Here is a 115,343-nt window from a genome sequence, read left to right as displayed (position 1 = left end):
AGTCCGCCGAACCGCCGCGAGAGGAATGAGCGATGTCACACCCGGCCGAGCCCGTGGCCGTCCCCGTCGACCGGCTGCGGCGCCTTGCCGGACGCTTCGCCGCGGGCGTCCGGCACGCCGGCGTGGCCGAGGGCGACCGCGTGGTCGTCAGCCTGCCGAACAGCGTCGAGCTGCTGGCCGCCGTGTGGGGCTGTGTCGCCTCGGGACGCATCCCGGTGCCCCTGGACCCGCGCCTGACGCCCCACGAGCGCGAGCCGATCCTGGCCGACGTCTCCCCCGCTCTCGTGCTGGACTCGCTCGTGCGGTTCACCGAGCTGCTCGCGGACGAAACGGACGAGCTCGACACGTTCCCCCGCTGCCGGCCGATGCACTTCACCTCCGGCACGACCGGGCGCCCCAAGGGCGTGTGGTCGGGGTTCTGGGACGCGGCGGACGCCGAGGCCGCCGTCCTGGAGGAGCGGGACCTCTGGGGCTTCGCCGCCTCGGACGTCAACCTCGTGGTCTCGCCGCTCTACCACTCCGCTCCCCTGCGCTTCGCGCTCGGCACCGCACTGGCCGGTGGCTCGGTCGTGGTCCTGCCGGTGTTCACGCCGGAGGCGTTCTGCGAGGCGGTCGAGGCGGTGCGCCCCACGACGATGTTCTGCGTGCCGGCCCACCTGCAGCGGCTGCTCGCTCTCCTGGCGTCCGGGGCCAGCACCGACGTCTCCTCGTTCCGCCTCGTCGCGCACGCCGGGGCACCGTGTCCCGACCCGATCCGCCGCGGGGCCCACGCCCTGTTCGGCACCGACGTGGTCTGGGAGTTCTACGGCTCCACCGAGGGGCAGTTCACCGCCTGTCCCGCCACCCAGTGGCAGCAGCACCCCGGCACCGTGGGCCGCGCGCGACCCGGCCGCGTCGTCACCGTGGACGACGAGGGCGAGCTGTGGTGCGCCGTCCCTGCGTGGGGGCGCTTCGCGTACTGGAACGACCCCGACCGCACGGAGCAGGCGTGGCGATTCACCGAGCACGGACCGGCGTTCACCGTGGGTGACCTCGGCCGCGTCGACGAGGACGGCTTCGTCCACCTCGACTCGCGCCGCACCGACCTCATCATCAGCGGCGGCGTCAACGTCTATCCCGCCGAGGTCGAGGCCGCCCTCGTGGAGGTGCCCGGCGTGGTGGAGATCGCGGTGTTCGGCCGCCCGGACGAGCGCTGGGGGCAGCGGGTCGTGGCGGCCTACGTGGGCGACGCCGCCGAGGGCGACCTCCGGACCACGGCGCAGGAGCGATTGGCGCCGCCGAAGCGCCCGAAGTCCTACGAGCGGGTCGACGCCCTCCCCCGCACGGCCACGGGCAAGGTCAGGCGCACCGAGCTGTGAGCCGCCTCAGGCCGACTCGACGCACGTGAACGACCGGCGGTAGGCCTGCGGGCTGGTGCCCCGCACGGCGCCGAAGTGGTGGCGCAGGGTGGCGGCGTTGCCGAAGCCCACGCGGTGGGCGATCTGCTCGATCGAGAGCTCGGAGGTCTCCAGCAGCTCCTCCGCCATCGCCACGCGGCGACCGAGCAGCCACTGCCAGGGCGTGGTTCCCGTCTCGTCGCGGAACCGGCGGGCGAAGGTGCGCTCGGAGAGGTGGGCGCGCTGGGCCAGGGACGCGACGGTGAGCGGCTCGGCGAGGTGCTGCTGCGCCCAGTCCAGGACGGGGGCGAGCGTCTCGGCCTCGATGGCGGGCATCGGCGCGCGCACGAACTGCGCCTGGCCACCGTCGCGGTGCGGCGGCACCACGATGCGGCGCGCGGCCGTGGCGGCGACGCGGGCGCCGTACCACTGGCGCATCAGGTGCAGGTTGGCGTCGATCCCGCCCGCCGAGCCCGCTCCGGTGACGATGCCGCGGTCCTCCACGTAGAGCACGTCGATGTCGAGGTCGGCCTCGGGGAAGCGCTCGGCCAGCTCAGGTCCGTAGCGCCAGTGCGTCGTGCAGCGACGCCCCTCGAGCAGCCCCGCGAAGCCGAGGCTGAAGGCGGCCGTGCAGGACGCCATGATCGTGGCTCCGCGGGCGTGGGCGGCGCGCAGGGCCTCGCTGATCCGGGGATCCTCCACGAGGTAGTCGCGCTTGGCGGCCACGGCCACGAGGTCGGCGTTGGCCGCGGCGGACAGGTCGTGGCGCACGACGAAGTCGAACCCGGAGGCGCCCGAGACGATGCCCGGCACCGGGGTGCACGCGACGAACTCGAAGACGGGGTTGTCGTCGTCGGGGTGGTGCGGCTCGGCCCAGACCTCGGCCAGCACGCCCATGCCGAACGGCTCGGCCTGCTCGGGCACGATCACCGCGACCTTGGTCATGGCGCCTCCTGGCGGGATATCGACGGGAACTGGCATTCCTGCCACTGGTGACAGGATACCATTGATCGCAGGATTGGAGACATGATCATTCTGCTCCTCCTGCTGGCCACGCCCGCCGTGCTGATGACGGCGGGGCTGTGGACGACCATCACCCACGACGGACTCGGCGTCCGCCCCGCCCCTCGCAGCCACGTCCGCGACACGTTCGGCGCCTCGTATGACTCCTGACTGTCCGCGTCACCCCGGGAACGGCGAAGGCCCCCGACCATCAGGTCGGGGGCCTTCGTCGTGCTCAGCGGGAGATCACTCGCCGCCGGTCAGCTTCTCACGCAGGGCCTGCAGGGCCTCGTCGGAAGCCAGCGAGCCGCCGGTCTGCTCCTCCTCGGCGGGAGCGGACGTGTACTCGCCCACCTCGCCGGCCTCGAGGTTGGCCTTCTCGGCCTCGGCGACCTGCTTCTTGTGGGCTTCCCAGCGGTCGTGCGCCTCGGCGTACTGACGCTCCCACGTGGCGCGGGCCTCTTCGAAGCCCTCCTGCCATTCGCCCGTCTCGGGATCGAACCCGTCGGGGTAGATGTAGTTGCCCTGCTCGTCGTAGGACGACGCCATGCCGTACAGGGTGGGATCGAAGCTGTCGGCCTCGGCCGCGACCTCGGTCTCGTTGGCCTGCTTCAGCGACAGCGAGATCCGGCGACGCTCGAGGTCGATGTCGATGATCTTGACCATGACCTGGTCGCCGATCTGGACGACCTGCTCGGGGATCTCGACGTGGCGCTCGGCGAGCTCGGAGATGTGCACCAGGCCCTCGATGCCCTCCTCGACGCGCACGAACGCGCCGAACGGGACGAGCTTGGTGACCTTGCCCGGGACGATCTGGCCGATCTGGTGGGTCCGGGCGAAGTGCTGCCACGGATCCTCCTGGGTCGCCTTGAGCGACAGCGACACGCGCTCGCGCTCCAGGTCGACCTCGAGCACCTCGACGGTGACCTCGTCGCCGACCTGAACGACCTCGTTCGGGTGGTCGATGTGCTTCCAGGACAGCTCCGAGACGTGCACCAGGCCGTCGACGCCGCCAAGATCGACGAAGGCGCCGAAGTTGACGATCGAGCTGATGACGCCCTTGCGGACCTGGCCCTTCTTGAGCTCGTTGAGGAAGTTCTGGCGCACGGCCGACTGGGTCTGCTCGAGCCACGCACGGCGCGACAGGACCACGTTGTTGCGGTTCTTGTCGAGCTCGATGATCTTCGCCTCGAGCTTCTGGCCGATGTAGGGGTCCAGGTCGCGGACGCGACGCATCTCGACGAGCGACGCGGGCAGGAAGCCACGCAGGCCGATGTCCATGATCAGGCCGCCCTTGACGACCTCGATGACGGTGCCCTCGACGACGCCGTCCTCGTCCTTGATCTTCTCGATGTCGCCCCAGGCGCGCTCGTACTGAGCACGCTTCTTGCTCAGGATCAGACGGCCTTCCTTGTCCTCCTTCTGGAGGACGAGGGCCTCGACCGAGTCGCCCACCTGGACGACCTCGTTCGGGTCGACGTCGTGCTTGATCGACAGCTCACGCGAGGGGATGACGCCCTCGGTCTTGTAGCCGATGTCGAGCAGGACCTCGTCGCGGTCCACCTTGACGATGGTGCCGTCGACGATGTCGCCGTCATTGAAGTACTTGATGGTCTTGTCGATCGCGGCGAGGAAGTCCTCTTCGCTGCCGATGTCGTTGACCGCAACCTGCGGGGCCGCAGAAGGAGTTGCGAGGCCGGAAGTCATGTAGTTGGGCTCCGAATGGATGGAATTGAGTGTGGACAGGATGTTCGCACCGATTCCGGGCATGCCGGAACCAGCGCAACTGTCAGTCTACGACACGGCGGGGGCCCACGTAAAACCGGCGGCTCAGCCGTCGGACGATGCGAACTGCTCGTCGATCCAGGCGGTCCGGCCGGCGATCCAGTCGCGCAGCCGTGCCGTCTCCCTGAGCCAGCCCTCACCGGGCGCGACGCCGGAGTCGGGCTCGCTCGCGAACTGCAGCATCGGGGTCCACGAGCCGATCTCCTCGGGCGCCGCCCACACCAGCTGGCCCGCTCCGCCGTCCTCGCGCGGCGTGAAGTTCGCGGCGGCGCTGTCCAGCAGGCGCACCGACTCGGCGTCGACGTGCCCCGCCAGCGTCGCCAGTGCCGGCGAGGCCTCGCGCCAGCGGTCGCGGACCTGCTCGACGAACCACGGATCGGTGAGCAGGCGGTTGTAGTAGTGGCCGCCCGGCTCCTTCCACAGCTGCGACGGCAGCAGTGCCTGGCGCCAGGCGTCATCGGGGAAGAGCGGGTGGAACAGGCGCCCGATCCACCACCCCGTGGGCCGGTGCAGGTCGCCGGCGTACCCGAGGTCGACCAGGCCCTGCGAGACGTCGTAGTCCCACGGCGGGCCCATGGCGAGGGTGCCGTCGGCGCGCATCACCAGGTAGACACTGTTGCGGAAGCCCGCGTCCAGGTTCTTCGTGAGCTCGTTGACGAGGTACATGGTCACGAAGGAGTCGACGTCGATCCGGTCGCGGTAGCCGTTGTCCGGGAAGCTCTCGTCGTACAGCAGGTCCTCGACCTCCTGGAACGCGTCCTCGACGCGGTTCACGTGCTTCGTCTCACCGGCCTTGAGGAAGACGCGCAGGCCCCGTTCGGTGCGGAACTGCGGATCCGTGTCGTCGTTCGTGTCGGCCTCGAGCAGCGTGTCACCGTCCTGGAGCTCGACGCGGCCGTCCTGGGCCTCGATGCCCTCGCCGAACTGGTAGACCCCGCAGAGCCGGCCGTTGATCCGCAGGTCGACGGACTCGAGCCGCGGCGCCCACGGGACCCCGAGCATCCGGGCCGCCCTCATCGCGAGGTCGTTGCGCAGCATCGACCGGTCGAAGTGGTTGGCCAGCAGGACCCAGTCCTTGCTCGCGGGCATGCCGAGCAGCGACGCCGAGGCGTCGAGCTTGACCTTGTAGGGGCGCTTCCGGGCGATGGACGCCGTGGAGTTGCCCCGCACCCGCAGGCGGGCCGCGACCGACCGGGGCGCGCCTCCGTCGCGGTCGCGGAACGTCATCGTGCCGTTGACGTAGTCGGTCTTGGTCGTGATGACCTCGGTGCAGGGATCGAGGTCGCCCACGCCGCGGATCGTCACCGACAGCTGCGTCACCGCGGGCGCCGGCTCGGGCGTGGGCTCGACGGTCGGCTCGGCGGTGGGCTCCGGATCGGGCTCGTCGAGCGGCTCCTCCGGCTGGGGGTCGCGCGGCGGGGCCGGCAGCGAGGGGACGACCTTCGCGGCGCCGGTCACCCGCGGCGCACCCTTCCACCCGCCGGCGACGACGCGGAACGACCGTCCGCCGAGGTCCCGCTGGGTCCCCACGGCTCCGAAGTCCACACGACCGGCTGCGTTGCCCGCTCGGCCCGCGATGATCGTGCGCCAGGTCCCGCCGTCGAGACGCTGGAGGCTGAGCTTGCGACCCTTCCGGGCCGGTGTCGCCCGGCCGGTCACGGCGACCCGCTCCGACGAGGTCACCACGGACACCGTCGCGGCCGGAGCCGCCGTGCGCACGACGACGCGCTTCGTCGAGAGTGCCTTGTACTTCTTCCCGCGCACCGTGACCTTCGGGACGGTGGCGCGGAGCTCGATGCGACGCGCCGTCGCCACGGTGATGCGGGCGGTTCCGCGGGCGTCGGTGGTGGTACGGACCGACCGCCACGTTCTCCCCTGGCGGTGCTTGAGCACGACCGGACGCTTGACGCGCGTGCCCGTCCTCACCACCACGGAGAAGTTCTCGTCGGGCATCACCGTGGAGCGCGACGCCGTGAGCGACGCAACGGGAGCCGCCTGAGCCGGGGCCGCCACAGCGAGCCCCGCCAGCACCAGAAGACCACTCAGGCCACACAGCAGGGGGCGAAGGGCCCGGGTCATGCGATCGCTCCGATTCAGTCCGAGGTCAGGAACGCGCGAAGGGCCCGTCCGTACGACTCGACGTCGGCCGCCGCCATCACCTCGCGCGCAGAGTGCATCGCGAGCTGGGGGGCTCCGACGTCGATCGTCAGGATACCGGTCCGGGCGGCGCTGATGGGCCCGATCGTGGAGCCGCACGGCAGGTCGGCCCGGTGCACGTAGCGCTGCAGCGGCACGCCGGCGGCCTCGCACGCGGCGGCGAAGATGCCCGCGCCGACCCCGTCGGTGGCGTACCGGAGGTTCTGGTTGACCTTCAGCACCGGGCCGCCGCCGAGCTCGATCCGGTGCAGCGGCTCGTGCTTGTCCGCCTGGTTCGGGTGCGTGGCGTGCGCCATGTCGCCGGAGACGCAGACCGACGCCGCGAACGAGCGGAAGACGTCGTCACGGGTGCCGCCAGCGGCGAGCACGATGCGCTCGAGCACCGAGGACAGCAGCGGCGAGTCGGCGCCGCGCTCGGACGTGCTGCCGACCTCCTCGTGGTCGAAGAGCACCATGACGAGGCGGGCGGAGGGATCGGCCGCCTCCGTGGCACCGAGAAGGGCGTCGAGGGCCGCGGCGCACGTGGCCTGGTTGTCCAGGCGCGGCGCGGCGACCAGCTCGCGGTCGGGACCCGTGCGGCCCGCCGGACGGAGGTCGAAGGTCATGAGGTCGAACCCGGTGACGTCACTCGCGGCGAAGCCGGCCCGCTCCCCCACGACCTCGAGGAACGGCCGGCGGGTCAGCCCCGCGAGCGCGTCGAGGTGGCGCTGACGGTCCACCTTGGAGCCGTCGCGGTCGAGGTGGATCGCCAGCCGCGGCACCCGCAGCAGCGGCTCGTCGACCCGGATCGTGCGCGTGCTGCCGTCGCGCAGCGCGACGCGGCCGGCGATGCCGAGGTCGAGGTCGAGCCACGACTCCAGCAGCGGGCCGCCGTAGGGCTCGAGCGCGACGGTGGCCTGACCCTCGCGCCAGCCGTCGTGGTGCTGCTTCAGGCGCAGGTTGGGACTGTCGGTGTGGGCCCCGACGATGCGGAAGCCGGCATGGGCCGGGGCCTCGGCGCCGGTCGACCACGCCACGAGCGTTCCGCCGGTGACGATGAAGTGGCTCCCGGCGCCGGTGGGCCACGCGTCGCGAGGGTCCACCTGGGTGAAGCCGGCCTCGCGCAGCCGCACGGCCGTTGTCTCGCAGGCGTGGAAGGGCGTCGGCGAGGCGTCGACGAAGGAGATCAGGCGGTCCGCAGCGTGCATGGCGCCACCCTAACGACGGTTGCGGAAGTCCTCGATCGTGGCCTTCAGGCCGATCTCGGCCGTGGTGGACGGCGCCCAGCCCAGGAGCTCGCCCGCCAGCGTGATGTCGGGACGACGGATCTGGGGGTCGTCGACCGGCCGGGGCACATGCACGATCTGCGAGCCGGACTCGGCCAGGTCGCAGATCCACGTGGCGAGGTCGATCATCGAGATCTCCTCGGGGTTGCCGAGGTTGACCGGCCCGGTCGCGGTGGACTCCATCATCGCGACGAGCCCGCCGACCAGGTCGTCGACGTAGCAGATCGAGCGGGTCTGGTGACCGTCGCCGGCCACCGTGATCTCGCGTCCGGTGAGGGCCTGGTGGACGAAGTTCGGGATGGCGCGACCGTCCTCGACGCGCATGCGCGGACCGAAGGTGTTGAAAATGCGGACGATCTTGGTGTCGACGCCGAACTCGCGCCGGTAGGCCGCGGTCATGGCCTCGCCGAAGCGCTTGGCCTCGTCGTAGACCGAGCGCGGGCCGACCGGGTTGACGTGGCCCAGGTACGTCTCGGGCTGGGGGTGCACCTGCGGGTCGCCGTACACCTCGGACGTGGAGGCCAGCAGGTAGCGCGCACCGTGCGCGTGAGCGAGGTCGAGCGTGTTCTTCACGCCCATCGACCCCGTCATCAGCGTGTGGATCGGCAGCCGGTGGTAGTCGACCGGGGAGGCCGGGGAGGCGAGGTTGTAGACCTGGTCGAACGGGCCCTCGATCGCGTCGACGGCGGCGGCGTCGGAGATGTCGGCGTCGACGATCGTGACCTGGTGCGACACGGCGGCGAGGTTCTCGCGCCGACCCGTGCTGAAGTCGTCGACCACGACGACCTCGTGCCCTGCGTCGACGAGGCGCTCCACGAGGTGCGACCCGACGAAACCGGCGCCGCCAGCAACCAACGCGCGCATCCGTGCATCCCTTCGTCGGAGCCCGCCAGGTTTCTACTGGCGAGTAGGACTCAGTTCACAGGGTACCCCGGGATTCAGTCCTGACGAGGGCTCTCGCGATCTTCTCGTCTGACCAGGAGCAACAGGTTCCACGACAGGACCTCGCGCACGACCGGGACGCGCACGATGAACGCGGCCCAGCGCGGCAGGTAGCGCGGACGCGCCGAGACCACGCGGACGCCGGGGGTCCGGTGGGCCCACCGCATCCCCCACGCCACCGACACCTTGAACAGCGTCTCGCCGACACGGTTCTTCGGCGGATGGCCGTGCTTGCGGGTGTACCGGGCGATCGCGCGGCGGCCGCCGAGCCAGTGCCACGGCGACGTCTCGTGACCGCCCCACGGCGACCACCAGTTCGTGTAGGAGAGGAAGACCAGTCCGTCGGGCCGGGCGATCCGCAGCAGCTCGTCGGCCACGACCTGCGGGGAGCGCACGTGCTCCAGCAGGTTCGAGCTGAACACCAGGTCGGCCGAGCCGGAGGCGAACGGAAGGGCAGCGGCGCCCGCCGCCACCCCCCCGTCGGCCAGCGCCGGGACGTCGGGGTCGAGGTCGACCGCCATGTAGCGGGCCCCGCGACGGCGGAACTCCTGGGCGAACTCCATCGGCCCCGCCCCGACGTCGACGACGAGCTTGCCGCGCAGGGACATCTGCTGCTCGACGAGGTCGGCCGAGTCGCGCGCGAGCGTGCCGTAGAAGTGGTCGGGCTCGGTCTGCTCCACGAGGAAGGCGCGGAACAGCCGGACCGAGCGACGCAGGCCGTCGGGACTCATCGGGCCGCCCGGGTGGCCGTGACGACCAGCGTCGGCCGCCAGCGCGGGTGCACCAGCCGCAGCAGCAGCGCCGCGGGAGCCAGGGCCATCGCGACCCAGCGCGTGGCCCGCGAGGCCAGCACCCCGGCCGGGCGGTCGCTCGGACGGAGCCGGCGCACGAGGCTGGCGCCCTCCATCGTGAGGTTGTCGGTGAGCGAGCGGGTGACGCGGACGTCGCGGAAGCCCGCGTCCGCGAGCAGCCGCGTGATGGAGGCCGCCGAGAAGAACCGCACGTGCGTGGGATCCTCCAGCAGCCACCAGGCATCGGAGAACGCGCGCAGGGAGGCGCTGTCGGCCGCGGGGGTCAGGAACAGCACCCGTCCGCCGGGGCGCAGCAGCCGCAGCGCGGCCGCGGCCAGGGCACCGACGTCCTGCACGTGCTCCACGACGTGGACGCCGTAGACGAGGTCGGCCGCCTCGGCCGACGCCGGGACCTCCTCGATCCCGCACGGGTACAGCTCCGCTTGCGCCCGCACCTGCGGATCGACGTCGACACGGAGCTGGTCGGGGTCGCAGCCGGCGACCGGATGGCCCTCGTCGAGGTATCTCCGCAGCATCGCGCCTCCGCCGAAGCCGATCTCGAACACGCGCGCGCCGGGATCCAAAGGGGCGGCGCGGCGCAGCGTGCGCGACGTCAGTGCGAGGCGCACCCGGTCGAGACCGGGGTCCCCGCCGTACGCGACGTCTCGCGGATGCGCCGGAGCGGCCTTCGGATCGCGTTCGATGTGAGAGCATTTCGGACAGGTCTGCAGCACTGAGCGACCGTCCCGCAGGGTCACGGACGTCGTCGGTGTCGAACACACCTCACAGGACATCGGCCACCTCACCCCTCGCACGGACAGGAGAGCACGCTATCAGCGGATTGCGCATCGCCATCCTCAGTTGGCGTGACCTGGAGCATCCCGAGGCCGGAGGCGCCGAGGTGTTCGCCGAGCGGACGGCGGCCACCATGGCCGAGCGCGGCCACGACGTGGTGCTGTTCGCGTCCTCCTTCCCCGGTGGCACGCCGCGGACCGAGCGCCACGGCTTCCGCATCGTGCGGGCCGGCGGGCGGTTCACGGTGTACCCGCGGGGCCTGTGGCACGTGTGGCGCCTCCGCCGCGACTACGACATCGTCATCGACGTCCAGAACGGCGTCCCCTTCTGGACTCCCCTGGTCTTCAGCAAGCCGCTGCTGGCCGTGGTCCACCACGTCCACCGCGAGCAGTGGTTCACCTTCTTCCCCCGCCCCATCTCCTCGGTCGGCTGGTTCCTGGAGTCCCACGTGGCGCCGTTCGTCTACCGCCGCCAGCAGTACGTCACGGTGTCGGAGGCGTCCCGCCGCGAGCTCGCCGCCGTCGGCGTGGATCCTGCCCGTGTCTCGGTGGTCTACAGCGGCAACGAGGCACCCGACCACGTGCTGCAGGAGGAGCCCGAGCCCGAGCGGGGCACGCGCCTCGCGTGCCTGGGCCGCCTCGTCCCGCACAAGCGCGTGGAGCTGGCGATCGACTCCGTGGCCGCCCTGGCCGCCGAGTACCCCGACATCGCGCTGGACGTCATCGGCGGCGGCGACTGGATGGACTCCCTCGTCGAGCACGCGCGACAGGCTGGCGTCAGTGACCGCGTCGTCTTCCACGGCCACGTGAGCGACGACGAGAAGCACGCCCTGCTGGCGGGAGCGGCCGCGCTCGCGATGCCCTCCATCAAGGAGGGCTGGGGCCTGACGATCCTCGAGGCGGGCTACCACGCCGTGCCCACCGTGGCCTTCCGCTACGCGGGTGGCACGCAGGAGTCGGTCCAGGACGGGCACACGGGACTGCTCGTGGACACCGACGAGGAGTTCATCGCCGGGCTACGTCGCCTGCTGGCCGATCCGGACGAGCGCGCGAAGCTGGGCGCCGCGGCCCGCGAGTTCGCGCTGCGCTTCGACTGGGACCGCACGGGGCACGAGCTGACCGACCTGGTCGAGCGCGTCGCGCGTCCCTGAGCCCCTCCCACGCCCCCACACGACGAGACGGGCCGCCGCCCCCCGAAGGGGACGGCGGCCCGTCTGTCTGCGCTGCGATGCGTCAGGCGGTGGCGTACGCGTCGTCGTCGCTGTCGACGTCCGAGTTGCGCTGGTTGCGGAACCGGACCGCGAACGCGATGCCCACGACGATGAACAGCACGCCGAGGCCACCGATGGCCAGCGGGAGCCAGGTGCGGACGGCCTTCAGGACGCCGACCTTCGAGCCGTAGTCGTCGATCGTGGCCTGGACCGTCTCGGGCGTGGACGCGCTCACCGTGTCCATGGCGACGACGTCCTCGGCACCGGGCTCGTCGAGCTTGAGCCACTGCTTCTGGGCCTCCTGGACCTTGACCATGACGCCGGTCTCGGGCTCGACCCAGATGGTGCGGTCGTTCTGGTAGGTGCGCGTCGCCTCGACCGAGTTGGTGTCCTCGAGACCGAAGATGCCGCGCGGGACCTCACGGATGCCGAACTCGGTCTCGGGAACCGAGCCGGTGAAGCGGTAGGTGTCGATCGAGCCGTCGGTGCCCTCGACCTTCTCGGTGCCCTCGTACTCCATCGTCATGGGCGCCTTGATGGTCGCGTCCCAATACTCGTAGCTCTTCTTCTGCGTGTTGAACGGGAACTTGATGATCTGGCCCTCGTAGTCGATGGGCTCACCGTTCTGGGAGTTGCCGGACCACGGCACGGCCTCGCCGGTGAAGCGATCGATCGCGAACGTCTGCTCGAGGAAGTCGATCGGCGGGGCCTGGTCGTTGTTGTCGGTGCTCTGACCCTTGGTGAACACGCCGACGTTGGCGCCGTCGTTCTCGTCGGCGGCCTCCTCGGCCAGGTCAGGGTCGCCGATGACGGTCGCGATGGTGGTGATCGCGCCCGAGCCGGGGGCCACGTTGTCGGCGTCGAAGAAGTTCGCGTTGTCGTCGCCGAGGACCTGCTGCGTGTTCTGGTCCAGGGGGACCACCGCGAGCCGGTCGTACGCGTACACCTTCATCGCGACGCCCAGCGTCAGAAGGAACGCTCCGAGCGTCAGGAACGCCACCGCGCCACGAGAAAACTTCCGCACAAGTGCCTCCGAATAGGTCATGCAAAACAAGTATTTGTGAGTTACCTCTCGCGAGAGCGTAGCACCACGGAACCGCTCCGGTGCGGATCCCTACTGATGAGTACGTCGGCGATGCGGGCGCTCCCCACGCCGGAGGGTCCGGCGTCGAGCCACGCGACTCCGGCGGCGTGCGCGGCGGCCTCGTCACTGGGCTGGTCCCCCACCATCACGACCCGCTCGGGTCGCGCCCACGGCGCTCGCGCGAGGGCACGCAGCAGCATGCCCGGGAGCGGCTTGCGGCACGAGCAGGTGCCGGTCTGGTGGGGGCACACCTCGATCGCGTCGAGCCGCCCCCCGGCCCGGGCGAGCCGCGACACCAGGGCGGCGTGGACCTCGACCAGCTGCGACTCGGTCAGCAGTCCGGTGGCGATCCCGCGCTGGTTCGTGACCAGGACGGTGCGCAGGCCGGCGCGGGTGAGCTGGCCGACGGCGTGGGCGGCGCCGGGCCGCAGCCTCAGCTCGGCCGGGGACGCGATGTAGCCCGGGCGGTGCACGTTGAGCGTGCCGTCGCGGTCGAGCAGCACGAGGTCCCACGGGACGTCGCGCTCGGGCGGCGGGATCTCGCTGGTGTCACGCCCGAGCAGCGCCTCGGCCGACCACATGGTCAGGACGTCGGCTGCGACAGCACGTCGACCGCCTCGCACCAGGCGTGGGCCCACAGCATGTGGACCTCCTGGATGCGGGGCGTGAAGTCCGACGGCACGTGCAGCACGTGGTCGGCGCGGCCCGGCAGGTCGCCGCCCGACTCGCCGGTGAGCGCGACGGTGGCCAGGCCCCGCTCGCGGGCGGCGTCGAGCGCGCGCAGGATGCTGGCGCTACGCCCGCTGGTGGACATCGCGATGAGCAGGTCGCCGGGACGACCGAGCGACTGCACGCCGCGGACGAACACGTCGTCGAAGCCGTAGTCGTTGCCGACCGCGGTGATCGAGGTGAGCGAGTCCGCGAGGCAGACCGCCGGGAGCGGCGCGCGGTCGAGGATGCACTTGCCCACGAACTCCGCGGCGACGTGGCTGGCGATCGCGGCGCTGCCGCCGTTGCCCGCCACCAGGACCGTGCCGCCGGATCGCAGCGTCTCGACGACGGCGCGGCCCGCGGCGTCGACCTGCTCGACCAGGGCCGGCTCCTCGAGGGCGCGAGCCAGGCTGGCCCACGCCTCGATGCCCAGCGTCTGGCGCTGCGCCACGACCTGGGTGATCGCGTCCTCGGACGCGCTGTGCAACTGGTGCCGGACCGTCAACTCTGTCCCCTCCACGTGACCAGACCTTCCCTCGAGAACGTGAACTCCGAGACGCCCAGGCCCATCCGCGTGAGCTCCTCGGCCACCACGTGGCGACGCTCGAACTCGCAGATGAAGACCAGGTGGCCTCCGCCGCCGGCGCCGGTGACCTTGCCGCCCAGGGCGCCCAGCTCGAGGGCCTTGGTGATGGCCTGGTCGATGAGGGGAGTCGCGATGCGGTCGGACATCTTGCGCTTCTCGTCCCAGGCGCGGCCGAGCAGGCGTCCCAGCGTGTCGACCTCGCCGCGGACGAGGGCCAGCTTCATCTCGGCGGCGAGCTCCTTCTGGGCCCGCAGGCCCTCCAGTGCGGTCTCCTCGCCACGCTCGTAGCGCGACACCTGGTCGTCGATGATGTGGTCGCTGACGCGCGTGTTGCCGGTGTAGGCCAGCAGCATGTTGTGCTCGAGCTCGTGGATCGTCGAGTCGCGGATGCGCAGCGGGTTGACGACGACCTGGTCGGTGAACTCGATGTAGTTGAACCCGCCGAACGCGGCCGCGTACTGGTCCTGGGCGCCACCGGGGATCTGCAGGTCCTCGCGCTCGAGCCGGTACGCCAGCTCGGCGACCTCGTACTCGGTCAGGTCGAGGCCGAGGTGCTGGGCGACGACGCCGATCACGGCGACCATCACGGCACTCGAGGAGCCCAGGCCCGAGCCGGGCGGGGCGTTGGTGTGGATGAAGAGGTCGAAGCCGGTGGCCGAGACGGCGCCGGGGTACTGGCGCAGGCGCGCGATGGTGGCCTTCGGCAGGTCGAGCTGGCCGTCGAGCTCGAGGTCGTCGTCGACGTTGAACCCGACGGAGTAGCCGTAGTCGAGCGACTTGATCGTGACCTGGCCGTCGGCCCGCGGTCGCAGGGTGCAGTAGGAGTACGCCGAGATCGTGGCCGACAGCACGGCGCCACCCTCACGCTCGGGGAACGGCGCCACGTCGGTGCCACCACCGGCGAACGAGATCCGCAGCGGGGCCCGCGCCCGGAGCACCGGACGGCGCACGTCGGCGGCGCCGGGATCGGTCGACACGGGGTGGGACTGCTGTGTCATCCGTACTAGCCTCCAGAGGTGACGCATCGCCCTGCCGGGCGCAGTGCCACGTCAACCTACCTGATCCGACTCGCTCCCGGAGGGCACATGGGCCACCTGCGTCTCGTCGACGGCCTGCGTGCCGTCGCCGCGGGCCTGGTGCTCGTCTCGCACGTCGGGTTCTGGACCGGGGCGTCCTCGATCGACCTCGTCGGGGGGTTCGTGGCCCGGGGTGACGCCGGTGTGGCGGTGTTCTTCGCGATCTCCGCGTTCCTGCTCCTGCGGCCCGCGATCGCCCGCGGCCTGGACGGGACGGGGCGCGAGGCCCGCGCGACAGCGCGCTACGCCGTCCGCCGCGCCGCCCGCATCCTGCCGGCGTACTGGCTCGCGCTCGCGGGCGTCCTGGCCGCGGCCGTCTGGCTCACCGGAGGGGCGGGTGGTCCGGCGAAGGTCGCCGCGCACGTCCTCGTCCTGCAGGGCTACACCGGCGACTACTACCAGTCGTTCACGCAGAGCTGGAGCCTCACGACCGAGGTCACCTTCTACGTCCTCGTCCCCGTCCTCGGGGGCCTGCTGACGCGGGGACTGTGGCGGCGCGGGGGCTCCCGCGGCGTCGGGGCGCTCGTCGCCGTCACGGCCGTGGTCGCCACCGGCGGACTCCTCGCCCAGGCCGTGGCCGCCGCGTGGAGCCGAGCGGGTTCCGACGGCGGCGCCGGGGTGCTGGCCACGAGCGTCGTGGGTCACCTCGCCTGGTTCGGCGCGGGAGCCGCGGTGGCGCTGCTCGCGGAAGGCCATCACCGGGGCGTCGGGCCCCTCGCCACCCGGCCGGCCCTGCTGGCCGTCTGGCGCTCGCGCCCCACGCTCGTGCTGCTCGCCGTGGTGGTCTTCGTCGTGGCCTCGTCACCGCTGGCCGGACCGCGCGACCTCACCCTCCCGACCGCCGGCCAGGCCGTGGCGAAGGAGGCCCTCTACGCGGTGTTCGCCCTGCTCCTGCTGGCGGCGTGCGTGCAGGATCCCCCGCCCGGGACACCGGCGGACACGGTGGCGCGCTGGGGCGTCACGCGCTGGCTCGGCGACATCTCCTACGGCGTCTTCCTCTGGCACGTCGTCGTGCTTCAGGTGCTGTTCGAGGTCACGGGCGCCGAGCTCTTCGCCACCGGCTTCTGGTGGACGCTGTACGCGGTGGCCGGGTTCAGCGTGGCGCTCGCGTCGCTGTCGTGGTGGCTGGTGGAGCGCCCGATCCTGGCCGCGGCGCGCCGTCGAACAGCGCCCGCGCCAGCAGCGAGAGCGTGAACAGACCCGCCAGCTGACCCATCACCGTGCCGGCCGAGGTGCGGTCGACGACGCCGAGCGCCGCCATGGCCACCGCGCCGCCGGCCATCGCCGCGATGGAGACGGGCACGACGAGCCGGCGCGGCAGCACCCATGCCAGCCCCGCGAGCACGAGACCGGCGAGGCCTCCGCACAGGAAGCCCACCGCACCGGTCACGCCCCAGCCGATCCTGCGGTCGATCGCGGTCGCGGGTGCCGGCCACCGGTCCCACGGGAGACGGGTGCGCCGCGTGGCGACGAGCGCGCCGAGGAGCAGCAGCAGGGCGACCGGACCGGACGCGAGGCCCCAGCGGTGCGCGGCCGACGGGGCGAAGTCGATCACGACCTCGCCGGAGAGGGACTCGGGCAGCCGGAAACCCTGCCGCCAGCCGTCGATCGTGACGGGCTCGAGCTCGCGACCGGAGGAGGTCGTGGCGCGCCAGCCCTCGTTGGCACCCTGCACGAGCGCCAGGACCGCGTCGCCTCCCCCGCTGACCGAGGCGACGATGCGACCGGGCGACTCCTCGCGCGCCAGCACCGAGCGTCCGGCGCCGGAGCCGAACTCGGTGGAACCGAGGACGACCCGCTCGACCTGGAGCGCGGCCGGGAGACCGGTGCGGACGTCGACCGTGCCCGGCGCGACGACCGCCGCCGAGCCCTCGCACGGCTCGAGGGTCACGGGGTCGCCGTTCACCAGGAGCTGCCGATCCACCGTTCCACCCACTGCCACGGTGGACGTGCCGACGAACACGGGCGAGCAGGGGACGCGGACGGGCCCGGGCGCTCCGATGGCGCCGAGGTCGACCTCGGGAACGGTCCACTCCCCCTCGCCTGCCGTGCGCACGAACGTCAGGGTGACCCGGTCGCCCTCCCCCTCGACGACGCCGCCGGTGCGGGGCAGCATCGTGACCCGCCCGCCGACCGACGCCCGGATCCCAGCGAGGCCGGTGCCCCCGCTGGAGACCCGGCCGATCGCCGTGGTGTCCGGGAGGACGACCTCGACGGTGGCCGCGTCCCGGCCGGCCGGCACCCGCCACGCGGTGGACGGGTCGCCGTCGAAGGCCGCCCCGGGGCGACTCGTCGCGTCGTCGCCGATCCGGTCCTCCGAGGTGAAGCGCGCGGGCGCGTCGAGCAGCGCCTCCAGGTCGGGGCCCGGCCGCGATCGCGCCGTGACCTCGACCGGGACGCGAGACGAGGACGTGGACTCGAAGGCCCACCGCGGGGTCGCGGCATCCTCGGCGAGCGGGCTCAGCACGATGCTGGTGCGCCGGGGGTCGACCTCGCCGGGCAGCCTGATCCGCGAGCCCCAGTCCTGGATGTCGCTGCTGATCTCGGCGATCCCCCGTACGACCGCCCGCGGTGCCGTCGGCAGCACGAGCTCGAGTCGCTCGAACTCCTCGGCGCCGAAGTCGGCCGTGCCGCGGCCGGCAGCGAGGTCGACGGTCATGACGCGCGTGGTCCCGTCGGCGCGCCGGGCGCGCAGCGTGACGCTGTCGACCGACGGTGTCGTCGGGGCCGGGACCACGGTGACGCGACCCAGTCGAGACGGCTCGGCCGGCACGAGGGAGAGCCGGCCGTCGGTCTCCTCGTCGGTGAGCCAGGCCGTGGAGAGGTCGCCGTCGAGCGCGGCGGCGGGACCCGCGTCGGTCCCCGCCCACGCCGCGGCGAACGGGTCGGCCCCCGAGCTGGACGCCTCGACCGACGTGAGGCCGATCCACTCGCGCACGGGCTGGTCCGAGCGATCCCCCGCGGGCGGCAGGTCGCGCGCACCGATCGGCTCGGGTGCGTCGTCCGCGGCGTCGAGCGTGGGGCCGAACGCCAGCTGGGCCGGACGACCGCTGTTGAACTGACGCCATCGCAACGAGTCGGTGACGACGTCAGCGTCCGGCGCGGCAGGAGAGATCGTCGTCCACGCCCGCGACGGCAGTCCCAGCGACGTGAGGTCATCGAGCGACTCGGGCCCGCCGGACACCACGACCTGGGCGTCGGCCGCCATCGACTCGACGATCGGCGCCGCCTCCGACCCGACGGTCCACACCGCGAGGTCGCCGAACCGCTCGTGCTCGGCGAAGCCCGGCGACCGCTCGAGCGTCTGCTCCACGAGGTCGGCGGGCTGCGCCTGGACGAGGGGCAGCACCCCGTCGCGGACGACGACCCGTGCCACTCCCATCCGGGCGAGGAGGTCGGCCAGGCCCGGTTGGGCCACGCCGGTGGCGGCCACGGCGTCGATCCGGTCGAGCAGGCGCGTCGCTCCCGGGTGGCCCAGGGGCGCCGCGGGGCGGACCACCACGGGCGACTCGGCGAGCGCGACGAGCGGCTCGTCGGACGTCTTGCCCCACGTGAACTCGGCGGTGCGGGCGGCCGGCAGCACCAGGGTGGAACCACCGTCCTGCTCGTGCAGGGCGTCGATCTCCTCGGCGGCCTGACGCCACGTGGCAGGGATGTCCTCGTAGCTGTTGGCGTCGCCACCGCGCCCGGCCCACAGCGCGGTCGGGGACAGCAGCGCCGCCGCCAGCACGACCACGACCGCTGCCCTCGGGACTCGACGAGGCCGGCCCAGGCCGTGCGACACCAGCACGGCGACCCCGAGCGTGAGCGGGAGCCGCACGAGCGGGTCGGCCTTGTGGACGTTGCGCAGAGCCGCCCCGGGCCCGTCGAGGAAGGCCCGGACGCCCTCGGCCACCGGGGAGCCCACGACGCCGGCGTGGCCGATCGTCATGAGCAGCGTGCCGAGGAGGGCCGACCCGATGAGGAAGCGGGTGACGTCGCGCCGCTCGCCGTCGCGCGAGAGGACCACGAGGCCCGCCACGCCGGCGCCGGCGACCAGCATCCCGCTCACGATGGCGACGAGGTCCTGGGCCTGCACCCAACCCGACTGCCACACCGGATGGGACTCGGCGTCGAGGATGTAGGCGATCCAGTGGTCGGCGCCCCGCAGGACGTTGGGCACCGACGTGACCGCCGTGGTGATCCGGGCGGTCTCGATGAAGTCCAGGAACGGGTAGCCGTAGCGGCCCAGCACGAGCAGCGGCACGACCCACCACGCGGCACCGACCAGGACGGCGACCGACCACGCCACGAGCGCGCGCCCGCGGCGCGCCGCGCGGGGGGCGGTGACGATCACCAACAGCGGCAGGAGGAGCACGACCGCCGAGGCCGTGGCGTTGACGCCGCCGAGCGCGAAGGTCAGCAGCCCAGTCCCGGCGGCCGCGCGGACGAGCACCCTGCGGTCGGTGGACGGGCGCACCATGGTCCAGGCCGACAGGACGAGCCACGGCGCGACGGCGCCGGGCCAGGCCTCGACCGAGATCTCGGACAGGACGGTCACGACGCGCGGCGCCAGGGCGTAGAGCGCTGCGGCGACGAGGGCGACGTCGGGGCGCAGGCCGACGAGGCGACGCGCGAGGAGGTAGGTGCCGGTGAAGGCCACGACGAGCAGCAGGCTCCACCAGAGTCGCTGGGCGGCCCAGCCGGGGAGGCCGATCGCGTCGGCGAGGCCCATGACCGGACCGAGCGGGAAGAGGTAGCCGTAGGCCTGGTTCTGCAGCTCACCGAGGCCGGCGTGGGAGTTCCAGGCGGACAGGGACCGCGCGAGGTAGTCCCACGGGGCGACCGTGAGGTCGAGCTTGGTGTCGGGCTGGGTGCGGCCGGGCGCGACGACCCACGGAAGAATCGCCACCAGCAAAGTGCTGGCGGCGATTCTGACCCGTTGGGCGACGTCGGGCGTCGCGCGGGGTTCGTCGGTGGTGGGGTGGATCACCCCGGATCGATCAGGACTCGTCGTACGCGATGACGGACGAGTGCGTCTGATCCTGCTTGACAGCGGTCTGGCTCGCGACGATGCCCAAGACCGCAAGGATTCCGAGAATGATCCCGGCAGCGCTGCCGCCGATGGTCCAGACTGCGTTCTCGCTCATGTGCCCCTGTTTTCCGTAGTCGAGGAAATACTTATCGGTAGCCTAGCAGCCCTCCGGCGGCTTGTCCCGTGGATGACACACCGGTGGGACAAGGTCCTCAGGCCGCCGGATCGCGGCGTTTCACGGCTCGTGCGACCACCCCGGCCGCGGCCAGCGCGAGGCCCAGGGCGCCCAGCACGAGACCGAGGTGGTCGATCGGCTCCGCACCCGGCACGGTGGCCAGTCCCTCGTCCCCGAGGTCCCACCACTGCAGCGCGTCGGTGCGGATCCGCAGCTCGGCGCCACCGAGCTGAAGGGCATTCAGCGTGGGGCCGGGCTGGTCGGTCTGCAGCAGCACGTGACGCACGCCGGCCGCCCGCAGCGCGGCGAGAACGTCGCCCTCGGGCGCCGCGAGGGCTCGTGTCACCTCCGCGGCCCGCGGGTCCTCCCCCGCCACCACGCCGTCGCGCAGCGGCAGCGCATCGTTCACCCGGACGTCCCGCTCGAGCAGGCGGGGCCACGGGTCTAGCACGACCCGGTCGTCGTTCCAGTCGTACCGTCGGTACTGGGTCCACGGCAGCACGGCGACGGCTCCGGGCTCGGCCTGCTCCAGGCGCTCGGCCACGAACGTGAAGTCGACGGGCAGGTCGACCGAGCTCCAGCGTCCGCCCCCGGCCCACGCCAGGCCCGGCAGCGTGACCACGGCGACCAGGCCCGTGGCGGCGGCCAGTCCGCCGGCGACCCAGCGGCTCACCCCGCGTCGCGTGGCGGCCGCGCCGAGGCGAGCGGCGCTGAGTCCGACCGCGAGGGAGACCGCCACCATCCACAGCGCGGCGAACTTCTGGCCGTCGCGCACCAGTCCGCCGCCCGGCAGCTGCAGGACGACGAACGACACGAGCTCACGTCCGCCCGGGAGGCCCGCGACGATCGCTGCGACGAGGCCGACCAGCCCGGCCACGGCGGCGCCGAGGTACTCGGGCCGCGACCGGACCCTGGCGTTAGACCAGGCGACGGCGACCGCGACCAGCACACCCAGCAGGGCGACGCCGGACAGCAGGAGGCTCTGGCGCTCGGCGAACCAGGAGGCCTGGTTCCAGATGCCGCCGCCCGTGAGGACCGAGCCGACCATGCCCCACGGGGTGTCGCCGCGGGCGGCGAAGGCCTCGACGCCCGCCGAGTCGGCCGAGGACGACGCCTGCGACCGCAGGAACGGGAACCACCACGAGGCGGCGACCAGCACCGAGACCGCCATCGCCCAGCCCCACGCGCGCCACGCCCGGGGCCAGCGCGATCCCGCCAGCAGCACGGCGGTGGCGGTGACGACGGCCAGCACCGCACCGGTCGACCCGGAGAGGCCGGCCAGGGCCATCACGACCCCGAGGGCGCCGGTGGGCGACTCGCCGCGCCGCAGCCGCCCGGCCGTGCGCACGACCCAGAACAGGGACGCGTACCCGAGCAGGTAGCCCCAGTGCCCGATCGCGAGCCGCTCGGCGACCCACGGGTTCCAGCACGCCACGAGGGCTCCCGCGACGGCGGCGCTGCGCCCGGGCAGCAGCGACCCGGCGCCGGCGCCGGCCGCCACGAACACGGTCACGAGGAGCAGCTTCTGGACCAGCCAGCCGGGCAGGAAGGTGGACAGGGCCGCGACGACGAGGTCGTTCGGCACGGCGCGCGGAACGGATCCGTCGACGCCCAGGGTCCGCTCTCCGAAGCCCAGCTCCGGCACGAACACCATGTCGTAGTTGAGCTGCAGCCCCGGCAGCAACGCCGGGCCGAGGATCAGGGCGGCGGCCACGAGGCCGGTGGCGGCCCCCACGAACGCGGGGGTCGTGAAGCGCCTCATCAACGCGCCCCGTGCAGGTGTTCCATCTCGGCGAAGGCCTCGCCCATCCGCCGGCACTGCGTGCGCAGGTCGTGGTGCTCGGCGACCCACGCGCGGTTCGCCTCAGCCTGTAACTGACGGCGCACGGGGTCGGAGAGCCAGCCCACCAGCGCGGCGGCCAGCGCCTCGACCTGGTCGGGACCCTCGACGTCGAGCAAGTCGTTGCCCGGCGCGATCGCCTCGTGGTTGCTGCCGCACCGCGTGGTGACGACGGGCAGGCCGCAGGCCTGCGCCTCCACGTAGGCCAGGCCGAACTGCTCCTCCCACTTCCACGTCGGGCGTGGGGCGGTGGTGAACACCGCCGCGCTGCGCAGCAGGTCGCCGACGCCCTTCGCGTCCAGGCCGCCGACCAGGGTGACCCCGCTGCGCGGGTCGTCGGCCGCCGCGCGGACGAGCGGCTCGAGCGGCCCTCGGCCCGCCACGACGAGCTCGGCCTCGGGGATCTGCCGGCGCACCAGCTCCATCGCCGCGAGGATCCGGTCGATGCCCTTGTTCTCGGCGAGCGGGCTGACGAAGACGACCCGCGGGTGCTCGACGATCTCGGCGGCCGGCGTGAAGATCGACGTGTCGACGCCCGGCTTCACGACGCGGATCACGGCGTCGTCGAAGCGGTTCTCCAGCAGGTGGTCGCGCGCCGCGTCGACCATGCACAGCAGCAGCTCGGCCCGACGGCACGACTCCAGCGCCTGGCGGTAGGGCGGGACGCGGTAGAGCGGCTGGCGCGCGAGGTTCTCCCACGTGACGACGGCCTGCAACGGACGCCGGCCCGTGCCCTTCGTGCGCCACTTCGCTGCCTGGCCGGTCACCAGCGAGCACAGCTCCAGCGAGGCGACCCAGTCGAAGTCGGCCGGGTCCTGGTCGCGGAGCTCGTTCACCCACGCGAGCGCACCGGCCTCGATGAACCGCTTGATCGGGCGGCGGTAGGTGCTGGGCACCCACGTGAGGTCGCCGACGGGCTCGTCGCGGGCGAGCGCGGTGACGTGCGTGTCGCCCATGAGCGACATGTAGTAGAGCTCGCGACGCGGCCGCTGGTCGGGCAGGGAGACCCAGAGCAGTTCGCGCGTCACCCCACGATCCTCACACCCCGGCCCGGCGGCGACCCGCACGGGCGCCCCACAGGTACCCGGCCGCCTCCATGACGCGCATGCCCGCCATGCCGAGGGCGTGGACGGGCCGTCGCACGAGAAGGCGCCAGTTCTGCGCGTAGGCCCGCAGCACCCCGCTGCCCTGGTCGGCCATCGCGCTGTCGTGCCGGTCGACGAGCGTCGGCAGGCTCAGCCCGTAGTAGTAGCGCTTCTGCCAGATGTCGCGCAGGGTGAGGCGACCCTCGTCGTGGTCGACGACGACCGGCGCCAGCGCCACGGTGCCGCCCGCGTCGCGGATCCGGAAGCGCAGGTCGGCGTCCTCGGGTCCGGACATCGACTCGTGGAAGCCGTCGGCGAGCATGTCGGCGCGCCGCAGCAGCCGCGGGTTGTGCAGCCACGGGGCGTCGAGGTAGCACTCGCGCTCGAGGGCCCGGCACTCCGTCCAGAAGCCGTCGCCGATCGTGCGCTCGGGCAGCGCCACACCGGTGGCGTCGGTGCGTGCCGCCGTGCGCACCGCGGCGCTCACGGCGTCGGGAGGCAGGTACATGTCGCTGTCGAGCCACAGGATCCAGACGCCCTCGGCCGCGCGGATCCCGCGGTTGCGCTGGGCGCTGCGCTCGGGACCGGCCGTGATGACGACGTCGGCCAGACCCTGCGCGATCTCGTCGGTGCCGTCGGAGCTGTGGTTGTCCACCACGATCAGCTCGACGTACGGGTGGTCCTGGGCGCGGACCGACGCCAGGCATCGCTCGATGGTGCGGCGGTTGTTGCGCGTCGGGACGATCACCGACACCAGCGGCTCAGTCATCGTCCGACCTCCGCGCGAGCAGGACGAGGCTGCCGGCGATCGCGAGCACGAGCCCGGCGGCGGCCACGTGGTGCGGGACGAGGCTCGCCGAGATCACGTCGGCCGACAGCTCGCCGATGCCGTCGTGTCGCGCCTGGACGACCAGCAGGGCCACGACCGACAGGAACGTCAGCGCCGATCCGGCGTACACGAGGCGGCGCGGGTCGACCGGACGCAGCCAGAGGAGCGCGGCCGCGACGAGGGCGCCGGCGAGTCCGCCCCAGCCGAGCAGCAGGCCGGCGCCGACCACGCCCACCCCGGTGAGGGCCGGCGCGGTGGCCCAGCGCGGCCTCAGTCCGGTGGGTCCGGCGACCCCGTCGGGGAGGGCGAACAGGCGGCGGCGCACCAGCGCCGTAACGACGAGAGCGAGCGCCCCGAGCAGGCCGAGACCGCTGGCACCGAGCGCGACGTTAGACCACAGCTGGGGCTTGTAGCGGATGTCGATCGTGGCGGCGGCACCGTCCTCGACGATCCAGCCGGACGAGAAGCCGTCGAGGACCACCGGGGCGCCGAGGTCCTTGCCGTCGGCGGTGGCACCCCAGTTCGGGTTGTGGCTCTGACCGGTGACGACCGCGTAGGGACCGTCGGCGACCTCGACGTCGAGCGTCATGCGCGCATCGCCCTCGCGGGTGATCTCGGAGATGATCGGCGACCCGAACCGCTCCAGCGACTCCCGCGTGTCGCTCAGCTCGAGCGAGTCGAGGACGAACGCGGGGTTGCCGTCGATGGTGTGCTCGCCGGCCTCCAGCCGGGTGGGCTCGCAGCCGACCCAGCGGGTGCCCTGCTGGTCGCTGCGCGCGAGCAGGCTGGTCTGGGGCTTCATCAGCAGGCCCTCGCCGTCGAGGACGGCGACCGGCAGGCAGTGCTCGCCGCCGTCGGCCTCGGGCAGCTCGAGTCCGGTGTCGATCGTGGTGAAGGTGGCGGGCACGCCCCTCGGGTCGCCCGTGATCCCGTCGATGGTCACCCGCACCGCGGAGCCACGGACCGGCCGGTCGAGGTCGATCGTGGTCTCGCCGAGGCCGATCTCGGACTGTGCCACGTCGACTCCGTCGACGCTGACCGTCACGCGGGTGGCGTGGTGCCGGGTCTGCTCGTCGTTGATCGTGGCGGCCTCCTGCACGAGGCGCACCTGGTCGATCCGGCGCGCGTCGCCGCGGATCTCCCACCAGGACCCGCGAGTGGTGCCGCCGGGCACCCAGCCCGTGTCGGCGTCGCCGTCGGCGGCCCGCGACGCGCGGTTGGCCGGGTTGTCGAAGTAGAAGCCGCTGGACTCCGCTTCGACGTCCTTGCCGCGACCCTCGACCCGGTCGTACATCACCTCGACCGGTCCGCTGACGCGGACCTCGGCGCTGGTCTCGAAGGCGCGCCGGTCGGGCAGGGTCACCACCCGGTTCAGGGCGCGCTCGGAGTCGTCGTTCGTGGACGGCGTGTTCTGGACGCGCGTCAGCAGCACGTCGAGGGGCGTTCGCGAGAAGCGGAGGCGATCGGAGGAGTCGAGCTCGTCGTAGGTGTTCGACAGGGTCAGCGGGGTGCGACCGGCCACGTGGGCCTGCTTGCCACCCAACCCGATCTCGGCGATGCCCACGAAGTTGAAGCCCTCGCCGCGGGTGGACTCGACCGTGACGGTGACCTCGTCCGCCTCCACTCCCCCGAGTCGCGCCGTGGCCAGCCCGGTCTCGGGCAGGGTGATCGTGTCGCTGCGGCCCCCCGCCGACACGGTGACCTCGTCGATCTGGACGTCGCCGATCGGCAGCTGCGCGATCGGCACCTCGTCCAGCTCGACGGGCTCGTCCAGCGTGGCCACGAGGCGCTGGCCGGCGGCGGTGCCGAAGTCGCCGAAGCGCCAGCCCGTGGTGAGATCACCGTCGACCGCGAAGTCGCCGGTGCCGTAGGGAAGGTCGAAGAACGTGCCGCCCGACCGTGAGGTGGTCACCTTCACGACCGAGTCCACGCGCACGGTCTGGTCGTCCGTGTCGGTGCCGAGGGTGCGGGTGGCACCCGGATCCTGGTCCTCGCGCAGCAGCGGACCCTGTCCCACCGTCAGCCGGTTGGAGATGACGCTGCGCCGCGCGTTCGTGTCGGTCAGGACCATCCGACCGGCGGTGTCGAGGGCGCTGGAGAACTCGTCGGTGGAAAGGTCCTGGGCGTACCGCACGAGGGGCGACGAGTCGAGCAGTCTCGCCTCGGCCAGCGCGGGGAACGCGAAGCCGTCGCCGGCCACGATGACCTGTCCGTCCAGCGGCACGGCGCGGAGGGACTCGCGGGCCCCGCCGACGTCGTAGACCTGGACGGGCGGCAGCAGGTTCTCGCCGTGGAAGAAGGGGTCCTCCATCGCGGGTGACAGGGTGTTCTGGCCGGGGACGCCGAAGTTCTGGCGGCCGAACAGGCCCGGGTCGTTCGCGACGAGCTGGTTCATCTCCGCGGGGCGGGCGCCGCCGGTGTTCTCCCACACGACGTCGTTGCGCAGCAGCACCTGTCCGGCGCCGAGGTAGCGCGCCATCGTGGACACGGCGGCCCCGGTGGACGTGCCGGACTGCGCCGACCCGTCGAGGGCGGAGAGGAAGTTCACGCCGGGCGGGGACGCGTTCGGCGTGGTCTCGGGCACCACCGCGCGACGGTCGAACAGCGCGTTCACGACATCGTCGGGACGCTCCTCGGTCCACCGGTAGAAGGGCCGGACCTGACCGGGCAGGACGAGGACGGAGCCCGGCTGGCTGCTCTCGTCCACCGAGGCGGCCGCCTCGCTCCAGTAGTCGGGGATGTCGATCGGCGAGATGTAGAGGCGACCAGCCAGCGCCGGCAGGGACCACGCCGCGAAGATGCTCGCGGCCACCACCACGACCACCGTGCGCGCCGGGTGCCAGCGCCACACGCGCGGCCCGAGGTGCATCACCGTGATGACGATGCCGATCGTCATCGCAACGGCCAGCACCGCGCCGATCTTGTTGGTCGTGCGGAACGCCGACAGCGCCGGGACCTGGAGGATCTCGCCCAGGAGGCGGCCGAACGGCGACGCCGGCCCGTCCTCGGTCGGGAAGACACCGATCATGACGATCGCGGCGCCGAAGACGGCGACCGACACGAACACCCGGGCGCGAGTGCGCGCCCACGCCAGGGCGGTCAGGCCCAGCGCCGGCCACGCCGCGGTGAGCAGCATGATCAGCGGGCTGACGACGTAGACGGCGTGCTCGGGGACCCACGGCCCGGTGGAGCTGGAGCCGTAGAGCGGCCAGAGGCCGAGGCCGCGCAGCACCTCGGTCAGCGACGAGACCTTGGCGATGCCGGTGAGGGACTCCGAGCCCTCGACGATCTGCGCACCGGTCGTGAGGGCGGCGAACGCCGGGACCAGCCAGTAGAGGGAGAGCAGGACGACGAACAGGGCCGACTTCGCCAGCACGATCAGCGCGTCGAGCCACCGGAGGCCGTCGCTGGCGCGGATGGCCAGGACGACGGGGATGACGGCCAGCAGCTGGAACAGCGGCACGACCGCCACGTTCATGCCGCTCATCGCGAAGAACGTCAGGCCGAACAGGGCCGGCCACGCCCAGCTGGCCGGGCGCCGCAGGCCGTGGACGAGGCACAGCAGCTGCCACGGCAGCAGGGCCAGCGGCAGCGCGATGGCCAGGGTGGCGCCGGCGCTGATCGTGTAGGGATTGGCCAGCAGGAGCACGGCGGCCAGGAGTCCGCCCCAGCGGCCGACCTGCGGCGCGATCGTGCGCGTCAGGCGCGCCGCGCCCCACGCGGCCACCAGCCACAGCACGAAGTGGAAGACCTTGAAGGTCATCTCCGGCGACAGGCCGATCCCCCGCAGCCCGGACAGGACGAGCAGCACCGGGGCCAGCCCGACGTTGAAGTTCGGCGAGCCGAGGTAGGGCGAGGAGGTCCACGACGAGAGGTACTGGCCGAGCATCTGCCAGGGGCGGACGTAGACCTCGGGCTTGATGTCGGTGTAGAAGGTGCCCCAGCCGTTGAGGCCGATGACGAGAGCCAGCGCGAGGATCGCCGAGCCCACCACGAATCGGTAGTGGGTGAACAGACGCACAGGGACTCCCTCAGGGTTCGGCCGCAGCGGCCGCGGGCACAGCGTCGTCCAATATAGCCCGCATCACACATCCTGTTACCGGAGAGTCACGAAGCCGGTAGCCTGAGGGCGCCATGCCCCGCCCGTCATCCCCTTCACGCACGCGTTCGGGCTCCGGAGCGGCCCTCGGCATCACGATGGCGCTGGCCAATCTCCTCAGCTACGTCTTCGTCCTCGTCCTCTCGCGCGCCCTCGGCCCGTCGGACTTCGGCGGCTTCTCCGCGCTCTCGGCCTACGGCATCGTCCTGTCGGTCCCGGCCGGGGCGCTGCAGGTCATCGTCGCGCGCCATGTCGCGGGCGCCACCCACGACTCGCGCGGGGTGCGCACCGCGCTCGGCGTCGGCGTCGCCCTCGCCGCGGCCACGATCGTCGCCGCTCCCCTGCTGTCCAGCGCCTTCCGGCTCGACACGGCCTGGTCCGCGGTCTGGCTCGGCCTGACGCTCGTGCCGATGACGCTCACGGGAGCCTTCCAGGGAATCCTGCTCGGGCGCGACCGGCTCGTCGCGCTGTCCGTGATCTACGTGGCCACGGCGGCCGGCCGCCTGGCCGCCGGCGCCGGGGGTGCGGCGCTGGGCCTCAGCGTGGCCGAGGTCTTCGCGCTGCTGCTCCTCGTCGCGGTCGCCGTCGCCGTGCTCGGCGCCTGGCTGTGCCGCGACGACCTCACGCTCGCCGACGACCGCAGGCTCGGCGGCGAGCTGATCCGCGCCACCATGTCGTTGGGTGCCTTCATCGCGCTGACGAACATCGACGTGACACTCGCCCGGGCGTACCTCGGCGACCACGACTCCGGCGGCTACGCCCTCGCCGCCACGTTCGGCCGCGCGATGGGCTGGGGCACGCAGTTCGTCGCGCTCCTGCTCGTCCCGCGCATGCAGGGCCCACGCGCCGCGCGCTCGTTCCGCCGGTCGCTCGGGCTGATCCTGCTGCTCGGGCTCGTCGGCATCGCGGTCATCGCCGCGGCCCCGGAGTTCTGGGTCGAGCTGGCCGGTGGCGCGGAGTACGCCGAGTTCGGGTCCCTCGCCGTCGCGTGCGTCGCCCTCGGCGTGCTGTGGGCGCTGGTGCAGGTGTCGCTGTTCGCGGAGATGGGCCTCGACAGCCCGTGGCTGGGCCGGTTCACCTGGTGCGTGGTGGCGGCGCAGTGCGCGCTCGTGGTGCTGTGGTTCCACGACACCCCGTACGAGATCGTCGGGGTCAGCGCCGTGGGCGCGACCGCGATCGTGGGTGCGGCGCTCGTGCGCTCGCGGCGCCTGCAGCACGCCTGAGGCGGCGACCGGAGCGCGTACGCCCGACCGCCGCCCCTGAGGACCTCAGTCCTGCTTCTGCTCGATCGCGCGCGAGCGACCCATGATGATGCGGGCGCCGAGCTTCATGACGCCGGGGAACTTCGTGGCGGCCTTCCAGGCGATCCGGTTGAGCCGGTTCTGGACGTGCACCTGGTAGCGGCGCAGCCACTCGTCGCGGCCCTTCAGCACCGTCGGTGCCGTGCGTCGGAACGTGAGCGCGTGCAGGCCGTTGGCCCACCGCGGGTCGTCGTCGGACTTTGCGTCCCACGTGGCGTCGATCGTCCAGCCCGGGTGACGGTCGAGGAAGAGCCGGTGGGCGCGCTGCACGACGGGCCACGTGGCGTCGTCGATCAGGACGAGCGCCTCGTCGGCCAGCAGCGGCTCGACCACAGCCAGCGCGAGGTAGTGCGCCAGCAGCGTGTGCTCGCCGTCGTAGAAGTAGACGCCGACCGGGCGGTCGATGATGCCGGGGACGGCCATCAGCTTGAAGCAGTCGCCCTCGAGCAGGCGGACGTCGGCACCGGCGCCGTACTTCGCCAGGTTGTCCATCAGCTCGGTCCGGGCCTCCTGGCCGGCCATCCCGAACTCGAGGAAGTTCTCCATGGCGTAGAAGACCTTGTCGGCGTTGTCGCGCACCGTGCCGCACATCGAGCGGCCCTTGAAGGTGCCGACCTCGAGGTACGCCTCGTCCGCCGGCATGATCGCGGCGGCCAGGTTGAGCATCGCCAGCTCGTTGGAGGAGGTGAAGCCCGTGACGTCGCCCTTGACCTGGTCCCAGTACGGATCGATCGGATCGGTGTCCTGGGGATCGCCGGGGAAGAGGGTGGGAGCTCGGTCGAAGAATGCGGAGGTGTCCATGGGTGCCTTTCGTGCGGCGATCAGCCTATAGGGAAAGAAGGGGGTTCACGCCCGGGTCCGCCAACGTTCACGGATCGCCGGCGCCAGCCAGGTCCAGACCATCGGGGTGGCCTCGTCGGAGAAGTGCAGTGCGTCCTCGAAGAGGGTGACGCCGTTGACGCGTCGCTGGAACCCCTCACTGCACTGAAGGGCGTCGTAGAGGTCCAGGACCGGCGCGTCCGAGCGCGCCGCCCACTCCTCGAACCAGCCGTTGGCGGCCACGGGGTCGGCCAGGTGCCCGGCGATCTCGGGGTGGTCGGCCATCCACTCCTGGTCGAACGGCGGCGACGGCAACCGGTCGACCGAGACCTCGCGGCACGGCAGCGTCACGAGCTGTACCTGCGAGACGCCTGCGGAGTCAGCGGCGGCCCGCAGGTCGTCGAGCTGCTCGTCCACCATCGTCCGCAGCTCGTCGCTGCCCGGCTGCACGAGCGATCCGTCCTCGCGTTCGTGGAGCGTGCCCAGGTCGGTGCCCACCATGAGCACGAGCACGTCGACTCGCTCGCGCTCCAGGACCGACGCCATCTCCTCACGACTCTGGCGGCAGGAGGCCTTGACGGGCTCGCGGTAGCCGGGCGACCAGTAGGTGGTCAGGGGCAGCAGGCTGCACCCCTCCACCGCCAGATTCACCAGCTCGATGTCGCCGTAGGTCGACCGGGGGAAGCGCTTCGACAGGTAGTGGGGAACGGAGTCGCCGTAGATCCCGACGCGGATCTGCTCGTCGCCGGGCACGTAGGGGTCGCTGCCCTCCACCAGCTGCGGGACACGGCCCGCGGCGATGTCCTGCTCGACGGTGGGCACGCGGCCGACCGCGAACGCGAGGACCACCACGGCGCAGGTCGTGGCGACGGCCAGGACCCGGCCCCGTCCCACGGTGCCGGTGAGCTGGGAGAGGCCGCCCAGCATGACGGGCAGCTCGATGAGGTGGAAGCTGGCCGCCGCGATCGCGAACGTGGCCGCGGAGCCGAGGAGGAGCTCGGCCGGCCCCGACAGGTCGGGCGCGTAGCGGTCGATCCACAGCGCGACCGGCCAGTGCCACAGGTAGAGGCCGTAGGTGAGGATGCCGAGGTACACGAGAGGTCCCCAGCTGAAGACGCGTCGGAAGAGTCCGGATCCCGACTGCACCGCGCCGGCCAGGCCGACCGCGGTGAGGAGGGACAGCACGAGCATCCCGCCCTTCTCGAACATCACCGGGGCCAGCGGCGGCACCACGAAGAAACCGACGATCGACGTCAGCGTGGCCGCCCAGGCCCAGAAGCCGGCCGTCCACGAGGTCATGGGCCGCGGGCGACGCCCGTGGCGGTCGGGTCCCACGGCGAACGCAACCGCCATGCCCGCCAGCAGCGCCTGCACGCGGGTGTCGGTGCCGTAGTAGGAGTGTGCGACGGCCTCCGACGTGGCGAGCCCGACCTGCGCCATCCACCACGCGGACAACAGGGCCAGGCCGAGGACGACCACGACCCGGGTCGCCCGTGACGCCACGTGACGGACCAGGAGCACGGCCGCGAACGGCGCCACGAGGTAGAACTGCTCCTCCACCGAGAGGGTCCAGACGTGCCGGAAGAAGGAGGGATCGCCGAGCTCGGCGAAGTACTGGTCCGCCTGCGAGACGAGCCTCCAGTTCTGGACGAACCCGAGCGTCGCCAGGATGTCGCCCTTCATCTCGCGGCGGGTCGCGTGATCGGCCGCCACGAGGGCCCACGTCCCGACGACCACGATGAGCAGCGCGAGCGCGGGCAGCAGCCGGCGAGCCCGCCGGCGGAAGAACTCCAGATAGCTCACGCGGCCGAACCGCGCCTGCTCCTTGAGCAGGATGGTGGTGATGACGTAACCGGAGAAGACGAAGAACAGGCTGATCCCGATCCACGCGCCCTGCAGCGCCTCCACGCCGAAGTGGTAGGCCAGCAGCACGACCACCGCGAGTCCGCGCACGCCGTCGAGCGGGGCGCTTCGAGCTCCTTGGCTCGTCCGGAGCATCTCCGCGATCTTCATCGGGCCGGGCTCCCGGCCGCTTGGGCACGGACGCGCGGCGCGAGCCAGGTCCAGACCATGGCGGCACCCGCATCGGAGAAGTGCAGCTGATCCGCGTAGAGCGTGACGCCCTTGATCACCGGGCGGAACCCGTCCTCGCAGCCGAGGGCGTCGTAGAGGTCGAGAACGGCCACGCCGCGCGACTGCGCCCACTCGCGGATCCAGGTGTTCACCTCGGTGGGGTCCGAGGTCGCCTTCGCGACCTCGGGATGGGCCTCGAGGTAGGCGCGCAGCGCCTCGGCGTGCCCCTCCCGACCGTCGATCCGGCACGGGATGGTCGCGATCTGCGTCGAGACCCCGGCGTCGTCCGCCTGGGCGAGCAGCCCGTCCAGGGCGGACTCGACGGCCGCGCGGTAGGGCGCGTCCTGCAGCCACCACACCGGCCCGTCGTCACCCTCCACGTGGTGCGGGATCGACAGCAGGCTCCCGGTGACGAGGACGACCGTGTCGGCGTCCAGGTCGCGCAGGCGCTCGCCGAGGTTCGTCCGGCTGTCGCGGCACTCGGCGGTGGGAGCGCCGCCCAGCTCACGGTTCCACGCCGGGGTGAGGTCGACGAGGTCGCAGCCGGGCACCGCGACACTGCCCACCAGCAGGTCCGGATGGTTCGCCGTCGGGAAGTACGTGACGAGGTTCTGGGCCACGGAGTCGCCGTACAGCGCGACCCGCGTGGGGCGGTCCTTCGGCTCGTACGCAGGGTCGTCGTCGCTGAGCGCGGGCACGTCGACGGCGCGCCCGTCCATCTCCGAGGCGGAGGCGCCCACGTTGCCCACCTGGACCGCGAGCGCCACCACGAGGACCGGTGCGGCCACGGCGACGAGTCGCGGTCGACGGCGCGCGGGGACGAGCGCGCGGAGCCCGCCGCGAATGACCGGCTCCTCCAGCCACCGGTAGCTGGCCGCGGCGATGAGCACGCTCAGCCCCAGGACGACGGGAACGGCGACCCAGAGAGGGGTTCCCGGGAACGCCTGCTCGAGCCACAGCGTGATCGGCCAGTGGTAGAGGTAGATCCCGTAGCTCCGCACCCCGAGGTAGGCGAACGGCGCCCAGCCGAGGAAGCGGCCCGCGGACCCCGCGATCCCGTGCGCCAGCAGCAGCAACAGCAGCCCGACGACGAACGCCTGCAGCAGCAGGCCTCCCTGCTCGAACATGAACGGGTCCATCGGCTCGATGAGGACCATGAACGCACCGCAGGCCACCACGCCGACCCAGGCGAGGGCGGGACCGGAACGACGCAGCGCCGACGGAGGTCCGCTGCGCCACGCGTGATGGACGAACGCGGCGATCATCCCCCCAAGCAGCGACTGGGCGCGCGTGTCCGTCCCGTAGTAGGAGTGCGCCACCGCCGAGGCGTCGCCGAGCCCGATCTGGGCGGTCCACCACGCCGAGGCGACGGCTCCCGCAGCCAGCAGCGGGATCGCGAGCCGCGGCGGCAGCAGGAAGAGCACCACGAGCAGCAGCGGCAGGCAGAGGTAGAACTGCTCCTCGACGGACAGGGTCCACAGGTGCCGGAGCACGGACGGCTGGCCGAACGTGGAGAAGTACTGGTCGGCCTCCCCCACCAGACGCCAGTTCATCACGAAGCCGAGGCTGGCGAGCATGTCGCCGCGCAGGCCGCGGCGCGCGAGGTCGTCGGCGAACAGCAGGCCCCACGTGCCGACCACGGCCAGCAGGACGAAGAGCGCCGGGAGGAGGCGCCGGGCGCGCCGGCGGTAGAACGCCACCACGTCCATCCGGCCGAACCGATCGCGCTCGCGCAGGAGCAGCAGGGTGATCAGGTAGGCGGACATGACGAAGAACAGGCTCAGTCCGGTCCAGGCGCCGTCGAGCCCGGGCACCCCGACGTGGAAGAGCAGGAAGATCACCATGGCGATCCCCCGCAGGCCGTCCAGGGACGAGATCCTGCTCGTGGTGCGAGCCGTCACCGCCACGCCTGCCGTGCCTGCTCGAGCGCCTCGGGCGTGCCGACGTCGAGGAAGGCCGCGTCCTCGCGATGGGCGCGGACGTCGGCGCTCGAGACCAGCGCGGGGAAGACGTCGACCTCGAGCGACAGCGGCACGGTGGAGGGCAGTCCCAGCAGGACGTCGCCACGCATCACGTACGTGCCGGCGTTGACCAGGCCCGGGCCCGCCTCCACCGGCTTCTCGTGGAAGCCCGTGATGCGCGTTCCGGTGTCGTCGAGCGAGACGACGCCGTACGCGCGGGCGTCGGGCACCTCGCGGACGTGGATCGAGCCGGCCGCGCCCGAGCCCTCGAACGCGGCGATCTGCGCGGCGAGGTCGTGCCGCGAGAGCAGGTCGCCGTTGACGACGACCACCGTGTCGTCGGCCCCCACCGTGCGCGCGGCCAGGGCGAGTGCGCCACCGGTGCCGAGCGGCTGGTCCTCGCGGCTGTACGTCAGCCGGGCGCCCCAGCGCTCGCCGGTGCCCAGGGCGTCCTGCACCTGCTGGGCGCCGAAGCCCACGGCGACGACGACATCGGGCACGCCCGCCTCGACGAGGCGGTGGATCTGGTGGGCGACGAGGGGCTGGCCCGCGACCTCGACGAGCGGCTTGGGCAGGTCGCCGACCGCGGCTCGCAGACGGGTCCCGAGACCCCCAGCGAGGACGATCCCACGGCGCACAGACACTGCCCTAACTCTTGGTTACCCGCGCGTACGCACGGCGCTGGTCATAGTAGTATGCGTCACATGCTCGACGACCCTGATGTGCGTTCTCGCCCCGTGCCGAACCTCGGTACGAAGGTCGCGATCCTCGCGGCGATCCCCTTTCTGGCCTACGGGATCTACCTGCTGCTGACGCCCATCACCGACATCCAGACCAGCTCCGGCGCGATCTTCGAGTGCGGATCCGCGCTGCAGCCGCCCTCGGACAAGTTCCAGGAAGGGGTCTGCGGCCCGATCAACACGCAGTACCTCTACCGGGCGATCGCCTCGATCGTCGCCGCGGTCGGCATCGCCGGCGTCGGTGCGGCGCTGTTCGGCTTCAGCCACCAGGTGGAGCGTGCCCGCGGCAGCCGCTCGGAGTACAGCGGCAGCTACGAGTCCGCCTCGGACCACGACCGCTACGACGATCGCGCCGACCGTGACGATCGCGCCGACCGTGACGACCTCGCAGACGGCGGCGCCCGCCGCCGGCTCCTCGAAGACGGCCGCTGAGTCCCGCGGGCCCCGCCCGCTGCCTCTTCTCTCATGTCCGCTCCTGTCCCCTCGACGCGCGCGCGGCTGCCCTATCGGCCCGCGCTCGACGGCCTGCGTGCCGTCGCCATCGCCGGTGTGCTCGTCTTCCACCTCGACGAGCGCGCCCTACCCGGCGGCTGGCTCGGCGTCGACCTGTTCTTCGTCCTCTCGGGCTTCCTGATCACCAACCTGCTCGTCTTCGAACGCGAGCGGTGGGGCCGGATCAGCGTCGTGCGCTTCTGGGGCGCCCGCATGCGGCGCCTGCTGCCCTCGCTGATCACGGTGCTGCTCGCCGTGTCCGTGGCGGCCTGGCTCTGGACGGTCCCCGGCCGTCGCACCGCCGTCGCGTGGGACATCGTCTCGTCGTTGTTCTACGTCTCGAACTGGCGCTTCATGCTGGGCGACGAGCAGTACTTCGACCAGCTCTCGATCCCCTCGCCGGTCCGGCACACGTGGTCGCTGTCGATCGAGGAGCAGTTCTACATCGTCTTCCCGCTGCTGCTGATCGCCGTCGGCGTCGTGGTGCGGAAGCGACGCGGCCAGGCCCTGGTCTTCGCCGTCCTGGCGCTCGCGTCGGCCGCCGCCATGGCGAGCGGCTACGCCAACGGCACCGAGATCACGACGCTCTACTACAGCACCCTGACGCGAGCGTTCGAGCTGCTGATCGGCGTGTGCGCGGCGCTGTTCCTGGGTCACGCCGCGTTCCGAGAGCGCCGCTCCCCCGTCCTGACCGACCTCACCGCGTGGGCCGGCCTCGCGGTGGTCGTCGCGGCCATGGTGGGGCTCGACTCCGAGTCCGGCATCGTCTTCCGCGGCGGGCTCGTGGTCGTCTGCCTGGCCGCGCTCGTGGCGATCCTCGCGGCAGCCAGCGGCACGAGCGGCACCTTCACCAAGGTCCTCGGCAGTCCGGTCCCCCGCTGGATCGGCCTCATCTCCTATCCCCTCTACCTGTGGCACTGGCCGATCATCGTGTTCGTCCACGAGGGCGTCACCGGCCTCGACGGACTCGCACTCGACGCCGTCCGCGTCGGTCTCTCGGTGCTGCTGGCGTGGCTCACCTACCGGTTCATCGAGGGCCCCGTCCGCGGGCGCCGGCCGTTCTTCGGCTCGGCCCGCGGCTTCTCCCGTGCGGTCGCCGTCGTGGCCGCGCCGCTCGTCGTCGCGAGCGCCTTCGTCGTCGCCCACTCCGAACCGCCGCGGGGCGAGCTGTCGGGCTACGCGCTGAAGCCGGGTCAGAAGCCCCTGGAGCTCACGCCCGATCCGTACACCGCCGCCGAGCGTCGCTCGGCGATGCTGCTCGGCAACTCCATCCCGTACAGCATCTACCGCAACGTGGCCACGCACGAGTTCCGTCAGCTGTCGCTGAGCCAGTCCACCCACCTCGGGTGCGATCCGTTCACGCTCCAGAAGCGGGTCGGCGGCGAGACCACCGAGCCCACCCGCAACTGCCTGGAGTGGCGCGACGAATGGCCCGGCCTCGTCTCCGCCCAGCAGCCCGACGTGCTCCTGTTCTTCGTGCCGCAGACCTTCCTGTCCGACCTCGTGAAGGGAGACGAGGTCGCGAAGTTCGGCTCCCCCGAGCACGAGCGCCTCATCCGTGAGGCCCTCGACGAGGTCGACCGCAAGGGCGGCGACGCGGGCACCCTCGCACTGTCGACCCTCGCCTGCCACGACATCCCGGCGTTCGACAAGGTCGAGATGCAACAGCTGAACGACATCGAGCGGGTCGAGCGCGTCAACGCCATCGCCACCGCGTGGGCCGCCGAGAACGACGTCCCGGTGATCGACTCCTACGCCGCCCTGTGCCCGAACGGGTACCAGCCGCTGCTGGGGAACGACCCGCTCTACGAGGACGGCCTGCACTTCACCAACGAGTCGGCGCCGCACGTGTGGGCCTGGATGATGCCGCAGGTGCTGCGCTTCGCCGATGCCGCCAACGGGGAGGCCTCATGAACCGATCCACCCGCGCCACCGTCTCGAGCGGCTCGATCGTCGCCGTCGCCATGATGGTGATGAACGTCGCCACCTACGGCTTCAACCTGGCCGCCGCGCGGCTGCTGGTGCCCGCCGAGTTCGGCGCTCTCACGGCCCTGCTCAGCCTCATCCTCATCGCCAACGTCGTCGCGCTGGCACTCCAGGCATCGATCGCCCGCCGCATCTCGGTGCATCCGGACCACACCGCGCAGATCGTCCTCACCGCGTCCCGCGTGGCCCTGGCGGTCTCGCTCGCGGTCGGGCTCGCGGTGGCGCTGTCCAGTCCGGTGCTCACTCCCGCCTTCTCCTTCGACTCGGTGTGGGCCGTCATCTGGTGCGGCGCGATGCTCGTGCCGCTCACGCTCGCCGGCGCCCAGCTCGGCGTCGCGCAGGGCACGGGACGGTGGGGCAAGCTGGCGGCCCTCTACGTCGGCAACGGCCTGGGCCGGCTGTTCGGTGGCGTCGCCGGCGTGTTGATCGAGCCATCGGCCACGAGCGCCATGATGGGCCTGGCGATCGGCGCGTGGCTGCCCGTCCTGCTGGGCGCCGGTCTGCTCAAGACCAGCGGCACGGGAGACGTCCACAGCCGTCGCCCGCTGGTCTTCGAGACCGTGGCCTCGGCGTCCACCCTGCTGGCCTACTTCGCCTTCAGCAACGTCGACGCGCTGATCGCCCGCGGCGGCTTCGAGGCGCACGACAGCGGTCTGTACGCCTCCGGGCTCATCCTGACGAAGTCCACGCTGTTCCTGCCGCAGTTCGTGAGCGTGGTGTTCTTCCCGAGCCTCGCGCGCGACTCGTCGCACCGCACCCGGCTGCGGGCCGCGTCCCTCGTGGCCGTGCTCGGCCTGCTCGTGGTCGCAGGGAGCGCCGTGCTGCCCCAGCTGGCGCTGATCCTGGTGGGAGGCGACCAGTACGGCGAGGTCGCCGACGACCTGTGGCTGTTCGCCCTCTCCGGGACCTTCCTGGCAATCGTCTACCTGCTCGTGTTCGATGCCCTGGCGCGCCGCTCGACCGGCGTGGCCGTGCTGCTGTGGGTGGCGTCGGCGACGGTGTTCTCCGTGGCGTGGTTCTGGTCGATCGGCATCGTCGGACTCGTCGTCACGATGGCGTGCGTCGGTGCCGTGGTCGCGGCCCTGCTGCTGGCCTGGCCCCTGCTGCGACCTGAACGGGGCCATGACGCCGCCGAGCCGGCGGTCGCCGACGACCCAGCTCTCCCCGACGACTCAGTGACCGGCTTCGTGCCAGGTGCGGCCGACGCCGACGGAGACGTCGAGCGGCACTGACAGGTCGGCCGCCGCGGCCATCTCGCGGCGGACGAGTGCGGTGAGCTCGTCGAGCTCGGCCGACGTGGTCTCGAGCACGAGCTCGTCGTGCACCTGGAGCAGCATCCGCGACTCGAGGCCCGCTTCGTCGATCGCGCGCTCCACCTTGAGCATCGCGACCTTGATGATGTCGGCCGCCGAGCCCTGGATCGGGGCGTTGAGCGCCATCCGCTCGGCCATCTCGCGCCGCTGGCGGTTGTCGCTCTGCAGGTCGGGCAGGTAGCGCCGGCGTCCCATGATCGTCTCGGTGAAGCCGGTCTGACGAGCCTCGTCCACCAGGCTGCGCAGGTAGTCGCGCACGCCGCCGAACCGCTGGAAGTAGTCGTCCATGAGGCCCTGGGCGTCGCCGGTGGAGATCGAGAGCTGCTGGCTCAGGCCGTAGGCCGAGAGACCGTAGGCCAGGCCGTAGTTCATCGCCTTGATCCGTGCGCGCAGCTCGGTGCCGATGTCGTCGGGGTCGCGCTCGAAGACCTTCGCGGCCATCACGGTGTGGAAGTCCTCACCGGAGTTGAACGCCTCGATCAGATCGGCGTCCTCCGAGAGGTCGGCCATGATCCGCATCTCGATCTGGCTGTAGTCGGCGGTGAGGAGGGTCTCGTACCCCTTCCCCACCACGAACGCCTCGCGGATCCGGCGACCCGACGCGGTGCGGATCGGGATGTTCTGCAGGTTCGGGTCGTTGGAGCTGAGCCGCCCGGTGGCCGCGATGGTCTGGGCGTAGGTGGTGTGGATCCGCCCGTCGTCGGAGATCGAGCGGCGCAGGGTCTCCACCGTCTGGCGCAGCTTCGTGACGTCGCGGTGCGCGAGCAGGTGCTCGAGGAACGGGTGCCCGGTCTTGGTGTAGAGCTGCTGCAGCGAGTCGGCGTCGGTCGTGTAGCCCGTCTTGGTGCGCTTGGTCTTCGGCATGCCGAGGTCCTCGAAGAGCACGACCTGCAGCTGCTTGGGCGAGCCGAGGTTGATCTCCTTGCCGCCGATGGACTCGTAGGCGGCGTCGGCCGCCTGCTGGGCCCGCGAGGCGAACTCGGACTCCAGCTCGAGGAGCGCGTCGTCGTCGACGGCGATCCCGGCCTGCTCCATCCGGGCGAGCGTGGACACGAGCGGCAGCTCGACCTCGGCCAGCAGCCGTGTGCCTCCTGCCTGCTCCACCTCCTGGGCGAGGGCGGCGGACAGGTCGAGCGCGGCTCGCGCGCGCAGCATCGCGATCTCGGCGTCGTCGTCGGTGTCCAGCGACAGCTGGCCGGTGTCGGCGGTGTCGTCGCGCAGCTCGCGCTTGAGGTAGCGCACCGAGAGGTCGCCCAGGTCGTAGGAGCGCTGGTCGGGTCGTACGAGATACGCCGAGAGTGCCGTGTCGGCGCGCAGTCCGCGCAGGTTCCATCCCCGCTCGGCCAGGGCCAGCATCGGGCCCTTCGCATCGTGCAGCACCTTGCCGCGCTCGGGGTCGGCCAACCAGGCCGCGAGAGCGGTGTCGTCCGCGGGCGAGAGCTGCTCGACGTCGATCCAGGCGGCCTCCTCGGGAGAGGCCACGGCCAGGGCAATCACGTCGCCACCGCCACGGCCCCACGATCCCTGGACGTGCAGGCCGACGTCGACCGTGGCGTGCTGCTCGAGCCACGCGGCGACCTCGCCGGGCGCCAGGGCACGGCCGGAGATGGCGAAGCCCGCCTCGGGCTCGACCTCGTCGGTGGTGCCGGGGAACGTGGTGAAGAGCCGCTCGCGCAACGCGGTGAACTCGAGCGAGTCGAAGACCGTGTGGACCTTCTCGCGGTCGAACGCGGTGTCCAGGTGGAGATCGGTCGGTCCGAGCGGGAGGTCGAGGTCGCGGACGAGGGCGTTGAGGCGGCGGTTGCGGATCACCGAGTCGAGGTGGTCGCGCAGCGACTGCCCGGCCTTGCCCGGCACCTCGTCGACGCGGCCGATCAGGGCCTCGAGCGTGCCGTAGGAGTTGATCCACTTGGCGGCGGTCTTCGGGCCCACGCCGGGAACCCCCGGCAGGTTGTCGCTGGTCTCGCCGACGAGGGCGGCGATGTCGGGGTAGAACTCGGGCAGCACCCCGTACTTCTCCTGCACGGACGTGGGCGTCATCCGCGCCAGGTCCGAGACGCCCTTGCGCGGGTAGAGCAGCGTGACCTGCTCGGTGACGAGCTGGAGGGCGTCGCGGTCGCCCGAGCAGACGAGCACCTCCATGCCCGCCGCCTCGGCACGCGTGGCGAGGGTGGCGATGATGTCGTCGGCCTCGTAGCCGGCCTTGTCGACGTGACGGATGTCCATCGCGTCGAGGACCTCCTTCACCAGCTCGACCTGGCCGCGGAACTCCTCGGGCGACTTCGAGCGGTTGGCCTTGTACTCGGCGTACTCCTCGGTGCGGAACGACTGGCGCGAGAGGTCGAACGCGACGCACACGTGCGTCGGCTGCTCGTCACGCAGGACGTTGATCAGCATCGAGGTGAAGCCGAAGACCGCGTTGGTGCTCTGGCCGGTCGTCGTCGAGAAGTTCTCGACGGGCAGGGCGAAGAAGGCGCGGTAGGCCACCGAATGTCCGTCGATCAGCAGGAGTCGGTCCACGAGACGACCCTAGTCGGCCCCTCCGACAGGTCAGCCGCGGACGGCCGCGCGGCGGCGCAGCGAGCGCCGGACCGCCAGCAGCCGGCCGGTCTCGCGCGAGCCGGAGGCCTTGGCCGCGAGCCGCGCGTTGAGCTTGCCGACGGGGATCGCGCGCAGGACCGCGATCTGGTTGAAGCCCAGCTTCGTGAGGTAGCGGTTGGGCTCGCGCGCGTGGGCGGCGGAGGACGCCAGCACGAGCTCGCACTCCTCCTCCTCGGCGTGGGCGGCGACGACCGCCAGCAGGGCGGAGGCGATCGAGCGGCGCCGGTGACTGGGCCGGACCTGCAGGTCGGACACGATCATCACCCGCGACATCGTGATGGGGTTGAGCGTGGCGAGGTCGGCGGCCGCGGCCGCCACCACCTCGCCGCCGACGAGCGCGACCAGGAAGCGCCGGCGGTGCTCGCGGGCGTTGAACTCGATCGCCTCGCGGGCCTCGGCCTCGGAGGGACACCTCCACAGGCCCTGCTGCGTGAACGCCTCGGACCCCTCGTCGCTGACGGCCTCGGCACACGCGGACCACAGATCGATGAGGGACGCTGCGTCGTCGACCTCGACATCTCGGATCTCGACCGGCTGGCGCAATGCCATCGACGTGGAACCTCCGGGCGGGGGACGGACGGGGACGGGCGACAGCCTACGCCCCGAGTCGTCGCCTGGGAATGGCTGGTGACCGCTCGCCAATCGAAACCGAACTGTTACCTAAGGGACCCGCGAGAGCGACGCGCGGAATCGCTGGGATGGCTATGCTCTTCAGGATCGACTTCTGGCGCGCCTGACCCCGGCGCGCAGCCATCGACAGGAGAATGTGTGCGACTGCGAACAGCGGCGCTGCTCTCGGTGATCTTCGCCGGGCTCGTGTTTCTCGCGAACCCGGCGATGGCTGAGACCACGTCCCCCACCCCCGGACCCAGCGCCTCGGCGCCGGCCTCCGATGCCCCCGTGACAGGTCCGGCCATCCGCGTGCGGCTGCTCGACCAGAAGGAGGGCAAGGCCGGCGACAACCCGCCGCCCGTGCCCGACGTCACCGTCACCGTCTCCGACGACTCCGGCACCGAGATCGGCAGCGCCGTCACCAACGAGATGGGCGTCGCCGCTGTGGCGATCCCCGGCAAGGGAAAGTACGAGGTCTCCATCGACGAGTCCACGCTTCCCGCCGGCGTGAAGCTGACCGGCAAGAAGTCGCTCGACGTCACCGTGAACCTCGCCTCGGGCCAGAACGTCGCGTTCCCGCTGAACGGCAAGGTCGTCGAGGCCACGCCGTTCACCGAGCGCCTCGTCGACAGCCTGATCTCGGGCATCAAGTACGGCCTGATCATCGCGCTCGCCGCGATGGGGCTGTCGCTGATCTTCGGCACGACCGGCCTGACGAACTTCTCGCACGGCGAGCTGATCACCTTCGGCGCGATCACGGCCTACTTCCTCAACTCCACGCTCGGGTTGCCGGTGATCGTCGCGGGCCTGCTGACCATCGTGATCGGCGGCATCTTCGGCTGGGGCCAGGACCGGGTGCTGTGGCGACCACTGCGCAGCCGGGGCACCGGCATCATCGCGATGATGATCGTCTCGATCGGCCTCGGACTGCTGCTGCGCAACCTGTACCAGTTCTTCTTCGGCGCGGCGACGCGCTCCTACACCGACTACACGTCGCAGCGGGCGCGTGACTACGGCCTGTTCGACCTGTCGAACAAGGAGATCGCGATCATGGGCATCGCGATCGTGGCCATCGGCATCGTCGCCACGATCATGACCCGCACCCGCCTGGGCAAGGCCATGCGCGCCGTCTCGGACAACCCGGCCCTCTCGGCCTCGTCCGGCATGCGCGTCGACGGCGTGATCTCGTCGGTCTGGATCATGGGCGCGGCGCTCTCGGCGCTCTCGGGCGTCCTGCTGGGCCTCAACAGCCAGGTCAACTTCATGATGGGCTACCAGCTGCTGCTCATGGTGTTCGCCGCCACCGTCCTCGGTGGCCTCGGCACCGTCTGGGGCGCGGTCCTCGGCTCGCTGATCATCGGCATCATCACCGAGGTCGGACCGCTGCTGGGCGTCCCGAGCTCCATCAAGGAGGTGGGCGCGCTGATCGTGCTCATCCTCATCCTGCTCATCAGGCCTCAGGGCATCCTGGGCCGCGCGGAGAGGATCGGCTGACATGGACCTCGGCAACATCATCGATGCGGCGTTCTCCAACGCCTTCGGCCCGCAGGCGATCGTGTTCGCGCTCGCCGCGATCGGCCTCAACATCCACTTCGGCTACACCGGCCTGCTGAACTTCGGCCAGGCCGGCTTCATGGCGGTCGGCGCCTACGGCCTCGCGGTCACGATGGTCCGGCTCGACCTGCCGCTGTTCGTCGGCATCGCGGCCGGCCTGTTCGCGTCGCTCCTGCTGGCCCTGGTGCTCGGTGTACCCACGCTGAGACTCCGGGCCGACTACCTGGCGATCGTCACCATCGCGGCGGCGGAGATCCTGCGCCTCGTGTTCGGTGCCGTCGAGACCAAGGCCGTCTTCGGCGGCTCGAACGGCCTCAACGGCTTCACCGACACGTGGAACAGCCTCAACCCCTACTCGGGCGGCATCGACGTGGGCTTCGCGTCCTGGGGTCCCAACGACCTGTGGGCCATGACGGTCGGCTGGGCCGTCGTCGCGCTGTGCTGCCTCCTCACCTGGGCGCTCATGCGCAGCCCGTGGGGCCGCGTGCTCCGCTCGATCCGCGAGGACGAGGACGCCGTGCGCTCGCTGGGCAAGAACGTCTTCCTCTACAAGATGCAGGCGCTCATGCTCGGCGGCATGATCGGCGGCCTGGGCGGCATCTTCTACGCGCTCAAGCAGGCCTCGGTCGTCCCGTCGGACTACAGCACCAACCTGACGTTCTTCGCCTACACGGCACTGCTGATCGGTGGCGCGGCCCGTGTGCTCGGCCCCGTCGTCGGCTCGATGATCTTCTGGTTCCTCATCAGTGGCCTCGGCGAGTTCTTCAGCCAGGCCACCAGTGGCGTCGACCCGCTGATCCCGGCCTCGGTCATGACCGACACGCAGGCCAGCCTGATCCGCTACATCCTCATGGGCCTCGGCCTCATGCTGCTGATGATCTTCCGACCCCAGGGGATCTTCGGCGACCGAAGGGAGATCGCGCTCGATGACCGTTGACATCACAGGTGCCCGCGAGGCACTCGCCGCCCTGCCCAACGATCCGGGCGTGCGCAAGCCCGACCCGATCGTGGTGGGCGACGACATCACCCGCACGTTCGGCGGACTCAAGGCCGTCGACGTCCAGCACGTCGAGATCCAGCGTGGTGTCATCACCGCGCTGATCGGACCGAACGGCGCCGGCAAGACCACGCTGTTCAACCTGCTCACCGGGTTCGACATCCCCGACAGCGGCTCGTGGGCGTTCAACGACAACTCGCTGGCCAAGGTTCCCGCCTACAAGGTGGCGCGCCTGGGCATGGTGCGCACGTTCCAGCTGACCAAGGTGCTCTCGAAGCTCACGGTCATCGAGAACATGCGCCTCGGCGCCACCGGCCAGCGCGGCGAGAAGTTCTTCCCGTCGATCCTCAAGACGCTGTGGCGCGGCCAGGAGGACGAGATCACCGCTCGAGCGGACGACCTCCTCGCCCGCTTCAAGCTCGATGCCAAGCGTGAGGACTTCGCCGGCTCCCTGTCCGGCGGCCAGCGCAAGCTGCTCGAGATGGCGCGCGCGCTGATGGTCGACCCCGAGCTGATCATGCTCGACGAGCCGATGGCCGGCGTGAACCCGGCGCTCAAGCAGTCCCTGCTGGGGCACGTGAAGTCGCTGCGCGACGAGGGCCGCACGGTCCTGTTCGTCGAGCACGACATGGACATGGTCCGCGACATCTCCGACTGGGTCATCGTCATGGCCCAGGGGCAGATCGTCGCCGAGGGCACGCCGGAAGCCGTGATGGCCGACCAGCGCGTCATCGACGCGTACCTGGGCGCCCACCACGACGAGGACCTCACCGAGCTGGACGAGGATCAGCTCGCACAGCAGGTCGAGGCCGAGATCGAAGCCGAGGAGTCCGACAAATGAGCGACGCGATCCCCACTCCCCAGACGCCGGAGGCCGAGCGCCGCAAGCACATCGAGGGCGCCGACGGCGCCGTCGTGCGCGCGGACAACCTCATCGCCGGCTACCTGCCGGGCGTGAACATCCTCAACGGTGCCGACCTGTACTGCCAGCCCGGCGAGCTGGTCGGCATCATCGGCCCGAACGGCGCCGGCAAGTCCACCTTGCTCAAGGCCCTGTTCGGGCTCGTGAAGATCCACTCCGGCACCGTCCTGCTCGGCGGCGAGGAGATCACGAACAAGCGCGCCGACGTCCTGGTCAGCCAGGGCATCGGGTTCGTCCCGCAGACGAACAACGTGTTCCCGAGCCTCACGATCGAGGAGAACCTCGAGATGGGCTGTTACCAGGCCCCCTCGAAGTTCAAGGACCGGTTCGCCTTCGTCACCGACCTGTTCCCCACGCTCGGCCAGCGGGCCAAGCAGCGGGCCGGCTCGCTGTCCGGTGGTGAGCGCCAGATGGTCGCCATGGGCCGCGCGCTCATGATGGAGCCCTCCGTGCTGCTGCTGGACGAGCCCTCCGCGGGCCTGTCCCCCGTCATGCAGGACGAGGTCTTTGTGCAGACCCGCAAGATCAACCAGGCCGGCGTCTCGATCATCATGGTCGAGCAGAACGCTCGTCGCTGCCTGCAGATCTGCGACCGCGGCTACGTCCTGGACCAGGGCACCACGGCCTACAGCGGCACCGGCCGCGAGCTGGCGAACGACCCGAAGGTGATCGAGCTCTACCTCGGCACCCTGGGGCGCCAGGCGGGCTGACACCGCACGCCTCACGCACGACGAGAGCGCCGCTTCCCCTCGGGGAGGCGGCGCTCTCGTGTGTGCTCCACTCCCCTGGTCCGGGGAAAGGCGAAGGGCCCGGGGCGTTCGCCCCGGGCCCTCCTGTGTGCGGAGAGTGAGTCAGTCGACTCAGATGTCGCCCGCGATGTAGTTGACGGCCTTGTAGCCGCCCTTGGCGTCGTACTCGTAGATGCCGATCGAGGCGGACGTCGGGCTGCCCGTCTCACCGAACTCGATGGGACCGGAGACACCGTCGTAGTCGATGTCCTTGTCATCCTCGAGCAGCGCGACGCAGTCCTTGTAGGTCGTGCACTTCTCGCCACCCTTGGTGATCTCGACGAGCTCGGAGGCGATGGCCTCGCCCGACTCGGTGCCGGCCGCGACGGCCGCGAGGGCCGACGTGATCACGGCGTCGTAGGACTCCGCCGAGTAGGAGTAGTCCTTCAGCTTCGGGTCGACGCCCAGCAGACGCTTCTTGAAGTCGTCCGCCGCCTCGGCGCCGGGGACCGTGCCCTTGACGCCCTGGAGCTCCGGAGCGAAGGACTGGTCCGAGTAGTCCGCGACGTTGCCGTCGACGAAGTACGTGGCGACGTCCTGCGGGCCGACACCCTTGCTGACCAGCTGCGGGACGATCTTCTTCGTCTCGTCGAACGCGATCAGCACGACGGCGTCGGGCTTGGCCGCGGCGACATCGTCGACCTGCGAGTCGTACGAAGGAGCCTTCTCGCCGTAGAACGACGTGACGGCGACCTTGGAGCCGGCGGCCTCGAGGCCCTTCTTGACCTGCTCGGCCAGGGTCTCACCGTAGGAGTCCTGACGCGCGAGGATCGCGACGTTCTGGCGGCCGTCCTCGACCAGCAGGTTGGCCATGACGGCACCCTGCAGGACGTCGGACGGAGCCGTGCGGAAGTAGAGGTCGGGCTCGCCGTACTTGCCGTTGTCGAAGTCGGTCGACGTGTTGGCGGGCGAGTACTGCACCACGCCGGCGGCGAGGATCTTGTCGATGACCGTCATGGAGACGCCCGACGAGGCGGCACCGACGATGACGTCGGACTTGGCCTTGATCAGCTTGTCGGTCTCGGTCGGCGCGATGCCCGAGTCGGTGTCGCCCGAGTCGCCCTTGACGTGGCGCGCGTCCTTGCCCAGGACGCCACCGGCCTCGTTGATCTCCTGGACGGCGAGGTCCACACCCGCGAACTCCGGCGGGCCGAGGAAGGCCAGGCTGCCGGTCTGCGGGAGCAGCGAACCGACGACGAACTCGCCGTCACCCTTCGCTACGGACGTGTCTTTGTCGTCAGAGCTGTCGTCGCCGCCGCCACAGGCAGCGAGGACGAGTGCGCTGGCACTGGCCAGTGCGGCCAGACGGAGCGTCGTGGTGGAGCGCTTCATCAATCCTCCGTGTGAGTTAATCCGAGCACGGGACGGTTCGCCCGGCACGATGTGACCCACAACCTAGTCCTCAGAAGTTTCCAAATCTCGCATGCTGCGTGATTGGGAGGTTTCGTAGTCAACTTGTAACCGTTGCCTCGCGAGGATGCTCAACCCTGCAACGACGGCCCGTTCTCGATGACGGCCTCGGCCACCTGCCGCATCGAGAGCCTCACGTCCATGGCCGTCTTCTGGATCCATCGGAACGCCTCCGGCTCGGTCAGTCCGAGACTTTCCTGGAGCACGGACTTGGCCCGTTCGACCACCTTGCGCGTGGCGAGCTGCTCGTTGAGGTCACCGACCTCGGCCTCGAGGGCGCGCAGCTCCGCGTAGCGGCTGCGGGCCATCTCGATCGCCGGGACCAGGTCGGACGCGGTGAACGGCTTCACGAGGTACGCCATCGCGCCGGCCTCGCGCGCCCGGTCGACGAGCTCGCGCTGGCTGAACGCGGTGAGCATGACGACCGGCGCGATGCGCTCGGCCGCGATCTGCGAGGCGGCGGTGATCCCGTCGACGCCGGGCATCTGGACGTCCATCATCACCAGGTCGGGGCGGTGCTCGCGGGCGAGATCGACGGCGACCTGCCCGTCGGCGGCCTCACCGACGACCTCGTAGCCCTGCTCGACGAGCATCTCGGCGAGGTCCATCCGGATGAGGGCTTCGTCCTCGGCGATCACCACACGGGGCGCGGGGGCGGTCGAGCGTTCTGGGTCGGTCACCCCGTAAGGTTATCGGGCACGACGGTGCGCCGAGATGGCGGAATGGTAGACGCGATGGTCTCAAAAACCATTGTCCGAAAGGGCGTGCGGGTTCGAGTCCCGCTCTCGGCACCCTGAGACTGAACTTTCTGCTTTCCGCACCCTGTAGTGACGGATCCTTCGACCTTCGGGTCGCTCCAACGACATCTTGGTACCAAGATGCGTGTCCACAGGGCGACCTCGCCCGGCTCGGCCGTCCACAGGCTAGGCCGCAGCACTCCCCCGGACGACCTCTGCACGCCACGGTCGTCGGCATGGAAGACGTCCTCACGACAGCACAGGCCATCGCACTCCACGGACGGTCCGCCGTCCGCCACCGAATCGCGACCGGACGATGGCAACGTCCGATCCGCGGCGTGGTCGTCACCCACAGCGGCCCGCTCACGGCGGAACAACGCGAGCGGGCGGTGCTGGCTGCCTGTCCCACGAGCTCGGCGCTCGCAGGGCTGACCGCCGCCACCCGCCTCGGACTCCGGGGCTTCGAGCCGACCGAGGTCCATGTGGTCCTGCCCGCGGGAGCCAAGCGGCCGTCCGCCGATGCGGTGGTGCACTGGAGCACCATGCTGGGCCGGGAGGACGTTCCCGACCACCGCCTTCCTCGCACGACGAGCCTCGAGCGCAGTGTCATCGACGCGGCGAGCTGGGCCGCCACGAAGCAGGCGGCGCGGATGCTGGTCATCGCCGCATTCCAGCAGCGGTTGACCAACGTCCGTCGCATGCGCGACGCGCTGAGCCGAAGGGGCCCGTGCCGTCATCGGGCGGTCATCGTCCAGTCGATCCTCGACGCCGCCGGCGGCATCCAGTCACTGCCGGAACGCGACTTCGAGGCGATCCGCATCCTCGCGGGACTCCCGCGGCCCAGCCGTCAGACCAGGACCGAAGGACGGCACCGCAGGTACTACCTGGACGTGTGGTGGGAGGAGTTCCGCCTCGCCGTGGAGATTCACGGCATCCCACACCTGGCGGTGGAGCAGTGGAGCGACGATCTGCACCGCACCAACGAGCTGGTGATCGACGGCCGGCGCGTGCTCGTGTTCTCGTCGTTCGCCATCCGGCACCAACGGGATCTCGTCATCGACCAGCTGCGGCGTGCTAGCGGCCGGTGACGACGGAACTTGGTACCAAGATGTCGCTGTGACGACCCGAAGGTAGAAAGCTCCGTCCCTCCGGGCATGCCGAAGGCCGAAGGATCCGTCCCGTCAGCCGATGGTGGGCGGGGCCTCGTCGGGGTCATAGGCCGCGACGACCCGGTTGATCGCGTCGCCCATCTTGTGCACGCGCAGCGCGTTGGTGGACCCGGGGATTCCCGGAGGGGCACCGGCCACGATGACGACGCGCCGGCCCTGCTCGCAGCGCTGCTGGCCGAGCAGCTCGCGGTCGACCTGCAGTGCGATCTGGTCCGTGTGGCTGATCTCGGGCGTCAGGAACGTCTCGACGCCCCACGTGAGCGCCAACTGGCTCCTCACGAGCGTGTGCGGCGTGAAGGCCAGGACCGGGATCGACGAGCGGTAGCGCGCCATGCGGCGGGCGGAGTCGCCCGTGGTGGTGAAGGCGATCATCAGGTCGGCCTCGACCGACGCCGCGACCTGCGAGGCGGCCCGGCAGATGATGCCGGTCGTGGTCTTGGGCTCCCACGTGAAGGCGGCCATGCGCGGCAGGCCGTGGTCCTCGGTGGACGCGATGATCCGCGCCATGATGCGCACGGTCTGGATCGGGAAGCGCCCCACGCTGGTCTCGCCCGAGAGCATCACCGCGTCGGCACCGTCGAGCACCGCGTTCGCGACGTCGCTGGCCTCGGCGCGGGTGGGCCGCGGTGCCGAGATCATCGACTCGAGCATCTGGGTGGCGACGATGACCGGCTTGGCGTTGCGGCGCGCCTTCTCGATGATGAGCTTCTGCACGATCGGCACGTCCTCAAGCGGCAGCTCGACGCCCAGGTCGCCGCGGGCGACCATGAAGCCGTCGAACGCGTCGACGATCTCGTCGAGGTTCGCCACGGCCTGCGGCTTCTCGATCTTGGCGATGATCGGGCGGTGGATGCCCTCCTCGTCCATGATCGCGCGCACGTCGTCGGCGTCCTCGGCGCTGCGCACGAAGGACAGCGCGATGAAGTCCACGCCCGCGCGAAGCGCCCAGCGCAGGTCGTCGATGTCCTTCTCGCTCATCGCGGGCACGCTGACGTTCACGCCGGGCAGGTTGATGCCCTTGTTGTTGCTGACCTCGCCGGGCACCTCGACCGTGGTGACGACGTCGGTCTCGGTGACCTCGGTGGCGCGCAGGCGCACCTTGCCGTCGTCGATGAGGATCTCGTCGCCGGCCTGGACGTCGCCGGGCAGACCCGAGTACGTCGTCGAGCACTCGTCGCGGACGCCCTCGACGTCGCGCGTGGTGATCGTGAAGCGGTCGCCGAAGTTCAGCTCGTGAGGTCCGTCGGAGAAGCGCCCGAGGCGGATCTTGGGGCCCTGGAGGTCGGCCAGCACGGCGATCGCCTTGCCGGTGGCGTCGGCCGCCTGGCGGACGCGTTCGAGCCGGCGGAGCTGTTCGCTCTGCTCCCCGTGGCTCATGTTGAGCCGAGCCACGTCCATGCCGGCTATCGCCAGCTCGAGGATGCGTTCAGCAGTGTCGGTCGCGGGTCCCAGGGTGCAGACGATCTTGGCTCTACGCACAACAGCCACCCTAGTCCTGTCCCGAACCGAACCGCGAGTCACCTGACCCGCGGTTCGGTCGGGATCAGACCATGAGCGGTCGCGCCGTGGGCGGAATCGGCGTCGGAAGCGTGGTCGAACCGGTGAGCCAGGCGTCCACGCCGGCGGCCGCGCCGCGCCCTTCCGCGATGGCCCACACGATCAGCGACTGTCCGCGACCGGCGTCGCCGGCCACGAAGACGCCCTCGACGCTGGACATGTAGTCCAGGTCGCGCTTGATGTTGCCGCGCTCGTCCAGGTCGACGCCGAGCTGCTCGACGACGCCGCCGGTCTCGGGACCTGTGAAGCCCATGGCGAAGAGCACGAGCTGGGCCGGAAGCACCTTCTCGCTGCCCGGCACCTCCTGGAAGCGGCCGTCGACCATCTCGACCTCGGTGATCCGCAGGCCGCTGACGTTGCCGTCCTCGTCGCCCTCGAACTCCTTGGTGGAGACGGCGTAGACCCGCTCGCCACCCTCCTCGTGGGCGGACGCGACCCGGTAGATCATCGGGTACGTCGGCCACGGGTGGGCGTCGGCGCGCTCCTCGCTGGGACGCGGCATGATCTCCAGGCTGGTGACCGAGCGCGCGCGCTGGCGGATCGCGGTGCCGAGGCAGTCGGCGCCGGTGTCGCCGCCGCCGATGATGACGACGTCCTTGCCGGTGGCCAGGATCTGGTCCTCGACCGTCTCGCCCACCGCGACGCGGTTGGCCTGCGGCAGGTAGTCCATCGCCTGGTGGATGCCGGCGAACTCGCGGCCGGGAGCGGGCAGGTCGCGACGGACGGTGGAGCCGATCGCGAGCACGACGGCGTCGTAGCGCTCACGCAGCTGCTGTCCCGTGATCGCCTCGCCCACCGCGACGCCCGTGCGGAAGACCGTGCCCTCGCGCTGCATCTGGTTGATGCGGCGGTCGACGTGCGACTTCTCCATCTTGAACTCGGGGATGCCGTAGCGCAGCAGGCCGCCGGCCTTGTCGTCGCGTTCGTAGACCGCCACGGTGTGGCCGGCGCGCGTCAGCTGCTGCGCGACCGCCAGGCCCGCGGGCCCGGAGCCGACGACGGCCACCGTCTTGCCGGTCAGCCACTCGGGCGTCTCGGGCTTGACGTTGTGCATGTCCCAGGCCTTGTCGATGATCGAGACCTCGACGTTCTTGATGGTGACGGGATCGCGGTTGATCCCCACCACGCAGGCGGTCTCGCACGGCGCCGGGCACAGGCGCCCCGTGAACTCGGGGAAGTTGTTCGTCGCATGCAGGCGATCGATCGCGTCCTCCCAGTCGTCGCGCCAGACCAGGTCGTTCCACTCGGGGATCAGGTTGCCCAGCGGGCAGCCCTGGTGGCAGAACGGGATGCCGCAGTCCATGCAGCGTCCGGCCTGCTCCGAGATGATCGGCAGCAGGGCTCGGCCCGCACCGCCGGGGTACACCTCGTTCCAGTCGTTCACCCGCTCCTCGACCGGGCGGCGCTCGGCCACCTGGCGGGGCGTGGTCATGAAACCTCGGGGATCAGCCACGGGCTGCCACCTCCATCATGCGTGCAGTCGTCTCGTCCTCGGAGAGTCCTTCGGACTCCGCCGAGGCCTTTGCTTCCAGGACCCGCCGGTAGTTGACCGGCATGATCTCGGTGATGCGGGCCAGGCTGGCCGTCCAGTCGCGGAGCAGTTGCTCGGCCACGACCGAGCCCGTCTCCTCGAAGTGGCGGCGCACGATGGCCTCCACCTCGGCGCCGGTGGCCTCCGGCACCGGGCGCAGCTCGACCATCTCGGGGTTGACCACGTCGGGGTCGAGGTCGAGCACGTAGGCCGACCCGCCGCTCATGCCCGCGGCGACGTTGCGACCCGTGGGGCCGAGGATCACGACGCGGCCGCCGGTCATGTACTCGAGCGCGTGGTCGCCCACGCCCTCGACGACCGCCGTGGCACCGGAGTTGCGGACGCAGAAGCGCTCACCCACCTTGCCGCGCAGGAAGATCTCGCCGCCGGTGGCACCGAAGCCGATCACGTTGCCGGCGAGGATCTGGGCCTCGGCGGCGAACTGGGACTCACGGGGCGGGCGGACCACGATGCGGCCGCCCGACAGGCCCTTGCCGACGTAGTCGTTGCCGTCGCCCTCGAGGCGCAGCGTGATGCCGCGCGGCACGAACGCGCCGAACGACTGGCCCGCCGACCCGAGGAACGTGATGTCGATCGTGTCGTCGGGCAGGCCGGCGCCGCGATAGCGCTTCGTGACCTCGTGGCCGAGCATCGTGCCGACGGTGCGGTTGACGTTGCGGATCTCGAGCTGGGCGCGGACGGGCTCGCCCTTCTCCAGCGCGTCCCCGGCCAGCGCGATGAGCTCGTTGTCGAGCGCCCGCTCGAGCCCGTGGTCCTGCGAGGTGGTGCGCCGCAGCGAGGCGCCCTCGGGCAGCTCGGGCACGTACAGCACCGGCGACAGGTCCAGCGAGCTGGCCTTCCAGTGGTCGATCGCCTCGCGCACGTCGAGGACCTCGGCATGGCCGACGGCCTCGTCGATGCTGCGGAACCCGAGCTCGGCGAGGATCTCGCGGACCTCCTGCGCGATGAACTCGAAGAAGTTCACGACGTACTCGGCCTTGCCGGAGTACTTCTCGCGCAGCGAGCGGTTCTGCGTGGCGACGCCCACGGGGCAGGTGTCGAGGTGGCAGACGCGCATCATGATGCAGCCCGAGACGACCAGCGGCGCGGTCGCGAAGCCGAACTCCTCGCCGCCGAGCAGCGCCGCGATGACCACGTCGCGCCCGGTCTTGAGCTGGCCGTCGACCTGCACGACGATGCGGTCGCGCAGCCCGTTGAGCAGCAGCGTCTGCTGGGTCTCGGCCAGGCCGAGCTCCCACGGTCCGCCGGCATGCTTGAGGCTCGTCAGCGGCGACGCGCCGGTGCCACCGTCGTGACCCGAGATCAGCACCACGTCGGCCTTGGCCTTCGAGACACCGGCCGCGACCGTGCCGACGCCGACCTCGGAGACCAGCTTCACGTGGACGCGGGCCGACGGGTTGGCGTTCTTCAGGTCGTGGATCAGCTGCTTGAGATCCTCGATCGAGTAGATGTCGTGGTGCGGCGGCGGGCTGATGAGACCCACGCCCGGCGTCGAGTGACGCGTCTTGGCCACCCACGGGTACACCTTCGGGCCGGGCAGCTGACCGCCCTCGCCCGGCTTGGCGCCCTGGGCCATCTTGATCTGGATGTCGTCGGCGTTCGTGAGGTATTCGCTCGTGACGCCGAAGCGGCCCGAGGCGACCTGCTTGATCGCCGAGCGGCGCTCGGGGTCGTAGAGACGCTCGGGGTCCTCGCCGCCCTCACCGGTGTTGGACTTGCCGCCGAGGCGGTTCATCGCGATGGCGAGGGTCTCGTGCGCCTCCTGGCTGATCGAGCCGTAGGACATCGCGCCGGTGGAGAACCGCTTCACGATCTCGGAGATCGGCTCGACCTCGTCGATCGAGATGGGCTGGCGCTCGGCCTTGAACTTCATCAGGCCGCCCAGCGTCATGAGACGGCTCGCCTGGTCGTCGATCTTCTCCGTGTACTGCTTGAAGATGTCGTACCGGCCCGTGCGCGTGGAGTGCTGCAGGCGGAAGACGGTGTCCGGGTCGAAGAGGTGCTCGGGACCCTGACGGCGCCACTGGTACTCGCCGCCGATCTCGAGCTGGCGGCGCGTCCCGGCGATGCCCTTGGTGGGGTAGGCCTTGAGGTGGCGCGCGTGCACCTCCTCGGCGATGACGTCGAGGCCGACGCCGCCGAGCTTGCTCGACGTGCCGGTGAAGTACCGGTCGATGACGTCGCTCGCCAGGCCGACGCACTCGAAGATCTGCGCGCCGGTGTAGGACGAGACGGTCGAGACGCCGATCTTGCTCATCACCTTGAGGACGCCCTTGCCGAGCCCGTAGGCCACGTTGCGCGCCGCCTTGGTGGGGTCGACGCCCTCGACGTAGACGCCCTCACGGGCGAGGTCCTCCGCCGTCTCCAGCGCGAGGTAGGGGTTGACCGCGGTGGCGCCGAAGCCGATGAGCAGGGCCACGTGGTGGACCTCGCGGACGTCGCCGGCCTCGATCAGCAGGCCGGCCTGCGTGCGCAGCCGCTCGCGCACCATGTGGTGGTGCACCGCGCCCGTCAGCAGGAGCGACGGGATCGGGGCCAGGTCGACGTTGGAGTGACGGTCCGACAGCACGATGATGCGCGCGCCACGCTCGACGATCGCCTCCGACACCTCGGCGCAGATCTCGTCGAGACGCTTCGCGAGCGCCTCTCCCCCGCCCAGGACGTCGTAGAGGCCGCGGACGACGTGCACGCTGAAGCCGGGCATGTCGCCGTCGCGGTTCATGTGGCGGATCTTGGCCAGCTCGTCGCTGTCGATCACGGGGAACGGCAGCTGGAGCATGCGGCACGAGGCCGGGCTCGGGTCGAGCAGGTTCTTCTCCGGGCCGATCGTGCCTGCGAGCGAGGTGACGACCTCCTCGCGGATCGCGTCGAGCGGCGGGTTGGTCACCTGCGCGAACAGCTGGCTGAAGTAGTCGAACAGCAGGCGAGGACGCTCGGACAGCGCCGCGATCGGCGTGTCGGTGCCCATCGAGCCGATGGTCTCGGCGCCCGTGCGCGCGATGGGCGCGACGAGCTTGCGCACCTCCTCCTCGGTGTAGCCGAACACCTGCTGGCGGCGGGCGACGGAGGCGTGCGTGTGCACGATGTGCTCGAGGTCGGGCAGGTCCTCGAAGCGGACGAGGCCCGAGTACAGCCACTCCTCGTAGGGCTCCTCGCTCGCGAGCGAGCCCTTGATCTCGTGGTCCTCGACGACGCGGTGCTCGGCGAGGTCGAGCAGGAACATCTTGCCCGGCTCGACACGGCCCTTGCGGGTGATCGTCTTGGGGTCGATGTCCAGCACGCCCGCCTCGGAGGCCAGCACGACGAGGCCGTCCTCGGTGATGACGTATCGGCCGGGGCGCAGGCCGTTGCGGTCCAGCACCGCGCCGATCTGGGTGCCGTCGGTGAAGCAGACGGCCGCGGGGCCGTCCCAGGCCTCCATGACGGTGGAGTGGAACTCGTAGAACGCGCGGCGCGCGGGATCCATCTCGGCGTTGTTCTCCCACGCCTCGGGGATCATCATCATCACCGCGTGCGGCAGCGAGCGACCGCCCAGGTGCAGCAGCTCCAGCACCTCGTCGAGCGAGGCCGTGTCGGGGCCGTCGGGGCTGCAGATCGGGAACAGGCGCGTCAGGTCGCCGGGGATGAGGTCGCTCTCGAGGAGCGCCTCGCGGGCCCGCATCCAGTTGCGGTTGCCGCGGGCGGTGTTGATCTCGCCGTTGTGCGCCAGGTAGCGGAACGGGTGGGCCAGCGGCCAGCTCGGGAACGTGTTGGTGGAGAAGCGGCTGTGGACGATCGCCAGCGCCGACTCCATCCGCTCGTCGAGCAGGTCGGGGAAGAACACGTCGAGCTGCTCGGTCGTGAGCATGCCCTTGTAGACGAGGGTGCGCGACGACAGCGACGGGAAGTAGACGCCCACCTCGTGGTGCGCGCGCTTGTTGACCGCGAAGGTCAGGCGGTCCAGCTCGATGCCCGCGGCCGAGCGGTCGGGGGTCGTGATGAAGAAGAGCTGGAACGCGGGCATCGCGGCGTAGGCCATCGAGCCCAGGATCGAGGGCTCGACCGGCACGTCGCGCCAGCCGAGGACCTCGAGGCCCTCCTCCGCGGCGATGGCCTCGACGTCGGCCTTGGCCGCGGTGACGCGATCGCGCGGCAGGAAGGCCATGCCGGCGGCGTAGCGGCCGAGCTCGGGGAGCTCGACGGGGGCGACACCGCGCAGGAACCGGTCGGGGACCTGCATGAGGATGCCGGCGCCGTCACCGGTGTTGGGCTCGCCGCCCACGGCACCACGGTGGTCGAGGTTGCGCAGCGCGGTCAGGCCGTGCTGGACCATCTCGTGGCTGGGGACGCCGGTGAGGGTGGCCACGAAGGCGACGCCGCAGTTGTCGTGCTCGTTGGCGGGGTCGTAGAGGCCTTGCGCCGGGGGCGCGGCCGAGAAGAGAGGACGATCCATGGAGAGAACCTGTCGTCGATGCCATGCGGAAGGAAACTGGGCGAGGACGACATTGGCCTCATCAGCGGATTCAGATTACCTCAAGATTTCGCGCGACCCGAACACCGGGCCCCGCGCCTCAGGCGGGAGCGCAGGCGGGCGCCGGCGGCAGCGGGGCGGGCACCCCGACCGACGGCATCCCCAGGCCCACCGAGCCGGGCGTGACGGAGGTGCGGCCCTGGCGGGCCTCCCAGGCATCGCCCGCGCGGGTGCGGCGCACCTCGATCGGCTCGCCATCGGCGACGAGGTGGTGCGGCGACGCCTTCGTCACCGTGGTCACGACCAGGTCGCCGGGGCGCACGGCGTGGCCGCCCGGGGCGAAGTGCACGAGTCGGTTGTCGCGGGCCCGGCCGCTCATCCGGTGGGTCTCGGCGTCCTTGCGACCGCCCGCCTGGGACTGGTCGGACACCAGCAGCTCGACGACGCGTCCCTCGAGGCGCTGGTTCTCCGACCAGGCGACCTCCGACACGAGTGCGGCGAGGCGCTCGTAGCGCTCCTGGACGACCGCCTTCGGCAGCTGGTCGGGCAGGTCGGCCGCGGGCGTCCCCGGACGCTGCGAGTACTGGAACGTGAAGGCGCTCGTGAACCGCGCCTTGCGGACGACGTCCATCGTCTCGAGGAAGTCCTCCTCGGTCTCGCCCGGGAAGCCCACGATGATGTCGGTGGTGATGGAGGCCTCGGGCATCGCCGCGCGGACACGGTCGAGGATGCCCAGGAAGCGCTCCTTGCGGTACGAGCGGCGCATCGCCTTGAGGATGCGGTCGGAGCCCGACTGCAGCGGCATGTGCAGCTGCGGCATGACGTTGGGCGTCTCGGCCATGGCCGTGATCACGTCGTCGGAGAACGCGGCCGGGTGCGGCGAGGTGAAGCGCACCCGCTCCAGTCCCTCGATCTGCCCGCAGGCGCGCAGCAGCTTGGAGAAGGCCTCGCGGTCGCCGAACTCGACGCCGTAGCTGTTGACGTTCTGGCCCAGCAGCGTGACCTCGACGACGCCCTCGGCCACGAGTGCCTCGATCTCGGCGAGGATGTCGCCCGGGCGGCGGTCGCGCTCCTTGCCGCGCAGGGCCGGGACGATGCAGAACGTGCACGTGTTGTTGCAGCCCACGCTGATCGAGACCCACGCCGCGAACACGGAGTCACGCTTCGTGGGCAGGGTCGACGGGAAGACCTCGAGCGACTCGAGGATCTCGACCTGGGACTCCTCGGCGATGCGGGCGCGCTCCAGCAGCACCGGCAGCGAGCCGATGTTGTGGGTGCCGAAGACGACGTCCACCCACGGCGCCCGCGTGGTGATGGTGTCCTTGTCCTTCTGCGCCAGGCAGCCACCCACGGCCACCTGCATGCCCGGCTTCTTCGCCTTGAGGCTCGCGACGTGGCCGAGGTTGCCGTACAGCTTGTTGTCGGCGTTCTCGCGCACCGCGCAGGTGTTGAAGACCACGAGGTCCGGGGTCTCCCCCGACGGCGCCGCGGCGTAACCGGCGGTCTCGAGCAGGCCCGACAGCCGCTCGCTGTCGTGCACGTTCATCTGGCAGCCGTACGTACGGACTTCATAGGTCTTCGTCATGACCGTCCCATGGTACGTGGGCCCCGGCGCCCGACCGGGCCGGCCGCTCGTGCGGCCGGCCGGGTCAGAGCGTCTGCTGGATCTGCTGGAGCCGGGTGATCTCGGCGGACTGCGACGCGGCGACGTCCGCGGCGAAGCCCCGGTTCGTCGTGTCGATGCCGTCGCTCAGTGCCTGGTCCGCCATCGCGAGCGCGCCCTCGTGGTGGGCGATCATGCGGCGGACGAAGAGCCGGTCGAACGCGGCGCCGCGGGCGGCGGCCAGCTCGTCCATCTGCTCGGGCGTGAGCATGCCCTCCATGTGGGTGGCGTGATCGCCCGTCGCCGTCAGCGACGCCTTCGGCAGGTCTCGGGTCTCGAGCCAGCCCTGGAGGACGTCGATCTCGCCCTTCTGGGTGTCGCCGATCCGCTGCGCGAACCCAGCGACCGCGGGATCCTTCGCGTGCTTCGCCGCCAGGGCCGCCATCTCCACGGCCTGCTGGTGGTGCGGCACCATCATCTCGACGAACTCGCGGTCGACCTCGTTGTACTCGTCCTGCGGGGCCTCGAGATCGTCCGGGTCGACCGTGCGGCTCGACTCCCCCACCTTGCCGGGCACGTTGACGACCGGACCGTCCTTCTTCTCCTCCCCCGAGCACGCCGCGGCCACGGTGAGCGTCAGGACGACGCCCACCGTGGCCACAGCTCGACGGACCAAGGTCACCTGGTGACCTTGATCGTCACCTTGATGCTCTCGGGAGCCACCGAGGCACTGCCGCCGTAGGCGACGTTGGCCCGGTAGGTGCCGGCCTTCAGCCGCGGCAGCTTGACCGTCGCCTTGCCGTTCTTCAGCATCGCGCCGGCCTTCTTGCCACCCACGGTGACGGTGATCTTGCCGGTCGGCGTAGTGCCGGTGGCGGTGACCTTCACGGTGAGCTTGCCGCCCTTGAGCGCCTTGACCTTCGTGACCGAGGCCGCCTTGACCTTCGCCGTGGCCTTGGCCACCCGGAAGGTGACGACCGAGGACGTTGAGGCCTCGGTGCCGGCCGAGGCCGGCACGAACGTCGCCCGCAGCGCGTGACTGCCGACCGGCAGGTCGCGCGGCAGCCTCACGCTGGCCTTGCCACCGGACACCTTGACGCCCTTCGCGATGACCGTGCCACCGCGGGTGAACGTCACCGTGCCCTCGGCACCCTCACCCGTGACCGTGGCGGTCAGCGTGGCGGGGGTCGAACCGAACACCTGCGAGGCCGGGCTGACGGACAACGTCGTCGTGGTGCCGACGGCGGTCAGCTCCAGCGATGCGGCGTACAGCGCCTCGTCGAGCGCGGCGTCACCACGGACGACGAACCGCTTGGTGCCTGGAGCCTCCGAGGCCTTGACCGACACGGTCAGCGAGATGGAGCCATCGGCGTCGGCGCGGCCCGAGGCCACGACCTTCGCGTCGGCACCGGTGCTCCAGACGTCCACGTACTCGCCGTCGTCGAACGTGCCGGCGGGAACCGAGACCGTGAAGTCGCGGTCGGTGCCGGCGCGGGCGCTCTCCGGCGTGACCGTCGCGGCCGGGAGGTCACCGAACGACGGGACGACCGGGGCGGTCTTCCAGTCCCAGGTGATGGGCTCCTGCGTCGCGGGGTTGCGGACGTCCTGGCGGTGACGGACGGCGTCGGCGAACTCGTCGCCCTTGAGCTTCAGCACGTCGAAGCCACGACCGATCTCCGAGCCGTACAGGTAGCCGTTGTGGCTGTAGACGGCCCAGTAGCCGCTGAGGGAGATGGGGCCGCTCTCGCCGAGCTGGCCACGATCGAAGTAGCCGATCTCCTTGGGCTTGGTGGCCTCGGTGAAGTCGATCAGCGACGCGCCGCCCTGGTACCAGCCCTGGATCATGACGTCACGGTCCGGGAGCTGGACGAGGTTGCCCTCGTGGCCCACGCAGTTCTCGCGGACCGACTGACGGCGCGGGATCTTGAAGTAGCTGCGCAGCGTCAGCTCGTCGCCCTCGCGGGTGTAGATCGCGTTGGCGCCGCGGTACTGCGGGGTGCCGGGCACGCAGGTGGCCGAGGAGCCGCCGCCGAGCTCGTCCTGGAAGACGACCTTGCTCGCGTTGTCGCTGAACTGGGCCGTGTGCCAGAAGGCGTAGTTCTCGTCACGGACGCGCTCGGTGACCGCGGGGTTCAGCGGGTCAGAGATGTCGACCATGACGCCGTCACCCAGGCACGCCGCGGCCAGCAGATCCTTCGCCGGGTAGGCGGTCAGGTCGTGGCAGCCGTTCGTGACCGAGGTGTTGGCGCCTCCGTCGACGCGGTCGGCCGCGGTGAACGCGGGGTTCTCCGCGTCCCACAGCGAGACCTCCTTGGCGATGTGCGCGCCGGCCGGATCGTCGAGGTCGACCTCGATGATCTCGAGCTGCTGGTGAGGAGGCTTGCAGTAGTACGCCGTGGCGGAGACGTCGTACGCGGCGTTGTACAGGTACACGCTGCCGTCGTCGCCCGGCTTGGGGACGAGGGTGTGGGTGTGCGAGCCGCAGCGGGTCTTCACGTTGCCCACGTACTGGGGCGAGGCCGGGTTGCTGATGTCGAAGATGCGGATGCCCTCCCACGCGGCGGCGTTCGAGGACGGGACGACGGCCGCGCCGCACTCCGAGCCGTTGCGCGGCTGGTCGACCGAGAAGAACAGCAGGTCGCCGGCGATCGAGAGGTCGCCCTGGTAGCCGGGGCAGATGGTGTTCGACACGACCTGCGGGGACTCGGGATCGCTGATGTCGTACGCCACGAAGCCGTTGTAGCTGCCCTGGTAGACGTAGTCGCCCTTGAACGCCAGATTCGACATCGTCGCTTGGCCCTCCTGCAGCGGGACGGAGGCGACCTTCTCGACGTTCTCGGTGGACTCCTCCTCACCGGAAGCGAGCGGGGCCCGGGAGAAGTCCATCGGGACGAACGGCACGCCGCCGGGAGCGATGGAGCCGTTGCTCTCGTCCTCGGCGGTGACGTCGGCGCTGGCGCTGCCGTCACCGAGGATGCGAGCCTGCTCGCGCGTTTCGGGAACGAGTGGGTCGGCGGCGACGGCCGGCGCCGCGAGGGCACCGAGGCCCAGCGCGACGAGGGCTGCCGCGCTGAGGGTGCGGCGAAGGTGTACGGATCTCAAGGGAAGTCCTCACGACAGGGATCGAACGTGACGTACGTCTCGTACGCCCGTTGGGGCTGATGTTAGAAGAGTTTTGTTGCCCCGTTGCTACGGGGGGACGGCCAAACTTCATTTCAGAGCGGATTCCAGAGAAAATTGGCGCTGAGCCCTCATCACCCGGAGGGGACGTCGGTTGCGATCCGGTTGCGGTGACCCACGGCGCGAGTTCAACGCTTGCGCGCGAGGTGGCGCTGCGGTTGGGTAAGGCGACATGGGAGTCAGCACGGAGCCGATGGTCCACATGACCGGCGTCCAGAAGTGGTTCGGCGACTTGCACGTGCTGCAGGACATCGACTTCGACGTCGCCCCGGGCGAGGTCGTCGTGGTGATCGGACCGTCAGGCTCGGGCAAGTCGACCCTGTGCCGCGCCATCAACCGCCTCGAGCCGATCAACGAGGGCGACATCTCGATCGACGGCGTCCCGCTGCCCGAGGAGGGCAAGGCGCTCGCCCGGCTGCGTGCCGAGGTCGGCATGGTGTTCCAGTCGTTCAACCTGTTCAGCCACAAGACCGTGCTCGAGAACGTCACGCTGGGCCCGATCAAGGTGCTGCGCAAGCCCAAGGCCGAGGCCGAGCAGCGCGCCCGTGAGCTCCTCGACCGCGTCGGGGTCGGCTCGCAGGCCGGCAAGCTGCCGGCCCAGCTGTCGGGCGGCCAGCAGCAGCGCGTCGCGATCGCCCGGGCGCTGGCGATGGATCCCAAGGTCATGCTGTTCGACGAGCCCACCTCCGCACTCGATCCGGAGATGATCAAGGAGGTGCTCGACACCATGGTCGACCTCGCCAGGGGCGGTATGACGATGGTCGTAGTCACCCACGAGATGGGGTTCGCGCGCACCGCCGCCGACCGGGTCGTCTTCATGGCCGACGGGCGCATCGTCGAGGAGAACACTCCCGACGAGTTCTTCACCAACCCGCAGAGCGATCGCGCCAAGGACTTCCTCGGCAAGATCCTCAAGCACTGATTTCACCACGCATGATCCCGAAGGGGGAGGACGAAACATGAAAGCACGAAGGACACGGTTCGCGGCCGTCCTGGCCGCCGGCCTGTTGGCACTGAGCGCCTGCGGCGACGCCGGCAACAGCGATGACGAGGGCTCGGGCCCGGACGTCGAGGTCGAGGACCAGGAGTTCGAGGCCGGCACCCGCATGGCCGAGCTCCAGGAGTCCGGCACCGTCAAGATCGGCGTCAAGTACGACCAGCCCGGTGTGGGATTCAAGACGGCCACCGCGGACACGCCGAGCGGCTTCGACCCCGAGATCGGCAAGATCCTCGCGGCGAAGCTCGGCATCGACGCCGACGACATCGAGTGGGTCGAGTCCGTCTCGGCCAACCGCGAGCCGTTCCTGCAGAACGGCACGGTCGACTTCGTCATCGCCTCGTACTCGATCACCGACGACCGCCGCAAGGTCGTCGGCCAGGCAGGCCCGTACTACGTCACGGGTCAGAGCCTGCTGGTCGCCAAGGACGACGACTCGATCAACGGCCCGGACGACCTGAAGGGCAAGAAGGTCTGCTCGGTCACCGGGTCCACGTCGATCAAGACGGTCGAGGAGGAGTACGGCGCCACGCCGGCCGGCTTCGACACCTACTCCGAGTGCGTCACGCAGCTGGAGAACGGCTCGGTCGACGCCGTCACCACCGACGCCGCGATCCTGCTGGGCTACGCCGCGGAGAACCCCGACAAGCTGAAGGTCGTCGGCGAGCCGTTCTCCGAGGAGCGCTACGGCATCGGCTACAGCAAGGACAGCCCCGAGCTGTGCGAGTTCATCAACGAGAGCCTGACGTCCGCCTTCGAGGACGGCACGTGGGCCGATGCGTTCGACGCGACCCTCGGCAAGGGCGGTGCCGACGCGGGTGACCCGCCGGCGCTGGACGAGTGCGCCTGACGTGACCGACCGACGACGAGGGTGGTGAGACGTGGACTTCTCGTTCTTGCAGGACAGCTGGGAGCTGCTCCTCAAGGGCTTCTGGGTCACGCTGCGGGTCTTCCTGGCCAGCGGTCTCATCGCCCTCGTCCTCGGCACGATCATCGCCGTGGCCCGGGTCAGCCCGGTCCCGGCGATGCGCGTCGTCGGAACCGCGTACGTCACGCTGTTCCGGAACACTCCCCTGCTCCTGCTGCTGTTCATCACCTACTACGGCCTGCCGGCGATGGGGATCGACTTCGGCTTCTTCTGGAACGTCTCGCTGGCGGCCGGGATCTACACCGCCGCGTTCGTCTGTGAGGCGCTGCGGTCGGGCATCAACGGCGTGCCGATGGGCCAGGCCGAGGCCGCGCGTGCGGTGGGCATGCCCTTCACCTTGACGATGACCCAGGTGATCCTCCCCCAGGCGTTCCGACTGGTCGTCCCGCCGATGGCCAGCGTCTTCATCGCGCTGGTCAAGAACACCTCGCTCGTCGCCGCACTCGGCCTGGCGGACGTCGCGTTCCGCCTCCAGGGTCTGCTGCGCGACTACCCGAGCTCGCGGACCGCGGCGTTCCTCACGATCGCGGCGATGTACATCAGCATCGTCGCGGCGATCTCCCTGCTCGCCTCCTGGGCCGAGCGACGCTGGAAGGTGGTCGCCCGATGAGCACCCTGCTGTTCGACGTTCCCGGACCCCGCGCCCGTCGACGCAACCGGATCCTCTCGGTGGTGACGGTCGTCGTGGTCGCGGCCTTCCTCGGCTTCGTCCTGTGGCGCTTCGCGTCCACGGGCCAGTTCGCGGCCGATCTGTGGGAGGTCTTCGTCACCCCGGCCTACGTGGAGTTCATCCTCGAGGGCCTCTACTACACGCTCCTGGCAGCCGTGATGGCGATCGCCGGCGCCCTCCTGTTCGGCGTACTGTTCGGCATCGGCAAGCTGTCGGACCATGCGTGGGTCCGGGTGCCGTGCTGGGTCGTGGTGGAGTTCTTCCGCGCGGTCCCCTTGGTCATCCTCATCACCTACCTGTGGGCGCTCTACCGGTTCCAGATCGAGCTGCTCGCACCACTCGTGATCGGCCTGATCCTCTACAACGGCTCGGTCCTCGCCGAGACGGTCCGAGCCGGCATCAATGCCGTGCCGAAGGGCCAGGTCGAGGCCGCGTACGCCTTGGGCATGCGCAAGAACGCCGTGATGCGCATCGTCCAGCTCCCCCAGGCGATCAAGATCATGACGCCGGCGATCATCAGCCAGTGCATCGTGGCGCTGAAGGACACGTCGCTCGGCTACATCATCGTCGCTCCCGGCCTGACGTACGCCGGACGCCAGATCTGGCGTGAGTTCGACAACCACCTCCAGGTCGCGCTGGTGCTCGGCGCCATCTACATCGTGCTCAACCTGGGCCTCGAGCAGCTCGGTCGGTTCGCCCAGCGACGTCTCACCGAGTCGCGCACCGTGGACGCCCACGCGGCCGAGGACAGCGCCGTGCTGGCTTCGCGCTGACCCGGGGCTCACCTCACCGGGACCGCGGGTCAGAATGCTGCCGTGACACCTGTCTTCTGGCGCGACGTGCGCCTCGTCCCGGTGCGCTCGGCGGCCCCGAGCGGGCGAGTCTCGCTGCGGATCGCCGACGGCACGATCGTGGCCGTGGGACCCGACCTGCGCCCCGAGCCCGGCGACCGGGTCGTCGAGGCCGACGGGCGCTGGGCGATTCCCGGGCTGTGGGACCAGCACGTGCACTTCACCCAATGGGCACAGACGCGGACGCGCCTCGACGTCTCCTCGGCCGAGGACCCCTCCGAGGCGGTGAAGATCATCCGCAGGCACCTGCCCTCGGTGCCCGACGGCGACTGGCTCTTCGCCTTCGGGTTCCGGCTGGCCGACTGGACGCGGGAGCCGACCGTCGCCGAGCTCGACGCCGTAACGGGCGACCGACCCGTTGTCGTCACGAGCGGGGACGCCCACACGGGCTGGCTGAACTCGGCCGCGCTCACGGCACTCGGCGCGCCGCTCACCGACGAGCCGCTCACGGAGGCGCCGTGGTTCGCGCTGATGGCCGACGTGGTGCAGCGCAACGCCGTGCAGGACGGCGGCCAGTCCGTCGCCGACGCGATGGCGGCCGCGGCGGCGCGCGGCGTCGTGGGCGTCGTGGACTTCGAGTGGGCCGAGCCCCTGTCCACGTGGCGCGAGCGGCTGTCGCAGGGCCTCGACGCCCTCTGGGTGCGCTCGGCGGTCTATCCCGAGTACCTCGACGCCATGATCGCTGCGGGCCTGCGCACCGGGTCGTCCGTGGCGCCGGACGGACCCGTCACCGTCGGGCCGCTGAAGATCATCTCCGACGGGTCCCTGAACACCCGCACGGCGTACTGCCACGAGCCCTACGGGGGCGGATCCGACCGCGGCGTCCAGAACCACGACCGGGCCGACCTCATCGAGCTGCTCACTCGCGCCCGGTCGGCCGGCTTCCGCGCCGCGGTGCACGCGATCGGTGACGCCGCCGCCCACGAGGCGCTGGCCGCGTTCCGCGCGACCGGGGTCGGCGGCAGCATCGAGCACGCCCAGCTGCTGACCCGGCACGACATCGAGCAGCTGGCTGAGCTCGGCGTCCGCGCGAGCGTCCAGCCCGCCCACCTCCTCGACGACCGCGACGTCACCGAGCGGCTCTGGGCCGATCGCGCGGATCGCTGCTTCCCGTGGCGGAGGCTGCTCGACGCGGGCGTGGACCTCGTCTTCGGCTCTGACGCGCCCGTCGCTCCCCTCGACCCCTGGATCGCCATGGCAGCGGCCGTGCACCGCTCGGCGGACGAACGGTCCCCGTGGAACCCGGCCGAGGCCATTACCGCCGCCGAGGCGCTCGCTGCCAGCGTGGACGGCGCCGACACCCTGGCCGTGGGTCAGCGGGCCGACCTCGTGCTGCTTGACCGCGACCCGCTCGAGGCGCGTGGCGACTCGGCCGCCGTCGCGGCCCACCTGCGGGCCGTGCAGGTCGAGGCCACCGTGCGAGCGGGGCGGTTCACGCACGCCTCGGCGAGCCTCAGGCCCTGAGTCACTTCCGGGGTGTCACCCACAGGTGGATCGTGCCCTCGACCGTCACCGTGCCGTCCGCGCGCGTGGCCCGGACGGAGATGGGCACCTCCGGACCGCCCGACCAGTCGGCCGGGTTGCTGTCGGCGGTGCAGACGAGGTCGGAGTCGGACTTGGCGAGGTACCGGACCTCCATGCCCTTCGGCAGCCACCGGTGGTCCGGCGGGCAGGTCGCCTCGGCGAGCAGGCCCATCGCCGCCTCGAGGCCGTTGCACGCCGCGATCGCGTGGACCGTGCCGATGTGGTTCTTCGTGGAGCGGCGCAGCGGCACCACGACCTCGCCGTGGTGGGGCGCCATCTCGACGACGCGCAGGTGGGCGCTGGCGAAGTATGGCGCGGCCCGGGTGAAGAAGGCGCCGAACACGGCGCGACCCTTCGGGAGGGCCGAGAGCTGGCGGTACACCGCGTAGGTCGAGGGCATGGCGGCCATGTTACTCGACAGTAGGCTCGAAGAGACGTCGCTGGGCCGTGCACACCACGTCGGCCCACGGCGCGCCCTCGGGCTGGATCCACAGCCCGGCCACGAAGCCGCACTTGGCCAGCACCCGGATCGAGCGGTGGTTGCGAGCGTCGGGAGCGGCGAGGAAGCGGGGTGCGTCGGGATACTCGGGCACCAGCACGTCGCGACAGAAGCTCCGGATCATCTCGGTGCCCAGTCCTCGGTCGACGAGGTCCGGATCTCCGATCAGGTAGTCGAACGCGACCGCCTCGGGGTCCTGGCAGCGCACCGTGAGGTCGTCGTCGGACGCGACCACGAAGCTCTGCAGGTAGCCGACCGGCACTCCCCCGAGCTCGGCGATCCACCTCCGTACCGGGTCCACACCGGTCGGCCGAGGGACGAGGCGTCGACGCGCGTGCTCGACGTCGACAAGCGCCTCGGGGAACCAGGTCAGGACGTGCGGCTCGTTGCGCCATGACACGACCGCCCCCAGATCGGCCTCGACCAGGGGGCGGAACGCGAACACGCTGACAGACTAGGGCGCGGCCGAACTACGTGGACTCGATCGCCACGTGATCGCCGTCGAGCTCGGCGCGGACCACGTCGAAGGCCACCTGCGGCGCGTAGCCCTTGCGGGCGAGCATCGCGGTGAGACGACGGACCTGGACGGACTGGTCGAGCCCCTGCACGGATCGCAGCTTGCGCTGGACCAGCAGGTGCGCGGCCCGGCGCTCGGCATCGGGGTCGACGTCGTCCAGGACCAGGTCGATGACCTCGGAGGCCACGCCCTTGCGCTGCAGCTCCATCCGCAGGACGGAGCGGGCCAGCCCCTTGGCGCGACTGCGCTGCTCGACCCACGTGCGGGCGAACCGCTCGTCGTCGACCAGCCCCTCGGACTCGAGCTGGTCGACCACGACGATGGCCACGTCCTCGGGGAACCTGCGACGCGCGAGCGCGTCGAGCAACTCACCGCGGCTGCGGTCGCGCGCGGCCAGACGATCCATCGCGATCGTCCGGCCCGCGACGATGACCGCCCGCGGATCCGTGTCCGGATCCGTGGGGTCGATCATCAGAAGTCAGCGGCCGAGAGGTCGCCCGCCAGATCGTCGACCACGGCCGCCGGATCCGCGGCCGGCTCGTCGACCTTCGCCCCGACACCGAGGTGCTCCTTGATGCGCTTCTCGATTTCGTCGGCGAGGTCGGGGTTGTCGCGCAGGAAGTTGCGGGCGTTCTCCTTGCCCTGGCCGAGCTGGTCGCCCTCGTAGGTGTACCAGGCGCCGGCCTTGCGGACGAAGCCCGCGTCGACGCCGAGATCGATCAGGCTGCCCTCGCGGCTGATCCCCTGGCCGTACATGATGTCGAACTCGGCCTGCTTGAACGGCGGCGCGACCTTGTTCTTGACGACCTTGACGCGGGTGCGGTTGCCGACCATGTCGGTGCCGTCCTTGAGCGTCTCGATCCGCCGCACGTCGAGGCGCACGGAGGCGTAGAACTTCAGCGCCTTGCCGCCCGTGGTGGTCTCGGGGCTGCCGAACATCACGCCGATCTTCTCGCGCAGCTGGTTGATGAAGATCGCCGTCGTGCCCGAGCCGTTGATGGCACCGGTCATCTTGCGCAGGGCCTGGCTCATCAGGCGGGCCTGCAGGCCGACGTGGCTGTCGCCCATCTCACCGTCGATCTCGGCGCGGGGCACGAGGGCGGCGACCGAGTCGATCACGATGATGTCGAGCGCGCCGGAGCGGATCAGCATGTCGGCGATCTCGAGGGCCTGCTCGCCGGAGTCGGGCTGGGACACCAGCAGCGCGTCGGTGTCGACACCCAGCTTGCGGGCGTACTCGGGGTCCAGCGCGTGCTCGGCGTCGATGAACGCCGCCACTCCGCCGGCCTTCTGTGCGTTGGCCACCGCGTGCAGGGCGACCGTGGTCTTGCCCGAGGACTCCGGCCCGTAGATCTCGACCACGCGGCCGCGCGGCAGTCCGCCGATGCCCAGCGCGACGTCGAGCGAGACGGCGCCGGTGGGGATGACCTCGATCGGGGCGCGGGCCTGGTCGCCCAGGCGCATCACGGCACCCTTGCCGTACGAGCGGTCGATCTGGGCCAAGGCGTTCTCGATCGCCTTGTCCTTGTTGGCTCGCTCCTTGGCGATGTCCCTGTTCGAGGGGGTGGTGCTGCTCTTGGAAGCCATGCTGCGTCCTTCGTGTCGTCGACCGCTCTGGTCGGGGTGGCGGGCCATCTTCGACGGTAGGCGGACCCACTGACATTAGTGAGCCTCGTCGACTCGCCTGTGGATGAACGCCCGACCTGACCGTCGGCCTGTGGAACGAGCCTAGGCCGAACACCTGTTCGACGGAAGCACGACACGCCGAACAGCGCCCACGGACCGGCCCCAACGAGATGTGCTCCACGTTCCACGTTCGCACAAGGCTCGAAGGTGGGATGCGGAGCACATCTCGGGGCGGGCGGATCCCTACGCGGTCAGCGCCTTGCCGATCGCGTCGACGAAGGCGGGCAGGTCGTCGGGCTTGCGACTCGTGATCAGGTTCCGGTCGACCACCACCGTCTCGTCCACCCAGTCGCCGCCGGCGTTGCTGACGTCGACCGAGAGGCTCGGGAAGCTGGTGAGCCGGCGGCCCTCGACGAGTCCGGCGGACACGAGCAGCCACGGCGCGTGACAGATCGCCGCCACCGGGAGTCCGGACTCCAGGGCCGCGGAGACGATGCCCTGGGCCTTCTCGTCGGTGCGCAGGTGGTCGGCGTTGACCGTGCCCCCGGGCAGCACGATCACGTCGGGCCACTGCTGGTCGAAGCTGTCGAGGGTGCCGTCCACGCGCACGGAGATCGTCTGCTCGGTGTCCCCCTGCATCGCCTGCAGCGAGCCATCGTGGGGCGCGAAGATCCGCACGTCCGCCCCGGCCGCCTCCAGCTCGTCACGCGGCGTCGTGAGTTCCGATTCCTCGAAGTGGTCGGTCGCAATGATCGCGACACGCTTGCCTGTCAGGTCGGGAAGATTGCTCATCCCACGACGCTAACTCAACGCTCGCGGGCCGGCAGTTCGAGCGTGGCGTGCACGGCGCGCCAGACCCGCTGGGGATCCACGCCGGCGTCGAGCGCCTCGGCCGGGGTGCGGCCGTCGAGCGCCGTGATGGCCTGCTGGCGCGCCCACGAGGCGGCATAGGACGCCCCCAGGGCAGCCTCCATGCGCTGCCAGAACTCGCTGTGCCTCACGCCGCGGAGGCCCGGGCCTCGTCGCGTGCGATGGACGAGACCGTGGCCAGGTCGGCGGCCTCCTCGAGCTCGAGGAGCGAGCTGACGTCGAGCAGCACCTTGCTCAGCGGGACCTCGAGCGCCTGCGCCAGGGCGGCGAGCAGCTCGGAGCTGGCCTCCTTCTGGCCGCGCTCGACCTCGGAGATGTAGCCCAGGCTGATGCGGGCGCGCTCGGAGACGTCGCGCAGGGTCAGGCCCTCGGCGAGACGACGTGCCCGGAGCACGTCACCGATGAGTTCACGCATCGCGGTCATCGCCATCACCTTCCCTTGCCTGCATCAACGTTCGTGGAGCCGTTGTTCTTCCCCAGCCTATAGTGCAGGTCCGCCAGGACGGCGTGGACCGCCGAACGTCGGACATCGTCACGATCGCCGGAGAGGTCGAGTCGCCGCGACGTGACGCCGTCGGGGCCCGCGACGGCGACGAAGACCGTGCCCGCGGGCCGGTCCTCGGCGGGGCCGGGGCCGGCGACCCCCGTGGTGCCGAGACCCCACGTCGCGTCGAGGCGGGTGCGGGCCCCGACGGCCAGCTGCTCGGCGACCGGCGCGTTCACGGTGCCGTGCGAGGCGATCAGGTCGGGCGCCACGCCGAGCAGGGCCGACTTCACGTCGGGCTGGTAGGCCACGACGCCGCCGCGGACGACCCACGACGCACCCGGCACCTCGACGAGCGTGGCGCACACCAGGCCCCCCGTGAGCGACTCGGCGGTGGCCACGGTGTGCCCTGCCGAGCGCAGGTCGGCCACGAGTGCCGCGACGTCGACCCGCTCGCTCACCGCGAGGCGCCGCCTGCGGGAGTCTGCGCCGCCAGCCGGCGGGCGTCGAGGACGTACTGCACGCCTGTCACGAGGGCGAGGACCAGCGCGGCGGCCATCACGACGTGGGTCAGCGCGAGCATCACGGTGGGAACCGGGCCGTCCCAGATCTCGAACGGCAGGCAGTAGCCCGCGATCGCCACGGACTGCAGGACGGTCTTGAGCTTGCCGCCGCGTCCTGCCGGCATGACGAACCCGCGACGGACCATGACCACGCGCATCACCGTGATGCCCCACTCGCGCACGAGCATGAGGACGACCGCGATCCAGAAGACCGTGCCCCACGGCTGGTCGGTGAAGATGATCGCCAGTCCGATGAACGCCATCCCTGTCAGCGCCTTGTCGGCGATCGGGTCGGCCATCTTGCCGAAGTCGGTGATCAGGTTGTGCTTGCGGGCGATGTCGCCGTCGATCTTGTCGGTGGCCATGAGCACGACGAACGCGGCCCACGCGGCGATCCGGTAGCCGATGGACTCGCCCCCGTCGTGGAGCAGCAGCCAGCCGAAGACCGGGACACCCAGGATGCGGATGACCGTGAGGACGTTCGGGACGTTCAGGTTGCTCGGCTTGTCGGCCGGGCGAGACGAGTCCATGGGGCTCAGTATGGCTCAGGCAGGTGAGAGCCAGGTCCAGCCGGGCACGTTGCGCGCCACCCAGTAGGCCAGCACGACGCCCAGCAGCGCCCAGATCCAGGCGGCCGGGATGCGGCTGGGGTGCCACGCACGGCGGCCCAGCAGGCGCAGGCCCCACGCAACCCAGGCGACCAGCACCGCCGGGAGCAGCAGCACGGCCAGCGGGTTGCGGTCCCACGCCGTGATCAGGTCCCCGCGGGTGAGCGCGTGGACGGCGCGCAGACTGCCGCAGCCGGGACAGTAGAGGCCCGAGACGGCCAGGAATGGACACGTCGGGTAGTGCCCGGGCTCCTCGGGCGAGACGGCCGCGAGCACGGCCGTGGCGGCCAGCCCGGCGACGGTCACCCCCGCGAACGTCAGAGCCCCGCGCCGCCGGACGGATCCGGCGGGCGCGGGGCGCTGGTGGCTGTCGATCGAGATCAGAGGCTCGACGTCGACGTGGTGTCGCCGTTGGCGACCACGAGGAAGATCACGATCAAGTAGATGACGAGAGCCACGAAGAAGGCGATGACGGACCAGATGGCCCACTGCTTCGCCTTCCGCGAGGACTCCTGCGCACCGGCGAGGTCACCAGCGGCGAACTTGCCGTTGACCTGCGCCGCGTAGACGATCGAGACGACGCCGAGCGGCAGGCAGCAGAAGATCGTCGTGAGGATGGCCCACACGAGGTTGTTCGGCGGCGGCGTCGCTCCGCCGTAGGGCCCCGAGGACGGAGGCGGCGGAGGTGCGTTGTAGGTCATGCAGCGTTCCCTTTCGCGTCACCGTTCACCCCCGAGGGTGAACGCGTTGGTCCGTCGAGCCTAGTGCTGACCGACGCGAATGCACGGACGAACCGCCGTGGACCGCCGTTGGCCTCAGGCAGCCCCGTGGCATGAGGGATCACTCATCGCCAGGTCGTGGCTTCACGCAGCGTGCGAGACGATGCCGCGAGCTCACCGCGGACGCTCCATCTCGTCCAGCGCGACGCTTTCGCCGTTCCGAGCCCTGTCGACGATTCCCCGCGCGAACCGCTGCCAGGCCCGTCCCCCGTACTCTCCGCTCACGATGACGCGGGCGTCCCTGACGTGTATGAACGCCGGCGTGAGCTGTCGTGAGTTCAACTGCGCCCAGACGGGGTGGCCATCAGCGACAGCATGCACCGAGACGCTCGGAGCGATGTCGTGGATCTGACTCCGGAGCGAGATCAACTGCGCTTCCCCTTCCGCCTCTGCCACCACCGCCACGTTGAGCCCTTGATCACCGGCCAACTCCACCCACCGCGGGAGCTGCCGGATCGCCAACCCGCACACCGGGCAGCCGAAGGACAGATAGAGCAGTACAGACTCTTGGCCGTCGATACCCAGCTCCCTCGATGCCTGCTCTCCGAGTGTCGTACCGGCCGGACAGAGCACGAATTCCTCATCCTTGGACCGTCCCTTCGCTACCGCTCCGAGCCGGGAGTGGAGGCGAAGGAACAGAATGAGATTGATCACACAGGCCATCGCGAGCCACGCGTCGTAACTCATGCGACCACGTCCTTCCTCTGGCTTTCGTCCTCGAATACCTGCGCCCATGCCCAGAAGAGAAGCACGAAGTAGGCGGCGATCAGGACCTTGGTGGCGAGTTCGCGTCGGAGATCCAGAACCCCGCCGTTCGCGACCAAGTACGCACCGTATGCAGCAATCGCCAAGAGCAACGCGTTGCGGACCACGGTTGGCCAGCCGATCCGGCGAGCACTCTGACCGAAGCACATGCAGGTCCTTTCGCGCCCCGAGATCACGATGAACGCCGTGTAGGCGAGGAAGGCCCCGAAGAGCAGGGAGGCCGAGACCAGTCCAGCGACGCGAAGCGGAGAGAGCAGCATCAGGGCGATCGCCGTCTCCACGACGATGAGCGCGGCGTTCAATCTCGTCGCTACGTGGGGTCGCAGGGCGAAGGAACCTTCGAGAGACGCGCTGGTCCGCGCGAAGTTGGCAGCCTTTCCCACGCCCGAGCACAGCAGAACGCCAGCGGAGATGAGAACCGGCACCTCGGTCGTGATCACGTGGACGAACCGGACGCGTTCGGCGTGACCCAGGCCAACGCGCCGTCGGGAAGGACGACCTTCTCGACCAGCGGGCCATCCACCCCCACGATTCGTGCGAGCACTCGGCCGCGATCCACGCCTTCGCTCTCAGACGAGGAGACGACTTCGGGCGCCACGATCGTCTTGCAAATCGCCTCGACTTCCACGCTCATGTTGAGCACGTCCAATCCGATCTCACGCGCCTCCCGGCGATCGATCGCATGCAAGTGACTTCCGAAGGCGTTGACCAACTCGTTCGCCACCTTGCTCGCCTCAGCCGACGGCAGCAGGTGGCGACCACGCGAGAGCAGGCTCTCGACAGCCCCCACGACCTCGGCTTCCGAACGGTAGAGCTGGGTCAGGACGATCGGGTTGAGGCGCTGGAACAGCGCCTGAACAGCTGCTTCCGACCCGGGGAACCACGTGCATTCCGCCTCACGGAGTCGACGCACGTCCTCGGCAGCAACGTCGTAGCTGACACCGTTGGGAAGGGTCGCGGACAGACTCGGGTCGACCGGGCTGAGGCATCCGACCTCTGACAGCTGAATCTCGTCCGCACCAAGCGCGGCGATCGTGCCGGCAGAGGTGGCCGCGGTGGGAATCAGGGCTCGAATGTGCTCGGGTTTGCCTTCCAGATATCGAGCCAGCCGTCGTCCCGCGTCGACAGACCCGCCGTCGATCCCGAGGATCACGTCCGTCTCACGGCCGGGAGGGAGGAACATGTCGATCACGGGGACGTCGTTCGCCGTCAGCTGAGCGCTCCAGAAGTAGAGCGCATGCCGACCGGTCTCGACGGCAAGCGGTTTCGTTGTCCTCGGATCGCTCATGACGCCTCGGCCATCAGGTGTCTGGCGAATGGTCCAGCGACCCGCTCGAGGTCGTCGTCATCCATGAAGAGGAACTGACCATCCGGGTTCAGGTCGAGGAAGACGTACTCCGAACCGGTCACAGCGAAGTCCAACGTGGCGACTCGCAGACCGAAGTGATCAAGAAGTGCCACGCACCTCGCGGCGATCTCGTCGGGCAAGTCATGCGGAGCTCTCGGAATGACGTCTCCCCTCACTCGGAAATCAACGATGGACCTCGCGTCGGTCTGCGAGTGGAATTCGGTAGCCACCGCGCGGCCCCCGAACACCGTCACCCGGACGTCATATTCCTTCGGAACGAAGCGCTGGAGAATCCCGGGAGCCACTTGCAGACCCGAAAGATCCTGACTGGGTGACAGCAATTTCGTGGAGAAGTCGAAGCTTCGTGACTCTCCGCTCGGCTGCTGTCGGGCCACGCATTCCGGGCATTCGGAGAACGCTCCGACCACTCCGCCGAGCGTCTTGTAGACGGTCGACCCCTCCTCGAGGAACAGACCAGCGATCTCCGGCTGATTGGTCACGAGCGAGTCTGCTGTCGTCAGGCCCACACGCGCGGCTGCCAACGTGTGGCTGACCTTGTTCCCAGCCACTCGCTCAGCCTCGGGCGAGTTGAACCAGGTGGCGTTCTCGATCAACGACAGGAAGCCGGCCACGGCGTGATTCGTCTCGTTCTTCACGAAGCCCCTCTGCACCAGGTCCTCGATGTCTTCGGCGTCCGCACCTCGGGGCCGTCGGCGCCAGACCACCCGCACGTGCTCGGACTTGACGACGCCCTCATCCGTCGTTAGTTCGGCGACCCCTTGGGTGCCGGACAACATCACGCGCAGGTCTGCGTCTCGGGCTTCCGCCGGGTCGAAGACGGCGAAGTCGCAGAAACTCGAACGTCGAAGCTTGTCCACGACCACGCAGACATGCGGATCCTCGCGGTCGCCCAGAATGAGCAACGTGGGAGGGGACGGTGTCATACTCCGCAAATCGTCGCGGCATCCCAAGCGAGGCGCTTGTACCGGATCAACACCCCGCCCACGCGCACTCCCTGAGCCTTGGTGCAACCCCACCCAGCTTCCGCGCCCGACTCCGCGATCCACGACGAGTCCATCGTGCCGTCGATCTCATCGGCGTCACGAGCCAGATCGAAACCCAATGCGTCCATCTCAAGTCCCCCCGAATCCGTATGAATTGCCCCGCACACTACAAGCAAGTCATTGAGGCGTCCATCCCCTCCGGCACGTCGGCGAGCCGTCAACGTCGACAGCAGCGAACGGCGAGTCGGGTCGCGGGAATCGACAACGCGGCGACCGTGAGCTGACGCGCAACTCGCGGTCGCCGCAATGCGCGAACGCTCAGGACTCCATCATCAGCCGCCGCAGAAGGTCGCGACATCGAAGGCAAGGCGCCGGTAGTAGAGGGTGACACCCCAGCGAGTCACGCCGAATCTGGTGCAGCCCCACCCTGCTTCAGCTCCGGACTCAGCAATCCATGACGCGTCGTCCTCGCTCTCGGTCCCTTCATCGTTCACGGCCAGGTCGAATCCCAGTGCGTCCATTCCATGCCCCCCAGATCGGATTGAATTGACCCGCACATTACAAGGAGGACCTTGGCGCGTCCATCCTTCGCGCGAGTTCGCGCGGGCCTGAGGAACGCTCGTTCAAGCGGGCGTACAGGTCGTCGCTCCGGAGAAGCTCCTCGTGCGTCCCTACGGACACCACCCTGCCCGCGTCGATGAGGACGATCTTCTCGGCCGAGGACATCGCCATGGGGCGATGCGTGACGAGAATGCACGTCTTCCCGGGCACCTCGGCCAGGGCACTCAGTATCTCCGCCTCGTTGGTCGCATCCACTCCGCTCGTCGGCTCGTCCAGCAGTACCACCGGGCGGTCGGACAGGAGCGCGCGGGCAACGACCAGACGCTGCTTCTCGCCCCCCGACAACTGCAACCCGTGCTCCCCCACCGCAGTGTCCAGTCCATTCGCAGATCGAAGGCGTGCGCCGAGTCCGAGGCGAGTGAGGACCTCCCAGGTGCGCTCCCGCTCCACGCTGTCCGTCCTCTGACCGAGCGTGAGATTCTGCCTCACGGTGCCCGCCAGGATCTCCGCGTTCTGACCGACGAACGCGATCTGGGACCGAACTGCGGCGGGATCGAGGTCGGCGATGTCCTCGCCGTCCATGGTGATCCTGCCGCGGCTGGGATCGACGAATCTCATGAGCAACGCGAGGATGGTCGACTTCCCGGACCCCGACGGACCCACCAGTGCGGTGACGCCACCGGGACCGGCGTCGAAGCTGATGCCGTCGAGCGCCAGCTGATCCCCATAGGTGAAATCGACCGAGCCAAGGACGAGGCGGGGACCAACCGCGCGATCGGAGGCCCGGGGGGGATGCGTGATGGACTCGCGAGGAGACGCGTTCCTCGTCGATCGGCTGTCGAGATCGCTCTCGTCGGGCAACCTCTCGATCTGGGCCAGACGCAGCAACGCCGCGCCAGCCACCTGAAGCTCGAGCACGGTCCCAACGAGCTGGTTGAAGGGCGCGATGACCATGAAGGTCAGGAGCATGAAGGCAGCCAAGTCGGAGACGGAGATCTCTCCCAGCTCCACCCGGCTGCCGCCGACCGCGACCACGGCGATGATGCAACCGTGCATCACGAGACCCGTCACCGGCCACAGAACGGACTCGACGCCAGCGATCCTCGTGCCACGCTTTCGAGCATCCCCGATCAAGGCACTCATGCGGGCAACCAGCTGCTGCTCCTGGCCCCAGGCTCTCACCGTCTGGATACCGCTCACCGACCGCTCGTACTCCGCGCCCAGGGTCCCGACTGACTGTTGGACGACAATCGCCTGACTTCGGATCTGCCGGGAGGCGAGCGTAGCGGAGACCAGAGCGACCACGGTTCCGAGCAAGACGATCAGTGACAGGACGGGGTCCAGCACGACCATCATGGTCAGAGCACCCACCAGCACCAACGCGTTCCCGGGCACATCGAGCACTCCGCCCGCCAACACACCGCGGACCATGCTCGCGTCCGTGGTGAGCCGGGTGACGAGGTCACCGATCCGCGCGTCACTGTAGGCAGGCATGCGCAGGCGCACGGACTTCTGCACCAGGGACAATCTGAGGTCGGCAACGAGCCGCTCAGCCTCCCGCGACACCACGAACTGCTGGATGGCGTCGAAGCAGGCCGCGACGAGAGCCACTCCCGCGAGCACCAGCACGAGCCGGAGTGCCTCGGGTTCGTGTAGGGAGTCGAGGATTCGCTTCAGGAGGTACGGCTGCGCGAGACTCACCGCGCTGCCCGCGACACCGAGGGCGAGGGCAAGGGTCAAAGGACCACGACGTGAGCGAAATATCGATGCGAGATGGTGCCGCACCAAGGCGTGCTGACCCAGCCTGAATGTCGCCTCGTCCTGCGGATCCAGGTCCGCGTCCGGCACCTCCATGCCCTCGCTGCTGGCCGCAGGCCGCATACGTCCCCCGAACTCTCCATCGCCAGCGTCGACGATTTCTTGAAGAGTATAGGGGCGCTTTCGACTCAGCCGACCTGGATGCTGGCCAACACGTCGGCCAGGTCGTCCGGCTTGACCAGCACGTCGCGGGCCTTGGAGCCCTCGCTCGGACCGACCACGCCGCGGCTCTCCAGGATGTCCATGAGCCGGCCCGCCTTGGCGAAGCCGACCCGCAGCTTGCGCTGCAGCATCGAGGTCGAGCCGAACTGCGTGTTCACGACGAGCTCGACGGCCTGGAGCACGAGGTCCATGTCGTCGCCGATGTCGTCGTCCAGCTCGCGCTTGGCCTGCTGGGGAGCGGTGACGTCGTCGCGGTACGACGGCTGCAGCTGCTCCTTGCAGTGGGTGACGATCGTCTCGATCTCGGCCTCGGTGATCCAGGCGCCCTGCATGCGCATCGTCTTGTTCGCGCCCATGGGCAGGAACAGCCCGTCGCCCTGGCCCACGAGCTTCTCGGCGCCGGGCTGGTCGAGGATGACGCGGCTGTCGGCCAGCGAGCTGGTGGCGAACGCCAGGCGGCTCGGCACGTTGGCCTTGATCAGGCCCGTCACGACGTCGACGCTCGGTCGCTGGGTAGCGAGCACCAGGTGGATGCCCGCCGCGCGGGCCAGCTGCGTGATGCGCACGATCGAGTCCTCGACGTCGCGCGGGGCGACCATCATGAGGTCGGCGAGCTCGTCGACGACGACGAGCAGGTACGGGTAAGGCGTGAGCACCCGCTCGCTGCCGGGGGGCGCCTGCACCTTGCCCGAGACGACGGCCTTGTTGAAGTCGTCGATGTGGCGGTAGCCGAAGTTGGCGAGGTCGTCGTAGCGCAGGTCCATCTCGCGCACGACCCAGGCCAGCGCCTCGGCGGCCTTCTTCGGGTTGGTGATGATCGGCGTGATGAGGTGCGGGATGCCCTCGTAGGCGTTCAGCTCGACCCGCTTGGGGTCGACCAGGATCATGCGCACCTCGTCGGGCGTGGACCGCATGAGGATCGAGGAGATCATCGAGTTCACGAAGCTGGACTTGCCCGAGCCGGTGGCGCCGGCGACGAGCAGGTGGGGCATCTTCGCGAGGTTGGCCACGACGTAGCCGCCCTCGACGTCCTTGCCCAGGCCGATCACCATCGGGTGGTGGTCACTGCGGGCCTTGTTCGACCGCAGGACGTCGCCGAGGGAGACCATCTCCTTGTCGACGTTGGGGATCTCGACGCCGATCGCGCTCTTGCCCGGGATCGGCGACAGGATGCGCACCTCGTTGGAGGCCACGGCGTAGGCGATGTTCTTGCTCAGTGCCGTGACCTTCTCCACCTTCACCGCGGGGCCGAGCTCGACCTCGTAGCGGGTGACCGTCGGGCCACGCGTGTAGCCGGTGACGGTGGCGTCGATCTGGAACTGCTCGAGCACCTCGGTGAGGCGGCCGACGACCTCGTCCGAAGCCGCGGAGCGCGCCTTGGGCGGGGTGCCCTCCTTCAGGGCGCTCGGCTCGGGGAGCGTGTAGACGATGTCGCCCGAGAGCGCGAGCTGCTCGGCGCGGACGGGCAGCGGCTCGAGCGGACGCGGATCGGGCTGCGGCTCGGGCTCGGAGAGCACCGGGACGGGCGGCGGGACGGTGACGGGCACCTGCCGGTCGTCGTCCGGGCCGGCCACGAGCGGGGTCTCGAACGGCTCGTCGGCCAGCGGCATCGTGCGCGGGTGGCGCTTCTTGACCGGCTCGGGAGCGGCCTCGGGCTCGGGCTGCTTGTCGCGGCCGAGGGCACGGTTCACGACGGAGCGCACGCGGTCGGGGACGGCGTACAGCGGGGTCGCGGTGACGACGAGGACGCCGAAGACGACGACGAGCACCAGGATCGGGGCGACGACCCACCCGGTCTTGAGCAGGTCGACGAGGATCGCCGAGAACAGGAAGCCGACCGCTCCCCCGGCCTCGGACATGTCGGGGTCGCTGGGGCGCGGGGTGCCGTGGGCGAGGTGCACGAGGCCGAGGACGCCGCCGACGATGGCTCCCCAGCCGATCGCCTGGCGACCGGCCGGACCGTTGCGGTCGGGGTGGCGCAGGGTGCGCCAGGCGACGACGGCCAGCAGGATCGGGACGGCCCAGGCCAGCACGCCGACCGAGCCCGTGGTGACACGGCGCACGCCGGCACCGAGGCCGCCGGTGACGTCCCACCAGACCGCGGCGGCCGTGACCAGGGCGAGCGCGACCAGCGCGAGGCCGACCCCGTCGCGACGCTGCTCGGCGTCGAGCTCCTTCGCACCGTGGCCGATGCTGCGGGCGATCGCGCCCACGACACCGGCGAGTCCCAGCCAGAAGGCGGTGGACGCGCGCATGATGCCGTGCAGGGCAGCACTGAGTGGACCAGGACCCGTGCGGGGGGCCGGCTTGCGCGCAGGTGTCGGCTTGCGCGCCGCGGGCTTCTTGCGGGCCTGGCTGCCGGACGGCCGCTTGCGCGGCGGGGAAGACGTTCGGGTCGCCATGATCGCAAGGCTAAACCAGAACCTGAGACTTCTCACGGACCCACGCCGCTGGCGCAGGCCCGGTCCTCAGATGGCCGAGCCGACCGGGCCGGGTGCCTCCAGCACTCGCGCGCGCTCCAGGGCCAGCGAGACGAGCCGCGGATCCGGCGCTCCGGCGCCCAGCAGCGGGGCGGTCACGACGTCGGCGCCGAGCCGTCCGATCGCCGAGGCGCCCTCCCCCGACGCCAGCGCGTACATCGAGACGACGACCCGGTGACTGTGGGCCCGGGCCACGTCGAGCGCGTCCTCCACCGGGGTGCCGACGCCGTCGACGACGCCCACGTGCACCGGCCCTCCCCACACCGCGCTCAGCAGCCGGGCGGCCTTCGAGACGTCGGCGAGCGCCTTCGACCCGTCGGCCTGGGGCGCCACCATCACGATCGTGTCCGACGGCTTCGCCCCCGCCTCGATCAGGCGGCGCACGCCGATCTCGGCCAGCACCCAGTCCGGACCCATGGCCGGGGCGACGCGCACGAGAGGATCGTCCGCGGCCACCTCGTTCATCAGCTGCGCCGTGGCGCAGTCGTGGTTGACCAGCAGCGGCACGATGACGCGCGGACCGGAGGTCTCGGCCACCACGTCGGCGAGCAAGGGCTGCTGCACGTCGACGAAGGCGTCGACCACCTCGCAGCCCGGGGCATGGCGGCGGATCGCGTTGACGAGCGACGCGAGGGCCGAACGGCCGAGGTGCGACGTCGTCCCGTGCCCGCAGACGATGATCCGAGTGCTCACACGCCCAGCGTGGAGACGGACTGTTTCACCCGGGTTACGCCGCTGGCGAGGTTGCGTAACGGCTGCCGCAGGCGCCTCTCACGCCTCCAGGACGATGGGGATGATGAGCGGGCGGCGACGCAGGCGACGGCCCGCGAACGAGCCCAGGACCCGGCGCATGACCTGCTGGAGCGCTGCGGTGTCGCGCGCGCCGTCGGCGAGCGCCTCCTCGAGGGCGGCGACCACCTTCGGCTGGATCGCGTCGAAGACCGAGTCGTCCTCGGCCAGGCCGCGGGCGTGGATCTCGGGGCCCGTGACGATCTTGCCGGTGGTGGAGTCGATCACGGCGATGACCGAGATGAAGCCCTCGGCTGCCAGCGTGCGCCGGTCCTTGAGGTCGGAGTCGGTGACGTCGCCGATCGAGGAGCCGTCGACGTAGACGTAGCCCACGTCGTACGCCCCGGCGATCCTGGCGTGACCGTCGACGAGGTCCACGGCGTAGCCGTCCTCGGCGATGATCGTGTTGGGCACGCCCGTCTGCTGCGCGAGCGCCGCGTTGGCGTGCAGGTGGCGGATCTCGCCGTGCACCGGCATCACGTTGGACGGCTGCACGATGTTGTAGCAGTAGAGCAGCTCGCCGGCCGACGCGTGGCCCGAGACGTGGACGAGGGCGTTGCCCTTGTGCACGACGTTGGCGCCGATCTTGGTGAGCCCGTCGATCACGCGGTAGATCGCGTTCTCGTTGCCCGGGATCAGCGACGACGCGAGCAGGACGGTGTCGCCGGGCTCGAGGTGCACCTGGGGGTGCGTGCGGTTCGCGATGCGCGAGAGGGCGGCCATCGGCTCACCCTGCGAGCCGGTGGACATGAGCACCATCTGCTCCGGCGGGGCGGCGTCGATCTTGTCGACGACCACGCCGTCGGGCACGTTCAGGTAGCCCAGCTCGCGGGCGATCTGCATGTTGCGCACCATCGAGCGGCCCACGTAGGCCACCTTGCGGTTGTGCTTCACGGCGGCGTCGAGGACCTGCTGGACGCGGTGGATGTGCGAGGCGAACGACGCGACGATGATGCGCTTCTTGCTGCGCGCGAAGACGGCGTCGATCGCCGGCGTGATCTGCTTCTCGGCCGTGGTGAAGCCGGGCACCTCGGAGTTGGTGGAGTCGGTCAGGAACAGGTCGACGCCGGCCTCGCCGAGCCGCGCGAAGGCGCGCAGGTCGGTGATGCGGCCGTCGAGCGGCAGCTGGTCCATCTTGAAGTCGCCGGTGTGCAGCGCGACGCCGGCCGCGGTCTTGATGGCGACCGCCAGGGCGTCGGGGATGGAGTGGTTGACCGCGACGAACTCGCACTCGAACGGGCCGAACGACTGGACGTCGTTCTCCGAGACGGTGTACGTCGGCACGTCCTTCAGGCGGTGCTCCTTGAGCTTCGGCGCCAGCAGGGCCAGCGTCAGCTTCGAGCCGATCACGGGGATGTTGCCACGCTCGCGCAGCAGGTACGGCACACCACCGATGTGGTCCTCGTGGCCGTGCGTCAGGACCAGGCCGACGATGTCGTCGAGGCGATCGCGGATCGGGCCGAAGTCGGGCAGGATGAGGTCGACGCCGGGGTGGTGCTCCTCGGGGAAGAGCACGCCGCAGTCGACGATCAGCAGCTTGCCGTCGAACTCGAAGACGGTCATGTTGCGACCGATCTCGCCGAGGCCGCCGAGCGGGACGACCCGCATCGCGCCGGGCTCGAGCGGGGGCGGGGTGGGAAGTTCGGTGTGCATATGGCTCATGCGAGCAGACCTGCGTCCTTCAAGGCGGTGCGGATGACCTGGACCTGGTCGTCCGTGGCGGGGGTGAGCGGCAGCCGGACGGCCGCGCTGGGGATGATGCCGAGCTCGACCATGGCCGCCTTCGCGGCGATGGCACCCTGCGTCTGGCCCATGATGGCGGCCGTGAGCGGGAGGATCTCGTTGTCGATCTCGCGGGCGCGCGCCAGGTCCCCGGCGTCGACCGCTTCGATCATCTGCTTGATGTGAGCGCTGGCGACGTGGCCGACGACGCTGACGGTGCCGACCGCGCCGATGGCGAAGAACGGCAGGTTCACGACGTCGTCACCGGAGTAGATCGCCAGCCGCGAGCTCGCGCGCAGACGGGCCGCCCGGGCCAGGTCGCCGGAGGCGTCCTTGACGGCCAGGACCGTGCGTCGCGACTCCAGCTCGGCGTAGGTCGCCTCGGAGATCTCGACGCCGGTGCGGCCGGGGATGTCGTACAGCATGATCGGCGTGTCACCGGCAGCGTCGATGACGGCATCGATGTTGGCCAGGATGCCCGACTGGGGCGGCTTGCTGTAGTACGGCGACACGAGCAGCAGCCCGTGGGAGCCGATGCGCACGGCCTGCTCGGCCAGCTCGACGGTGTGGCGGGTGTCGTTCGTGCCGATGCCGGCGACGATCGTGGCCCGGTCGCCCACCGCCTCGAGCACGGCGGCCAGCAGCCGCCCGTCCTCCTCGCCGGTGGTCGTGGGCGACTCGCCGGTGGTGCCGCTGACGACGATGCCGTCGGCTCCGGAGTCGACGAGGTGGGTCGCGAGTGCGGCAGCGGCATCCAGGTCGAGGCCGCCGTCCGGGGTGAACGGGGTGGCCATCGCGATGAGGAGCCGGCCGAACGGAGCGGCCTCGGTCGCCAGCGGAGACGTCATGTTCCGAGGTTACCGTCAACGCGTCGGAGCCCTCGGGCAGGATGAACCGGTGACCGACCACTACCCGCAGGACACCGTCGCGACCCCCGCGGCCGACGGAACGCTGACGCTCCCCGTGACCGACCGCTGGAACACCCCGCTGGGCAAGCCCAACGGCGGCTGGGTGCTGGCCTCCATGCTGCGCACGGCGATGGACCATGCCGATGTCGGCCGCCCGGTGGTGGCCGCGATCACCTACTTCGCCTCCCCCGAGCCCGGCACCACGGCGAGCCTGACCGTCACACCGGTCAAGCTGGGCCGGCGCGTGCAGACGGTCGACGTCGACCTGGCGTGCGAGGGCAAGCCGCTGGCGCGGATGACCGCCAGCTTCGCCCGCGACCACCACGGCCCGACCCAGGAGCTGGGCGTGGCCCCCGTCCTGCCCGACCCCGCCACGCTGCCCGACCCGCGCCAGGGCGACATGCCGGCCGACGGCCTGTTCGGGCGCGTCGAGTACCGGATGGCCCAGGCCCCGGGCTGGTCCCAGGGCAAGCCGTCGGGCGACCCGACGGCCACGCTGTGGCAGCGCCTCGACGGGGGCACCGAGATCGACTGGCCCGCCGTGGGCCTGCTGGTCGACGCCTCTCCCCCGCCGGTGCTCGAGCTGGGCCACCTGGTCTCGATGACGGTGCAGCTCACGGTGCACTTCCACCGCCTGCCCGAGCCGGGCTCGTGGGTGGCGTCGCACTTCACGACCCGCCACCTCGCCGACGGCTTCCACGAGGAGGACGGCGAGCTGTGGGACGACCAGGGCCGCCTCGTGGCCCAGTCGCGTCAGCTCGCGATCCTGCTCTGAGGCCTCACTCCCCCGTGTCGGTCGTGCCCTCGTAGAGGCCGATCACGTTGCCGTCGGGATCCTCGAAAATCGCCCACCAGCTGGTCTCGGAGATGGGCTGACGCTCCATCACCACCCGGGCGCCCTGCGCGCGCGCCTTCTCCAGCACCTCCTCGATCGAGTCGACCTCGACGTACGAGCGGGGCTGGGTGAAGTCGTCGGAGCGCGGCGCGAGGCCGCCGCCGCTGATCTGGTTGGGGGCCTGCCACATGGGGTAGCCCTCGTAGCCGGGATACTCCTGGAACTTCCAGCCGAAGAGCGAGCCGTAGAACTCCTGGGAGCGCTGGTGGTCCGCTGCGGGGATGTCGATGTGCGTGATGTCGCCGTGTGCCATGGTGTCTCCTGTCCTTCCCGTCAGTGTCGAACGGGGAGGGGCACACGACAAGGGGTTCAGCGGCGCACGTAGGTGGCGATCTCGTAGTCGGGCGTGCCCGTGTGCCGCTGCCGGTCGGTCTCGATCCAGCGGGCCGGGTCGACGGGCGCGAAGAACGTGTCGCCGGGCGGGCTCAGCGGGACGTGGGTGACGACCATCGTGTCGACGAGGTCACGCGCGAGGGCCTCGTCGAACACCGCCGCGCCGCCGATCAGGAAGACCTCGTCGTCCAACTCGCGCGCGCGGGCCAGCGCCGTGTCGAGGTCGCCCGCGACGAGCACGCTCGGATCGCCCGGGTCGAAGTCGGGCTGCCGGGTGAGCACGACGGAGGTGCGGCCCGGGAGCGGCCGGCCGATCGAGGCGTAGGTGGCACGGCCCATCACGATCGGGTGTCCCCACGTGAGCTCCTTGAACTGGCGCATGTCGCCCGTGCGGGGCCAGGGCATCCCTCCGTCGAACCCGATGACGCCGTTCTCGCCCACCGCCACCGCGATCGTGACCGTCATCCCTCAGACCGCGATCGGGGCCTTGATGGCGGCGTGCGAGCGGTAGTCCTCGATCGTGATCGAGTCGAGCGTGAACGCGTCGATGTCGGTGACCGAGGGGTCGAGACGCAGCGTCGGCAGCGGCAGCGGGTCGCGCGTGAGCTGCTCGCGCGCCTGGTCGAGGTGGTTGACGTAGAGGTGGCAGTCGCCGCCCGTCCACACGAACTCGCCGGGCTCGAGGCCGGTGACCTGGGCGACCATCTGGGTCAGCAGCGCGTAGGACGCGATGTTGAACGGGACGCCGAGGAAGACGTCGGCCGAGCGCTGGTAGAGCTGGCAGCTGAGCGTGCCGTCGGCGACGTAGAACTGGAAGAACGCGTGGCAGGGCGCCAGCGCCATCGCGTCGAGGTCGGCGACGTTCCAGGCGCTGACGATGTGACGGCGCGAGTTCGGGTCGGCCTTGATGGCCTCGATGACGGCCTTGAGCTGGTCGATGTGCCGACCGTCGGGGGCCGGCCACGAGCGCCACTGGTAGCCGTAGATGGGCCCCAGGTCGCCCTGGTCGTCGGCCCACTCGTCCCAGATCGTGACGCCGTTGTCGCGCAGGTACTGCGTGTTCGTGTCGCCGGCGATGAACCACAGCAGCTCGGCGACGACGCTCTTGAGGTGCACCTTCTTGGTGGTGACCACGGGGAACCCGTCGGCGAGGTCGAAGCGCATCTGGTGCCCGAAGACGCTGCGCGTGCCGGTGCCGGTGCGATCGCCCTTGGCCACCCCCTCGTCGAGGATCCGGCGGACGAGATCGAGGTAGGCCTGCATGTCGGCAGACTAGCAACGCGTCCCGACAGACGGGCCCGACCGGCGTGAGATACTGACCGGCGTGCCGGAACCCACCACTCCGACTCCTGCTGACGTGAAGCGATTCGTCGCCCTCCAACTCGGGGTCACCGTCCTGTTCGCCGCGCTCGTCGTCGTCGTGTTCGGCGGTGGGGACGAGCCCGCGGCGCGCTGGTGGGTCGCGCTGGCCCTCTTCGCGCTGGTCCTGGCGGCGGGCGCGTTCGTCTCCCGCGCCTGGTCGCGGCCCGGTCCCCTGGCGGTGGACGACCCCACGCCGCAGGAGACCTCGGTGCGCCGCCTCTCCTCCCACGTCGCCCGCTCGTTCCTCGTCCTGGAGATCCCGCTCGTGCTCTCCGCCGTGCTCGGCCTGGCCGGCCTCATCGGCGGCGCCGTGATGCTCGTGACCGTCGTCGCGGCCCTGGCCGCCCTCGTCTTCGGCACGTGGCCGACACGACGCAACGTCGACCGGTTCGCCACCGCGTTGGAGCGCGACGGCGCGAGCTCGGGCCTGCGCGAGGCGTTCGTCCGATGAGCGCCGATCTCTCAGTCCGGCTCGCCTGGCCCGACGACAGCACCGCGATCGCCGCGGTCCAGCACGACCACTGGGTGCGCACGTACGCCGGCGCGGTCGACCCGGCCGAGCTGGACGCCCTGGACGAGTCGGTGATGGCGCAGCGCTGGAGCCAGCTCATCAGCGCGCCGCGTGACGCCCGCATGCGCACCCTCGTGGCGCTCGAGCGGGCCTCCGTGCGCGGCTTCGCCCTCGTGCACCCGTGCCACGACCCCGACGCCGACCAGGTCCGCGACGCCGAGATCGGCGAGTTCGTCGTCGCCGCCGACCACCAGCGCCTGGGGCACGGCTCCCGGCTGCTGCACGCCTGCGTGGACACCGTCCGGGCCGACGGCTTCGAGCGCGCGGTCTGGTGGGTCTCGCCCACCGACGACGTGCTGCGCTCCTGGCTGGTCGACTCGGGCTGGGACGCCGACGGCGCGCACCGCGAGTTCGCCGGCGCGACCGGTCCGCTCAAGCAGATCCGCCTCCACACGACGCTGACGTGAGCGAGCCCACCACCGACCGCGAGATCATCGCCGACTCCCTCGGAGTGGGGATCGGGGTGGGTCTCTACGGCATCACCTTCGGCGCCCTCGCCACGACCGGCGGCATGTCGGTGTGGCAGGCGTGCGCCCTGTCGTTCCTGGCCTTCACCGGGGCGTCGCAGTTCGCGTTCCTGGGTGTCGTCGCCTCCGGGGGTGCGCCGATGACCGGCGCGCTGACCGCCGTCCTGCTGGGCATCCGCAACACGTTCTACGGCATCACGCTGGCCCCGGTGTTGCGCGTGAAGGGCCTGCGCCGCCTCGCGACCGCCCACATCGTGATCGACGAGTCGACCGCCATGTCCGTGGTGCGGGAGGACCCACGGCAGGGCCGCCTCGGCTTCTACTGGACCGGCCTGACCATCTTCGCGATCTGGAACCTGATGACCCTGATCGGCGCGGTGGCGGGCGAGCGCATCGGCGACCCGCGCGCCATCGGGCTCGACGCAGCGGTCGCCGCGGCCTTCCTCGGCCTGCTGTGGCCGCGCCTGGACTCGACGTCCTCGCGCCTGCTGGCCCTGCTGGCGGCCGCGGTCGCGCTCGGTCTCGTGCCGTTCACGCCGCCTGGCGCCCCGATCATCATCGGGGGCGTCGCGGCGGTCCTGGTGGGGCTGAGGTTCGTTCCCGCGGGAGGTCGCGATGAGTGACCTCTGGTGGGGCGTGCTGGCGGTGGCGGTGGGTTGCTACGCCCTGAAGCTGCTGGGCCTGTCGGTGCCCGACAAGGTCCTCGAGCACCCGCTCACCGAGCGCGCCGCCGGGTTCATCCCGGTGGGCCTGCTCGCGGCGCTGGTGGCCGTGCAGGGCTTCACCGACGGCCAGGAGGTCGTGCTGGACGCCCGCGTCGTCGGGCTCGCGGTGGCCGCCGTGCTGCTGTGGCGCAACGTGTCGTTCCTGCCGATGCTGATCGCCGCGGCCGCGTCCACGGCGCTCGTGCGGCACATCGCCGGCTGAGGCTCCTCACTCGAGTCCGAGCACCTCGTCGAGCCCGACGGTGACCCCGGTGCGCCCGGGGATCCAGCGCAGCGCCGCCACGACGCCGGGCATGAACGACTCCCGCGTGGACGAGTCGTGACGGATCGTGAAGATCTCGCCCGGATCGCCGAGGACGACCTCCTGCGAGGCGATGAAGCCGCGCGCGCGAACGGCGTGCACCGGGATGCCCTCGACCTTCGCGCCGCGCGCTCCGTCGGGGTCGGTCGTGGTGGCGTCGGGCAGTTCGGCCGAGCCGGCGTCGCGCCGGGCCTGGGCGATGACCTCGGCCGTGCGGACGGCGGTGCCCGAGGGCGCGTCGACCTTGTCGGGGTGGTGCATCTCGATGACCTCGACGGACTCGAAGAACGGCGCGGCCTGGGCCGCGAAGCGCATCATCAGCACCGCGCCGATGGAGAAGTTGGGGACGACCAGCGCACCCACGCCGTCGTGCCCGCCGACGACCTCGCGGAGCTCGGCCACCTTGTCGTCGCCGAAGCCCGAGGTGCCGATGACGACGGAGATCCCGTGCTCGAGGCACCAACGCGCCTGGTCGAATGCGACGTCGGGGGTCGTGAAGACCAGCACCGCCTCCACGCCGGCCCCCGCGAGCGACTCGAGGTCGTCGCCGACGTCGATCCCCGCCACGAGCTCGAGCCCCTCGGCCGCCTCGATCGCCGCCGCCGACGTCGATCCCATCCGGCCCTTCGCACCCAGTACCGCCACGCGTGTCATGCGCCCGATGCTATCGACCGAGCCTCAGGCCCGTCCGGGGGTCGAAGTGGTGCACCGCCTCGGGGTCGAGGACGGCCAGGTGGGTCGGCGTCCCCTTCACCGGAGGGTTGCGCCAATCGGTGCGCGCCACCACGGGCGTGGTCACGCCGTCGGTGCGTCCGTACAGGTACGCGTCGGAACCCAGCTCCTCGACGACGTCGACCACGATGGGCAGACCCTCGGGCGCGATCGCCAGGTTCTCCGGACGGACCCCCACCACGATCGTGGACGCGCTGGCCCCGATCAGCGCCTCGCGCGGCACCGGAAGGATGGTCGAGCCGAAGGCCACTCCCCCGTCGCTGACGGGCAGCTCCAGCAGGTTCATCGCGGGCGATCCCATGAAGCCGGCGACGAAGAGGTTGACGGGCCGGTCGTACAGCTCGCGGGGGGCCGCGACCTGCTGCAGGACACCGTCCTTCAGCACCGCGACACGGTCGCCCATCGTCATCGCCTCGACCTGGTCGTGGGTCACGTAGACGGTGGTGGTGCCGAGCCGGCGCTGGAGGGCGGCGAGCTGGGTGCGGGTCTGCACGCGCAGCTTGGCGTCGAGGTTCGACAGCGGCTCGTCCATGAGGAACACCTGTGGCGACCTCACGATCGCGCGGCCCATCGCAACGCGCTGGCGCTGGCCGCCCGAGAGTGCCTTGGGCTTGCGGTCGAGGTAGTCGGTCAGACCGAGCAGGTCGGCCGCCTCGGCCACCCGCGTGGTGATGTCGGCTTTCGAGACCTTGGCGATCCGCAGCGCGAAGCCCATGTTCTCGGCCACGGTCATGTGCGGGTAGAGCGCGTAGTTCTGGAAGACCATCGCGATGTCGCGCTCCTTCGGCGGAACTCCCGTCACGTCACGGTCGCCGATGAGGATGCGGCCGGCGTCGACGTCCTCGAGACCCGCGAGCATGCGCAGGGTCGTGGACTTGCCACAGCCGGAGGGGCCGACCAGCACGAGGAACTCCCCGTCGGCGACCTCGAGGTCGATGTGGTCGACGGCCGGGCGCTCCTGGCCGGGGAACAGGCGGGTCGCCCCGTCGAACACGACGCGGCTCATGCGGACTCCCCCGCTCGCAGCTCGGCCGGCAGGACGACCGACCGGACCTCGGCGCCGGGATCGTCGATGCGGTGCGCCAGCACCTCCACCGCCGTGGTGCCCAGCTCGGCGAGGGGCTGGTGGACCGTGGTCAGCACGGGTGTGGAGGCAGCGGCCGCCGGCGAGCCGTCGAAGCCCACCACCGCGACGTCCTCGGGCACCCGGAGTCCATGGCGAGAGAGCTCGCGCAGGGCGCCGAGCGCCATCACGTCGTTCGCGGCGAAGATCGCGTCGAGGTCGGGGCACCGCTCCAGGAGCGCCGCCGCTCCGCTGACGCCGCTGGCGTCGCTGAAGTCCCCGGGCTCGACGAGGCGCTCCTCGAAGGGCAGCCCGGCCGCTGCCAGTGCCTCGCGGTAGCCGTCGAGGCGGTCGCGTCCGGAGGCCAGGTCCTGCGGACCGGTGATGCACGCGATGCGCTGACGCCCTCGCCCGATGATGTGGTCCACCGCCTGGCGCGCTCCCCCGAGGTTGTCCACGTCGACGTAGCAGGCGCGCGCGTCGCGGGGCCGGCCGACGTGAACGATCGGCAGGTCGGGGCTCTCCGGCAGGCTGAGCGCGTCGTGCATCGACACGACCATGACGCCGTCGACGTGCTGCGGCGTGAGGAACTGACCGAGCCGGTCGAGGTGCGACTCGTCGGGCACCATCGAGAGCACGAGGCGCCGCGACGTCGCGTCGACGGCGCGCGAGATCCCCCGCACGAGGCCGGCGAAGAACGGCTCAGCGAACACGCGCTCCTCGTCCTCGGCGATGACGAGCGCCACCGTGTCGGTGCGGCGCGTCCTGAGTGCACGCGCCGCCTGGTTGGGCACGTAGCCCAGCTCGCGCACGGCACGTTCGACCGCGTCGCGGGTGTGCGGTGACACGTGCTCCGAGCCGTTCACGACTCGCGACGCCGTGCCACGCCCCACCCCGGCGAGCCGGGCCACTTCCTCCAGCGTCGGCTGGCGGCTGTCAGTCATGCCCTCTCCTTCGTGCTGCTGGTCCGGGCGAGCTCGGCGAACCACCGAGCGCTGGCCTTGGGGGTGCGGACCAAGGTGTCGAAGTCGACGTGGACGATCCCGAAGCGCTTCGCGTACCCCTCCGCCCACTCGAAGTTGTCCAACAGGGACCACGCGAAGTATCCCCGCACGTCGATCCCTGCGTCGACCGCGTCGGCCACCTGCTCGAGGTGCCCGGCGATGAAGTCGATGCGGTCCTGGTCCTGCACCGTCCCATCCACGGACACGGGATCGTCGAACGCGGCGCCGTTCTCGGTGATGTAGATCGGGATCGACGGGTAGTCCGCGTCGACCTGGCGCAGCACCTCGCCGAGCCCGGCGGGGTCGATGTCCCAGCCGGAGGCGGTCTTGGGCCAGACGCGGTCGACGAACCCTACCTCCGAGGCTCCCGGCCACGGCGCGGCCTCGACGACGTGGCGCGAGTAGTAGTTGATGCCCAGGAAGTCCAGCGGCGCGGCGATGACCGCGAGGTCGTCGTCGTGGATCGCGTCGAGTCCCGCCGAGCCGGCCAGATCCTGCAGCACGTCCTGCGGGTACCGGCCGAGCAGCACGGGGTCGAGGAACCAGCGGTTCATCAGTCCGTCGATGCGGCGGGCCGCGTCGTCGTGGCGCCCCGTGTCGTCGGCCGGCGACACCGCGTAGAGGTTGAGCGTCACGCCGACGCGCGCCACGGGGCGGCTCTCACGGATCCGCGGCACGGCCAGGCCGTGGGCCAGGTGCAGGTGGTGCGAGGCGGCGATGGCGGCGGCCGGCTCGGTGCGGCCCGGGGCGTGGATCCCGGCGCCGTAGCCCAGGAACGCGGCGCACCACGGCTCGTTCAGCGTGGTCCAGTTCCGCACCCGGTCGCCCAGGGAGTCCACGACGATCTCGGCGAAGTCGGCGAATCGCTCCGCGGTGTCACGCTCGGGCCAGCCGCCCGCGTCCTCGAGGGCCTGCGGCAGGTCCCAGTGGAACAGCGTCGGCCAGGGCTCGATGCCCGCCTCGAGCAGTCCGTCGACGAGGCGGTCGTAGAACGCCAGACCGCGCGGCTCGGCGGGGCCCTTTCCGTCGGGCTGGATCCGCGGCCAGGCCACGGAGAAGCGGTAGGCGCCCAGGCCGAGGTCGCGGACGAGCGCCACGTCCTCCGGCCAGCGGTGGTAGTGGTCCACCGCCACCTCACCGGTGTGCCCCTCGAAGGTGCGCCCGGGGCTCGCGGCGAACGTGTCCCAGATGGAGGGGCCGCGGCCGTCCTCGTTCGTGGCTCCCTCGATCTGGTAGGCCGAGGTGGCCACGCCCCAGACGAAGCCGGGGTCGAATCGCTCGTTCAGACCGTTCATGACTTCAAGCCGCCTTCCATGATGCCGCCGACGATCTGGCGGCCGAACACGATGAAGACCACGACGAGCGGCAGGGTTCCCATGAGGGTCCCGGCCATCACCAGCGCCTGGTCGGTGTAGTACCCGCCGGACAGGCGCGAGAGCGCGACCTGCACGGTGGGGTGGTTGATGTCGAGCGCGATGTACGGCCACAGGAAGTCGTTCCAGCGCTCCATGAAGGTCAGGAGCCCAAGGACGGCGGCCGCCGGTCGCAGTGCCGGGAAGACGATCGACCAGAAGATGCGCAGGGTCGACGCGCCGTCGACGCGTGCGGCCTCGATCAGCTCGTCGGGGATGGCCTGGATGGCGTACTGGCGCATGAAGAACACCCCGAACCCGCTGACCAGGAACGGCAGCGTCACCGAGGCCAGCCCGCCCGCGAGGCCGAGCTTCGTCATCAGCATGTACAGCGGGATCAGTCCCAGCTGCACCGGCACCATCATCGTGGCCACCACGACGACCAGGAGCACGTCGCGGCCGCGGAACCTCAGCTTCGCGAAGGCGAATCCGGCCAGCGCCGACGTGACCACCACGGAGACCGTGGCCACCGTGGCGACCACGAGCGTGTTGAGCAGCGCCTTGGCGAACTGGACGTCGTCGTTGGCGAAGACCCGCTCGATGTTGATGGCCAGCTGGTCGCCGGGCAGCAGCGGCGGCGGGATGCCGAGGATGTCGCTGTTGGCGCGCGAGGCCATGACGAGCATGAAGTACAGGGGCGCCGCGGACAGCAGCACCACGAAGGTCAGGGTGACGTACATCATCGGGGAGGCGCCGGTGGAGCGCGCGGTGGTGCTCATGTCAGTCCGCCGATCGGATGCGCCGCATCAGCAGCAGGTTGATCGCCGCCACGACGGCGATGATGAGGAAGAGGACCCACGCGATCGTGGAGGCGTACCCGAACCGCTGGCCCGTGAAGGCCTGCTGCACGAGGTACATCGCCACCGTCTGGAACTGGCCGCGGTTGCCGCCGGAGATCGCGTTGGCGCCGGTGTTGAACAGCAACGGCTCGGTGAAGAGCTGGATCCCGCCGATGGTGGCGATGATCGTCACGAAGATCAGGGTGGGGCGCAGCATCGGCACGGTGACCGACCAGAACTGCCGCCAGGCCGAGGCGCCGTCGATCCGGGCCGCCTCGTACAGCTCCTTGGGCACCGACTGCAGTGCCGCGAGGAGGATGAGCGCGTTGTAGCCCGTCCAGCGCCAGTCCACCATCGTCGCGATCGCGAGCCACGAGGACCAGCGGTGGGCGCGCCAGTCGACGTTCTCGATGCCGACGAAGCCCAGCAGCCAGTTCGCGATGCCGTAGTCGCGGGCGAAGATGAGCCCGAAGATGATGCCGACGGCCGCCACCGACGCGACGTTCGGCAGCAGGACGCCCATCCGCCAGGCGGTGCGGCCGCGCAGCGCCGTGTTGAGCATCTGCGCGAGCACCGTGGCGAGCACCAGCTGGGGCACCGTGGCCAGGACGAAGATCCCGAAGGTGTTGACCAGGGCCCGCCAGAACGCCGAGTCGCCGAGCAGCTCGGTGTAGTTGTCGAACCCGATGAACTCGACCTTGCCGGCCAGCAGGGTCCACTCGTGCATCGAGACCCAGGCCGTGTAGACGAGCGGGAACAGGCCGAACACCGCGAAGACGATGAAGTACGGCGAGACGAACGAGAGCCCGGCGCCCTGCTGCCGTGCGAGCCGCTTGCGTGCCATGGCGAGATCCTCTCCGATCAGTGGTCCGGAACGTGGGCAGCCGGTGTCCGCGCCTTGGAGGAACGCGCGGACACCGGCCGCGTCAGGGGTGCGTCAGCGTGCGGCCTTCTCGGCCGCCGCGGAGGCGTCGTCCCAGCCCTGGGCGGGCGGGACCTCTCCGTTCTCGACACTGCGCAGTGCGTTCTCCACCGCGTCACGGACGGGAACGTTCTTGGTGCCGAGGTAGACCGGCTCGAGCTGCGAGGCACCGGCCACGAAGAGCTGGCCGATCGGCGCCTCGTTGAAGTAGGCGTTCGTGGCCTCCTTCAACTCCGGCTGGTCGTACAGCGCGGGCAGGGACGGCAGGCGACCCTCGGCGTCGAAGGCCATCATCTGGCCCTCCTCGTTGCTGAGGAACTCGATCAGCTCCAGCGCCATGTCCTGGTGCTCGCTGGAGGTCGGGACCGCCAGCCAGGAGCCGCCCCAGTTGCCGCCGCCACCGGGCACGGTGGCGATGTCCCACTTGCCGGCGTTCTCCTCACCGGACTGGTCCTTGATGTAGCCGGTCATCCAGGCCGGGCAGGCCACGGCGGCGAACGAGCCGTTCTTGAAGCCCGCGTTCCACTCGTCGCTGAAGGCCTTCAGCTGCGCCGACAGGTCGGCCTCGGTCATCTCGACGGCGTAGTCCCACGCCGTCTTGACGGCCGGGTTGGTGTCGAACACGAGCTCGTCGTCGCGGTCGAAGTACGTGTGGTCGCCCTGCTGCATGAGGATCGAGTTGTAGGTGTTCGTCGACGAGTCGATGAAGCCCACCTTGTCGTCCTTGATGCCCGCCTGGAACTTCTTGCCCGTGGCGATGAAGTCGTCCCACGTGGGCCAGAGCTTGCCGACCTCCTCGCGATCGGTGGGCAGGCCCGCCTTCTCGAACAGGTCGCGGCGGTAGCACATCGCCAGACCGCCGACGTCGGTTCCATAGCCGATGGTCGTCTTGCCGTCGGCGGTGGTGGCCTTGTCCCAGACCCACGGGAGCCAACGGTCCTTGACGTCGTTGCCGCCCTCGTCCTGCAGGTTGACGAACTTGTCGGGGGCGGCGAGGAACGCCACCGTCTGGCCCTCCTCGATCGCCACGACGTCGCCGGCGTCGCCCCCGGCGGCGATCTGCTGGGTGAGCTTGGTGTTGTACTTGCCGAGGTCGCCCTCGGCGGTCTCGACGATCTTGACGCCCGGGTGGGCCTCCTCGAACTTCTTGTACGCCTCGGTGTACCCGAACTTGCCGAACAGGTTCACCCGCAGGGTGATGTCGTCCCCGTCCTCGCCCGAGTCGCTCCCACCACACGCGGCGAGGCCGCCCAGGGCGATGACTGCGGCAAGTGAGGCGGCGATTCGTCGTGTGTTCACGTCGTGCCTTCCGTCGGTCCCCCACCGGTCATGGGAGCGCTCCCATACAGTGTGGCCTGCATCACACGTGAACGTCAAGAGAAATTTGGGAACGCTCCCACATTGGTCGACCCATGGAGCGAGACGCCCCTGAGGCTGGTGGGACGGGGGTGCCTCCGATGCTCGTTCATCTTGCAATTCCAGTCATCGTCGGCGCCCGACGCTGTTAGATTCGGTGGATCGGGGACGGAGCAGCAACGCCGGAGGCCGTCATGTTCCAGCACCTCGTCACCTGGGTCACCGTCACGGGTGCGCTGGCCGTCGGGGGGCTCACCCCGCTCGCGCCCGCCGCCGTCGCCGCGGACACTCCCTACCCCTCGTCGGTGACCGTCAGGTCGGACGTCCTGGGACTGAGCGCGAGCTGGCCGGCTGTCGACGGCGCCACCGCGTACCGCGCCTGGGTGACGGGCGCGGAGGCAGCCACCGCGGTGACGATCCCGGCGGACACGCAGGACGTATTCCTCGGTCTGCCCGACACCTCGACGGCGCGCAGCGTCTCGGTCGTCGCGGTCGTCGGCGCGACGGAGTCGGCTCCGACCGTCTCAGCCCTTCGGCGCGCGAACAGCCCGGGCGGGACGGTGACCGTCGCGTCGGCTCCGAAGACGATCATCGCGGCCTCGCTGAAGGCGCGCCGCACCGCGTCGGTCGCCCTCGCAGGTCGCGGGGGTGTGCCCCGCACGGGCGCCACTGGAGTCTGGATCACGGTCGATGCCACGGCGTCGAGGCGCAGCGGCACCAGCGTCGCGCTGTCGGCTCCGGGCACGACGATGACGATCAGCCTCGCGCGGCGCGCCCGGTCGGTCCGCACGCTGTACGTCCGCTCGGGCACGGTCCGCCTGCGGGCCGGCAGGGCCGCGGCGTCCGTGCGGATCCGTGCCGTCGCCTGGACCCTGTCCGCGCCCGCGTCGGCTGGACGGACCGGGACGATCAGGACGATCACGCCGGCCTCGTTGCTCGGCTCTGCGGGAAGCCTGAGAGCGGGCCGGTCGGTTTGGGTCTCCGCCCGCCGAGGCGCCGTGCCCTCGTCGGGCGTCCGTGCGGCGGTCGTGACGCTGACGGCGACCGGGTCGTCGAAAGCGTCCACGGTGGGGCTCACCACCTCGGCGAGGGGGTCGGGAACACCGGTGATCACGACGGTGCCGAGACGGACCACGCAGGTCACGACGATCGTCCCGATCGACGCGGCGGGCAGGTTCCGTGTCGTCAACGGATCAGCTCCGGCCAAGGTCCGCGCGACGGTGACGGGCTGGGTCTCGTCAAGGAACGCCGTCCAGGCCGATCCCGGCGTTGCCGGGGAGTGGAGCACCACCCAGGCGGCACGATCCATCAGCACCGTCTCGCTGCGCGGTCGGGCGACCGCCACGATCACCGTTGCCGGTCGAGCCGGCATCCCCGCACTCACGAGCGCCACTCCCCCGACGGCGATCCTCCTCACCTTGAAGTCGTCGACGAGGACGTCGAGTGCGGCGATCGGGGTCGGCTCGACGCTCGCGGTCGTGCGACCCCTGCGGGGGCGCCCGGACCAGTCGACCTGGTGGGTGCCGATCGCGTCGAACGGCACGATCACCGTGCGCAATGTCGGCGGCACGTCGGCCACGGTCGGCCTCCTTATCGCCGGCTGGACGACCGGCACGAGCCTGCTCGACCCCGACGCGCGGGTCGTCACCTCCGCGGGCGCCACCTTCGGAACACGTGACCCCGCCAGCGGCACGCTGGTGGTCCCGACCGCGACGCGGCCGCCTGTCGGCGCGGTGCTCGCCTCCGGTCCCACGGCGACCAACCCGCAGGGGTTCCTCCTGCGCGTGCTGGGACGCACGGACAATGGGAACGGCACCACCACCCTGGCGACCCGCGACGCAGCCCTGACCGAGGCGGTGCGCCGGGGCAGCGCCTCCCGCGCGGTGGTCTTCGCGCCGCGCCCGGCTGCCCGGGGTGCGCGCGCCCTCCTGGATCCCCACACGATCGCCTTCGACTGGCAGCGTCAGGTCGGCGGTGACACCGCGACGGCGACCGTCAGCGGGAGCGCGAGCCTCACCGTCGACGGCGACATCGACATCGACATCGGCTGGACGGGCATCGACGGTCGGGCCACCCTCACCCTCACAGAGGCCCTCGACGCTTCCTTCGAGGCCGAAGCCCTCGCGACCTGGCACGAGACGATCGACGACCTCACGGAGATCACGTTCGCGACCATCGTCTTCAGCATCGGTCCCGTGCCGGTCGTCGTGAGGCCGGGCCTCGAGGTCGACGCGTGGACCTCCGGATCGGTCTCCGGTGCCGCCACGGTCGAGGCGCACCAGTCCGCCTCCGCCACGATCGGCATCGACCTCGACGACGGTCTGGTCAGCCGGACCGACAGCACCGATCCGGCCGTCAGCGTGACGAGAGCCGACGCCGCCCTGCACGCCGAGGTCGGACTCCGTCCCGAGGCCGAGCTCGAGTTCTACGATCACGGCGAGCTCGCCGTCGGCCTGCCGGTCAGCCTCAGCGCCGACTGGGCCCACCCGGAATGCCGGGTACGGATCAGCGGCAGTCTCGGGTACTCCATGTCGGCCTCGTTGGAGGTGATGTCCTTCGACAAGGAGCTCTCGCACACCGGGAGCGTGTACGACAAGGAGTTCGCCCGGATCAAGCTGCCGATGCCCGTCGACGGATGCTACGGCCCGTGGCGGGGCACGATCTCCATCCAGTCCGAGTGGGCGACCGAGTACCCCGAGAGCTCCGGCCTGACCGGCCTGCGTCAGGTGGCGAGCGGAAGCTACACCGAGCTCCGGCCGATCGATCCCGATTCTGCCGCCACGTGGCGCCCGTACACCGCACAGGTGTCCCTCGACGTCACCGACTGGAGCAAGGGGTTCTGCATGGCGCCGCCCGACGTCGGAGGCCCCTACTATCACCTGGACCCCACCTCGGAGGCGACATGGTCGGGCGGCGGCTCGTCGGAGGCGCTGGGCTACCCGAGCGGTGAGGTGATCGCGTTCGCCGATGAACCGGACGGGACCTACATCATGCCGATGCCGGCTCAGGTCACGACGAGGTACCGGTACCTGTGCCCGGGGTGGGAGATGGAGAGCGAGGCCACGGCCTCCCCGCTGTCGTTCGGCCTCGGCGGCAGATGGGACGCGAGCTCGGACCGTCCCTTGAACGATTCCGATCCCAGTCCGTTGCGCCTGAGCGGGACCACCACGTGGACCCAGGACCCGGGCGGGTCGGTCGCGAGCGTCTACGAGTTCACCATCACGTACGACCTGACCCGCGAGGAGCTGTGAGGCGGGGAGGGCGTCAAGCATCCGTACGCGACGAGGCCCCGCACCAACCGGTGCGGGGCCTCGTGCGGAACGGGTGATCAGGCGTCGGTGGACTCCGGCGCCGACTCCTGCGTCTCCTCGGACTTGTCCGAGACGGGGATCAGCGAGAGCTTGCCGCGGTCGCCGACCTCGGCGATCTCGACCTGGATCTTGTCGCCGACCTTGACGACGTCGTCGACGTTGTTCACGCGCTGGCCGCCGTTGAGCTCGCGCAGCTTGCTGATGTGCAGCAGGCCGTCCTTGCCCGGGAGGAGCGAGATGAACGCGCCGAAGTCGACCGTCTTGACGACGGTGCCGAGGTAGCGCTCGCCGACCTCGGGCATCGTCGGGTTGGCGATCGCGTTGATGGCCTGCTTGGCCGCCTCGGCCGAGTCGCCGTTGTCGGCGCCCACGTAGACGGTGCCGTCATCGTCGATCGAGATCTTCGCGCCGGTGTCGTCCTGGATCTGGTTGATCATCTTGCCCTTCGGGCCGATGACCTCGCCGATCTTGTCGACCGGGATCTTCACCGTGATGATCCGCGGAGCGTAGGGGCTCATCTCGTCGGGCTCGCTGATGGCCTCGGCCATCACATCGAGGATCGTCTGGCGGGCGTCGTGCGCTTGCTGCAGCGCGCCGGCGAGCACGTCGGCGGGGATGCCGTCGAGCTTGGTGTCCAGCTGCAGCGCGGTCACGAAGTCACGCGTGCCGGCGACCTTGAAGTCCATGTCGCCGAAGGCGTCCTCGGCTCCGAGGATGTCGGTCAGCGTGACGAACTTCTGCTCGCCGTCGACCTCACCGGAGATGAGGCCCATCGCGATGCCGGCGACCGGCGCGCGCAGCGGCACACCGGCGTTCAGCAGGCCCAGGGTGGACGCGCAGACCGAGCCCATCGAGGTGGAGCCGTTGGAGCTGAGCGCCTCGGACACCTGACGGATCGCGTAGGGGAACTCCTCGCGCGAGGGCAGGACGGGCAGCAGGGCCCGGCCGGCCAGGGCGCCGTGGCCGATCTCGCGACGCTTGGGCGAGCCCACGCGTCCGGTCTCACCGGTGGAGAACGGCGGGAAGTTGTAGTTGTGCATGTAGCGACGCGTGGTCTCGGGCGAGAGCGTGTCGAGCTTCTGCTCCAGGTCGAGCATGTTCAGCGTGGTGATGCCCATGATCTGGGTCTCGCCACGCTGGAACAGCGCCGAGCCGTGCACGCGAGGAACGATGCCCACCTCGGCGGACAGGGCACGGATGTCGGCCAGGCCACGGCCGTCGATGCGGACGTTGTCGCGCAGGACGCGATCGCGCACGAGCGACTTGGTGAGCGAGCGCAGCGCGGCGCCGAGCTCCTTCTCGCGGCCCTCGAAGCGCTCACCGAGCTGCTCGATGACGTTGGCCTTGATCTCGGACTCGCGGACCTCGCGGTCGGCCTTGCGGACGATCGTGAGGGCCTCGGTCATGTCGGCCGACGCGATCTCGCGGACGGCCTCGTACGCGTCGTCCTCGTAGTCGAGGAAGACCGGGAAGTCCTGGACGGGCTTCGCGGCGGCGGAGGCCAGCTCGGCCTGCGCCTCGCACAGCTGGCGGATGAACTTCTTGGCCGCGTCGAGGCCACCGGCCACGATCGACTCGGTGGGCGCCTGGACGCCACCCTGGACGAGCTCCCACGTCTTCTCGGTGGACTCGGCCTCGACCATCATGATCGCGACGTCGTCGCCCGCGATGCGACCCGCGACGACCATGTCGAACACGGCGTCCTCGAGCTGGCTGTGCGTCGGGAAGGCGACCCACTGGCCGTCGATCAGGGCGACGCGCGTCGCGCCGACCGGGCCGCTGAAGGGCAGGCCCGAGATCTGCGTGGACGCCGAGGCGGCGTTGATCGCCAGCACGTCGTACGGGGTGTCGGGGTTGAGCGCCAGGACCGTGATGACGACCTGGACCTCGTTGCGCAGACCCTTCTTGAAGGTCGGGCGCAGCGGGCGGTCGATCAGGCGGCACGTGAGGATCGCGTCCTCGGACGGACGTCCCTCACGACGGAAGAACGAGCCCGGGATGCGACCCGCGGCGTACATGCGCTCCTCGACGTCGATCGTGAGGGGGAAGAAGTCGAAGTGGTCCTTCGGCTGCTTGCCGGCCGTGGTGGCCGAGAGCAGCATCGTGTCGTCGTCCAGGAAGGCCGAGACGGAGCCGGCCGCCTGCTGGGCGAGCAGACCGGTCTCGAGGCGGATGGTGCGGGTGCCGAATCGACCGTTGTCGATCACGGTCTCCACGGAGGTGATGTCGGACATTGATGTCCCTTCTGCAGGGGATGCTCCCCTGCGCTGTCGGGACGAGGTGGCTGCGCCGGCGCGGTCCGCGTTCGGACCCGGGCCGGGCCGGTCTTCGATCGAGGCCCGCGGTCGCCCCAAGGGCTCCGAGGGCCACTACCGAGGACCGAGCAATCGCCGACCTCGTCATGGGTGATTCAGATGCAGTTGTTTCAGGTACAGCGTGGTGATGCGGAACGGGCGGCCACCCCCGAAGGGATGACCGCCCGCGATGTCAGCGGCGCAGGCCGAGTCGCTCGATGAGCGAGCGGTAGCGCTCGATGTCCTCGTTCTGCAGGTAGTTCAGCAGGCGGCGACGCTGGCCGACGAGCAGCAGCAGGCCGCGACGGCTGTGGTGGTCGTGCTTGTGCTCCTGCAGGTGTCCGGTCAGGTGCGAGATGCGGCCGGTGAGCAGCGCGATCTGGACCTCCGCGGATCCGGTGTCGCCCTCGCTGGTGGCGTACTCGGCGATGATCTCGCTCTTCGACAGGTTCGCCACCGTGGGGGCAGCAGTCTTCTTCGACACGTTTCTCCTTGGGATGTCCGTTGCACGGCGCGCCCGGGCCTGTTCACCGGGGCACTCTCGTTCCGTGGCCGATCTACGGCAACCATCAGGGTATCAGCGCGGGCCCGCGCTGGGCCAATCGCCATGCGGGGTCAGGCGAGCAGTGCCGCGCGCGCCTGGGCCACGTCGCGGTGCATCTGCTCGACGAGCGCGTCGAGCGAGTCGTAGGCGACCATCTCGCGCAGTCGCGCGACGAACTCCACGCGCACCCGCTGCCCGTACAGCTGGAGATCGTCGCGGTCGAGCACGTAGGTCTCCACGCGGCGTCCCACCACACCCTCGAAGGTGGGATTGGTGCCCACCGACGTGGCTCCGGGAAGCCGCGTGCCGTCGGGCAGCAGCAGCCGGGTGGCGTACACGCCGTCGGGCGGGACCGCGTAGGTGGCGTCGACCGGCACGTTCGCCGTCGGGAATCCGAGGTCGCGGCCGCGGCGGTCGCCCTCGACAACGACGCCCTCGACCTCGTGGGAGCGGCCGAGCAGCTCGGCGGCGAGCTCGACGTTACCCGCGGCGACCGCGGCGCGCACCCGGGTGGACGAGAAGGCCTCCTCGTCCCCGGCGAGCGCGGACTCCTGCGCGACGAAGCCGTGCTCGGCGCCCGAGGCCGCGAGGGTCTCGATCGAGCCGGAGGCACGACTGCCGTAGCGGAAGCCCTCCCCCACCACGACGGCGCGCGCGTGGCACTGGTCGAGCACGACGGCCTGCACGAACTCGACGGGCGACCAGGAGGCCATCTCCCTGGTGAAGTCCAGGACGCGCACGTGGTCGGCGCCGTGCTGGTGCAGCAGCTCGATGCGACGCTCGAGCGTCGTCAGCCGGACGGGCGCACGGTCGGGCGCGAAGATCGCGACAGGGTGCGGATCGAAGGTGATCGCCACCGTGGAGAGGTCGCCGGCCACGGCGCGCGTGGCGGCGAGCAGGGACTGGTGGCCTCGGTGGACGCCGTCGAAGTTCCCGATCGTCACGGCCGTCGGCTCGGACACCGAAGTGTCGGGAGCCCCGTCGACCGCCTTCCAGATCGCCACGGCGACACTGTGCCACATCAGCCCCGGCCGTCCTCAGGCAGCGACCTTCAACGCGGCGATCGAGTCGTCGGTGCAGGTGTCCCAGAAGCCGCCGACGACGTCCTGGACCTGGCTGAACGACGAGGCCGCGAACAGCACCTCCTGGTAGTGGGTGATGTCGTAGTCGGTCGTGCCCATGTCGGCGAGGTCGAGCGGCCGGATCGCCATGTGGCGGAACTCCTCGATCTCCCCCGGGCTCGACAGGATCCCCGCGCCGTAGGCCTTCAACCCGTCGGACTCGTGGACCACGCCGAACTCCAGCGTGAACCAGAAGACCTTGCTGACGAACTCCAGCGCCTCGTCGGACTCCACGCGCCGGGCCGCCGCGCCCGCTGCCTCGTAGAGGTCGGTGAACCGGCGGTCGGCGAGCGTGTTCCCGTGCCCGACGACCTCGTGCAGCACGTCCGGCTCCGGCGTGTAGAGCGGCACCGAGTGGTGGCGCACGTACTGCGTCGCCCAGAATTTCTTGTCGGCGAGCGCGCCGTAGAACTCGCGCAGCGGCACCAGGCCCGCCGCCGGCTGGTAGGCGAAGCCGGTCAGGGGCGCGAGCGCCTCGGACAGCTCGTGGAGCTGGGGCACATGGTCCTCGGCCAGGCCGAACGCCTCCTTGCCGTCGAGGTACTCCTGGCAGGCGTACTCCCGGTGCTTCTCGTGCAGGTCGGCGCACACGACGCGCCAGACCTCGTGCTCGTCGTCCGTGTAGTCGATGAGCGGGGCCGGGTCGCCCGGCTCCCACTGCGCCGCCGCCGTCGCGATGCGGTCGCGCCGCGCGCGGTACTCGGGATCCTCCAGCCCGGGATGCCCCTCCCCCAGCTGCACCGAGACGCTGCCGTCGCCCTTGGTGACGATCGGCGCGAAGTACTGGCCTTCCTCGAACATGTCTCTCCTCCCCGTGGCCGTCAGGCCACGACTCCGTCGACCTCGCCCAGCGGCACGAGTCGTCCGTCGTGGGTGCGGGCCGCGGCCGTGATGGTGACGCGGTCCCCGTCGAGCAGGAACGACCGCTCGCTCCCGTCCTCCAGCTTCAGTGGCTCGGTGCCGTTCCAGGTCAGCTCCAGCAGCGACCCGACCTGGTCGCGCTCCGGGCCGCTGACCGTGCCGGACGCGAACAGGTCGCCGGGGCGCAGCGAGGCGCCGTTGACCGTGAGGTGGGCCAGCATCTGGGCCGGCGTCCAGGCCATGGTCGCGAACGGCGGCCGCGAGACGACCGTGTCGTTGATCGACACCGTCAGCTCCAGGTCGAGGCCGTGGCCCGCGGGGCGCAGGTACTCCTGGAGGTCGACGTGAGGGGCCGGCGGGTCGATCCGGGCGTCGGCCAGCGCGGCCCAGGGGACGATCCACGGCGACACCGACGTCGCGAACGACTTGCCCAGGAACGGGCCGAGCGGCACGTACTCCCACGCCTGGATGTCGCGGGCGGACCAGTCGTTCACGACGCAGACGCCGAAGACGTGCTGCTCGAACGCGCCGACGCCGACCGTCGCGCCGAGCTCGGACCCGGCACCGACCACGAAGCCGATCTCGGCCTCGATGTCGAGCTTCGCGCTCGGGCCGAAGGCGATCGTCCCGTCGGCGGTACGCGTCTGCCCGGACGGTCGCCGGACGGGGGTCCCGGAGACGACGACGGTCCCCGCCCTGCCGTGGTAGCCGATCGGCAGGGGGTCCCAGGTGGGCGTGAGGGGCTCGCCGTCGGGCCGGAAGATGCGGCCGACGTTCGTCGCGTGGTGGCGCGAGGCGTAGAAGTCCACGTAGTCGGCGACGGTGAACGGCAGCAGCAGCCGCACCTCCTCAGCGGGGCGGGTCGCCGGCGATCGGGCGACGTGGTCCAGCAGCGCCGACCGCACCGCCGCCCACACCTGCGGTCCGGCTGCGAGGAGCTCGTCGAGCGTGCCGGACGTGAACAGGTGCGCGTGGTCCGGCAGCACGTGCGGGGCCAGCGCGGTCACGTCGAGCACGCGGGTGCCCACCCCGACGCCCACGTGGGGTCCGTCGAGGTCGGGCGCCGTGAAGCTGCAGTACGGCAGCGTGCCTGCGGTGAACTCGGTCATCCCAGCAGCCCCAGCGCACGCAGGTCGGCCAGCGGCTCGTCGATGCTGCACGTGCCGATCGACCGGAACAGGCGTCGCGACTCGCCGAGGGACTCCAGGTCGAGGTCCTCCGCGGCGGACGTCAGCACCGGCGCCGGGTCCTGGCCCCGGGTGGCCGCGACGACCGCGGCCATGACGTTGACGAAGCCGTGCGCGCCGTCGTGCGCGATCGCCGAGTGCAGTCCTGCTGTCAGCTTGAACGCCTTGCCGTGCTCGACGCAGTGCACGATCGCCCCGGCCAGCTCCTCCACCGTCGGCACGTACCCACCACCGCACCGCAGCTTCAGCAGGGCGCCCGGAGGCACGTGGAACCCCGCTCCCCACGGCATCTCGACGGCGATCGAGTGCACCGGCAGGTCGGGCAGCAGGGAGATCGGCCCGCGCAGCTCGGCGGCGACGGGCTCGACCGGCGACCCCATCAGCCCTCGGAGGGCGGGTGCCAGCTCCTCCACGGTGCCCACGACGGAGACGCGCACCGGCCGCACCGCCGCGTCGAGCACCACCGGCAGGCGCGAGACGTCGCACACGAGCGGCCCGACGTGCGCCGCGTCCGGGGTCACCTCCCGGGCGAGGTGGTCCTTGACCGCAACGTCCACCGGCGCGTTCCCCGGCGGGAAGATCGCCGCGTCGTCGAACAGCGCCTCGAAGGCCGCCGCCGTCATCCCCGCCCCCACGAGAGGTGGTAGACCCCGTCGTCGACGGCCCGACCGCCTTCGCCCAGCTCGAGCGGGCGGAAGGTGTCGACCATGACGGCGAGCTCGTCGAAGGACTCCGCGCCCAGGCTCGCCTCGATCGCCGAGGGCTGGGGACCGTGCGAGTGACCGCCCGGGTGCACCGAGATCGAGCCCTTGCCGATGCCCGAGCCCTTGCGCGCCTCGTAGTCGCCGTCGACGTAGAACATGATCTCGTCGGAGTCGACGTTCGAGTGGTAGTACGGCACCGGGATGGCCAGCGGGTGGTAGTCGACCTTGCGCGGCACGAAGTTGCAGATGACGAAGTTGTTCCCCTCGAACACCTGGTGCACGGGCGGCGGCTGGTGCACGCGCCCGGTGATCGGCTCGAAGTCGCGCACGTTGAACGCGTAGGGGTAGAGGCAGCCGTCCCAGCCGACCACGTCGAAGGGGTGGCGCGGCACCACGTGCACGGTGCCGGAGAGACCGGCCGGCCCGGAGCCCCGATGCTTCACGTAGACCTCCACCGCGCCCTCGTCGCGCACCTCCGGATTGCTCGGTGCGCGCAGGTCGCGCTCGCAGTACGGGGCGTGCTCGAGCAGCTGCCCGAATCGCGACAGGTACCGCTTCGGCGGGCCGATGTGGCTGTTCGCCTCGATGCAGTAGGCCCTCACCTCGCCGACCGGGACCCAGCGGTGGGTCGTGGCGCGCGGCACCAGCAGGTAGTCGCCCGGGCCGAACGGCAGGTGGCCGAACACCGTCTCCAGCACGCCGCTGCCGGACTCGATGAAGACGCACTCGTCGCCCGTGGCGTTGCGGTACAGCGGCGAGACGTGGTCGCCGACGGCGTAGGAGATGCGCACGTCGCCGTTGCCGAGCACGAGCCGTCGCCCCCGCACCAGGTCGCGATCGGCGTCGGCGAACAGGTCGTGCAGCCTGAGGTGCCGCGGCAGCAGCGGCTCGTTGGGCGTCGTGGCCTGGTCGGGCAGGTCCCACGTGCGCGCCTCGACGATCGCCGAGGGCACGCCCACGTGGTAGAGCAGCGACGAGTCCGAGCTGAAGCCCTCCTCGCCCATCAGCTCCTCGCGGTACAGCGAGCCGTCCGCAGCCCGGTGCTGGGTGTGGCGCTTCGGCGGGACGAGCCCGGCGCTGCGGTAGTGGGCCATCTGCGGACTCCCTAGAAGTTCCCTCGCCGTGCCTGCTCGCGCTCGATCGCCTCGAACAGCGCCTGGAAGTTCCCCTTGCCGAAGCCCAGCGACCCGTGACGCTCGATCAGCTCGAAGAACACGGTCGGCCGGTCGCCGATGGGCTTGGTGAAGATCTGCAGCAGGTAGCCGTCCTCGTCGCGGTCGACGAGGATGCCGCGCTGCTGCAGTTCCTCGATCGGGACCCGGACCTCGCCGATGCGCTCGCGCAGGGCCGGGTCGGTGTAGTAGGAGTCCGGCGTCGCGAGGAACTCGATGCCGGCGTCGCGGAGCCAGTCCACGGTGGCGAGGATGTCGTTCGTGGCGAGCGCGAGGTGCTGCGCGCCCGGGCCGCCGTAGAACTCCAGGTACTCGTCGATCTGCGACTTCTTCTTGGCGATCGCCGGCTCGTTGAGCGGGAACTTCACCCGGTGGTTGCCGCTGGCCACGACCTTGCTCATGAGCGCGCTGTACTCGGTGGCGATGTCGTCGCCGACGAACTCGGCCATGTTCGTGAAGCCCATGACGCGGCGGTAGAAGTCGACCCACTCGTCCATGCGACCGAGCTCGACGTTGCCCACGACGTGGTCGAGCGCCTGGAAGATCCGTTTCGGCGCGCCCTCGGGCCGCTTCATCGTGGACGAGCGCGCGACGTAGCCGGGCAGGTACGGTCCGGAATAGCGGCTCCGGTCGATGAGCGAGTGCCTCGTCTCGCCGTAGGTCGCGATGGCGGCCATCCGCACCGTCCCGTGCTCGTCGGTGACGTCGTGCGGCTCCTCGAGGATCGTGGCGCCCTGGGCTCGCGCCTGGTTCACGCAGGTGTCCACGTCGGGCACCTCGAGCGCGATGTCGACGATGCCGTCGCCGTGACGGCGGTGGTGGTCCATGACGGGGCTGTCGGGGTCGACGCCGCCCTTCAGCACGAACCGCACGGCACCGCTCGCGAGCACGTACGCGTGGTGGTCGCGGTTGCCGGTCTCGGGCCCGGAGTACGCGACGAGGTCCATCGCGTAGGCCGACATGAAGAAGTGGGCGGACTGCGTCGCGTTGCCGACGTTCCACACGATCGCGTCCCAGCCCGTCACGGGGAACGGGTCGGTGGAGGAGTCGTGCTCGACCAGGCCGACCAGCTGCTGGAGCTGCTCGAGGTCGAGGTGCGCGAGGCGCTCGGCATCGGTGAGGTCAAGGCTCATGTGACTCAGGACACACTCATTTGGGCGACTGGGCAACCGGTGCACGCGGGGGTGGTCAGACCTGCCATTTCCCGCGCGAACCCGGGTGCTTGGCTGTGCAGATTGCTACGCTCAGGACATGTTGGACCGATTGGACGTCGCCCTCATCGACGCGATGCACACCCATCCCCGCGTCGGCGACCTCGAGCTGTCGCGCCTGCTGGGGGTTGCCCGCGCCACCGTGGCCTCCCGGCTGCGCAAGATGGAGGAGGCCGGCGTCATCACGGGCTACGCGCCCGACATCGACCTGGCCGCGGCCGGCCACCCCGTGCAGGCGTTCGTCACGCTGCAGATCGTTCAGGGCTCCATCGCCGACGTCACCGAGGAGCTGGAGTCGCTGCCGAACGTGCTGGAGGCGTTCATCACGAGCGGCGACGCCGACATCGTCTGCAAGATCGCCGCGACCTCGCACGAGGACCTGAAGGACACCCTGCTCCACATCAGCGGCTCGGGGTCGGTCGCGCGCACGAGCAGCGTGATCGTGCTCTCCGAGCTCGTCCCGGCCCGGGTGCTGCCGATGCTGCGCAAGGGCGCGGCCGACCCTCCCCCGCGCGCGCCCGCGTTCCGCTGAGCAGGACTCTCATCGAGCGCTCATTCGGATCCGGCCCGGAACCGGGAGAATGGGACCATGCGCTCCCGCTCCCTCATGCTCGCCGGCCTGCTCGGTGCGGTGGTCCTCGCGCTGGGCGCCGTGCTGGCGGGGCGCCTGATGCCCGCGTCGGGCACCGACGGAACGGTCGTGCCGGTCGTCATCACGCCGACCGACGCTGCCACGACGCAGACCCCGGCCACGGAGAAGCCCTCGGCGCCGCCGCCGACCACCCCGGCGCCCACCGAGCCCAGCCAGGTGAAGCCCACCCCGAAGTCCGTCGACGACGATGACGATGACGACGACACCCCCGACGACCGTGAGGACGACGACCGCGATGACCGCGATGACGACTGAGTCGCGCGGCCGGAGCCGGGCGTGGTGAGGCGGCCGCGCGTCGCGTTCTCCGTCCGCAGCCGCCTGATCGTCGCGATCGCGGTGCTCGTGGGTGCCGCGCTGCTCGCCGCCGGCGTCGCGATGTGGGTCGTGGAATCCCGCCGCATCGACCAGAGCATCGACGCGGCGATCGCGCAGGAGTTCGCCGAGTTCCGCGCCGCCACCGCGGCCGACGCGGGCATGGGCGCCGACGCGCAGCTCGAGTCGTTCCTCGCCCGCACGCTGCCCGACGACGGCGAGATCGTCTGGATGTACCCCACCACCGGTGGGCCGAAGTACATCGGCGACTCCGACCGGAATCTGCTGGACTCCCCGCGCTTCTCGGCGCTCGTGGAGGACCTCCGCGTGAAAGGCGGCCTGCGCACCTTCGACGCTGCCGGCGCCCGCTACCGCGTGGGAGTTCTCCCGGTGCAGGAGGGCGACCGCACCGCGGCCCTCGTGGTGAGCCGCGACCGCACGCAGGCCCAGGAGCAGCTCAACGACCTGCTCATCACCTACGCGCTCGTCGGCCTGCTCGCGCTGGTCGTCGTCGTGGCGGCGTCGTCCTGGCTCGCGGGTCGCCTGCTCCGGCCGCTGACCCTCCTGCGCGACACCGCCCGGGACATCAGTGCCGGCTCGCTCGACGAGCGGCTGGAGGTCACCGGCCACGACGACCTCACCGACCTGCAGATCACGTTCAACGCGATGCTCGACCGCCTGGAGGCGGCCTTCGCCACGCAGCGCCGCATGCTCGACGACGCCGGCCACGAGCTGCGCACTCCCCTGACCGTCCTGCGTGGGCACCTCGAGGTGATGGCGCCGGACGACCCGGCCGACGTCGAGGAGACCCGGGCCCTGCTGCTCGACGAGATCGACCGCATGTCCCGCCTCGTCGACGAGCTGCTGGTGCTGGCCAAGGCGCGCCGCCCCGACTTCATCCGTCTCGAGCCGGTCGACCTGCCCACCCTCGGCGACGGGGTCGCCGCACGGTGCCGGGCGCTGGCCGATCGCGACTGGCGCACCGACCTGTCCGCCCAGGGTGAGGCGCTCCTCGACGGGCAGCGGGTCACGCAGGCCCTCCTGCAGCTCGCCGACAACGCCGCGCGTCACACGCAGGAGGGCGACCTCATCACCATCGGGTCGAAGTCCTCCCCCACGAGTGTCGAGTTCTGGGTGTCCGACACGGGTCCCGGTGTGCCGCCCGAGCTGCGCGAGGAGATCTTCGACCGTTTCACCACGACCAGCTCGCACGACGGCTTCGGCCTCGGACTGTCCATCGTGAGCGCGATCGCGGAGGCGCACGGCGGCCGCGTGATCCTCGACGACTCCCCCGCCGGCTCGGGGGCCGTGTTCCGCCTCCGGCTGCCGAGGGAGGAGGATCGGTGACATGAGCCGGATCCTGGTGGTGGAGGACGAGGAGCGCATCGCCTCGTTCGTCGCCAAGGGCCTGAGGTCCGAGGGGTTCACGCCCACCGTCGTCTCCGACGGCATCACGGGCCTCGACTACGCCCTCAGCGGCGAGTTCGACCTCATCGTCCTCGACATCGGCCTGCCCGGCATGGACGGCTACACGGTGCTCGAGCGGCTGCGCGCGGAGCGCTCCACCCTGCCGGTGATCGTCCTGACCGCCCGCGACTCCGTCACCGACACGGTCGCCGCGCTCGAGGGCGGCGCCGCCGACTACATGAGCAAGCCCTTCCGGTTCGCCGAGCTCGTCGCGCGGGTGCGGTTGCGGCTGCGCGCCACGGGGCAGACGGTCGTGAACGAGGACCTCGCCGCGGGCGACGTGCGGCTCGACGTGCGCAGCCGGCGCGCGTTCGTCGGTGACCGCGAGGTGGACCTGTCGGCGCGCGAGTTCGCGCTGGCCGAGGTCCTGCTGCGCCACCGCGGACAGGCGCTCTCGCGCGAGCAGCTGCTGTCGCACGTGTGGGGCTACGACTTCGACCCCGGCTCGAACATCGTCGACGTGTACGTCGGCTACCTGCGCAAGAAGCTCGGCCCGGAGCTCGTCACCACGGTGCGTGGCGTCGGCTACCGGGCCGGCTGAGTCAGCGACGCAGGCTGAAGCCAGCGAGCCGCGCCGTGGGCAGCGCCGCCATGAGCGGCTCGATCCGCTCGACGAGGTCGAGCGTGGTCGGCCGCGCGGCCGGGTCGAACGCGAGACAGTCCATCACGAGGTCGCGGATCGCCCCGGGCACGAAGTCGGGCATGGGCTTCGGGCGGGCCGTCAGCTGGGGCCAGCGGTCCTCGTCACTCGCGCGCCAGGCGCGGTGGCCGACCGCGGCGCGGTACAGGGTCGCGCCGATCGACCACACGTCGGCGGCGGGGCCGATGGGTCCGTGGGCGAGCGGGTCGCACTGCTCCGGCGGCATGTACTCGTCGCTGCCGACCGGGTAGTCGAGCGCCGCGGCGCTGTCGAGGTCGAGCGTGAGGCTGAGGTCGATGAGCTTCGCCGGCGCGCCCATGATCACGTTGCTGGGCTTCACGTCCAGGTGGAGCAGGCCGTTCGTGTGCAGGTAGTGCACGCTCCCGGCGAGCTCGAGGGCGAGCGGCAGCAGCTGGTGGAGCTGCACGGGTCCGTCGCGGAAGATGAGGGACGACAGCGTGGGGCCGTCGAGGTGCTCCTGGACCATGTAAGGGCGTTCGGCCGCGTCATCGAAGTCGTACAGGCGCACGATCGACGGGTGCGCCAGCCGGGCCAGCACGTCGATCTCGCGCAGTGTCGCGCCCACGGCGTCGGCGTCGCCGACCAGCTCGGGGCGCAGGATCTTCACCACGACCGGCGCCAGCCGCGACTCGTCGTAGGCCAGCCAGACCTCGTGGTGAAGTCCCCCACCGAGCTCGGAGAGACCCACCAGCCCCGGCGGCAGCTCTGCCGCCGGGGCGCCGGGCGCGAGGTCGTTCGACATCAGTTGGTGCCGCGCGTCTGGGCGGACTGCTTCGACGCGACCGTCTGACGCGACGGGGCGCTCGGGCGCGTCTGCACCGTCTGGCGCGACGGGGCGCTGGCCCGCGACTGCACCGTCTGACGCGACTGCACCGTGTTCGCCGTCGGGTCGTCCGCGGCACCGGCCTTGGTCTGCGCCGAGACCCGGGTGTTGAGGGTGTTCTGGGTCGGGTCGTCCGTGGGGCCCGTGGTCGGATCGGGATCCGGCGTGGGGTCGTCGGTCACGGTGGTCACGACGCCGGTGCTGGTGTCCTCGCGCTTCACCGGGTCGGACGGAGCACCGACGGCCGCCTGGGCCACGACGACACCGCCGGTGGTGAGGGCGATGGTTCCGGCCAGGGCCGCGATGCCCGTACGCACACTGTTCTTCATGAGTCCTCCTCGAGAGTTGATGCCTTCACTCTCGCGACCGCTCGTGAGGCCTCCGTGAGGCGTTCGTGAGAGGACTCTCATGAAGCGCCCGCCCTGTGCGGGTGCTTCTGTGGATGTTCAGCTTTCGAGTTGGGTGAGTCGTTCTTCGACGTCGGTGAGGTTGTTGGCGTCGGTGCCGGCGACGCGGTGGAACCAGGTGATGGCTTCGTCGGTGCGGCCGGCGGCGAGGAGGGTGTCGGCGTAGGCGTAGCGCAGGCGGGTGACCCAGTCGGCGCGGCCTTTGGTGGTGAGGGGTTCGGATTCGAGGATTTGGAGGGCGGCGTCGAGGTGTCCGAGGTCGCGGCGGGCGCCGGCGATGACGATGGACAGTTCGGTGTTGCCGGCTTCGTCGAGGTGGGCGCGGATGTCGGGTCGGTCGTATTCGAGGGCTTTTTCGGGGCGTTTGAGGGCGCGTTCGGCGTCGGCCATCATGGGGGCGTAGCTGTGGCGGCCGGTCATGCGTTTGGCGGCGCGGAACTCGGCGAGGGCTTCGGCCCAGTTGCCGCAGGCGTAGGCGGTCTCGCCGGTGGCTTCGCGGACCAGGCCGACGCGCATGGCGCGGGCTCGGGCGGCCAGGGCGTGCTTGTGGGCGAGCTCGGGGTCCTCGTGGAGCAGGACGCCGGCCATCACGAGGTGTCGGGCGACCTTCTCGGCGAGCTTGTCGGGCAGGCCCTGGAGCTCTTGGCGGGCGAACTTGTCCAGGTCCTTGGCGCTGACGTCGTCAGGGATCGGCGGGCCGTCGTAGACCTTCTGGGCGTCGGTGCGGTCGCCGCCGGTCTGGGGGCGGCCGGCGCGGTCGGGCCGGTCGGGCCGGTCGTTGCCGCGTCGCGGGGCGCCGCCGGAGCGTCCGCTCGGGCGGCTGCCGCTGTCTGGGCGGCCGCGGCCGGCGCTGGTGGGCCGGCCGGACTTGGGTCCGGGCTTGCCGCCGCCACTGCCGCTGGGCTTGCCGCCGCCGCTGGTGGGCTTGCCGCTGTTGGGGCGGTTGCTGTTGCCGCGGTTGTTGCTGCCGCGGCCCTGGGGTCCGGAGTTGCGATGATCGGCCATGATGGGTCCCTTCCCACAAGAGAGCATGCCCTGTTGGGGGCACAAATGCAGCAAGGCCGCTCCCAAAGGGAGCGGCCTCGCGCTAATGATTGTCCGGCGACGTCCTACTCTCCCACACCGTCTCCAGTGCAGTACCATCGGCGCTGAAGGGCTTAACTTCCGGGTTCGGAATGTAACCGGGTGTTTCCCCTTCGCCATGGTCGCCGAAACTCTATGGAGATATCAACAAGCCTGGTGGCGACGAGCATCGGCGCCATGCCGATCTCGTGTTGCCTGGCTCCCGATCATATCTCGGGAACCTCACAGTGGACGCGGTAGATCTTTGTAAGAAACAAGCCCTCGGCCTATTAGTACCGGTCAGCTCCATGTGTTGCCACACTTCTACTTCCGGCCTATCAACCCAGTGGTCTGCTGGGGGCCTTACCTGGTTAACCAGTGGGAAACCTCATCTTGAAACATGCTTCCCGCTTAGATGCTTTCAGCGGTTATCACTTCCGAACGTAGCCAACCAGCCGTGCTCTTGGCAGAACAACTGGCACACCAGAGGTTCGTCCACCCCGGTCCTCTCGTACTAGGGGCAGCCTTTCTCAAGTTTCCTACGCGCGCGGCGGATAGGGACCGAACTGTCTCACGACGTTCTAAACCCAGCTCGCGTGCCGCTTTAATGGGCGAACAGCCCAACCCTTGGGACCTGCTACGGCCCCAGGATGCGACGAGCCGACATCGAGGTGCCAAACCATCCCGTCGATATGGACTCTTGGGGAAGATCAGCCTGTTATCCCCGGGGTACCTTTTATCCGTTGAGCGACGCCGCTTCCACATGCCAGCGCCGGATCACTAGTTCCGACTTTCGTCCCTGCTCGAGCTGTCACTCTCACAGTCAAGCTCCCTTGTGCACTTACACTCGAAACCTGATTGCCAACCAGGCTGAGGGAACCTTTGAGCGCCTCCGTTACATTTTAGGAGGCAACCGCCCCAGTTAAACTACCCATCAGGCACTGTCCCTGATCCGGATAACGGACCTAGGTTAGATATCTAGTACGACCAGAGTGGTATTTCAACGATGACTCCACCTGAACTGGCGTCCAAGCTTCACAGTCTCCCACCTATCCTACACAAGTCGAACCAAACACCAATACCAAACTATAGTAAAGGTCCCGGGGTCTTTCCGTCCTGCCGCGCGTAACGAGCATCTTTACTCGTAGTGCAATTTCGCCGAGTTCATGGTTGAGACAGCGCCCAAGTCGTTACTCCATTCGTGCAGGTCGGAACTTACCCGACAAGGAATTTCGCTACCTTAGGATGGTTATAGTTACCACCGCCGTTTACTGGGGCTTAAGTTCTGTGCTTCGCTTGCGCTAACACGTCCCCTTAACCTTCCAGCACCGGGCAGGAGTCAGTCCATATACGGCGTCTTTCGACTTAGCATGGACCTGTGTTTTTAGTAAACAGTCGCTTGGGCCTGGTCTCTGCGGCCTTCAACGCTTCTCAGAGCAAGTCTGATAACGCATCCGGCCCCCCTTCTCCCGAAGTTACGGGGGCATTTTGCCGAGTTCCTTAACCATGATTCTCTCGAT

At 70.5% G+C, this 115,343-nt stretch carries 102 protein-coding genes, 1 tRNA gene and 2 rRNA genes (1 of these 105 only partly in view); 29 read left to right on the top strand and 76 right to left on the bottom strand.

What is annotated here, in order from left to right; genetic code table 11:
• The first annotated feature begins 32 nt into the window (after positions 1–32).
• On the top strand, positions 33–1,358 hold the full coding sequence (locus H1W00_RS09800; RefSeq protein WP_181755534.1) for a class I adenylate-forming enzyme family protein: 1,326 nt from the start codon (positions 33–35) through the stop codon (positions 1,356–1,358).
• A gap of 6 nt (positions 1,359–1,364) precedes the next feature.
• On the opposite strand, the gene H1W00_RS09795 is transcribed toward H1W00_RS09800, so the two are convergent.
• Entirely contained in the window at positions 1,365–2,321 is a 957-nt protein-coding gene (locus H1W00_RS09795) for a GlxA family transcriptional regulator (protein WP_181755533.1), read from the bottom strand.
• An 81-nt stretch (positions 2,322–2,402) separates the two neighbouring features.
• Between H1W00_RS09795 and H1W00_RS09790 the strand changes: the two genes are divergently transcribed.
• A complete protein-coding gene (locus H1W00_RS09790; protein WP_181755532.1) occupies positions 2,403–2,549 on the top strand; it encodes a hypothetical protein in 147 nt (48 codons plus the stop codon).
• A 75-nt stretch (positions 2,550–2,624) separates the two neighbouring features.
• Here H1W00_RS09790 and rpsA read toward each other — a convergent pair whose 3' ends face one another.
• The 6 genes from rpsA to H1W00_RS09760 form a co-directional block, all read right to left on the bottom strand.
• Positions 2,625–4,085, bottom strand: a complete 1,461-nt coding sequence (gene rpsA, locus H1W00_RS09785) for a 30S ribosomal protein S1 (protein WP_181755531.1) — start codon at positions 4,083–4,085, stop codon at positions 2,625–2,627.
• 123 nt (positions 4,086–4,208) lie between these two features.
• Positions 4,209–6,242 carry a CotH kinase family protein gene (locus H1W00_RS09780; RefSeq protein WP_181755530.1) on the bottom strand — a complete coding sequence of 678 codons (2,034 nt, stop codon included), beginning with the start codon at positions 6,240–6,242 and terminating at the stop codon, positions 4,209–4,211.
• 14 nt (positions 6,243–6,256) lie between these two features.
• The gene (locus H1W00_RS09775; RefSeq protein WP_181755529.1) at positions 6,257–7,507 is read right to left on the bottom strand and encodes a M18 family aminopeptidase; all 1,251 of its coding nucleotides are present in this window, start codon (positions 7,505–7,507) and stop codon (positions 6,257–6,259) included.
• Positions 7,508–7,516: 9 nt separating this feature from the next.
• Positions 7,517–8,449, bottom strand: a complete 933-nt coding sequence (locus H1W00_RS09770; RefSeq protein WP_181755528.1) for an NAD-dependent epimerase/dehydratase family protein — start codon at positions 8,447–8,449, stop codon at positions 7,517–7,519.
• A 74-nt stretch (positions 8,450–8,523) separates the two neighbouring features.
• On the bottom strand, positions 8,524–9,258 hold the full coding sequence (locus tag H1W00_RS09765) for a class I SAM-dependent methyltransferase (RefSeq protein ID WP_181755527.1): 735 nt from the start codon (positions 9,256–9,258) through the stop codon (positions 8,524–8,526).
• On the bottom strand, positions 9,255–9,947 hold the full coding sequence (locus H1W00_RS09760; protein WP_206679996.1) for a methyltransferase domain-containing protein: 693 nt from the start codon (positions 9,945–9,947) through the stop codon (positions 9,255–9,257). The genes H1W00_RS09765 and H1W00_RS09760 overlap by 4 nt, the downstream gene beginning before the upstream one ends.
• Before the next feature lie 212 nt (positions 9,948–10,159).
• On the opposite strand from H1W00_RS09760, the gene H1W00_RS09755 reads away from it, so the two are divergent.
• Positions 10,160–11,263 carry a glycosyltransferase family 4 protein gene (locus H1W00_RS09755; protein ID WP_181755525.1) on the top strand — a complete coding sequence of 368 codons (1,104 nt, stop codon included), beginning with the start codon at positions 10,160–10,162 and terminating at the stop codon, positions 11,261–11,263.
• An 82-nt stretch (positions 11,264–11,345) separates the two neighbouring features.
• On the opposite strand, the gene pgfA is transcribed toward H1W00_RS09755, so the two are convergent.
• From pgfA to H1W00_RS09735, 4 genes are read right to left on the bottom strand one after another with little or no spacing between them, the layout of a single operon-like run.
• Positions 11,346–12,368: a cell envelope lipid trafficking protein PgfA gene (pgfA, locus tag H1W00_RS09750; protein WP_181755524.1), complete on the bottom strand. Its 1,023-nt coding sequence runs from the start codon at positions 12,366–12,368 to the stop codon at positions 11,346–11,348.
• Between the two features lie 20 nt (positions 12,369–12,388).
• Complete coding sequence (locus tag H1W00_RS09745; protein WP_181755523.1) at positions 12,389–12,988, bottom strand: D-glycero-alpha-D-manno-heptose-1,7-bisphosphate 7-phosphatase; 600 nt, start codon at positions 12,986–12,988, stop codon at positions 12,389–12,391.
• Between the two features lie 2 nt (positions 12,989–12,990).
• Complete coding sequence (locus tag H1W00_RS09740; RefSeq protein WP_181755522.1) at positions 12,991–13,638, bottom strand: D-sedoheptulose-7-phosphate isomerase; 648 nt, start codon at positions 13,636–13,638, stop codon at positions 12,991–12,993.
• Positions 13,620–14,702: a GHMP family kinase ATP-binding protein gene (locus tag H1W00_RS09735; RefSeq protein ID WP_194956255.1), complete on the bottom strand. Its 1,083-nt coding sequence runs from the start codon at positions 14,700–14,702 to the stop codon at positions 13,620–13,622. Before H1W00_RS09735 ends, H1W00_RS09740 begins: the two co-directional genes overlap by 19 nt.
• An 18-nt stretch (positions 14,703–14,720) precedes the next feature.
• Between H1W00_RS09735 and H1W00_RS09730 the strand changes: the two genes are divergently transcribed.
• Complete coding sequence (locus tag H1W00_RS09730) at positions 14,721–15,974, top strand: acyltransferase family protein (RefSeq protein ID WP_181755521.1); 1,254 nt, start codon at positions 14,721–14,723, stop codon at positions 15,972–15,974.
• On the opposite strand, the gene H1W00_RS09725 is transcribed toward H1W00_RS09730, so the two are convergent.
• From H1W00_RS09725 to H1W00_RS09700, 6 genes are all read right to left on the bottom strand, one after another.
• Positions 15,874–19,671 (bottom strand): alpha-(1->3)-arabinofuranosyltransferase domain-containing protein, encoded by a 3,798-nt coding sequence (locus tag H1W00_RS09725; RefSeq protein ID WP_181755520.1) that lies wholly within the window; start codon positions 19,669–19,671, stop codon positions 15,874–15,876. The genes H1W00_RS09730 and H1W00_RS09725 overlap by 101 nt on opposite strands.
• Before the next feature lie 91 nt (positions 19,672–19,762).
• A complete protein-coding gene (locus H1W00_RS09720) occupies positions 19,763–19,909 on the bottom strand; it encodes a hypothetical protein (RefSeq protein ID WP_153302813.1) in 147 nt (48 codons plus the stop codon).
• A 97-nt stretch (positions 19,910–20,006) separates the two neighbouring features.
• Positions 20,007–21,731 carry an MmpA family trehalose lipid delivery protein gene (locus tag H1W00_RS09715; protein ID WP_181755519.1) on the bottom strand — a complete coding sequence of 575 codons (1,725 nt, stop codon included), beginning with the start codon at positions 21,729–21,731 and terminating at the stop codon, positions 20,007–20,009.
• The gene (locus H1W00_RS17070) at positions 21,731–22,837 is read right to left on the bottom strand and encodes a glycosyltransferase (protein ID WP_206679995.1); all 1,107 of its coding nucleotides are present in this window, start codon (positions 22,835–22,837) and stop codon (positions 21,731–21,733) included. The genes H1W00_RS09715 and H1W00_RS17070 overlap by 1 nt, the downstream gene beginning before the upstream one ends.
• Before the next feature lie 10 nt (positions 22,838–22,847).
• Positions 22,848–23,663 (bottom strand): glycosyltransferase family 2 protein, encoded by an 816-nt coding sequence (locus H1W00_RS09705; RefSeq protein WP_181755518.1) that lies wholly within the window; start codon positions 23,661–23,663, stop codon positions 22,848–22,850.
• Positions 23,656–27,744 carry an alpha-(1->3)-arabinofuranosyltransferase domain-containing protein gene (locus H1W00_RS09700; protein WP_181755517.1) on the bottom strand — a complete coding sequence of 1,363 codons (4,089 nt, stop codon included), beginning with the start codon at positions 27,742–27,744 and terminating at the stop codon, positions 23,656–23,658. The genes H1W00_RS09705 and H1W00_RS09700 overlap by 8 nt, the downstream gene beginning before the upstream one ends.
• A 113-nt stretch (positions 27,745–27,857) precedes the next feature.
• Here H1W00_RS09700 and H1W00_RS09695 point away from each other — a divergent pair, with 113 nt between their 5' ends.
• Positions 27,858–29,045 (top strand): lipopolysaccharide biosynthesis protein, encoded by a 1,188-nt coding sequence (locus tag H1W00_RS09695; RefSeq protein ID WP_181755516.1) that lies wholly within the window; start codon positions 27,858–27,860, stop codon positions 29,043–29,045.
• A 45-nt stretch (positions 29,046–29,090) separates the two neighbouring features.
• Here the strand turns inward: H1W00_RS09695 and H1W00_RS09690 are convergent, their stop codons facing one another.
• The 4 genes from H1W00_RS09690 to H1W00_RS09675 are packed head-to-tail and all read right to left on the bottom strand — an operon-like array spanning position 29,091 to position 34,620.
• Positions 29,091–29,924, bottom strand: coding sequence for a class I SAM-dependent methyltransferase (locus tag H1W00_RS09690; protein WP_181755515.1), 834 nt, complete (start codon positions 29,922–29,924; stop codon positions 29,091–29,093).
• A 45-nt stretch (positions 29,925–29,969) separates the two neighbouring features.
• A complete protein-coding gene (locus H1W00_RS09685) occupies positions 29,970–31,955 on the bottom strand; it encodes an acyltransferase family protein (RefSeq protein WP_181755514.1) in 1,986 nt (661 codons plus the stop codon).
• Positions 31,952–33,922 carry an acyltransferase family protein gene (locus H1W00_RS09680; protein ID WP_181755513.1) on the bottom strand — a complete coding sequence of 657 codons (1,971 nt, stop codon included), beginning with the start codon at positions 33,920–33,922 and terminating at the stop codon, positions 31,952–31,954. The genes H1W00_RS09685 and H1W00_RS09680 overlap by 4 nt, the downstream gene beginning before the upstream one ends.
• Positions 33,913–34,620 carry a sugar phosphate nucleotidyltransferase gene (locus H1W00_RS09675; protein ID WP_181755512.1) on the bottom strand — a complete coding sequence of 236 codons (708 nt, stop codon included), beginning with the start codon at positions 34,618–34,620 and terminating at the stop codon, positions 33,913–33,915. The genes H1W00_RS09680 and H1W00_RS09675 overlap by 10 nt, the downstream gene beginning before the upstream one ends.
• 60 nt (positions 34,621–34,680) lie before the next feature.
• Here H1W00_RS09675 and H1W00_RS09670 point away from each other — a divergent pair, with 60 nt between their 5' ends.
• From H1W00_RS09670 to H1W00_RS09660, 3 genes are read left to right on the top strand one after another with little or no spacing between them, the layout of a single operon-like run.
• Positions 34,681–35,148: a hypothetical protein gene (locus tag H1W00_RS09670; protein ID WP_181755511.1), complete on the top strand. Its 468-nt coding sequence runs from the start codon at positions 34,681–34,683 to the stop codon at positions 35,146–35,148.
• A 33-nt stretch (positions 35,149–35,181) separates the two neighbouring features.
• Positions 35,182–37,122 (top strand): SGNH/GDSL hydrolase family protein, encoded by a 1,941-nt coding sequence (locus tag H1W00_RS09665; RefSeq protein WP_181755510.1) that lies wholly within the window; start codon positions 35,182–35,184, stop codon positions 37,120–37,122.
• Positions 37,119–38,426: a lipopolysaccharide biosynthesis protein gene (locus H1W00_RS09660; RefSeq protein WP_181755509.1), complete on the top strand. Its 1,308-nt coding sequence runs from the start codon at positions 37,119–37,121 to the stop codon at positions 38,424–38,426. The genes H1W00_RS09665 and H1W00_RS09660 overlap by 4 nt, the downstream gene beginning before the upstream one ends.
• On the opposite strand, the gene polA is transcribed toward H1W00_RS09660, so the two are convergent.
• Positions 38,367–41,027: a DNA polymerase I gene (gene polA, locus H1W00_RS09655; protein ID WP_181755508.1), complete on the bottom strand. Its 2,661-nt coding sequence runs from the start codon at positions 41,025–41,027 to the stop codon at positions 38,367–38,369. The genes H1W00_RS09660 and polA overlap by 60 nt on opposite strands.
• A 30-nt stretch (positions 41,028–41,057) precedes the next feature.
• A complete protein-coding gene (locus tag H1W00_RS09650) occupies positions 41,058–41,657 on the bottom strand; it encodes a GNAT family N-acetyltransferase (RefSeq protein ID WP_181755507.1) in 600 nt (199 codons plus the stop codon).
• A 219-nt stretch (positions 41,658–41,876) separates the two neighbouring features.
• Between H1W00_RS09650 and H1W00_RS09645 the strand changes: the two genes are divergently transcribed.
• From H1W00_RS09645 to H1W00_RS09630, 4 genes are read left to right on the top strand one after another with little or no spacing between them, the layout of a single operon-like run.
• Positions 41,877–43,214, top strand: coding sequence for a branched-chain amino acid ABC transporter permease (locus H1W00_RS09645; protein ID WP_181755506.1), 1,338 nt, complete (start codon positions 41,877–41,879; stop codon positions 43,212–43,214).
• Between the two features lies 1 nt (position 43,215).
• Entirely contained in the window at positions 43,216–44,211 is a 996-nt protein-coding gene (locus H1W00_RS09640; protein ID WP_181755505.1) for a branched-chain amino acid ABC transporter permease, read from the top strand.
• Positions 44,201–45,112: an ABC transporter ATP-binding protein gene (locus tag H1W00_RS09635; RefSeq protein WP_181755504.1), complete on the top strand. Its 912-nt coding sequence runs from the start codon at positions 44,201–44,203 to the stop codon at positions 45,110–45,112. Before H1W00_RS09640 ends, H1W00_RS09635 begins: the two co-directional genes overlap by 11 nt.
• On the top strand, positions 45,109–45,903 hold the full coding sequence (locus tag H1W00_RS09630; RefSeq protein WP_078698385.1) for an ABC transporter ATP-binding protein: 795 nt from the start codon (positions 45,109–45,111) through the stop codon (positions 45,901–45,903). The genes H1W00_RS09635 and H1W00_RS09630 overlap by 4 nt, the downstream gene beginning before the upstream one ends.
• A gap of 150 nt (positions 45,904–46,053) precedes the next feature.
• Here H1W00_RS09630 and H1W00_RS09625 read toward each other — a convergent pair whose 3' ends face one another.
• Complete coding sequence (locus tag H1W00_RS09625) at positions 46,054–47,313, bottom strand: ABC transporter substrate-binding protein (RefSeq protein WP_181755503.1); 1,260 nt, start codon at positions 47,311–47,313, stop codon at positions 46,054–46,056.
• 149 nt (positions 47,314–47,462) lie between these two features.
• Positions 47,463–48,071 carry an ANTAR domain-containing response regulator gene (locus H1W00_RS09620; protein WP_286927954.1) on the bottom strand — a complete coding sequence of 203 codons (609 nt, stop codon included), beginning with the start codon at positions 48,069–48,071 and terminating at the stop codon, positions 47,463–47,465.
• Positions 48,072–48,099: 28 nt separating this feature from the next.
• On the opposite strand from H1W00_RS09620, the gene H1W00_RS09615 reads away from it, so the two are divergent.
• Both H1W00_RS09615 and H1W00_RS09610 read left to right on the top strand, forming a co-directional pair.
• Positions 48,100–48,182, top strand: a tRNA-Leu gene (locus H1W00_RS09615).
• A gap of 284 nt (positions 48,183–48,466) precedes the next feature.
• Positions 48,467–49,216, top strand: coding sequence for a hypothetical protein (locus H1W00_RS09610; RefSeq protein ID WP_181755502.1), 750 nt, complete (start codon positions 48,467–48,469; stop codon positions 49,214–49,216).
• Between the two features lie 93 nt (positions 49,217–49,309).
• Here the strand turns inward: H1W00_RS09610 and pyk are convergent, their stop codons facing one another.
• From pyk to H1W00_RS09580, 6 genes are all read right to left on the bottom strand, one after another.
• Positions 49,310–50,776, bottom strand: a complete 1,467-nt coding sequence (gene pyk, locus H1W00_RS09605; protein WP_181755501.1) for a pyruvate kinase — start codon at positions 50,774–50,776, stop codon at positions 49,310–49,312.
• Positions 50,777–50,840: 64 nt separating this feature from the next.
• Complete coding sequence (locus H1W00_RS09600; RefSeq protein WP_181755500.1) at positions 50,841–52,307, bottom strand: glutamate synthase small subunit; 1,467 nt, start codon at positions 52,305–52,307, stop codon at positions 50,841–50,843.
• A complete protein-coding gene (gene gltB / locus H1W00_RS09595; RefSeq protein WP_181755499.1) occupies positions 52,300–56,838 on the bottom strand; it encodes a glutamate synthase large subunit in 4,539 nt (1,512 codons plus the stop codon). Before gltB ends, H1W00_RS09600 begins: the two co-directional genes overlap by 8 nt.
• A 118-nt stretch (positions 56,839–56,956) precedes the next feature.
• Positions 56,957–58,441, bottom strand: a complete 1,485-nt coding sequence (miaB, locus tag H1W00_RS09590; RefSeq protein WP_181755498.1) for a tRNA (N6-isopentenyl adenosine(37)-C2)-methylthiotransferase MiaB — start codon at positions 58,439–58,441, stop codon at positions 56,957–56,959.
• Positions 58,442–58,505: 64 nt separating this feature from the next.
• Positions 58,506–59,141 (bottom strand): DUF305 domain-containing protein, encoded by a 636-nt coding sequence (locus tag H1W00_RS09585; protein WP_181755497.1) that lies wholly within the window; start codon positions 59,139–59,141, stop codon positions 58,506–58,508.
• The gene (locus H1W00_RS09580; RefSeq protein ID WP_181755496.1) at positions 59,138–61,561 is read right to left on the bottom strand and encodes an Ig-like domain repeat protein; all 2,424 of its coding nucleotides are present in this window, start codon (positions 61,559–61,561) and stop codon (positions 59,138–59,140) included. The genes H1W00_RS09585 and H1W00_RS09580 overlap by 4 nt, the downstream gene beginning before the upstream one ends.
• Before the next feature lie 271 nt (positions 61,562–61,832).
• Between H1W00_RS09580 and H1W00_RS09575 the strand changes: the two genes are divergently transcribed.
• From H1W00_RS09575 to H1W00_RS09555, 5 genes are read left to right on the top strand one after another with little or no spacing between them, the layout of a single operon-like run.
• Positions 61,833–62,561 carry an amino acid ABC transporter ATP-binding protein gene (locus tag H1W00_RS09575; RefSeq protein WP_181756231.1) on the top strand — a complete coding sequence of 243 codons (729 nt, stop codon included), beginning with the start codon at positions 61,833–61,835 and terminating at the stop codon, positions 62,559–62,561.
• A gap of 37 nt (positions 62,562–62,598) precedes the next feature.
• Positions 62,599–63,486: a glutamate ABC transporter substrate-binding protein gene (locus H1W00_RS09570; RefSeq protein ID WP_181755495.1), complete on the top strand. Its 888-nt coding sequence runs from the start codon at positions 62,599–62,601 to the stop codon at positions 63,484–63,486.
• A gap of 31 nt (positions 63,487–63,517) precedes the next feature.
• Entirely contained in the window at positions 63,518–64,174 is a 657-nt protein-coding gene (locus tag H1W00_RS09565) for an amino acid ABC transporter permease (RefSeq protein WP_338072867.1), read from the top strand.
• The gene (locus tag H1W00_RS09560) at positions 64,171–65,007 is read left to right on the top strand and encodes an amino acid ABC transporter permease (RefSeq protein ID WP_181755494.1); all 837 of its coding nucleotides are present in this window, start codon (positions 64,171–64,173) and stop codon (positions 65,005–65,007) included. The genes H1W00_RS09565 and H1W00_RS09560 overlap by 4 nt, the downstream gene beginning before the upstream one ends.
• A gap of 42 nt (positions 65,008–65,049) precedes the next feature.
• On the top strand, positions 65,050–66,549 hold the full coding sequence (locus H1W00_RS09555) for an amidohydrolase family protein (protein WP_181755493.1): 1,500 nt from the start codon (positions 65,050–65,052) through the stop codon (positions 66,547–66,549).
• 1 nt (position 66,550) lies between these two features.
• Here the strand turns inward: H1W00_RS09555 and H1W00_RS09550 are convergent, their stop codons facing one another.
• The 21 genes from H1W00_RS09550 to dapA all read right to left on the bottom strand — a co-directional run bounded on the left by H1W00_RS09550 (position 66,551) and on the right by dapA (position 84,052).
• Complete coding sequence (locus H1W00_RS09550) at positions 66,551–67,009, bottom strand: hotdog fold domain-containing protein (RefSeq protein WP_181755492.1); 459 nt, start codon at positions 67,007–67,009, stop codon at positions 66,551–66,553.
• A gap of 10 nt (positions 67,010–67,019) precedes the next feature.
• A complete protein-coding gene (locus tag H1W00_RS09545; RefSeq protein WP_181755491.1) occupies positions 67,020–67,553 on the bottom strand; it encodes a GNAT family N-acetyltransferase in 534 nt (177 codons plus the stop codon).
• 25 nt (positions 67,554–67,578) lie between these two features.
• A complete protein-coding gene (locus H1W00_RS09540) occupies positions 67,579–68,097 on the bottom strand; it encodes a regulatory protein RecX (RefSeq protein WP_181755490.1) in 519 nt (172 codons plus the stop codon).
• Positions 68,097–69,212: a recombinase RecA gene (recA, locus tag H1W00_RS09535; RefSeq protein WP_181755489.1), complete on the bottom strand. Its 1,116-nt coding sequence runs from the start codon at positions 69,210–69,212 to the stop codon at positions 68,097–68,099. Before recA ends, H1W00_RS09540 begins: the two co-directional genes overlap by 1 nt.
• Before the next feature lie 282 nt (positions 69,213–69,494).
• A complete protein-coding gene (locus tag H1W00_RS09530; protein WP_181755488.1) occupies positions 69,495–70,043 on the bottom strand; it encodes a type 1 glutamine amidotransferase domain-containing protein in 549 nt (182 codons plus the stop codon).
• A gap of 14 nt (positions 70,044–70,057) precedes the next feature.
• The gene (locus tag H1W00_RS09525; RefSeq protein ID WP_181755487.1) at positions 70,058–70,252 is read right to left on the bottom strand and encodes a DUF3046 domain-containing protein; all 195 of its coding nucleotides are present in this window, start codon (positions 70,250–70,252) and stop codon (positions 70,058–70,060) included.
• The gene (locus tag H1W00_RS09520) at positions 70,249–70,545 is read right to left on the bottom strand and encodes a helix-turn-helix domain-containing protein (protein WP_181755486.1); all 297 of its coding nucleotides are present in this window, start codon (positions 70,543–70,545) and stop codon (positions 70,249–70,251) included. Before H1W00_RS09520 ends, H1W00_RS09525 begins: the two co-directional genes overlap by 4 nt.
• A gap of 5 nt (positions 70,546–70,550) precedes the next feature.
• Positions 70,551–71,066, bottom strand: coding sequence for a nicotinamide-nucleotide amidohydrolase family protein (locus H1W00_RS09515; protein ID WP_181755485.1), 516 nt, complete (start codon positions 71,064–71,066; stop codon positions 70,551–70,553).
• The gene (gene pgsA, locus H1W00_RS09510) at positions 71,063–71,698 is read right to left on the bottom strand and encodes a CDP-diacylglycerol--glycerol-3-phosphate 3-phosphatidyltransferase (RefSeq protein WP_181755484.1); all 636 of its coding nucleotides are present in this window, start codon (positions 71,696–71,698) and stop codon (positions 71,063–71,065) included. The genes H1W00_RS09515 and pgsA overlap by 4 nt, the downstream gene beginning before the upstream one ends.
• A gap of 15 nt (positions 71,699–71,713) precedes the next feature.
• Positions 71,714–72,082: a DUF2752 domain-containing protein gene (locus H1W00_RS09505; RefSeq protein WP_206679994.1), complete on the bottom strand. Its 369-nt coding sequence runs from the start codon at positions 72,080–72,082 to the stop codon at positions 71,714–71,716.
• 74 nt (positions 72,083–72,156) lie between these two features.
• Entirely contained in the window at positions 72,157–72,477 is a 321-nt protein-coding gene (locus tag H1W00_RS09500; protein ID WP_181755483.1) for a CD225/dispanin family protein, read from the bottom strand.
• Between the two features lie 192 nt (positions 72,478–72,669).
• Positions 72,670–73,242, bottom strand: a complete 573-nt coding sequence (locus H1W00_RS09495) for a hypothetical protein (protein ID WP_181755482.1) — start codon at positions 73,240–73,242, stop codon at positions 72,670–72,672.
• Positions 73,239–73,760, bottom strand: a complete 522-nt coding sequence (locus H1W00_RS09490; protein ID WP_181755481.1) for a MauE/DoxX family redox-associated membrane protein — start codon at positions 73,758–73,760, stop codon at positions 73,239–73,241. Before H1W00_RS09490 ends, H1W00_RS09495 begins: the two co-directional genes overlap by 4 nt.
• Positions 73,757–74,608, bottom strand: coding sequence for an SDH family Clp fold serine proteinase (locus H1W00_RS09485; protein WP_181755480.1), 852 nt, complete (start codon positions 74,606–74,608; stop codon positions 73,757–73,759). Before H1W00_RS09485 ends, H1W00_RS09490 begins: the two co-directional genes overlap by 4 nt.
• The gene (locus H1W00_RS09480; protein ID WP_181755479.1) at positions 74,605–75,591 is read right to left on the bottom strand and encodes an ATP-grasp domain-containing protein; all 987 of its coding nucleotides are present in this window, start codon (positions 75,589–75,591) and stop codon (positions 74,605–74,607) included. Before H1W00_RS09480 ends, H1W00_RS09485 begins: the two co-directional genes overlap by 4 nt.
• 413 nt (positions 75,592–76,004) lie before the next feature.
• Positions 76,005–76,193, bottom strand: a complete 189-nt coding sequence (locus H1W00_RS09475; protein ID WP_181755478.1) for a hypothetical protein — start codon at positions 76,191–76,193, stop codon at positions 76,005–76,007.
• 37 nt (positions 76,194–76,230) lie between these two features.
• The gene (locus tag H1W00_RS09470; RefSeq protein ID WP_181755477.1) at positions 76,231–78,087 is read right to left on the bottom strand and encodes an ABC transporter ATP-binding protein; all 1,857 of its coding nucleotides are present in this window, start codon (positions 78,085–78,087) and stop codon (positions 76,231–76,233) included.
• 92 nt (positions 78,088–78,179) lie between these two features.
• The gene (locus tag H1W00_RS09465; protein ID WP_181755476.1) at positions 78,180–80,615 is read right to left on the bottom strand and encodes a DNA translocase FtsK 4TM domain-containing protein; all 2,436 of its coding nucleotides are present in this window, start codon (positions 80,613–80,615) and stop codon (positions 78,180–78,182) included.
• A gap of 66 nt (positions 80,616–80,681) precedes the next feature.
• Positions 80,682–81,386: a sirohydrochlorin chelatase gene (locus H1W00_RS09460; protein ID WP_181755475.1), complete on the bottom strand. Its 705-nt coding sequence runs from the start codon at positions 81,384–81,386 to the stop codon at positions 80,682–80,684.
• A 78-nt stretch (positions 81,387–81,464) separates the two neighbouring features.
• A complete protein-coding gene (locus H1W00_RS09455) occupies positions 81,465–83,144 on the bottom strand; it encodes a ribonuclease J (protein ID WP_206679993.1) in 1,680 nt (559 codons plus the stop codon).
• Positions 83,141–84,052, bottom strand: coding sequence for a 4-hydroxy-tetrahydrodipicolinate synthase (dapA, locus tag H1W00_RS09450; RefSeq protein WP_181755473.1), 912 nt, complete (start codon positions 84,050–84,052; stop codon positions 83,141–83,143). Before dapA ends, H1W00_RS09455 begins: the two co-directional genes overlap by 4 nt.
• Positions 84,053–84,101: 49 nt before the next feature.
• On the opposite strand from dapA, the gene H1W00_RS09445 reads away from it, so the two are divergent.
• Positions 84,102–84,887: an acyl-CoA thioesterase domain-containing protein gene (locus H1W00_RS09445; protein WP_181755472.1), complete on the top strand. Its 786-nt coding sequence runs from the start codon at positions 84,102–84,104 to the stop codon at positions 84,885–84,887.
• 4 nt (positions 84,888–84,891) lie between these two features.
• Here H1W00_RS09445 and H1W00_RS09440 read toward each other — a convergent pair whose 3' ends face one another.
• The 3 genes from H1W00_RS09440 to H1W00_RS09430 are packed head-to-tail and all read right to left on the bottom strand — an operon-like array spanning position 84,892 to position 86,603.
• Positions 84,892–85,260, bottom strand: a complete 369-nt coding sequence (locus tag H1W00_RS09440) for a VOC family protein (protein ID WP_181755471.1) — start codon at positions 85,258–85,260, stop codon at positions 84,892–84,894.
• Positions 85,261–85,316: 56 nt separating this feature from the next.
• Complete coding sequence (locus H1W00_RS09435; RefSeq protein WP_181755470.1) at positions 85,317–85,805, bottom strand: dihydrofolate reductase; 489 nt, start codon at positions 85,803–85,805, stop codon at positions 85,317–85,319.
• 3 nt (positions 85,806–85,808) lie between these two features.
• A complete protein-coding gene (locus tag H1W00_RS09430) occupies positions 85,809–86,603 on the bottom strand; it encodes a thymidylate synthase (RefSeq protein ID WP_181755469.1) in 795 nt (264 codons plus the stop codon).
• Positions 86,604–86,697: 94 nt separating this feature from the next.
• Here H1W00_RS09430 and H1W00_RS09425 point away from each other — a divergent pair, with 94 nt between their 5' ends.
• The 4 genes from H1W00_RS09425 to H1W00_RS09410 are packed head-to-tail and all read left to right on the top strand — an operon-like array spanning position 86,698 to position 88,667.
• Positions 86,698–87,153, top strand: coding sequence for a hypothetical protein (locus H1W00_RS09425; RefSeq protein WP_181755468.1), 456 nt, complete (start codon positions 86,698–86,700; stop codon positions 87,151–87,153).
• Complete coding sequence (locus H1W00_RS09420) at positions 87,150–87,680, top strand: GNAT family N-acetyltransferase (protein ID WP_181755467.1); 531 nt, start codon at positions 87,150–87,152, stop codon at positions 87,678–87,680. Before H1W00_RS09425 ends, H1W00_RS09420 begins: the two co-directional genes overlap by 4 nt.
• On the top strand, positions 87,677–88,363 hold the full coding sequence (locus tag H1W00_RS09415) for an AzlC family ABC transporter permease (RefSeq protein WP_181755466.1): 687 nt from the start codon (positions 87,677–87,679) through the stop codon (positions 88,361–88,363). Before H1W00_RS09420 ends, H1W00_RS09415 begins: the two co-directional genes overlap by 4 nt.
• Positions 88,356–88,667: an AzlD domain-containing protein gene (locus tag H1W00_RS09410; protein WP_181755465.1), complete on the top strand. Its 312-nt coding sequence runs from the start codon at positions 88,356–88,358 to the stop codon at positions 88,665–88,667. The genes H1W00_RS09415 and H1W00_RS09410 overlap by 8 nt, the downstream gene beginning before the upstream one ends.
• Positions 88,668–88,673: 6 nt before the next feature.
• Here the strand turns inward: H1W00_RS09410 and dapB are convergent, their stop codons facing one another.
• The 8 genes from dapB to H1W00_RS09370 form a co-directional block, all read right to left on the bottom strand.
• Positions 88,674–89,420, bottom strand: a complete 747-nt coding sequence (gene dapB, locus H1W00_RS09405) for a 4-hydroxy-tetrahydrodipicolinate reductase (RefSeq protein WP_181755464.1) — start codon at positions 89,418–89,420, stop codon at positions 88,674–88,676.
• 10 nt (positions 89,421–89,430) lie between these two features.
• Positions 89,431–90,504: an ABC transporter ATP-binding protein gene (locus H1W00_RS09400; RefSeq protein ID WP_181755463.1), complete on the bottom strand. Its 1,074-nt coding sequence runs from the start codon at positions 90,502–90,504 to the stop codon at positions 89,431–89,433.
• The gene (locus H1W00_RS09395; protein ID WP_181755462.1) at positions 90,501–91,505 is read right to left on the bottom strand and encodes a LacI family DNA-binding transcriptional regulator; all 1,005 of its coding nucleotides are present in this window, start codon (positions 91,503–91,505) and stop codon (positions 90,501–90,503) included. Before H1W00_RS09395 ends, H1W00_RS09400 begins: the two co-directional genes overlap by 4 nt.
• Complete coding sequence (locus H1W00_RS09390) at positions 91,502–92,860, bottom strand: GH1 family beta-glucosidase (protein ID WP_181755461.1); 1,359 nt, start codon at positions 92,858–92,860, stop codon at positions 91,502–91,504. Before H1W00_RS09390 ends, H1W00_RS09395 begins: the two co-directional genes overlap by 4 nt.
• Positions 92,857–93,696: a carbohydrate ABC transporter permease gene (locus tag H1W00_RS09385; RefSeq protein ID WP_181755460.1), complete on the bottom strand. Its 840-nt coding sequence runs from the start codon at positions 93,694–93,696 to the stop codon at positions 92,857–92,859. The genes H1W00_RS09390 and H1W00_RS09385 overlap by 4 nt, the downstream gene beginning before the upstream one ends.
• A gap of 1 nt (position 93,697) precedes the next feature.
• A complete protein-coding gene (locus H1W00_RS09380; protein WP_181755459.1) occupies positions 93,698–94,600 on the bottom strand; it encodes a carbohydrate ABC transporter permease in 903 nt (300 codons plus the stop codon).
• Between the two features lie 93 nt (positions 94,601–94,693).
• Positions 94,694–95,977 (bottom strand): extracellular solute-binding protein, encoded by a 1,284-nt coding sequence (locus tag H1W00_RS09375; protein ID WP_181755458.1) that lies wholly within the window; start codon positions 95,975–95,977, stop codon positions 94,694–94,696.
• A 349-nt stretch (positions 95,978–96,326) separates the two neighbouring features.
• On the bottom strand, positions 96,327–97,613 hold the full coding sequence (locus H1W00_RS09370; RefSeq protein ID WP_181755457.1) for a hypothetical protein: 1,287 nt from the start codon (positions 97,611–97,613) through the stop codon (positions 96,327–96,329).
• Here H1W00_RS09370 and H1W00_RS09365 point away from each other — a divergent pair.
• Positions 97,585–99,285, top strand: coding sequence for a hypothetical protein (locus H1W00_RS09365; RefSeq protein WP_181755456.1), 1,701 nt, complete (start codon positions 97,585–97,587; stop codon positions 99,283–99,285). The two genes, H1W00_RS09370 and H1W00_RS09365, sit on opposite strands and share 29 nt — an antisense overlap.
• A 77-nt stretch (positions 99,286–99,362) precedes the next feature.
• Here H1W00_RS09365 and H1W00_RS09360 read toward each other — a convergent pair whose 3' ends face one another.
• The 8 genes from H1W00_RS09360 to hppD all read right to left on the bottom strand — a co-directional run bounded on the left by H1W00_RS09360 (position 99,363) and on the right by hppD (position 108,361).
• A complete protein-coding gene (locus tag H1W00_RS09360) occupies positions 99,363–101,579 on the bottom strand; it encodes a polyribonucleotide nucleotidyltransferase (RefSeq protein WP_181755455.1) in 2,217 nt (738 codons plus the stop codon).
• Between the two features lie 253 nt (positions 101,580–101,832).
• Positions 101,833–102,096, bottom strand: a complete 264-nt coding sequence (gene rpsO, locus H1W00_RS09355; RefSeq protein WP_153303087.1) for a 30S ribosomal protein S15 — start codon at positions 102,094–102,096, stop codon at positions 101,833–101,835.
• Between the two features lie 158 nt (positions 102,097–102,254).
• Positions 102,255–103,187 carry a bifunctional riboflavin kinase/FAD synthetase gene (locus H1W00_RS09350; RefSeq protein ID WP_338072866.1) on the bottom strand — a complete coding sequence of 311 codons (933 nt, stop codon included), beginning with the start codon at positions 103,185–103,187 and terminating at the stop codon, positions 102,255–102,257.
• 33 nt (positions 103,188–103,220) lie between these two features.
• A complete protein-coding gene (locus tag H1W00_RS09345) occupies positions 103,221–104,105 on the bottom strand; it encodes a phenylalanine 4-monooxygenase (RefSeq protein WP_181755453.1) in 885 nt (294 codons plus the stop codon).
• Positions 104,106–104,125: 20 nt separating this feature from the next.
• Positions 104,126–105,274 carry a fumarylacetoacetase gene (gene fahA / locus H1W00_RS09340; protein WP_181755452.1) on the bottom strand — a complete coding sequence of 383 codons (1,149 nt, stop codon included), beginning with the start codon at positions 105,272–105,274 and terminating at the stop codon, positions 104,126–104,128.
• The gene (locus H1W00_RS09335; protein WP_181755451.1) at positions 105,271–105,975 is read right to left on the bottom strand and encodes a hypothetical protein; all 705 of its coding nucleotides are present in this window, start codon (positions 105,973–105,975) and stop codon (positions 105,271–105,273) included. Before H1W00_RS09335 ends, fahA begins: the two co-directional genes overlap by 4 nt.
• A complete protein-coding gene (locus H1W00_RS09330) occupies positions 105,972–107,150 on the bottom strand; it encodes a homogentisate 1,2-dioxygenase (protein WP_181755450.1) in 1,179 nt (392 codons plus the stop codon). Before H1W00_RS09330 ends, H1W00_RS09335 begins: the two co-directional genes overlap by 4 nt.
• Before the next feature lie 11 nt (positions 107,151–107,161).
• Positions 107,162–108,361 carry a 4-hydroxyphenylpyruvate dioxygenase gene (gene hppD, locus H1W00_RS09325; protein WP_181755449.1) on the bottom strand — a complete coding sequence of 400 codons (1,200 nt, stop codon included), beginning with the start codon at positions 108,359–108,361 and terminating at the stop codon, positions 107,162–107,164.
• 118 nt (positions 108,362–108,479) lie between these two features.
• Between hppD and H1W00_RS09320 the strand changes: the two genes are divergently transcribed.
• Genes H1W00_RS09320 through H1W00_RS09305 form a run of 4 tightly spaced genes read left to right on the top strand, consistent with a single transcriptional unit; the run spans position 108,480 to position 111,411 of the window.
• Positions 108,480–108,971 (top strand): Lrp/AsnC family transcriptional regulator, encoded by a 492-nt coding sequence (locus H1W00_RS09320; protein ID WP_181755448.1) that lies wholly within the window; start codon positions 108,480–108,482, stop codon positions 108,969–108,971.
• 57 nt (positions 108,972–109,028) lie between these two features.
• Positions 109,029–109,346 (top strand): hypothetical protein, encoded by a 318-nt coding sequence (locus H1W00_RS09315; protein WP_181755447.1) that lies wholly within the window; start codon positions 109,029–109,031, stop codon positions 109,344–109,346.
• 21 nt (positions 109,347–109,367) lie between these two features.
• Positions 109,368–110,750: an ATP-binding protein gene (locus tag H1W00_RS09310; protein WP_181755446.1), complete on the top strand. Its 1,383-nt coding sequence runs from the start codon at positions 109,368–109,370 to the stop codon at positions 110,748–110,750.
• A 1-nt stretch (position 110,751) separates the two neighbouring features.
• The gene (locus H1W00_RS09305) at positions 110,752–111,411 is read left to right on the top strand and encodes a response regulator transcription factor (protein ID WP_181755445.1); all 660 of its coding nucleotides are present in this window, start codon (positions 110,752–110,754) and stop codon (positions 111,409–111,411) included.
• Position 111,412: 1 nt separating this feature from the next.
• Here H1W00_RS09305 and H1W00_RS09300 read toward each other — a convergent pair whose 3' ends face one another.
• The 5 genes from H1W00_RS09300 to H1W00_RS09280 form a co-directional block, all read right to left on the bottom strand.
• Complete coding sequence (locus H1W00_RS09300; RefSeq protein ID WP_181755444.1) at positions 111,413–112,273, bottom strand: serine/threonine-protein kinase; 861 nt, start codon at positions 112,271–112,273, stop codon at positions 111,413–111,415.
• Positions 112,273–112,683, bottom strand: a complete 411-nt coding sequence (locus H1W00_RS09295) for a hypothetical protein (protein ID WP_078698439.1) — start codon at positions 112,681–112,683, stop codon at positions 112,273–112,275. The genes H1W00_RS09300 and H1W00_RS09295 overlap by 1 nt, the downstream gene beginning before the upstream one ends.
• A gap of 117 nt (positions 112,684–112,800) precedes the next feature.
• Entirely contained in the window at positions 112,801–113,766 is a 966-nt protein-coding gene (locus H1W00_RS16585; protein ID WP_181755443.1) for a tetratricopeptide repeat protein, read from the bottom strand.
• Positions 113,767–113,857: 91 nt separating this feature from the next.
• Positions 113,858–113,974 (bottom strand): 5S ribosomal RNA (gene rrf / locus H1W00_RS09285).
• Between the two features lie 119 nt (positions 113,975–114,093).
• Positions 114,094–115,343, bottom strand: a 23S ribosomal RNA gene (locus tag H1W00_RS09280); it runs 1,855 nt beyond the window's last position.

Source organism: Aeromicrobium phoceense (genome assembly GCF_013868155.1).
Classification (GTDB): Bacteria; Actinomycetota; Actinomycetes; order Propionibacteriales; family Nocardioidaceae; genus Aeromicrobium; species Aeromicrobium phoceense.
The sequence above is the reverse complement of the archived record's forward strand: the minus strand, read 5'-3'. Positions and strand labels throughout refer to the sequence as shown.

Coding starts and splice junctions, on each gene's coding strand:
- H1W00_RS09770 (WP_181755528.1), bottom strand. CDS start 8,449: ATGCGCGCGTTGGTTGCTGGCGGCGCCGGTTTCGTCGGGTCGCACCTC.
- H1W00_RS09465 (WP_181755476.1), bottom strand. CDS start 80,615: ATGGCGACCCGAACGTCTTCCCCGCCGCGCAAGCGGCCGTCCGGCAGC.
- H1W00_RS09550 (WP_181755492.1), bottom strand. CDS start 67,009: ATGCCCTCGACCTACGCGGTGTACCGCCAGCTCTCGGCCCTCCCGAAG.
- H1W00_RS09455 (WP_206679993.1), bottom strand. CDS start 83,144: ATGAGCCATATGCACACCGAACTTCCCACCCCGCCCCCGCTCGAGCCC.
- rpsA (WP_181755531.1), bottom strand. CDS start 4,085: ATGACTTCCGGCCTCGCAACTCCTTCTGCGGCCCCGCAGGTTGCGGTC.
- pgfA (WP_181755524.1), bottom strand. CDS start 12,368: ATGACCTATTCGGAGGCACTTGTGCGGAAGTTTTCTCGTGGCGCGGTG.
- H1W00_RS09475 (WP_181755478.1), bottom strand. CDS start 76,193: ATGGACGCACTGGGATTCGACCTGGCCGTGAACGATGAAGGGACCGAG.
- H1W00_RS09685 (WP_181755514.1), bottom strand. CDS start 31,955: ATGAAGATCGCGGAGATGCTCCGGACGAGCCAAGGAGCTCGAAGCGCC.
- H1W00_RS09635 (WP_181755504.1), top strand. CDS start 44,201: ATGACCGTTGACATCACAGGTGCCCGCGAGGCACTCGCCGCCCTGCCC.
- pgsA (WP_181755484.1), bottom strand. CDS start 71,698: ATGGACTCGTCTCGCCCGGCCGACAAGCCGAGCAACCTGAACGTCCCG.
- H1W00_RS09530 (WP_181755488.1), bottom strand. CDS start 70,043: ATGAGCAATCTTCCCGACCTGACAGGCAAGCGTGTCGCGATCATTGCG.
- H1W00_RS09665 (WP_181755510.1), top strand. CDS start 35,182: ATGTCCGCTCCTGTCCCCTCGACGCGCGCGCGGCTGCCCTATCGGCCC.
- H1W00_RS09430 (WP_181755469.1), bottom strand. CDS start 86,603: ATGCAGGCCTACCTCGATCTCGTCCGCCGGATCCTCGACGAGGGGGTG.
- recA (WP_181755489.1), bottom strand. CDS start 69,212: ATGGCTTCCAAGAGCAGCACCACCCCCTCGAACAGGGACATCGCCAAG.
- H1W00_RS09305 (WP_181755445.1), top strand. CDS start 110,752: ATGAGCCGGATCCTGGTGGTGGAGGACGAGGAGCGCATCGCCTCGTTC.
- H1W00_RS09360 (WP_181755455.1), bottom strand. CDS start 101,579: ATGTCCGACATCACCTCCGTGGAGACCGTGATCGACAACGGTCGATTC.
- H1W00_RS09670 (WP_181755511.1), top strand. CDS start 34,681: ATGCTCGACGACCCTGATGTGCGTTCTCGCCCCGTGCCGAACCTCGGT.
- H1W00_RS09800 (WP_181755534.1), top strand. CDS start 33: ATGTCACACCCGGCCGAGCCCGTGGCCGTCCCCGTCGACCGGCTGCGG.
- H1W00_RS09630 (WP_078698385.1), top strand. CDS start 45,109: ATGAGCGACGCGATCCCCACTCCCCAGACGCCGGAGGCCGAGCGCCGC.
- H1W00_RS09390 (WP_181755461.1), bottom strand. CDS start 92,860: ATGAACGGTCTGAACGAGCGATTCGACCCCGGCTTCGTCTGGGGCGTG.
- H1W00_RS09775 (WP_181755529.1), bottom strand. CDS start 7,507: ATGCACGCTGCGGACCGCCTGATCTCCTTCGTCGACGCCTCGCCGACG.
- H1W00_RS09765 (WP_181755527.1), bottom strand. CDS start 9,258: ATGAGTCCCGACGGCCTGCGTCGCTCGGTCCGGCTGTTCCGCGCCTTC.
- H1W00_RS09570 (WP_181755495.1), top strand. CDS start 62,599: ATGAAAGCACGAAGGACACGGTTCGCGGCCGTCCTGGCCGCCGGCCTG.
- H1W00_RS09330 (WP_181755450.1), bottom strand. CDS start 107,150: ATGGCCCACTACCGCAGCGCCGGGCTCGTCCCGCCGAAGCGCCACACC.
- H1W00_RS09485 (WP_181755480.1), bottom strand. CDS start 74,608: ATGAGCGATCCGAGGACAACGAAACCGCTTGCCGTCGAGACCGGTCGG.
- H1W00_RS09540 (WP_181755490.1), bottom strand. CDS start 68,097: ATGATCGACCCCACGGATCCGGACACGGATCCGCGGGCGGTCATCGTC.
- H1W00_RS09745 (WP_181755523.1), bottom strand. CDS start 12,988: ATGTGGTCGGCCGAGGCGCTGCTCGGGCGTGACACCAGCGAGATCCCG.
- gltB (WP_181755499.1), bottom strand. CDS start 56,838: ATGGATCGTCCTCTCTTCTCGGCCGCGCCCCCGGCGCAAGGCCTCTAC.
- H1W00_RS09690 (WP_181755515.1), bottom strand. CDS start 29,924: ATGGACACCTCCGCATTCTTCGACCGAGCTCCCACCCTCTTCCCCGGC.
- H1W00_RS09380 (WP_181755459.1), bottom strand. CDS start 94,600: ATGGCACGCAAGCGGCTCGCACGGCAGCAGGGCGCCGGGCTCTCGTTC.
- miaB (WP_181755498.1), bottom strand. CDS start 58,441: ATGACGAAGACCTATGAAGTCCGTACGTACGGCTGCCAGATGAACGTG.
- H1W00_RS09660 (WP_181755509.1), top strand. CDS start 37,119: ATGAACCGATCCACCCGCGCCACCGTCTCGAGCGGCTCGATCGTCGCC.
- H1W00_RS09315 (WP_181755447.1), top strand. CDS start 109,029: ATGCGCTCCCGCTCCCTCATGCTCGCCGGCCTGCTCGGTGCGGTGGTC.
- H1W00_RS09435 (WP_181755470.1), bottom strand. CDS start 85,805: ATGACGGTCACGATCGCGGTGGCGGTGGGCGAGAACGGCGTCATCGGG.
- H1W00_RS09335 (WP_181755451.1), bottom strand. CDS start 105,975: ATGACGGCGGCGGCCTTCGAGGCGCTGTTCGACGACGCGGCGATCTTC.
- H1W00_RS09705 (WP_181755518.1), bottom strand. CDS start 23,663: ATGACTGAGCCGCTGGTGTCGGTGATCGTCCCGACGCGCAACAACCGC.
- H1W00_RS09410 (WP_181755465.1), top strand. CDS start 88,356: ATGAGTGACCTCTGGTGGGGCGTGCTGGCGGTGGCGGTGGGTTGCTAC.
- H1W00_RS09520 (WP_181755486.1), bottom strand. CDS start 70,545: ATGACCGCGATGCGTGAACTCATCGGTGACGTGCTCCGGGCACGTCGT.
- H1W00_RS09395 (WP_181755462.1), bottom strand. CDS start 91,505: ATGACTGACAGCCGCCAGCCGACGCTGGAGGAAGTGGCCCGGCTCGCC.
- H1W00_RS09420 (WP_181755467.1), top strand. CDS start 87,150: ATGAGCGCCGATCTCTCAGTCCGGCTCGCCTGGCCCGACGACAGCACC.
- H1W00_RS09795 (WP_181755533.1), bottom strand. CDS start 2,321: ATGACCAAGGTCGCGGTGATCGTGCCCGAGCAGGCCGAGCCGTTCGGC.
- fahA (WP_181755452.1), bottom strand. CDS start 105,274: ATGACCGAGTTCACCGCAGGCACGCTGCCGTACTGCAGCTTCACGGCG.
- H1W00_RS09715 (WP_181755519.1), bottom strand. CDS start 21,731: ATGAGGCGCTTCACGACCCCCGCGTTCGTGGGGGCCGCCACCGGCCTC.
- H1W00_RS09295 (WP_078698439.1), bottom strand. CDS start 112,683: ATGAAGAACAGTGTGCGTACGGGCATCGCGGCCCTGGCCGGAACCATC.
- dapA (WP_181755473.1), bottom strand. CDS start 84,052: ATGACGTCTCCGCTGGCGACCGAGGCCGCTCCGTTCGGCCGGCTCCTC.
- H1W00_RS09640 (WP_181755505.1), top strand. CDS start 43,216: ATGGACCTCGGCAACATCATCGATGCGGCGTTCTCCAACGCCTTCGGC.
- H1W00_RS09560 (WP_181755494.1), top strand. CDS start 64,171: ATGAGCACCCTGCTGTTCGACGTTCCCGGACCCCGCGCCCGTCGACGC.
- H1W00_RS09790 (WP_181755532.1), top strand. CDS start 2,403: ATGATCATTCTGCTCCTCCTGCTGGCCACGCCCGCCGTGCTGATGACG.
- H1W00_RS09575 (WP_181756231.1), top strand. CDS start 61,833: ATGGTCCACATGACCGGCGTCCAGAAGTGGTTCGGCGACTTGCACGTG.
- H1W00_RS09300 (WP_181755444.1), bottom strand. CDS start 112,273: ATGTCGAACGACCTCGCGCCCGGCGCCCCGGCGGCAGAGCTGCCGCCG.
- H1W00_RS09400 (WP_181755463.1), bottom strand. CDS start 90,504: ATGAGCCGCGTCGTGTTCGACGGGGCGACCCGCCTGTTCCCCGGCCAG.
- H1W00_RS09385 (WP_181755460.1), bottom strand. CDS start 93,696: ATGAGCACCACCGCGCGCTCCACCGGCGCCTCCCCGATGATGTACGTC.
- H1W00_RS09720 (WP_153302813.1), bottom strand. CDS start 19,909: ATGAGCGAGAACGCAGTCTGGACCATCGGCGGCAGCGCTGCCGGGATC.
- H1W00_RS09440 (WP_181755471.1), bottom strand. CDS start 85,260: ATGGCACACGGCGACATCACGCACATCGACATCCCCGCAGCGGACCAC.
- H1W00_RS09625 (WP_181755503.1), bottom strand. CDS start 47,313: ATGAAGCGCTCCACCACGACGCTCCGTCTGGCCGCACTGGCCAGTGCC.
- hppD (WP_181755449.1), bottom strand. CDS start 108,361: ATGAGCCTTGACCTCACCGATGCCGAGCGCCTCGCGCACCTCGACCTC.
- H1W00_RS09500 (WP_181755483.1), bottom strand. CDS start 72,477: ATGACCTACAACGCACCTCCGCCGCCTCCGTCCTCGGGGCCCTACGGC.
- H1W00_RS09470 (WP_181755477.1), bottom strand. CDS start 78,087: ATGGAGGTGCCGGACGCGGACCTGGATCCGCAGGACGAGGCGACATTC.
- H1W00_RS09320 (WP_181755448.1), top strand. CDS start 108,480: ATGTTGGACCGATTGGACGTCGCCCTCATCGACGCGATGCACACCCAT.
- dapB (WP_181755464.1), bottom strand. CDS start 89,420: ATGACACGCGTGGCGGTACTGGGTGCGAAGGGCCGGATGGGATCGACG.
- H1W00_RS09780 (WP_181755530.1), bottom strand. CDS start 6,242: ATGACCCGGGCCCTTCGCCCCCTGCTGTGTGGCCTGAGTGGTCTTCTG.
- H1W00_RS09650 (WP_181755507.1), bottom strand. CDS start 41,657: ATGGCATTGCGCCAGCCGGTCGAGATCCGAGATGTCGAGGTCGACGAC.
- H1W00_RS16585 (WP_181755443.1), bottom strand. CDS start 113,766: ATGGCCGATCATCGCAACTCCGGACCCCAGGGCCGCGGCAGCAACAAC.
- H1W00_RS09735 (WP_194956255.1), bottom strand. CDS start 14,702: ATGACACAGCAGTCCCACCCCGTGTCGACCGATCCCGGCGCCGCCGAC.
- H1W00_RS09495 (WP_181755482.1), bottom strand. CDS start 73,242: ATGAGTTACGACGCGTGGCTCGCGATGGCCTGTGTGATCAATCTCATT.
- H1W00_RS09345 (WP_181755453.1), bottom strand. CDS start 104,105: ATGTTCGAGGAAGGCCAGTACTTCGCGCCGATCGTCACCAAGGGCGAC.
- H1W00_RS09695 (WP_181755516.1), top strand. CDS start 27,858: ATGCCCCGCCCGTCATCCCCTTCACGCACGCGTTCGGGCTCCGGAGCG.